This window comes from Azospirillum sp. INR13, assembly GCF_015390205.1.
Taxonomy (GTDB): domain Bacteria; phylum Pseudomonadota; class Alphaproteobacteria; order Azospirillales; family Azospirillaceae; genus Azospirillum.
Genome location: NZ_VUOI01000002.1, coordinates 1 through 115343 on the forward strand (window position 1 = coordinate 1; position 115343 = coordinate 115343).

Below are 115343 nucleotides of genomic sequence, written 5' to 3' on the forward strand. Positions count from 1 at the left end.
GTGAGCATCGCCGATGGCCTCAAGATCGCCTTCGACGTCCATCTCTCCGGTGACCTTGAGCGGGCGGAAGAGTTCTATCGCGCCATCCTCCGGGTCAGTCCGGGCAATCCGATGGCGGCGACGCTGCTTGGGCTGATCCGCTCCCAGCGGACGATGGTCCGCCAGAGCAAGCACAAGACGCTTACGCTCCTGCGCGACCGGGGCTTCCGTCCCGCCACCGTGATCGATGTCGGCGCCCAGACCGGCACCCCGCCGCTCTACGAGGTTTTTCCCGACAGCCACCATGTGCTGATCGAACCGGTGGCCGAGAACGAGTCCGCCCTGCAGGCCCTGTGCGGGCAGCTGCGCAGCGCCGAATACCGCATCGCTGCCGTCACCAGCCGGGATGGCATGGTCCCGCTGGCGGTGTCCGACGACCGGCTCTATTCCTCCGTCGTTCCGGAGGGCGGGGACGCCCCGCCGGGCCTGCGCAGCGTGCCCGGCGTCTCGCTCGACAGCCTGTGCGCGGAGCGCGGCTATGCCGGGCCGATGCTGGTGAAGATCGATGTCGATGGTCTGGAGCTGGAGGTGCTGGCCGGCGCCGTCACCCTGATGCGGCCGGACGCCGTCTTCGTGATCGAGGCGACGGTGGCCGGCAACGATGCCCGCCTGCCTCGCATCATCGACGCCATGGCACCTTATGGTTTCCAGGTCTGGGACATCGTCGATCCCCTCTACCGCCCCGGTGACGAGCGGATGTGGCAGGTGGATGTGGTGATGGTCCACCGCGACGGCCCCTACGCCCCCCTCTGATCCTTATCCGGCGGCGCGTTGGCGGAGCGCCTGCTCCAGGCGGTCCAGGGCGTTTTCCCAGGAGCCGGGCCGGTCCTGGCGGAACAGGCGCATGGTCGGGTACCAGGGGCTGTCGTCGCGGTCGAGCATCCAGCGCCAGTCGGGGGCGAAGGGAACCATCACCCAGACCGGGACGCCGAGCGCGCCGGCGAGATGGGCGACGGAGGTGTCGACGCAGACGACGAGGTCGAGGCCGGCCATGATGGCGGCGGTGTCGGCGAAGTCGTGGATGTCGGGCGACAGGTTCAGCAGGGGGAAGCCGCCGGGCGGATTGGCGGCCTGACCCTCGGTCGGTCCCTTCTGGATGGAGACGAGGCTGACGCCGGGAATGGCGGCCAGCCTTGCGAAGGGCGCCAGCCCGATGGAGCGGTTCTTGTCGTTGCCGTGGCTCGGCGATCCCGCCCAGACGATGCCGACCTTCAGGCCGCTCCCGTCCTTTGCCAGCCCCTTCAGCCGCTCGCCCCAGCGCGCCGTCAGATCGGGCTCCGCCGTCAAATAGGGGACACGGGCCGGCACCGTTTCCAGCCGGGTGCCGAACAGCGCCGGCAGGCTCAGCACCGGGATCTGCACGTCGAAGTCGGGCAGCGGTCCGCCGGTCTCCACCGCGATGGTGCCGGGCAGGCGGCGCAGCACCGGCAGCAGCGCCTTCTGGCATTCCAGATAGATCGGCTGTCCCCCCGTTCCTCCCCCGGCTGTCCGGGCCAGCAGCGGCAGATAGCGCACGAACTGCAGCACGTCGCCGAAGCCCTGTTCCCAATAAACCAGCAGCCGCCGGCCGTTCAGCGGCGACCCGTCCCAGCGCGGCTGGACGAAGCTGCGTTGCGGCGAGGGCAGGCGGCCATGCTTCCAGCGCCATTCATAGCCCCGCCAGCCCTTGACGAAGTCGCCCAGCAGCAGCCGGACCAGGCTTTCGTTCCAATGGGCACCGGCGAAGTTCGGATCCAGCCGGGTGGCCCGCCGGAAGGCCAGCAGCGCTTCCCAGAAGACGCCCTTGTCCTTCACCGTGGAGCCCAGGTTGCTGTAGGCCCCGGCATGCTGCGGGTTCAGCGCGATGGCGCGGCGGAAGCGTGCCGCCGCCTCGTCCAGCCGGTAGGCCATGCGCAGCATGGCGCCGTGGTTGTTGGCGATCTCCGCATCGTCGGGCGCCATGGCGAAGGCGCGGGCGAAGATGTCGCTGGCTTCGTTGGCGCGTTTCAGCCGTTCCAGTTGGACACCCAGTTCATTGAGCAGGGCCGGTTGGTCGGGTTTCAGACGGATCGCGGCGTGGTAGGCCCTTACCCCTTCCTCCGGCCGGCCAAGCCGGACCAGCAGCGCCCCCAGGTTGATCCAACCGTTCAGTGAGGTCGGCGCCAGGCTCAGGGCGCGGCGGAACAGCGCCACCGCTTCCCCATCGCGGCCGGCGTCCGCACGCAGCAGCCCCAGATTGTTGACGGCGGGGGCGAACTGGGGGTCGGCGGCGACGATCTCGCCATACAGCCGGGCGGCCTCTCCGGTCCGGCCGCTTTGCTGGAACCCGAGAGCCGTGGCGAAGGCTTGCTGGATGTTCATGAAGGACCGCATCGCCCCGGTTGAGGAACTGGTTTCGGACGGCATCGGAAACCGGTGCGATCAGTAGCAGAGATGACCGGTGCTGCAAAGGACCGGCACCGGCCGGACGGAGGTGGGGTGGCAGGTGGGGCCGGCCAGTGAAGCCGTGACCGCTTGCATCGCCGCCGCTCACCGCCCATCAATGGCGCTAAGCAGGTTTCTCCAGATCGGGCCACAGGCCCGGCCTGGAGAAACCTGCGGACTCTATAGTTTTGCAGGTTTTCCGAGCCCGCCCATTTGTGGGCGGAGTTCGGAAAACCTGCTTAGAGTGTCTATCAAAACCCCGGTATGATGTGCTGAAGGCATTGATTGTCCTCAACCCCAGACCGGTTCTGATCTGCACTCTTAGTCGAACGGGGAATGTGGCGCGCGGCATGGCACGGCTTCTGCTGATCAATTACGAATTTCCGCCGCTGGGCGGCGGGGCGGCCAACGCCACCGACAACACCGCCCGCGAACTGGCGGCCCTGGGCGAGGAGGTGCTGGTGCTGACCTCCGCCTTCGGCGATCTGCCGCGGGTGGAACGCCGGGCCGACGGGGTGGAGATCCGCCGCATCCCCACCCTGCGCCGTCGCCGCGACCGCAGTTCGGTGGTGGAGATGCTGGCCTTCCTCGCCAGTTCGCTGGTGATGGCACCCTGGATCGCCGCCCGCTGGCGCCCGGACGCCACCATCGCCTATTTCGGCCTGCCCTGCGGCCCGGCGGCCTGGATGGTGAAGGCGCTGTCCGGCGTGCCCTATGCGGTCAGCCTGCGCGGCGGCGACGTGCCGGGCTTCCAGTATGACGGCATCTCGCTCTACCACCGGCTGGCCGGGCCGGTGATCGGCTGGCTGTGGCGCCGGTCCTCGGCCGTCGTCGCCAACAGCGAGGGGCTGGCCGACCTCGCCCGCCGCTTCGCTCCCGACCAGCCCATCGCCATCATCCCCAACGGCGTCGATGCCGCCCGCTTTTCACCCGCCGAAGCACGGAGCACGAGTGACCGACTGTCGCTGCTGTTCGTCGGCCGGGTGGTGCGGCAGAAGGGGCTGGACGTGCTGTTCGAGGCACTCGCCAGCCTGTCGCCGGTTCTGCGCGGCCGCATCGACCTGACCGTCGTCGGCGACGGCCCCACCCGGTCGGAGCTGGAGGCGCAGGCCGCCCGGCTCGGCCTGTCGGGGCAGGTGACGTTCCGCGGCTGGCTCGGTCGCGACGAGTTGCCCGCCGCCTACCGCGCCGCCGACGCCTTCGTCTTCCCCTCGCGCGACGAGGGCATGCCCAACGTGGTTCTGGAGGCGATGGCCGCCGGCCTGCCGGTGGTGGCGACCCGCATCGCCGGCAACCGCGATCTGGTGGTGGAGGAGGAGACCGGCCTGATGCTGGACGCCGACGACACCCCGGCGCTTGCCGCCGCCATCACCCGTCTGGCCGAAGACCCGGCCCTGCGCCGCCGGCTGGGCGAGGGCGGCCGCCGCCGGGTGGTCGAGCATTTCTCCTGGCGCGCCGTCGCCGCCGCCTACCGCGACCTGGCGCTCGCCGGCCGTGCGGCGGCGGGACGGGTCCGATCGGCGCAAGCGGAGTGAGGGGGCGGAGTGAAGGGCGCCGCTTGACGTGCTGTTGACATCCGGCGGCTTTCGGGAGCGTATGGCGGCGCGGCAGATCGGCTCGGACAGCAAGGGATCGGACAGCGTGGCGGAACCGGTGAAGACGGCGGAAGGCGGGGGCGGAATCCCTGCCGGCACTCCCGCCCTGGCCTTCGATTTCGGCGAGAACTGGGACCATTACTCGCGCACCGTGCTGGACGAGCCGCGGCTGGTGGCGGCCATCGACAGCCTGAAGGGGCTGGTCGGAACCGACCGGCTGAAGGACGCCAGCTTCTGCGACGTCGGCTCCGGCTCCGGCCTGTTCACCATCGCCGCCGGCAAGCTGGGCGTCGCCCGCGCGCTGGGCTTCGACGTCAACCCGACCGGGGTCGAGGTCGCCCGCCGTAACCTGGGCCGCTTCGCGCCCGAGTTGGCCGACCGCATCGAGTTCCGCCGTGGTTCGGCGCTGGACACCGGTTTCGTCGGCTCGCTCGGCCGCTTCGACGTGGTCTATGCCTGGGGCTCGCTGCACCACACCGGGTCCATGTGGCCGGCGATCGAGACGGTGGCTCCGCTGGTGGCGCCGGGCGGCACCTTCGTGCTGGCGCTCTACAACCGCCACTGGACCTCGCCGATCTGGACCCTGATCAAGATCGTCTACAACCTATCGCCGGGCTTCCTTCGGAAAGTCTGGGACTGGACGCTGGGATCACTGATGTTCCTGGCGACCTGGGCGATCACCGGCTCCAACCCGCTGCGCAAGGAGCGCGGCATGGAGTTCTGGGTGGACGTCACCGACTGGCTCGGCGGCTACCCCTATGAATATGCCAGTGCCGACGAGGTGCGGGCGCGGATGGACGCGCTCGGCTTCGACATGCTGGAGGTCCGCCCGCCGCGCGTGCCGACGGGCTGCAACGAATTCATCCTGCGCCGGAGGCCCGCATGAGCGACGACGCATTCAAGTCCGCCACCTCTCCTCTCGCTGCTGCCGCGGCCGATCACCCGGGGGGTGTCGATTACGACGACAGCTGGGAACGGCGCTGGAACGACATGCGCAAATACGGCCCGACCGGCCGGCATCTGCGCCGCATCGTCACCGAGATGGTGCGCCCGCTGAACTACGACAGCTTGGCTGACGTCGGCTGCGGCCAGGGCTCGCTGCTCGCCACGCTGATGCCGCTGAAGCCGCAGGCCAGCTACACCGGCCTCGATTTCGCCGCCAAGGCCATCGACGTTGCCCGCCGCCGCGCACCGAATGCCGAGTTCGGGCTGCTCGACGTCGCCGCCGGCCATCTCGACCGCCGCTTCGATCTGGTGGTCTGCACCGACGTGGTCGAGCATATCGAGGACGATGTCGCGGCGCTCCGCAACCTCGCCGCCATGACCGGCCGCTACCTGCTGGTCTCCACCCTGCAGGGGCGGATGCGCGACTTCGAGCGCACCGTCGGCCACCACCGCAACTATGCCCGCGGCGAGCTGCAGGCCAAGATCAAGTCGGTCGGGCTGGAGATCGAGCGGGTGGTGGAATGGGGCTTCCCCTTCTTCTCGCCGCTCTACCGCAACGTGCTGGGGGCCGCCAGCGGCCAGGGCACCGAGGGCGACTACGGTCCCGGCCGGCGCTTCCTCGCCGAAGCGCTGTACCACATCTTCCGCCTGAACTCCTGGTCGCATGGCGACTACATCTACGTGCTGGCCCGCCGGCCGGGGTCGTAAGTGCAGGGAAGGGTTGGAGAGGGGCATCCAGCGGCACTTCTCCAAATAAACCCATCACATCACTTCATGACTTCATGAAAAGGCTTGTTTAAATGCGTCCCCGCTTGAAAGCCCTGGTCAGCGCGCTGCTGGTCGTCCTGCTGCTGTGGCGGGTCGACGTGGCGGAAGTCGGACGGGTGCTGGCGGTGGCGTCGCCGGGGCTGATGGCGCTCGCCGGCCTGCTGTTCTTCCTGATGCATGTGCTGAACGCGCTGAAGCTGCGGGTGCTGCTGCCGGAACTGCGGGCGGGGCGGCTGCTCGCCTACACGCTGGTGGCGCAGCTCTACGCGCTGGTGCTGCCGGGCCAGCTGGCGGGGGAGGCGGTGAAGGCTTACCGGCTCAGCCGCGACGAAGGGCGGGGAGAGGGGGACGGCGGCCGCATCGTCTCGGCGGTGGCCTTCGACAAGGTGACGGGGGTCGCCGGGCTGCTGCTGCTGACCGGCGGCGGTCTGGCGGTGCAGTCGGCGCGTTTCGGCGACGGGCTTCTGGTCGCCGTCGGGCTGGTGCTGGCCGGGTTGGCCGTGGCGACCGTGCTGCTGGCCTGGGCACCGGCCCGTGCCCTTCTGTTGGCTCTGCTCGGCTGGCGCGCAGGGTCAAAGCGCGAAGCCTGGCTGCTTGGACCGTTGCGCCGTTTTCTGGAGGCTTGGCGCGGCCAGATGCGCCGGCCGGGGCGGGCGGTGCTGTCCGTCGCCGGCGGGATCGCGGTCCAGCTGGCGGCGGTCGCCGGCAGCCAGGCCCTGGGGCTGGCGGTCGGCATCGATCAGCCCTTTTCGGTCTGGTGCGCCGTGATCGGGCTGATGTCGGTGATCGTGCTGATGCCGGTCACCCTTGCCGGCATCGGCCTGCGCGAGGCGTCTCTGGTCGGCCTGCTTGATCTGGTGGGCGTCCCGCATGCTCAGTCACTGGCGCTCGGCTTTGGCATCCTCGCCTTCCAGGTGATGGTGGCCCTGCTGGGCGCCGTCATCGACCTGACCGTTCTGCGCGAGCGCCGCGCGGCCTGAGGCGGCGGCACGCGACCCAATTATCCGTTGCGCTTGCCGGATCCAGCGGCCATACCATGGCCCGGCATCGCCTCCACAGATGACCCCGCAGCCTCCGGACCCGTTCGATGACCCTCCTGCTTACCCCCGGATCCGCCGCCATGGACACCGGCACGGTTTCCGTCTCGGTCCTGATCCCGGTCTATAACGAGGAGGACAACATCGCCCCCCTGTGCGGCCGGCTGATCCCGGCGCTCGACGGGCTGGGGCGCAGCTTCGAGGTCATCTTCGTCAATGACGGCTCCACCGACGGGACGGAGGCGGAACTGCAGCGCGTGGCGTCCGACCGCCGCATCCGCGTCATCAATTTCCGCCGCAACGTCGGCCAGACCGCGGCGATGATGGCCGGCATCGACCATGCCCGCGGCGACGTCATCGTGCCGATGGACGGCGACCTGCAGAACGACCCGCAGGACATCGGCGGGCTGCTCGCCAAGCTGGACGAGGGGTACGACGTGGTGTCGGGCTGGCGCGCCGACCGGCAGGACGGCTTCCTGCTGCGCACGCTGCCGAGCAAGATGGCCAACAAGCTGATCTCCACCATCTCCGGCGTGAAGCTGAACGACTATGGCTGCACGCTGAAGGCCTACCGGCGCCAGATGCTGCAGGGCTACCGGCTTTACGGCGAGATGCACCGCTTCGTGCCGATCTACGCCCGCTGGCAGGGCGCCAAGCTGACCGAGATGCCGGTGCGCCACCACCCGCGCCGCCACGGCCAGTCGAAATACGGGCTGGAGCGGGTGCTGAAGGTCGTGCTCGACCTCGTCGTCGTGAAGTTCCTGACCCAATACGAGACCAAGCCGATCTACATCTTCGGCTTCGCCGGCCTGATGTTCATGGGGCTGTCGGTGCTGGCCGGCATCTATGCCATCTACCTGAAGCTGGTCGACGGCATCTCCTTCATCCTGACGCCGCTGCCGCTCCTGGTGACGATGGGGCTGGTCACCGGCGTGATGTGCATCCTGATGGGGCTGCTGGCCGAGCTGCTGGTCCGCATCTATTTCGAGAGCCAGGGCAAGAGCCACTATTCCATCAAGACCATGCTGAACTTCGACGAGCCGCCGCCGCCGGACCGCAGCATCCGGGATTGATCGGCCCAATAAGAAAAAGGCCCCGTACCGTTCCCGGTGCGGGGCCTTTTCGCATCATACGCGGTCAGAAGAATTCTGACCGCTGCGTTCATACGCCACGCAGGCTTCGCGCCCATCGGCGCGCGCCCGCAGTCGCGGGCGATATCGGGTTCGGAAAGTCAGAACTTTCCGAACCCGATATCAGGGCGTCGCCGCCACCCCGCCGGGGGGCGTCAGCTCCTTCAGCCCGCCGTCATGGCCCAGCACGAACAGCCGCACCCGCTGACCGGCCAGTTCAGGCGGAACGGGCAGGGTGAAGCCGCTGTCCGCCATCCGCCCGTCCTTCAGCACGGCGGCGACGTCGGGCCGCGCGCCGCCGGTCGGGGATGTTGCCACGATGCGGTCGCCCACCCCTAGCAGGACGAAGGCGGCCGGCGCCGGCACCGCCGCATCGACCGCCCAGCCGAGCGCGGCCAGCGAGCCGGAGGGAAGCCGCACGAAGCGGTCGAGCGAGCCGTGCAGTCCGCCGTCGCGCGGCGGCACGTCCAGCCGCAGCCGTGCCGAGGCTTCGTCCAGCTGGCCGGCCCGCAGCAGGGCGGCCAGTGTCCCCTGCTCCGGCCGGCTCGCGGCATCGGCCAGGATCGCCTGCACGAAGCCGGCCTTCAGGTCGTAGGCGGCCTGGAGGAAGGGCGCGATGTTGCGCGGCGAGGCGGAGTGGCAGACCAGCGGCTGGCTCCAGTCCATTCCGGCGGGCGCGCGGATCGATTGCAGGTGGGTGGCGACGCAGCGCTCCGCCGCCGCATCGCGCTCCGCCACCATGCGGTTGAGGCCGGCGACGCTCCAATGCCGCCAGAAGGTGTCCGTACCCGCACCGTGGCCGACGGCGAGCGCCGCCACCAGCACCATACCGGCGATGGTCCCGACGCCACCCCCCACCCCCGTCCGGCGGCCGAGCAGCAGCGTCCAGCCGGCGACCGCGGCGGGGAAGGCCAGCAGGACCGGATAGGCGTAACGCGGGATGGTGCCGCAGCGCATGGCGTTGGCGATGCCCTCGCCGCACAGCCCGGCCCGGCCCAGCGCGGTGGTCATGGTGACGATCACCGCCCCGGCGATCAGCCCGGCGATGGCCAGGGCGGAGTTGCGGTTCTCCCGTCCGGCGCAGCCCAGCAGCAGGCCCGCCGCCGGGATCAGGCAGAGCGCCAGGGCCGCCCCCCCCGCCGCCAGCGACAGCGGCGCACCCACCGCCTCCACCGGCAGTCCGGCGGCGGTGGCGAAGGCGCCCAGCAGGAAGGCCCAGAAGCCGCTGTGCCAGGGCAGAACCAGCGGCTGGCCGGTGTGGTTGGCGTAGGAGCCGCTGAAGGTCATCCACAGCATCGCCACGGTCAGCAGCAGCCCGCCGCCGACCGCCACCAGCATCCGGCCATCCAGACGCTCGCGCCAACTCCCCCCCTGACGCAGCGCCAGCACCGCCCCGGCCCCCGCCGCCCCAAGGGCATAGCTGGCGCCGAACACCCCGGTGGAGCCGAAGGCCAGCAGGAACAGCGTTGCCAATGCCAGCCGCCCGCGGGCCAGCGTGTGCAGGAACAGGAACAGGCAGGTGAAGAAGATCGGCTGGGCCAGCCCCATGTGCTGGTAATAGAAATACTCGTTGTTCAGCGTGCCGGTCAGGAACAGCCCGGCCGCCGCCACCGGCACCGCATCCCAGGCCGAGCGCACGCAGTCCCGCAGCAGAACCAGGGCGTAAGCGGCGAGCATGGCGGCGAAGGCCAGCCAGCCGACCAGCCGGAAGGCGAGGAAATCGACGCCGATGGCCTGCCACAGCCCATGGGTCAGCAGCTTGAAGAAGGGCGCGACATGGTCGCTGTCCTTGGCGAAGATCGAATGGAAGGTCAGCGGCTGCTGCACGCCCTGGGCGGCGCCGAAGAAATAGCCCCAGTCGTCCCAATAGGGCAGGCCGGTGCTGGCATGCATGTTCATGCCGAACTGGTAGGCGACGATCAGCCCCCCCAGCCCCAGCAGCAGCCCGACTAGGATGCGGGGGAAGGACGAAGCATGGGAATTGGTGGGGAGATCGGAGCGGGCAACGGCATGCATGTCCGCTCCCCCGCGCGTTTGGGGGAACGGGCGATCCAGACTGTCTAAGCTCATGCGGCGTTTTCCATCGGTGCCGGGGTCGGGGCCGGGGTCTGGGCCGGGCGGTCCAGCGCGGTGGCGAGCGCGGTCCAGGCCCACAGCAGGCCGCGGTGGTCGGCCTGCCCGCTGCGATGCTCGTCCCAGCGCGCCGCCAGCCAGGCGCCGTCCACCCCGATGCGCGCCGCGGTCTCCAGCGGCGGTTGGGGCAGGTGGCGCAGCCAGCGGCTAAGCGGGATGCCGAAGCCCTTCTTGGGCCGCGACAGGATCGCCGGCGGCAGCAGCGGGGCCATCGCCTTCTTCAGGATCCATTTGCGGGTGCCGCCTCTCACGCCGTTCGGCTGCAGCTTCACCGAGGCCGGCAGGCGGCTGACGAAGGCGACGAGGTCGCGGTCGAGGAAGGGCGAGCGCGTCTCCAGCGAACAGAACATGCTGGCGCGGTCGGCCTTGATCAGCAAATTCTCGCCCAGATAGAAGCGGCCGTAGAACTCGATGGAGCGGTCGACGTCGTGCCGGCTGGCGCCCGACCGCCATAGGGCGTCGGCCTCGTCATACAGCTCGTCGGCGGTCAGGCTGGTGCCGAACAGCCGCGACACCTCCTCCACCGACGCCGGACCCAGCCAGGCCGGCATCCAGTGCGCCGGCCGGTGCCCCAGCCCGCGCAATGCCCGGCGCAGCTTGAAGTCGAAGCTCATGTTGCGGTCCGACCGCGGCAGCCGGTGGGCCACCGCCTCCGCCAGCCGGTGCAGCGGGCGGGGAACGGCATAATGGTAGAGCCGCGCCGTGCGCAGCGCGTCGAAGGTGTCGTAGCCGGCGAACAGCTCGTCGCCGCCGTCGCCGGTCAGCGCCACCGTCACCCGTTCGCGGGCGAAACGCGACAGCAGATGCGTCGGCAGGATGGAGGGATCGGCGATCGGGTCGTCCAGCCGGCCCAGCAACTCCGGCAGCATCCCCGCCGCGGTGTCGAGGTTCAGCGTGCGGCAGGCATGGTCGGTGCCGTAATGGCGAGCGGCGTCGGCCGCATAGCCGCTCTCGTCGAAGCTCGGCTCATCGAAGCCGATGGTGAAGGTCTTCATCGACGCCGGGTCGCGGTGGCGGGCGGCGAGCGCCACGATGGCGGCGCTGTCGATGCCCCCGGACAGGAAGAAGCCGACCGGCACGTCGCTCAGCATCCGGCGTTCCACCGCGCGGTCCAGCAACTCGCGCAGCTCCTCGGCCCACTGGTCGGGACCGCCCGGCGGCTGGTCGTCCACCACCATCCGGTATTCCCAGTAGCGGCTGACCGACAGCCGCCGGCTGGTCAGGTCGTAGACCATGCTGCAGCCGCCCGGCAGCTTGCGCACCGCGGCATGGGCGGTCAGCGGCGCCGGAATGAAGCCGTAGGCGAAATATTTGACGAGCGCGGTGCGGTCCAGCGTGTCCGGCACCGTCGGGTGCGACAGGACGGCCGTGGCCTCCGACGCGAAGACCAGCCCGTCGGCGGTCTCGGCATAGAACAGCGGCTTCTTGCCGAAGCGGTCGCGGCCGAAGACCAGCCGGCCCTGGCGCCGGTCGTAGAGGCAGAAGGCGAACATGCCGTTCAGCCGCTCCAGCATGTCCAGGCCCCATTCCCGGTAGCCGTGCAGCAGCACCTCGGTGTCGGAATGGTCAGTGACGAACCGGTGTCCGGCCTGCTCCAGCGCGCGGCGCAGTTCGGGCGCGTTGTAGATCTCGCCGTTGTAGACGATGACCAGATCGCCCTCGGCCGTCGCCATCGGCTGGTGGCCGCCCTCGATGTCGATGATGGCGAGGCGGCGGAAGCCCAGATGGACGGCCAAGGCGCCGCTGGTGTCGATGTGGACGCCGTCGTCGTCGGGGCCGCGGTGGCGGATGATGCTGGTCATGACGGCGAGGTCGCGCTCGCCGCCGGGTCCGGCGAAGCCGGCGAAACCGCACATGGGGCTGCTCTCCCGAGGGGACTGCCGAAGGTGGCGACGGGGGCTAGGTGTAGCGCCTCGTCCGTTCGCTTGCCATGGCGAAATGCCCAAGGGCCGGGGCCGCGTGTGCAAGGCGCCGTTGCGGTTTGTCACCATGGGACGTCCGGGCGTTCGTTGACAGGCTTGTTTGGCGTTGATAGGGCTTGTGCGCAGTTGACACGACGGCCGGAAGAGATGGCCGTTCCAGGCTTGTCGTGCGGCAAGACACCAGATGGCACGGCAGGGTTTTGGATCACAGATGCGGATTACGATTGAAATTTCGCCGGGCGAACTGCTCGACAGGATCACGATCCTCGAAATCAAGGCCGATTTGATCAGCGACGTGGCGAAACTGGCCCATGTCCGCTTCGAGCTTTCCAAGATGACGGCCGTGCTCGAAACCATCCTGAAGGACCGTCAGGATATCGGGGACTACAAGGCTCGTTTGAAGGCGGTCAATCTCGATGCCTGGCACCTGATCGAGGTCATGGAGACCAACTGGTCCAGTGGCGGGAAGGTCTCCGAGAAGACCTTCCATGACGCCTACCTGCTCAACAAGGAACGGGTCCGGATCAAGCAGGCGGTCGATGTGCTGCTGGGGTCCAGCATCGTCGAGGAAAAATCATATCTGCCGCCGGCGGGTAACAAGAGCCGGATCTGATGCGCGCTTCTGCGCGGTCGGAGCATGCGGAGCGGAATGGGGGAATGGGGCGTGACCGGGACGAATGATTTGGCGGCGGCCATGGAGATGGTGAAGGGCGGCCGTGCCAGCCTGCCGCTCCTGCAGAGTTTGACCGACCGGATCGCCGCCGACGCGGTCGGCATGGCGAACGGCCGCATCGGCCAGGTCATGAACGATGCCGTCAAGCAACTGGCCGCCTCCCTGTATTGGGAAGATCTGCGCAAGCTCATCGCGGCGAGCGCCGGTGTCGACGAGAACGAGGCCTGGTACATCTTCACCCCCGGCGGGTCGGGCGACGTCATGTTCGCCATGAGCTTCCTGAAGGCGTTCCGGAAACGGAACGGCGGGCCGGTGATCCTGGTGGCGCCTCCGCCCTTCCGGTCGCTCAGCAAGCTCTATGCCGGCGATTACGACCATGTCGTCCACATCAACCCCCGTTGGGATTTCCTGTCCCGGCTGCACGCCGTGCAGAAGGGCGAGCCGATCCTTGCCGGCAACGGTGGACCCGGCAGTCGGGCGGATTGGCTGGTGCTGATCAAGGTCGTTACGCTGAACAACCTCTATTGCATGCTCATGGGGCTGCCCTTCCATACGGAACCGGCCCCGCCCCGCATGCCCGAGGGAGCACGGGAGGCCGCACGCTCGATCCTGGAAACCTGCGGCCTGCGGCCGGGCCGTACGGTGATCCTGGCGCCCTTCTCCCGCTCCACGACGACACCACCGATGTCCTGGTGGGAGGAACTCGTTCAAGCCTTGAAGCGACGGGACTATGACGTCGCCACGAACGTCGCCGAGGTGCTCGGGAACGCCCGGCTGGACACCATCGAGGGCACGGTTCCCCTCGCCTGCCCGCACGAACATATGCCGGCGCTGGTCGAGGAGGCCGGCTTCTTCATCGCCTCGCGCAGCGGTCTCAGCGACATCGTCTCCTTCTCGAATGCGACGATGCGCTTCGTCTATGCGTCGCAGAAGCGGCAGGAAGCTTTGAACGTCTGCGCGGTAATCGCTCCCGGCGATTGCCAGAGCGTGCCCCGCAACCGCCCGCTCGACCCCGCCCGGGCCTTCGAATGGGAAGTGGACGACGACGGCCGTTTCGACGAGGCCATCCTGGCAGGATTCTGAAGCCTGAAGAAGGAAGACGGGACGCTTCGTTTCCGTCCAGCAGAAGGGAGGCGACATGCGTCTTGGACTCCTCACCTACGCCCTGCCCCACCTGAAGACCGAGCAGGTGCTGCACGGGCTTCTGCTGCGGGGGGGCTGGGATATCGAGGTCTACGCCCTGCCGTTCACGCCCCGGCCGGAGCGCAAGGTCCTGTTCCAGCACCGCCCGGACCAGTTCGCCGCCGCCCATCCGGCCGGGATCGCCCGGCGCTTCTCGCTGCCCTACCGCGAGGTCGCCACGGCCGACGACATCCCCGATCCGCCGGAACTGATGCTGGTGACGGTCGGCGCGCTGATCGGACCGCGGCTGCTGGAGCGCACGCGGGTCCTGAACGTCCATTCCGGCCTGATCCCGGCGGTGCGGGGGCTGGACGCCTTCAAATGGGCGGTGCATGACGGCATGCCGCTGGGCGTCTCCCTGCATGCCATCGACGCCGAGGTGGACAGGGGGGAGCACATCCTGTCGCTGCCGACGCCGGTCTATCCGGACGACACCCCCGCCACGCTCGCGCGGCGCCATTACGAGGCCGAGATCGCGCTGCTGGCCGGCTTCCAGGATGCTCTCCGGGCGCCGGCTCCGCCCTTGCCGGGGCTGGAGGACAGGCCCGCCCGCAAACGCATGCCCGCCGCCGTCGAGGAGGAGATGCTGGCGCGTTTCCCCGCCTATCTCGACCGCCACGGCCAAGCCTGAGCAGAGGGCCGCCGGCCGTTAAATATCCTCATACATTCGCTTGGCTCCGGACAAGGCCCCGTGCTAAGCGAATGCCTTAGCGCATATGCGCTTCATGTGTGTCCGATTGGGTTGCCGATGCAGGGTCTCGCTTCGCTTGGGTTCGCGCTCGTCGGCTGTGGTCGCATCGCGCGCCGGCACGCCGATCTTCTTGCCGGCGGCAAGATCTCCGGAGCCCACCTCGTCGCCGTCTGCGACACCGACATCACCCGTGCCCAGGCCTTCGGCGAGCGCTACGGCGTACCGCATTTCGCGTCGGCGGAGGAGATGCTGGAGCGCAGCGGGCCGGCGATCGACGTCCTGTCGATCCTGACCCCGTCGGGCAGCCATGCCGCGCTGACCATCGCGCTCGCCCCCCACGGCAAGCACATCGTCGTCGAGAAGCCGATGGCCCTGACGCTCTCTGACGCCGACGCGATGATCCGCGCCTGCGACGTCGCCGGCGTCAAGCTGTTCGTGGTCAAGCAGAACCGCTTCAACCGTCCCGTCGTCAAGCTGCGCGAGGCGTTCGAGGCCGGCCGCTTCGGCAAGCTGGTGATGGGCTCCGTGCGCGTCCGCTGGCGGCGCGACCAGGGCTATTACGACCAGGACGGCTGGCGCGGAACCTGGGCCGAGGACGGCGGCGTCTTCGCCAACCAGGCCAGCCACCATGTCGACCTGCTGGAATGGTTCCTGGGCGAGCCGGAGACCGTCTATGCCCAGGCGCGCACCGCGCTGGTCGACATCGAGACCGAGGATACCGGCGTCGCCGTCGTCCGCTTCGCCTCCGGGGCGCTGGGTGTGATCGAGGCGACCACCGCCGCCCGGCCCGACAATCTGGAAGGCTCGCTGTCGATCCTGGGCGAGAAGGGAACGGTCGAGATCGCCGGCTTCGCCGTGAACGAGATCCGCACCTGGCGCTTCACCGATCCCCTGCCCGAGGACGAGACGGTGATGGAGGAGGCGCGCAGCAACCCGCCCGACGTCTACGGCTTCGGCCACGCCCATTATCTGCGCGACGTGGTGGACTGCATCCATCACGGCGGCAAGGCGCTGGTCGACGGGCTGGAAGGGCGCAAGTCGCTGGAACTGATCTCCGCCATATACGAATCCATCTTCAGCGGACAGGAGGTGCGCATGCGCTTCCGTCCCAAGCACAGCCTCCTCGGTCTGCGATGAGCACGGACGCGGGCATCCCGCTGGTCAATCTGCGCCGCCAGTACGCCGCGCTGAAGGACGACGTCGCCGCCGCCATCGCCGCGGTGCTGGACAGCCAGCAGTTCATCAAGGGGCCGGCGGTGCGCGCCTTCGAGGCCGCATGGCGTGAGGCCTTGGGCGCGGCGCATGGCAGCGGCTGCTCCAACGGCACGGCGGCGCTGTCGCTGGCCCTCCAGGCACTCGGCGTCGGGCCGGGCGACGAGGTGATCACCACCGCCCACACCTTCATCGCCACCGCCGAAGCGATCTGCCATGTCGGCGCCACCCCGGTCTTCGTCGACATCGATCCCGCGTCCTACGCCATCGATCCGGCCGCCGTGGCCGCCGCGGTGACGCCGCGCACCCGCGCGATCATCCCGGTCCATCTCTACGGCTCCGCCGCCGACATGGACGCCATCCTGGAAATCGCCGCCCGCCACGGTCTGGCCGTGGTGGAGGACACCGCCCAGGCCCATCTCGGCCGCTGGCGCGGCAAGGCGCTGGGCACGCTGGGCGATGCCGGCACCTTCAGCTTCTATCCCGGCAAGAATCTGGGAGCCTATGGCGACGCCGGTTTCGTCGTCGCCCGCGATGCCGCGGTCGCCGAGACGATCGAGCGGCTGATCGACCATGGCCGGCAGCGCGGGTCCAAATACCTGCACGACGTCGTCGGCCAGAACCAGCGCATGGATGATCTCCAGGCGGCCGTCCTGTCGGTCAAGCTGTCCCATCTGGGGGGCTGGACCGGCACCCGCCGGTCGCGGGCCGCCCGCTACGACGCCCGGCTGAAGCCGGCCGGCTTCAAGGTGATCGAGCCTCCGGCCGCTTCCGAGCCGGTCTATCACCTCTATGTCGTCGAGGTCGCCGACCGCGATGCGGTCATGGCGGCGCTGCAGGCGCGCGGCATCGGCTGCGGCGTGCATTATCCGGTGCCGCTCCATCTCCAGCCGGCCTTCGCGGAGATGGGAACCGGCCAGGGGGGAACCGGCCCGGGCTCCCTGCCCCGGGCGGAGCATGCGGCCGATCATGTGCTGAGCCTGCCCATCTGCGGCGCCATCACCGAGGACGAGGTGGACCGGGTGTGCGATGCCGTCCTGGCGGTCGCGCGGCCGGCAGGCCGTGATTGAGGAGCGCCATCTTGCAGCAGCCATCCGCCCTCCAAGCCGGTCAGACGGGTGCCGGCCAGAAGCCGGCCAGCATCCCGGTTCTTCAGGGAAGCCTGACCGAGATTCTGGGATATCTGTCCAAGGAACTGCCGAAGTTTCCGCGCCGCGTTCCGGGCCGCCTGCTGGCGGACGGCGTGGAGCTGCGTTACGTCGACCTGCACAGCTTCTATTACCAGTCGCTGCAGATCCTGAACCATCGCCTCTATGAGTTCGAGACCGACGAGGCGGCCCCCCTGATCATCGATTGCGGGGCGCATATCGGGCTCGCCTCGCTGTTCTTCGCCCGGCGCTTCCCCCAGGCGACCATCCACGCCTTCGAAGCCGACCCCGCCATCGCCGAGGTTCTGGCCTTCAACGTCGCCTCGCTGAAGCTGACGGGGGTCACGCCGCACGCCAAGGCGGTCTGGATCGACGGCGGCGGCATCACCTTCGAACGGTCCAGCGACGACTCCGGTCATGTCCGTTCAGGGGGAAGCGGGCCGGACATGGTGACGGTGCCGTCGGTGCGTCTGCGCGACCTGATCGCCGGCCGCGACGTTTCGCTGCTCAAGCTGGATGTCGAGGGGGCGGAGTTCGCCATCCTGCGCGATTGCGACGGGGCACTGGGCGGGGTCCGCAAAATCCTGCTGGAGGTCCACTGCTTCGGCCAGTCCGACGCCAGCCTGGGCCGGCTGCTGTGCCTGCTGGAGGACAACGGCTTCCGGTACGGGCTGTCGGATCTCCATCAGGCGACCTGGATGCAGGGCGAGAAGCCGCCCTTCCGGGAACTGCAAACCGGCAAGTATCTGATCTCGGTGTTTGCCTGGCGGTAAGGGGCGGTCGGAGACTGTTCCGTCCGATACCGGCCCGCCTGATACTGGAGCGCGCACCTTGCGGCTGATGCAGATCCACACCTTCTACGATGCGTATCTCGGGACTTTCTATGAAAGGCGCCCGGAACTTCGTGATGCGCCCTTCGCGTCGCAGATCGGCGCCTTGCTGGAGGATGGGTTTTCCGGGTCGCATCTGGTGGCCCCGCATATGGGGCAGCTGGGCCACCAGACCCAGCTGGTCATCGCCAACTGCGTTCCGGCCCAGTTCCGTTGGGCGCAGGAGAACGGCGTTCCGGTCCCGCGCACCGGGGATGATCTGTACCGGCTGGTCGCCCGGCAGGTCGAAGCCTTCCGGCCCGAAATCCTCTACGTCACCGATCCGATCCTGTTCGACAGCCGCTTCCTGCGCGGGCTGTCCTGGAAGCCCCGCTTCGTCGCCGGCTGGCGGGCGGCCAGCATCCCCCAGGGCACCGACTGGTCGGCCTTCGACCTGATGCTGTCCAGCGACGAAGGATGCCGCCGGCGCGCGCTGGAACTGGGAGCCCGGGCGGTCGAGCCCTTCCGGGCCGGCTTCCCCGCTTTCCTGGCCGATGCGGTGGCGGATCAGCCCAAGCAATGGGACGTCGTGTTTTCCGGCCAGGGGTCCGCCGAGCATCTGGAGCGGCTGCGCGGTCTGGTCGCGGTCGCCCGCGCCTCCGACCGGGGACGGAATTTCAGCTTCGGCTGCTTCCTGGCCAACGCCGATCCGGCACTGCTGCCGGAGGAACTCCGCTTCCATCTCCAGCCGGCCGTCTGGGCGAAGGACATGCTGCGCACGCTGCGCAGCGGGCGGATCGTGCTGAATTCCCACATCGATCTGGTCGCCCACCGGGCCCAGAACATGCGCCTGTTCGAGGCGACCGGCGTCGGCAGCTTCTTGCTGACCGAGGAGAGCGACGCCCTGGCCGACCTGTTCGAGCCGGGGGTGGAGGTCGGCACCTACCGCGACCACGAGGATATGCTCCGCGCGATCCGTCATCATCTCGACAATCCAGAAGAGCGCGAGGCCATCGCGCGGCGCGGGCAGGAACGCTGCCTGCGCGATTACGGGATGGTGGTCTATGCCCGGAACTTCGACCGGCTGGTTCGCGACGGTCTGATGCGCCGGGACGCGGCGACAGCTGCCACTCCATCGCCTGTGCCCAATTTGTCGGTCGCGATCGTCAACAGCTTCGAGAATTTCGGCGGGGCGGCCCAGGCGGCCAACCGCCTGCACCGTGCGTTGCGTGCCGATGGGGTGGACAGCCGGATGCTCGTCCGCGAGCGGGCGACCGACGACCCCACCGTCATCCAGGCCGCTCCCACCGATCCGGCGGCACGGCAAGCCTTCGCCACCCGGTTCAGGGACCGTCTCGGCCCGTCCGCGGCGCTGCATATGCGTCCCGAGCGCGGCTATTTCAGCCTCGACATTGCCGAGCGCGGGGCATCGCTGCTCGCCGGCCTGACCGATGCCGCTCGCCCGCCCATCGATCTGGTCAACCTGCATTGGGTGGCCGATTTCCTCGATTGGGAGCTGTTCTTCCAGCCGGGCAACGCCGCCCGCCCGGTGGTCTGGACGCTGCATGACATGCGGCCCTTCACCGGCGGCTGCCATTATGCCTTCGACTGCAACGGCTTCACCGCCGGCTGTGGCCGCTGCCCGAACATCGATCCGAAGGATGGCAGTCCCAAGAATGGTTCGGGCGATCCGAACGACGCCACCCACCGGATGCTGGAGCGGCAGTGCGCCCTACTGGCAGGCTGGGGCGGCCATCTCCACCTCGTCGCCCCCAGCCGCTGGCTGGCCGGGGAGGCGGCGCGCAGCACCCTGTTCGCCGGGCGGCCGGTCTCCGTCATCCCCAACAGCGTCGACATCCAGGCCTTCCGGCCCATCGCCAAGGCGGAGGCGCGTGCGCGGCTGGGATTGCCCGCCGACGGTCGGCTGCTGCTGTTCGTCGGCCATGACGTGCTGGAGCCGCGCAAGGGCTACGGCCATCTGCGCCAGGCGCTGCCTGCGCTGTCCGGCGGTCCGGTCACCCGGCTGCTGACCGTCGGCAAGGGCCGCCCGCCGGCGGACTCGCCGATCCCGCACATGCATCTGAACGGCACGGACAGCAGCGAGACGCTCAATCTGGCCTATGCGGCGGCCGACCTCCTGGTGCTGCCGACGCTCCAGGATAACCTGCCCAACACCGTGCTGGAGGCTTTCGCGTCGGGTACGCCGGTCGCCGGCTTCGCGGTCGGCGGCGTGCCGGAACATGTCCTGCCCGACCGGACCGGCGCGCTGGTTCCCACCGGCGACGGCGCGGCCCTGGGCGCGCTTCTGCGCCGCCTCGTCGAGGCGCCGGACCATCTGGCCGAGCTCGGCCGGGAGGCGCGGAACCATGCCGAGCGTGAATTCGCCCCCGCCGTCCAGGCCCGGCGCTACCGCGACCTGTTCGCCGGCATCCTGGCGATGCAGGGCAAGGGACGGGATGCATCCCGTCCCTTGCCGATTCCCCATGATTGCCGCCCGTGATTGCCGCCTCTTGATTGCCGCGTGAGAAGGACCGATCCGCCATGGCCATTTCCCCACTGGAATACCGCTTCCTCCGCGTTGCCCATCAGAACGGATTTCTGCCGAAGCGGCCGGGGATCCTGGAGTTCGGCGAGACCGAGACGCTGGGGCTGAACATCGTGGATGTGATCGCCGATCAGGCGCTCGTTCCCGACGATGCGGTGCGCGCCTCCCTGACCGACCGCGCCCGGCGGCTGACGGCCGGGCCGGGGCCGAATTTCGCGGCGGCGAAGCTGCTGTACGAGGCGCTCTATGCGCCGTCCTCCTACACCGCCGTCGATCTGCACGGCACGCCCGACGCGATCCGGGCCGACCTCAACCGTCCGCTGTCGCTCGACCGCCAGTATGACCTCTGCGTCAACAACGGCACCTCCGAGCACATCTTCAACCAGTTCCAGTTCTACAAGACCGTCCATGACCACACCCGTGCCGGCGGGACGATGATCCATTGGACGCCGACCTTTGGCTGGGCCAATCACGGGCTCTACAATGTGCAGCCGGGCTTCTTCTTTGATCTGGCCTACGCCAACGGCTACGAGGTGGTCATGATCTGCCTCGGGACCGACCGCAACCTGTACCGCCTGACCGACGGGAACATCGGTCCCAATCTGGTGGCGCGCTATCCGGACATGAGCAACGCCCTGACCTTCGCGCTTCTCCGCAAGACCTCCGAGGCGGACTTCCAGGCGCCGCAGCAGGGCTGCTACCGCCAGTAATCCATACGTCCACCCCACCTCCACCCCGGCCGGGCTGCGGCCGGGCGGCGGAGGTCTCTAGGAGGCCATCGGCCATGTGCGGCATCGTCGGAATTCTGAACCGCTCGGCCCCCATCGACCAGCAGGAGCTGCTGCGCTTCACCGACATGCTGACGCATCGCGGCCCGGACGGCCGCGGCGCGCTGGTCGACGCCAATCTGGGGCTTGGGCATCGCCGGCTGGCCATCCTCGACCTCAGCCCGGACGGGCGAAACCCGATGCCCTATGGCGGCGCCGACGGGCAGCGTTACTGGATCACCTACAACGGCGAGGTCTACAACTTCCTGGAACTGCGGACCGAGCTGGAGGGGCTGGGCCACGTCTTCCGCACCGGCACCGACACCGAGGTGGTCGCCGCCGCCTATGTGCAGTGGGGCGAGGACTGCCTGCTGCGCTTCAACGGCATGTGGGCCTTCGCCATCTGGGACCGCGAGGAGCGCTCCCTGTTCCTGGCCCGCGACCGCTTCGGCATCAAGCCGCTCTATTACTGGAACGGCCCGTCGCGCTTCGCCTTCGCATCGGAGATGAAGGCTTTCCCCGCGCTGGACGGCTTCGAGGCGAGGCTGGACGAGGAGGCGGCGCGGCTGTCCCTCGCCAACGCCCAGGCCGCAGAGGGCACCCGGACGGCGGCGATCCTGCGCGGGATCGAACGGCTGCCCGCCGGCTGCACGCTCAGGATCCGGGCTGGCGAGGCGCCGGTTCTCCGCCGCTGGTGGAACACCCGCGACCATCTCGTCGCCGTTCCGAGGCGCTATGAGGAGCAGGTCGAGATGTTCCGCGGCCTGTTCCTCGACGCGGTGCGGCTGCGGCTGCGCAGCGACGTGGCGGTGGGCACCTGCCTGTCGGGCGGCGTGGATTCCAGCGCCATCGCCTCGGCCATGGCCCATGTCGCCGGCCAGCCGGCGGGGGGCGGGACCCGCAATGCGCCGGACTGGCGGCATGCCTTCATCGCCTGCTTCCCCGGCACCATGCTCGACGAGCGGGTCTATGCCGACATGGTGGTCGAGCACACCGGCGCCATCGCCCATCACTGGAATTTCGACCAGAACGACGCGCTCGGCCACATCGTGGATTCGGTCTGGGCCACCGAGGATCTCTATCCCGGACTGACCGTGCCGATCTGGTCGATCTACCGCGAGATGCGGCGGGGCGGCGTCACCGTGTCGCTCGACGGGCATGGCGGCGACGAACTGCTCGGCGGCTACACCTGGTATCTGGACTGGCCGATGAACCAGCTCAACGACGGCCTGTACCAGGACTTCCACGCGACGCTCCTTCCCTCCATCCTGCGGAATTTCGACCGCTGCTCGATGGCGCACGGCATCGAGGTGCGTATGCCGCTGATGGACTGGCGGCTGGTCTGCATGGGCTTTTCCCTGGGGGCGGAGGCCAAGATCGGCGGCGGCTACACCAAGCGGGTCCTGCGCGACGCCATGGCCGGGCTGATGCCCGACACCGTCCGGAAGCGGCGGTCCAAGCTGGGCTTCAACAGCCCGATGATCGAATGGCTGAACGGGGGGATGTCCAACCTCGTCCGCGAGGTCGTCACCCACCGGCTGTGGCGGGAAAGCCCGTTCTGGGACGGGCCGGGGCTGGGCGACGCCATCCTGCGCAAGACGGCGGCGAAGGCGTGGACCGTCGATGACTGGGCGACGGCCCTGTCGGTGTGGACGATGATGAATCTGGTGATCTGGCAGATCCTGTTCGTCGAGCGGGCAGGCAAAAGCCTGAATGGGAGACGTCCATGAGGATCCTGCAGGTCGTCGAAGAGACCGGCCCCGAAGCCGGCCCCGAAGCCGGTATGGCAGCCGATGCGCCGTTCCCGATTTCCGCCCTGGCTGAGTTGGGGTACGAGGTCGACCGGTGCCTTGCCGCTCTCCCCGGCGGCGAGGAGCCGCCTGCATTGCGGATCGCGCGCCTGCGGCCCGATGTCCTGTGGATCGGGGATGCCCTGAGGACCGATCCTCGCCTTCTGTCCGTTTCGGAGCCGTCGTCCCAGCCATGGCGCCCCCGCCTGACCGTCGGTTGGGCCGCGGCGGCCCCGGCTCCGGGAACCGACTGGAGCGGCTTCGACCTGATCCTCAGCGGCGATCCGCTCTGTCTGGAACAGGCGGTCGCGCTGGGTGCGGGCCGTGCCGTCCGCTTCCATCCCGCCTGCCTGCCCCGCCCGCCGGAAACGGAGCCCTCCAGCCGGCGCTGGGACATCGTCTTCCGGGGAGCCGTGGATCCGAAGGGGGGAAGCGGCCTCGACTGCCTGCGGGAACTGGCCAAGGCGCCGCTGGGGTTCCGGGGGGAATGCGACCCCACCTTCTTCCTGAGCGGAGACGGCCTTGGCGACCTGCCGGCCGGCCTGCATCTCTATGACCAGGGGGAACTCGCCGACCGCGACCTGCCGGGGGTGATGGCCGACAGCCGGATGGCCCTGCTTCTCCGCGACCAGCCGCCGGCGGAGGCCGAGCCCTTCGTCGTCGCGGCCCTGTCCGCCGGCACGCTGCTGCTGGCGGAGCAGGGATCGGTGGCCGAACGCCTGTTCGAACCGGACCGGGACTTCCTCCGCTTCACCGGTCCGGCGGGACTGCTCGACCTTCTGTACCGCCATCGGGAGGGAGGCGAGGCAGCCGGGGCGATTACGGGCCGGGCCGCGCTGCGCTGCGCCGAGCGGTACGGGGCGGCGGCCCGCGCCGCGGAGTTCGCCGCCCTGCTGGAGGCCATCGCGGGACCGTTCCTCCGCTGAACCGTCCTCAACGCTTCCGTAAGACCGGATTGTGCCATCCATGCTGCCGATCACTATCCTGATCCCGACGATGAACCGCCCGGATTATCTGCAGCGGGCCCTGGCCTATTATCGGGAAGCGGGATTCGACGGCTGTATCCTGATCGGCGATTCCAGCGAGGGGAGGCCGCCGATCGTGTCCGGGCGCTTGCCGAGCATTTCTGCCGTGGCGGTTACCGGATCCGCCTGCTCCATTTTCCGCGCTCCGTTCCGCTGGGCGGCGTCTGGCGGGTGATGGCGGCGGCGGTGGATACGAAATACGTTACCTTCGCCGGGGACGACGATCTCCAGATTCCCGGCTCGCTGCGCGCCGGTCTTGCATTTCTCGAGAATGAGCCAAGCTATGCCGGGGCCAAATGCGTGATGGTGGAGGTGTGGACCGGACAGGCCAGCCCCCATGGGGAGATCGTCGGCGCCTATCTGACCCCGTTCCCCGACTATGACATCGACAGCGCCCTGCAGCGGTTCGTCACCTATTCTCAGATGGCGCTCAGCGTCCAGTACGGCATCTATCGGACGGAGGTGTGTCGGGTGGCCTACGAGTTGGTCCCGGAACCCTATCTGCCTTATTTCAGCGAAGAGTTCATCCCCTGCTCGGTCAGCGCCGTGCTGGGAAAGGTGAAGTCGCTGCCCAATTTCGGAACCGTTCAGCAGGTCGACGGATCAGGTGGCGTGTGGAGGCGGCAGACCATATTCGATCTGATCCGCACACCCGAATGGCCGGTGGTGTCACGCCTCTTCCAGGCAAGGCTGGCGGAACTGCTCACCAGGATCGACCGTATCGTGCCGCCCGATGCCGAACGCCTGACCGAGCGGGTCCTGTGGTGGCACGTGAACATGTTGATGAACCACCAATACAACAAGAAGCACGAGGAGCAGCCCGAACAGGAACGGGAGAATAGTCCCGACCTTCTCACCGCTTTGGACCGCTCGCAGGAATTCGCCCTGGTCCGGGATGTCTTCCGCCGCAGGCGCGACATCCCTTTCCAGGCCTGACACACCCGGTCTTTACCGCACCCGCACCCAGGCTTGGTAGAGACCGCCGAAGATCATCGGGTGCTCCGCCTCCAACCGGTCCCAGCGGGCGAGCGAGGTCATCGCCGGGTCCTCGGGGAAGCGCTTGCGGTAGAGCGCCGCCACCGCCGGATCGGCCAGCCGGAAGCCCAGGAACTCCAGACCCAGCGTCTCCAGCGCGCCGGCCAGCCAGGGCAGGGTGACGTGCAGCTCGTGGACATGCATCAGCAGGTCGCGGCAGGCGCTGGTGCCGTAGAAGTCCGGGGAGTGGACGACGGCGCGCGCCGGATGGTCGGCCGGCAGCCCCAGGATGTCGCTGCGGACCCGCCGGATGCCGTCCAGGGTCGGCGGGTGGCCGCGCTCGGCGATGAAGGCGCGGGCGGCCAGGATCGGCCGGCGGGCCGCGGCGCTGTAGAACCCCACCTCCATCACGCCGTGCGGCCGCATCAGTCCGCGCAGCACGCGCAGGCCCGCCATCGGGTCTTCCATGTGGTGCAGCACGCCGACGCTGTGCACCACGTCGAAGCGGCGGCCCAGCGCGCCCAGCTCCAGGAGGTCGGCCTGGGCGAACTCGATGGATTTCAGCCCCAGCCGCCGGCTCTGCCGCGTGGCGTAGGCAAGGCTGCGGCGGCTGAGGTCGACCGCCAGGACCTTTGCGTTCTTCAGGGTGGAGGCGGCCCACACCGCCTCGCGCCCGGTGCCGCAGCCGGCGACCAGCACCTCCGGCGCCTCCCAGCCCGGCGCGTCCCAGGCCGGGGAGGCGGGCAGGGCGGCATGCGGGAACAGGGCGTGCAGGAAGCGGGGCAGCGGCACCGGCTCCGGCAGCAGGCCGGTGGTCATCCAGCGGGGATAGGGGTTTTCCTCGTACTGGGCGCGGACGCCGACCGACACCGGGTTGCTGATCGCGGTCAGCGTCGGCAGTTCGGCCTGGATCGCCGCCTCGGCCAGCGGTTCGGCGACCTGCCGGTTCAGCAGCCGGGCGATCTCCTCGGGCCAGGACAGGGCCTGCAGGGCGCCCGCCCGTTCCCAGCGGTACAGCGGCCGGTAGGCGCCGAGCAGGGCGATCAGCACCGCCGGCGGCTGCTCGTTTCGATCCAGCGCCGCTTCCGCCGCGCGGACCAGCACCGCCAGAACCTGGAACTCGCCCTCGGTCTCGGCGAAGACATACTCGTTGAGGAAGCACTGCTCGGCGATCGCCGCGCACAGGGCGCGCCAGGCCGGTCGGTCGGGCAGGCCGGGGCCGGTCAGCGCCAGCATCAGCACCCGGCGCAGCCGGGTCATTGCCCGTTCCAGCACCGGATCGCAGATCGGGGCGGCGCGCAGATGGGCCAGCAGCAGCGGGTCCTCCGCCAGCCCGGCGAGCGAGCCGTCGGCCAGCAGAGTGCGGCTGGCCTCGTCCAGGGCAGGCCCGCCATCCTCCGGCAAGGCGGCGAGATGGCACAGGATGGGCGAGGCCATCAACACGCCGGCGATGGCGCGCGCCAGCCCGGCGCTCTCCACCTCCGGCCGGCCGAGCGCCGTCAGCAGATCGGCGCGCAGGCTCTCGTCAGGGTCCGGCGGAGCGGCGTCGCGCAGCGCCTCGGCGAAGGCGATCCAGTTGCGCGGCACGTCGGGGGCGAGGCGGATCGCCTTGCGGACATAGGGCAGGGCCTGGTCGCGCCAGCCGCCTTGAAGGAACAGCGCGGCGATGCCGAAGCACAGCTCCGCGTCCTCCGGTGCGGTGCGGGCGATGCCGAAGGCTTCGGCCTCCGCCTCGGCGGTGCGGCCGGCGGCGACCAGCAGCGACAGCAGGGCGCGGCGCAGCGGCAGGGGAAGCGGCTGGTTGGCCGGCCGGCCGGCGGTGGCGCGGCGCAGCTCCTCGATGGCGGTGTCCGGGTTGCCGGTTTCCTGGTGCAGGCGGGCGAGGTTGTTGTGGACCTCCGGCAGGTCGGGGAACAGGCGCAGAGCCTCGCGGTAGGCCTCCAGCGCGCCCGCGGCATCGCCGCCGGTCTGCAGGGCGGCGCCCAGATTGGCCAGCAGCGGCGTCCGGCCGGGATCGTCCGGGTTGGCGATGCGGGCCAGCCCGTCGCGGCAGACGGTTGCCGCCTCCTGCCAATGGCCGGCGACGCGCAGGCTGTCGGCCAGCCGCAGCCGGGCGTCGAGATGGCCCGGATCGACCGCCAGCACCCGGTGGAAGGCGGCGATCGCCGATTCCGGCTGGCCGGCGCGGTGGTGCAGGGTGCCGAGCAGGTGCAGGGTTCCGGCCAGACGCGGACGCAGCGCCACCGCCTGTTCGGCCTGCTCCAGCGCCTCCTCGTCGCGGCCCAGCCGGGCGAGCAGCGAGGCATGGTTGCCCAGGATCTCCGGCAGGACCGGCCGGTGGGACAGTGCGCGGCGGAACAGCGCCTCGGCCTCCTCGGCCCGGCCTTCCAGCATGCGGACCAGCGCCAGGGTGCCCAGCGTCTCGGCCTGTGCCTGACGGAGCGATTGCGCCGGCTGGGCGGTACCGTCGGCAAGACGCAGGGCCGCGTCGCAGGCAGCCGCCGCTTCGGCCAGCTGGCCGCGCCGCAGCCGGGCGAGCGCCTGCGCACGGTGGGCCTGGATGGTGGCCTGGATGGAGGACTGGTCTGCCGCCGTCTCGCCCGGCGCTCCGCTCTCCGATCGCCTCAGCGCCTCGGCGGCAGCGGTATAGCCGTCGTCGATACGCCCGGCGGCGATGAATGCGAGGGCCAGAACGCTCCAGCCCTCGGGCCTGCCCGTCTGCGCCCGCACCGCCGCTTCCGCCCAGGCCACGGTCTCGGCCGGCCGGCCCAGGATGCGGGCGGCCTCGGCCAGCGACAGCAGCCCGGCCGCATCGGCCGGCGGGTTGCCGCACAGCGCGCGGTAGGGGCCCTCCGCCTCCTCCGGACGGCCGGACCGGCACAGCTCCAGAACCTGCGACAGGCGCTGTTCCAGGGTATGACGCTCGGAGGCCCGCTGCTCCGGACCACCATGTTCCGGGGTGCTCCGGTCGGTCGGCTGGCTGGCGGTCCCGGTGGCGGTTTCGGCGGTCATGGAGCAGGACCCTTGGGCTGGAGGAAGTGAGGGCGGCCGGTGGCGATCAATAGGCCTGGTAGGACTTTTCCTCGACCAGTTCGGAGCCGAGCAGACCGTTGAGTTCGCGCTTCAGCGCCGCGCGGCGGTCGTTGGTGTGGTAGACCTGCCGGGCCAGCTCGACGAAGCGCGGGCCGAAATCTTTGGCGCGCTCGCAGTCGCGGATCTCGTCCTCGACCTCCCACAGGGTGGTGTTGACGGCGCGCAGCTCGTCGATCAGCACCGCGACCTCCGCACGCGCGGTGTCGGCCTGCGCCGCCACGGCGACCAGCGCCTCGCGCTCGCGCCGGACGTTGGCCAGCTTGTCGGCATCGGCGATGCGCTCGGCCTTGATGTCGAGGATGGTGATCTTGTCCAGCAGTTCGCCCCAGGAGACGGGCGCCAAAATCGGCATGTCGGAAGGTCCGGTTCGGGGGTGGGGGGAAGACGCGGCGCGTTGGCGGAGCGCCTGCTCCAGGCGGTCCAGGGCGTTTTCCCAGGAGCCGGGCCGGTCCTGGCGGAACAGGCGCATGGTCGGGTACCAGGGGCTGTCGTCGCGGTCGAGCATCCAGCGCCAGTCGGGGGCGAAGGGAACCATCACCCAGACCGGGACGCCGAGCGCGCCGGCGAGATGGGCGACGGAGGTGTCGACGCAGACGACGAGGTCGAGGCCGGCCATGATGGCGGCGGTGTCGGCGAAGTCGTGGATGTCGGGCGACAGGTTCAGCAGGGGGAAGCCGCCGGGCGGATTGGCGGCCTGACCCTCGGTCGGTCCCTTCTGGATGGAGACGAGGCTGACGCCGGGAATGGCGGCCAGCCTTGCGAAGGGCGCCAGCCCGATGGAGCGGTTCTTGTCGTTGCCGTGGCTCGGCGATCCCGCCCAGACGATGCCGACCTTCAGGCCGCTCCCGTCCTTTGCCAGCCCCTTCAGCCGCTCGCCCCAGCGTGCCGCCAGATCGGGCTCCGCCGTCAAATAGGGGACACGGTGCGGGATGGTGTCCATCTGGGTCCCGAACACCTCGCCCAGGCTCAGCATCGGCAGGTGCAGGTCGAAGGCGTCGGTGGGAAGCTGGCCGCTGACGAAGCGCTCCACGCCGGGCAGCCCGGCCATCACCCGTTCCAGCGCGGCCGGCAGGCCCAGGATCACCCGGCCGCCGCGCGCCGCCACCAGGGGGACGTAGCGGCAGAACTGCAGGGCGTCGCCCAGCCCCTGTTCGCCATGCAGCAGGATGCGGCGGCCCTCCGGCGGCTCACCGTTCCAGCGCGGCCTGGTGGGCATGGCGGCGTGAGTGGGGGCGTCCTTGCAGCGCAGCCGCCATTCATACTCGCGCCAGCCCTCCTCGAAGCGGCCGGCGACGAGCAGCGCCATGCCGAGGTTGCGGTGGGCGTCCGGCCCGGCGGGATCGATGACGGTGGCGCGGCGGAATTCGGTGATGGCTTCATCAAGCCGGTTCTGGTTCAGGCGCGCGTTGCCATGGTTGGCATGGCCGCCGGTGAAGCCCGGATCGATCGCGACGGCACGGGCATGGGCGCGCGCCGCCTCCTCCAGCAGGCCGCACCCCTGCAGGGCGAGACCGAGGCTGGTGTGCCCCGCGGCAAAATACGGATCCAACGTCACGGCGCGTCGGTGCCAGGCCATCGCCTCGCCCTGCCGGTCCAGCCCGCGCAGCGCGATGCCCATATTGTTGCAGGCGGCGATGTGGGTGGGGTCGATGGCAAGCCCGCGGCGGTAGGCGGCGACGGCGCCGTCCAGATCTTCGCGTTCCTGAAGGACGTTGGCCAACCCGTTGTGGCCTTCCGCCGCCATCGGATTGGTGCGGACCGCAAGGCGGTAGGCGCGTTCCGCCTCGGCGGAGCGGCCCTGCGTGCGATACAGCCCGCCCAGGTTCTCATAGGCGGCGGTCAGATCCGGCCGCAGGGCGATGGCGCTGTGGTAAGCCGTGGAGGCAGCCCCATGTCCGTGGTCGCGCAGCATGTTGCCGAGGTTGAGGCGCGGCTCGGCCATGTCGGGGGAAATGCGCAGCGAACGGGCCAGCAGGCGCAGCGCGGCGTGCAACTGCCCGCTGCGCCGGGCGACGAGCCCCAACAGATGCAGGGCGTCCGTCTGGTCGGGCGTGACCTCAAGAATGCGGCGGTAGACCTTCGCGGCAACGGCAAGCCGGCCGCTCTGGTGATGCTGCACGGCGGCTGCGAGCGCTTCCTGAATGGTTACCATGCTCGATCGATCGTCCCTGCCCTCGTTCCCGCCCCCCTGGGCGTTCGGCCGCCGCAACGGAATAGCGGGTGTTGCCGAATTCTCCAAGCCCATCCTTGTCGCAGTGATGAACGAAAGACAGTCTGCGTTATAAGCCTGTAGCAAAAGCACCCCGAAATGGCCGAGCCGAAGCTTGACACCAAGTCATCCGGATGTTCGCCACTGTACAGTCGATTCGAGGACAGGTGCTCTTCCCTTCCCGGAAGAGGGGGCGGCCGCTCGGCCGAATGGCGGAAGCGGCAACTTCGAAACCGCCTGTTGCGGATCGGCCATACCGCCCGTTTTGCAAGCTATCACAAAGGTTTGTTGGGTCTGATCACGAAGGTCGATCAGCCCTTCTTGCGAGTGCCCGCGAGATGGGGCTCTTCGTCCTACCCACTTTGGCAGAAACGCGTTGCTTTAGGTCGGTTCCTTCGGATAACAAGGTCACGGTGTGTTAGCTCGTGCGAGGGCTGAGTCTGCCTGCCCTCAGCCATGCACGAGCTGGCCATCAAAGAATGGTTCATCCGCCGGCGAACCAAACCTGAAGGGGATCAGTATGGCTGGAACTACTCTAACAACGGGCTCCACTCTAACTATATCGTCAGCGACGTACGATACAATCATCGGTAGTGGCAGCACCGATGTCATCACGATCGCGACGGGCGGCAGCACGCTGTCGATCTCGGCGTTGGAGACCCTGATCGGTTCGACCGACATCGACTTCATCACTCTGACTGCCGGTTCGACCCTTCAGGTTTCGCTGCTGGAAACCCTGGTGGGCAGTGGTGCGTCCGACGTCGTGTCCGTGGGCACGTCGGGTTCCACGATGCTGGTGAGCCTGCTTGAGACGATCACCGGCGGCGTCGGCACCGACGTCATCACGGTCGGCACGACCGGCGCCACGATGCTGGTGAGCCTGCTTGAGACGATCACCGGCGGCGTCGGCACCGACGTTGTCACGCTCAGCACCTCGGGCAACACGCTGACCGTCGGCGCGATCGAGACGCTGACCGCGGGCGCGGGCACCGACGTCATCACGCTCGGCACCACCGGCAGCACGCTGACGGTCAACGCCGTCGAGACGCTGACCGGCGGCACCGGCACCGACGTCGTCTTCCTCGGCAGCTCCGGCAACAGCATCCTGGTTTCGGGGATCGAGTCCTTGGCTGGCAACGTCGGCACCGACGTCGTCACGCTCGGCACCTCGGGCAACACGATGCTGGTCACCGGGCTCGAGACCCTGACCGGCGGTGTCGGCACCGATGTCGTCACGCTCGTCAACACCGGCACCGCGACGCTGACGATCACCGGCATCGAGACCCTGACGGGCGGGGCCGGTACCGACATCATCATCCTGGGTTCCGCTTCCAACACGCTGACCGTCGGCGCGATCGAGACGCTGACCGCGGGCGCGGGCACCGACGTCATCACGCTCGGCACCACCGGCAGCACGCTGACGATCAACGCCGTCGAGACGCTGCTCGGCGGTGTCGGCACCGACGTCGTCATCCTCGGCGCGGCCTCCAACACGGTGACCGTCCAGGCGATCGAGACGCTGACCGCGGGCACGGGCTCCGACGTCATCACGCTCGGCACCACCGGCAGCACGCTGCTGATCAACCTTGTCGAGACCCTGACGGGCGCGGCCGGCACCGACGTCGTCACCCTGGGCGCCGGGGGCAACACCATCCTGGTGGCTGGCCTTGAGACCCTGACCGGTGGTGCGGTCTCCGACTTGGTCTTCCTCGGTTCGGCCGGCAACACGCTGACCCTGTCGGGGGTCGAAACCCTGGTTGGCGGTTCGGGCACCGACGTCGTCACCATCGGCACCACCGGCGCCACCCTGCTGGTCCGTGGCGTCGAAACGCTGACGGGCGGTCTCGGCACCGACGCCATCACCCTTGGCGACACCGGCAACACGCTGACCGTCGGCTCCATCGAGACGCTGACCGGCGGCGCCGGCACCGACGTCGTCACCATCTCCACCACCGGCGCCACCCTGCTGGTCTCGGGTCTGGAGACGCTGACGGGCGCGGCCGGCACCGACGTCGTCACCCTGGGCTCCTCGGGCAACACCGTCCTGGTGGCTGGCCTCGAGACCCTGACCGGTGGCGCGGGCTCCGAACTGGTCCTGCTCGGCTCGGCCGGCAACACGCTGACCCTGTCGGGGGTCGAAACCCTGGTTGGCGGTGCGGGCACCGACGTCCTCACCATCGGCACCACCGGCACCACCCTGCTGGTCCGCGATGTCGAGACGATCACCGGCGGTCTCGGCACCGACGCCATCACGCTGGGCAACACCGGCAACACGCTGACCGTTGGTGGCATCGAGACGCTGACCGGTGGTACGGCGCTCGACGTCGTCACGCTCAGCACCACCGGCAGCACGCTGCTGGTCAACGCTGTCGAGACCCTGACGGGCGCGACCGGCACCGATGTCGTCACCCTGGGCGCCTCGGGCAACACCATCCAGGTGTCGGGCCTCGAGACCCTGACCGGCGGCGCGGGTTCCGATCTGGTCTATTTCGGCACGACCGGCAACACGCTGCTGGTTTCGGGCGCCGAGATCCTGATCGGCGGCACCGGCACCGACGTCGTCACCCTGGGCACCGCGGGCAACACGGTCCTTCTGCGCGGCCTTGAGACCCTGACGGGCGCGGCCGGCACCGACGCCATCACTCTGGGCGACACGGGCAACACCCTGCTGGTTTCGGGTCTGGAGACCCTGACCGGCGGTTCGAGCAGCGATGCCGTCACGCTGGGCACCTCGGGCAACACCCTGCTGGTCTCGGCTCTGGAGACCCTGGCCGGTGCGGCCGGTACCGACGTCGTCACCCTGGGTGGCGCCGGCAACACCGTGCTGGTTTCCTCGCTGGAGACCCTGACGGGCGGTGCGGGCACCGACGCGATCTCTCTCGGCACCTCGGGCAACACCCTGCTGGTCTCTGGTCTGGAGACTCTGACGGGCGCGACCGGTACCGACGTCGTCACCCTGGGCTCGGCCGGCAACACCCTGCTGGCTTCGTCGCTGGAGACGATCACCGGCGGCACGGGTTCCGATCTGGTCTTCCTCGGCGCTTCGGGCAACACCCTGCTGGCGTCCGGGCTCGAGTTCCTGATCGGCGGCGCGGGCACCGATGCCGTCACGCTGGGTTCGGCCGGCAACACCGTCGTCGTCCGTGGTCTGGAGACCCTGACCGGCGCCGCTGGCACCGACGCGATCACCATCGGCGACACCGGCACCACCATGCTGGTTTCCTCGCTGGAGACCCTGACCGGCGGTCTGGGCAGCGATGCCATCACGCTGGGCACCGCGGGCAACACCCTGCTGGTTTCGGGTCTGGAGACCCTGACCGGTGCTACCGGCACCGACGTCGTCACCATCGGTTCGGCCGGCGGTACGATGCTGGTTTCGAGTGTCGAGACGCTGGTCGGCGGCACGGGCTCCGAGCTGGTCTATCTCGGCACGGCTGGCAACACGATCTCGGTGTCGGGCGTCGACATCCTGATCGGCGGCGTCGGCACCGACGTGGTGACCTTCGGCTCGGCCGGCAACACGCTGCTGCTGCGCGGCATCGAGACGCTGACCGGTGGTGTCGGCACCGACATCCTGACGCTCGGCGACACCGGCAACACCGCTACGGTCTCGCTGTTCGAGACGGTCATCGGCGGTACCGCCACCGATGCCATCACGCTCGGCACCGTCGGCAACACGCTGTTCGTCTCCCTCGTCGAGACGCTCACCGGCGCGGCCGGCACTGACGTCATCACCATCGGTTCGGTCCTCGGCAACACCATCCTGGTGTCGAGCATCGAGACCCTGACCGGCCAGGCCGGTAACGATGTCGTCCGTCTGGGCACCTCGGGCAACACCATGACCGTCTCGCTGCTCGAGACGATCACCGGTGGTGCCGGCACCGACGTCGTCACCCTCGGCTCGGTCGGCGGCACGCTGCTGGCTTCGTCGCTGGAGACGATCACCGGCGGCACGGGTTCCGATCTGGTCTTCCTCGGCTCGACGGGCAACACCCTGCTGGCGTCCGGGCTTGAGTTCCTGATCGGCGGCGCGGGCACCGACTCCGTCACGCTGGGTTCCGCCGGCAACACCGTCGTCGTCCGTGGTCTGGAGACCCTGGCCGGCGCCGCTGGCACCGACGTGATCACCATCGGCGACACCGGCACCACCATGCTGGTTTCCTCGCTGGAGACCCTGACCGGCGGTCTGGGCAGCGATGCCATCACGCTGGGCACCGCGGGCAACACCCTGCTGGTTTCGGGTCTGGAGACCCTGACCGGTGCTACCGGCACCGACGTCGTCACCATCGGTTCGGCCGGCGGTACGATGCTGGTTTCGAGTGTCGAGACGCTGGTCGGCGGCACGGGCTCCGAGCTGGTCTATCTCGGCACGGCTGGCAACACGATCTCGGTGTCGGGCGTCGACATCCTGATCGGCGGCGTCGGCACCGACGTGGTGACCTTCGGCTCGGCCGGCAACACGCTGCTGCTGCGCGGCATCGAGACGCTGACCGGTAACGTCGGCACCGACGTCCTGACGCTGGGCGACACCGGCAACACCGCGACGGTCTCGCTGTTCGAGACGGTCATCGGCGGCACCGCCACCGATGCCATCACGCTCGGCACCCTCGGCAACACCCTGCTGGTCTCGGGTCTGGAGACCCTGACGGGCGCGGCCGGCACCGACGTGGTCACCCTGGGCTCGGTCGGCAACACCCTGCTGGCTTCGTCGCTGGAGACGATCGCCGGCGGCACGGGCACCGACGTCATCCGCCTCGGCACCTCGGGCAGCACTCTGCTGGTCTCGGGTCTGGAGACGCTGACGGGCGCGGCCGGTACCGACGTCGTCACCCTGGGCTCGGTTGGCAGCACGCTGCTGGCTTCGTCGCTGGAGACGATCACCGGCGGCACGGGCTCCGATCTGGTCTTCCTCGGCTCGGCGGGCAACACCCTGCTGGCTGGCGGGCTTGAGTTCCTGATCGGCGGCGCGGGCACCGATGCCATCACGCTGAGCACCACCGGCAACACCGTCATCGTCCGTGGTCTGGAGACCCTGGCCGGTGCGGCTGGCACCGACGTGGTCACCATCGGCGACACCGGCACCACCATGCTGGTTTCCTCGCTGGAGACCCTGACCGGCGGTGCGGGCAGCGATGCCATCACGCTGGGCACCTCGGGCAACACCCTGCTGGTCTCGGGTCTGGAGACCCTGACCGGTGCGGCCGGCACCGACGTCGTCACCCTCGGCTCGGTCGGCGGCACGCTGCTGGCTTCGTCGCTGGAGACGATCACCGGCGGCACGGGTTCCGATCTGGTCTTCCTCGGCTCGACGGGCAACACCCTGCTGGCGTCCGAGCTTGAGTTCCTGATCGGCGGCGCGGGCACCGACTCCGTCACGCTGGGTTCCGCCGGCAACACCGTCGTCGTCCGTGGTCTGGAGACCCTGGCCGGCGCCGCTGGCACCGACGTGATCACCATCGGCGACACCGGCACCACCATGCTGGTTTCCTCGCTGGAGACCCTGACCGGCGGTGCGGGCAGCGATGCCATCACGCTGGGCACCTCGGGCAACACCCTGCTGGTCTCGGGTCTGGAGACCCTGGCCGGCGCGGCCGGCACCGACGTCGTCACCCTGGGTTCGGTCGGCAACACCGTTGCGGTGACGCTGCTCGAGACCCTGACCGGTGGCGCCGGTTCGGATGTCGTCAGCCTGGGTACGGCCGGTACGACCATGACCGCGACGTCTCTGGAGACGATCACGGGCGGTGTCGGCACCGACGTCATCACCATCGGTTCGGCGGGTTCGACCTTCCTGGCCAACTCCCTCGAGACGATCACCGGCGCCGCTGGCACCGACCTGATCTTCCTGGGTTCGGTCGGCAACACGGTCCTGGCTTCGAGCATCGAGATCCTGGTCGGCGGCACCACCACCGACGTCGTGACGCTGGGTACCACCGGCAACACGATGATCCTCCGTGGTCTGGAGACCCTGATCGGTGCGGCCGGCACCGACGTGATCACCATCGGTGACACCGGCACCACCATGCTGGTCTCGGGTCTGGAGACCCTGGCCGGCGGTTTGGGCAGCGATGTCATCACGCTGAGCACGGCTGGCAGCACCATGCTGGTTTCGGGTCTGGAGACCCTGACCGGCGCGGCTGGCACCGACGTCGTCACCATCGGCTCGGCGGGTACGACCCTCCTGGCCAATGCGCTGGAGACGATCACCGGCGGCACCGGTTCGGAACTGGTCTTCCTGGGCTCGGCCGGTTCGACGGCCCTGGTGCAGGCGATCGACATCCTGATCGGCGGCACGGGCACCGACGCCATCACGCTGGGCTCGGCCGGCAACACGGTGCTGCTGCGCGGCATCGAGACGCTGACCGGTGGCACGGGCTCCGACGTCATCACGCTGGGCAACACCGCGAACTCGCTGCTCATCAGCGGGATCGAGACGCTGTTCGGCGGTTCGGCTTCCGACATCGTCACGCTGGGTACGGCGGGCAACACCCTGCTGGTGGCTGGCGTCGAGACGCTGGTCGGCGGCACGGGCACCGACGTCGTCACCATCGGCTCGGCCGGCGGCACTGTGCTGGCGCTCGGCATCGAGACGCTGATCGGCGGCACGGGGCTGGAGGTCATCTTCACCGGTTCGGCGGGTGCGACCCTGACCGTCTCGGGCGCGGACTACGTGATCGGCAACGCCGGCACCGACGTCCTGACCCTGGGCTCGGTCGGCAACACCACGACGATCCGCGGCATCGAGACGCTGATCGGCGATAGCGGCACCGACGTTGTGTTCCTGGGTGACACCGGCAACACGATGACGCTCGGCACCGGCATCGAGGTTCTGGTCGGCGGCGCGGCCACCGACGTGCTGAGCATCAGCACTTCGGGCGCCACCCTGCTGACCCGTGCGATCGAGACCCTGCTCGGTTCGACCGGCACCGACGTGATCACGCTCGGCGACACGCCGAACACGATCACCGTGACCGGCATCGACACCCTGACCGGCGGTGTGAGCACCGACGTCGTCTTCACCGGCTCCGCCGGCGTGACGATGACCGCTTCGGGCGTCGAGTTCCTGGTCGGCGGCACGGGCACCGACGTCGTCACCCTGGGCTCCTCGGGCAACACCGTCATCACCCGCGGCATCGATACGCTGTCGGGCGGTGCGGGCACCGACTGGGTGTTCCTGGGCGACACCGGCGTCACCATGGCGCTGGGTTCGGGCATCGAACTGCTGATCGGCGGCGCTGCCACCGACGTGGTCAACCTCGGTACCGTGGGCAGCACCCTGCTGACCCGCTCGGTCGAGACCCTGATCGGTGCGGTTGGCACCGACGTGATCACGCTGGGCGACACGGCCAACACGATCACCGTGTCGGGCATCGACACCCTGACCGGCGGTGCGAGCACCGACATCGTCTTCACCGGCGCGGCCGGCGTGACGATGCTGGCCTCGGGCGTCGAGTTCCTGGTCGGCGGCACCGGTTCGGACGTCGTGACCCTGGGTGCGTCGGGTAACACCGTCATCACCCGCGGCATCGACACCATGATCGGTGGTGCGGGCAGCGACCTGGTCCTGCTGGGTGACACCGGCGTGACCATGCGGGCCGAGAGCGGGATCGAGATCATCGTCGGCGGTGCGGCCACGGATGTGGTCAGCCTCGGCGACGGCGGCTCGACGGTTCTGCTGCGCGGCATCGAGACGCTGACCGGCGGCACCGGCAACGACGTGATCACCACCGGCGACACCGGCGTGACCATGTCGGTCTCGGGCGTCGAGACGCTGATCGGCGGCTCGGGCACCGATGCGATCACGGTGACCAGCGGGTCGATCCGCTTCCAGGGTGGTACTGGCGACAGCATCACTCTGGCGTCGGGCACCGATGCGGTCGTGTACTCGTCCTTCAGCGACATCGCGTCGCTGGGTGCGAACACCGGCTACATCTCGGTGTCGAGCTTCCAGTCGGGCACCGACAAGGTGCAGCTGACCGGTACGGCCCGGACCGATGCGGACAAGAACGGCGACGCGGCTCTGGCCACGGCGACCGCGGCGACCAACGGGGTGAGCATGACCAACGAACTGGTCAGCCTGTCCTCGGCGGTCAGCGGCAGCCTGACGGATGCCTCGCTGGCGAACTTCCGCACGGCTCTGGGTACGCTGACGAACTCGTCGGCTGGTGCGAGCACGCTGGTTCTGGCCAACAACGGCACCAGCTCCGCTCTGTACCAGGTGGTCGACACCGACGGGAACGGCCAGGTGGCCGCCACCGAGGTTCGCCTGCTCGGCGTGTACAACAGCACGGTGCTCTCGCTCTCCGACATCAACCTCGGTTGATCCGGCGACAAAGCATCGCGGTAAAAGGGAAGGGCGCCCGCAAGGGCGCCCTTTTCCTTTTGAGGATGATGCGGAGATTGGTTCTTCGCCTCAGCCATGCCGGGCCTGTCGGCAAAAAAGAAAAGGCGGCAACCGAGGAGACCGGTTGCCGCCTTTTTGCTTTACAGTTCCTCCCGTCGTCGCAAGGGAAAGGCGGGGGAGGGGATCAGTGGGCGGGCATGGCCGACAGGCGGTCGGTCATGCGCAGGATGCCTTGGGCAAGGCGGATGATGGCGGGCGAGCCGATGAACAGCTCGCGCAGGGCCGATCCCTCGCCGAAGCGGAGAACGAAGCCGTTCGGATTGAAGACCACCGCGACCTTGGTGGTTTGCGAGAGAACATGCTGGGTGCGCCCCTGGAAGACGGCGTCGAGGATCGACCGTGCCAGTTCACGCGCGTCCTCGATCTCCAGGCTGGCGATTTCCGGTCCCAGCCGGCTTTCATTGAAGTGGAAAACCCCCTCCATGCGGACGGCTTCGCCGCCTTCGGGCGTTTCGTCTTCGTGCAGGGTGATGTGGGACAGGAACTTGCCGTCCGGGAACAGGACGCTCCGGTCGTCCACCTCGATGTTGATGACGAGCTTGCTGGCGACGGCCATCGGAACTCCATAGGGGATGGGGGAGTGGATGCGCCGGTGTGGTGCACCCGGGTGGTTACGGCGCGCCTGCCGGGGCAGGGATGGGGGCAGGGGCGGGGAATCGCAGGCGCAAGGCGTCCTCCAGCGCGCCGATCACGGCGCTCCAGTCGCCCTGGCCGGCTTGCCGGAACACACGCGCCCGCGGATACCAATCACAGCGGTCGCCCTCCAGGTGCCATCGCCAGTCGCAGTGGCGCTGCACCATCACCCAGCATTCCAGCCCCAGCGTACAGGCCAGATGGGCAAGCCCGCAATCCACGCTGACGATCAGATCGCAGGCCATCATGATCGCGGCCAGATTGGGGAGACCCTGGAGTCCGAAGTCCTGCAGATTGTCGGGCAGGGAGCGGCCCAGCAGTTCCGCCTTGGCCACATTGTTCTGCAAAGCGATGAAGACCGCTCCATCACCGGCCCCATCACCGGCCCCATCACCGGCAATGACCGGCAGCAGCGGGGCAAGTCCGATCGAGCGGGGATCCTGCGCGTCTCCCGCCCACACTAGGCCGATATGCGGGCGGTCGCTGCGCCGTACGACGCGCCGCCAATCGGCGACCAGATCGGCCGGCAGCGGGAAGCAGGGGGCCGGCAGCGGCACGCGCAGCGGATCCAGCCCCAGGATGTTGGGCAGGCCGAACAGCTCGCACTCCCGTTCCGTCTCGACCGGGGTGCCGGGAGGCACCACCGTCACGCCGCGCAGGAGGGGGGAGTTGCGGAGCAGGGGCATCAGGTCGGGGCGGACCCGCAGGAAAACCCGTTCCACCCGCCGCACCGCTTCCGGCAGGAAACGAAGGAATTGCAGGAAGTCGCCGAGACCGTTGCTGTTGGCGACGAGCAGGCTGCGGCAGGGAGAGCCGTCCCATATCTCGGGTGAGCCCCCATGGACGAGCGCCCAGTCCTTCGGGTTCCACGCCCGGGCATAATCGCGCGTGGCCAGCCGCAGCAAACGCAGCTGATCGTAGATCTGAGCGTGGATCCGGGGGCTTGGCGTCAGGGCGAAGGCCGCCTCCGAACAGGCCAGGGCCAGGGCATGGTCGCCATGCTCGCTGTAGAGTGGGAAGGAGGCGTTGTGCAGCAGCGCGCTCATGAAATCCCGGTAGGGTGCCGGCAGATGCCGTCCGCACAAGGCCTGGATGCGGGATGCCGAGTCCAGCAGGGCCGGGTAATCCTTGGCCTCGCAGCGCTGCTCCAGCTCCCGGAAGAGATCGTTCAGGCATGCATGCAGGGAATGCTCCGCCTCCGGCGGCAGGCCTCCGATGTCGAGGGCGGCGGCGATCCGCTGCAGGGCGGCCCAGGGGCGGCCCTGCTGCCGGTCGATCTTCCCCAGCAGATGGAGGGCGTCGGCATGGCGGGGATCGACCTCCAGCACCGCACGGTAGCGGGCGGCCGCTTCTTCCCAACGGTCGGCCTGGTGATGCGCGACCCCTTGATGCAGCAAGGCCTGGAGCAGGTATCCGCGGACCTGCTCCAGGGCCGCCATCTCCGCATCGCTCAACCCGGCCAGCGGCAGCAGGTCGCACAACGCCTTGACCAGAAGCGGTTCCCCGTCCGCCATCCGCAGGAGTTGGGCGAGGGTGCCTTTCACGACGTCGTCGTGATTGCGGCGGATGGCGTCGTCGTCCGGTGCGGTGCGCAAGGAACGGCCGAGCAGGGCGAAGGACCGGGCATGCCGCTGGAACCTGCGTTCGACGATCGCGCAGAATTGCAGCGCGTGGGCGTCGTCGGGGTGCAGGGACAGGTAGGTGCTGGCCGCCGCGAACGCTCCGGCGGCATCGTCCGCTGCCAGACTGGCCGTGACCCGTGCCGCCAAACCGGATGGTCCGCCGTCGGTAACCGCTTCGCCGTTACTGGGCGTGGCCATCGGTTTGCTGCGCCCTGCGCGTCATCTCGGCCTCGGCCAGACCAGCGACCACCTCCGCCATGCGGCGTTCGGCGCGCCAGCCCAACAGCCGCTCCGCCTTGGCCGGATTGCCGACGCTGAAGGCGATGTCGGACGGGCGCAGCAGGGCGGCGTTGCCGTGGACATGCCGGCGCCAGTCCAGCCCGAAATAGGAGAAGGCCCGCTCGACGAAATCCTCCAGCCGGTGCGCCTCGCCGGTGGCGATCACGAAATCCTCTGGCTCGTCATGGGCCAGCATGCGGGCCATCGCGTCGACATATTCCGGCGCCCAGCCCCAGTCGCGGGCGATGGAAAGAGTCCCCAGCTCGAGGCTGTCGGTCTTCCGCTCGGCGATGTCGGCGGCGCCGCGGACGATCTTCTGGGTGACGTAGCGGACCGGACGCAGCGGCGATTCATGATTGAACAGGATGCCCGAACAGGCGAACAGCCCATAGGCCTCGCGGTAGTTGGCCACCGCCCAATAGGCCGCCGCCTTGCCCACCCCATAGGGGCTGCGGGGGTGAAAGGGGGTCGATTCGTCGGCCGGGCTTCCAGTGTTGCCGAAACACTCGCTGGACGAGGCGTTGTAGAACCGCGCGTCGAGCTTCAGGAAGCGGATCGCCTCCAGGATGTTGATGGTGCTGGTGATGGTGCTGTTCAGCGTCTCGACCGGCTGGTCGAAGGACAGCCCGACCGAGGCCTGGCTGGCGAGGTTGTAGATCTCGGCCGGGCGAACCCGGCTGATCACCTCGACCACGCTGCGGAAATCGGTCAGCACGGCCGAATGCAGGACGACCCGGCCGAAGATGCCGAGCCGCCGCAGGTTGGCGAAGCTCGACATCTCCCGGTCGCGCGAGGTGCCGTGGACCGTGTAGCCCTTGCCCAGAAGCAGTTGGGCGAGATAGGCGCCGTCCTGACCCGAGACGCCGAAGATCAGCGCGGTCTTCGGCTCGCTCCCGGTCGTCGTTCCGATGGTCATGAACAGCGCCTTGTCGGTCGCGGGGCCAGATTAGCGATGATCGTCCCCGTTGGCCGCCAGACGCATGTCGGCCTCGACCATTTCCCGCACCAGATCGCGGAAGGCGGTGGTGTGGGTCCAGCCCAGCTTCTCGCGCGCCTTGCTGGGATCGCCCAGCAGCAGGTCGACCTCGGTCGGGCGGAAATAGCGCGGGTCGATGCGGACCACCACCTTGCCGGTCTTCTGGCAGATGCCCTCTTCGTCCACGCCCTCGCCGCGCCACTCGATGCCGCGGCCGACATGGCCGAAGGCCAGCTCGACGAACTCGCGCACGCTGTGGGTCTCGCCGGTGGCCAGCACGTAATCGTCGGCCTCATCCTGCTGCAGGATGCGCCACATGCCCTCGACATAGTCCCGCGCATGGCCCCAGTCGCGCTTGGCGTCCAGGTTGCCGAGATACAGGCAGTCCTGGCGGCCATGCTCGATCGCCGCCACTGCGCGGGTGATCTTGCGGGTGACGAAGGTCTCGCCGCGGGTCGGGCCCTCATGGTTGAACAGGATGCCGTTGCTGGCGTGCATCCCATAGGCCTCGCGGTAGTTCACCGTGATCCAGTAGGCGTACAGCTTGGCGGCGGCATAGGGGCTGCGCGGGTAGAAGGGCGTGGTTTCGCGCTGCGGCGTGTCCTGCACCTTGCCGTACAGCTCCGAGGTGGAGGCCTGATAGAAGCGCGCGGTCTTCTCCAGACCCAGGATGCGGATCGCCTCCAAGAGGCGCAGCGTGCCGATGCCGTCGGCGTTGGCGGTGTATTCCGGCGTCTCGAAGCTCACATGGACGTGGCTCTGGGCGGCCAGATTGTAGATCTCGGTCGGCTGGATCTGCTGGACCAGGCGGATCAGGTTGGTGCTGTCGGTCAGATCGCCGTAATGCATGAAGAAGCGCACGTCCTCCTCATGCGGGTCGCGGTAGAGATGCTCCACGCGCCCCGTGTTGAAGGACGAGGACCGGCGCTTGACGCCATGGACGATATAGCCCTTCCCCAGCAGAAGCTCGGCAAGATACGCGCCATCCTGGCCGGTGGCGCCGGTGATGAGGGCAACTTTGCGCAAAGGACCGACCCTTGATCTGTACGGCGTTGATGATCGGGCACTATCCCCAAAGGGTCCGGGCAAGGCAAGGGGGCTTGCGTCCCGGTCCCAGAGAAGGCACCGCGCAGAGGCGGAACCGGGAGGCGGAACCGGGAGCCGGGATCGGGAGTAAGCCGGGGGCAGCCCGCGGCATGAACGGAGTTGAAGCGCCTATCGCGGAACGATAGGGTGCGCGCCGAACGGGCCGGCCGTCCCCGGCGGCCCCGGCCGGGGTGCGGCCGCGGGACCGGGGCGGGGCCGCACTGCACGGATCCTCATGACCACCGTCGCCGAAGCATTGCAGATTGCCGTCGGATACCATCGCGCCGACCGCTTCGACGAAGCGCGCGCGCTGTATCTGCGCATTCTGGAAGTCGATCCGCGCAACGCCCACGCCATGCACCTGCTGGGGCTGGCCGAACGCCGGCTGGGCCGCCCGGACAAGGCGCTGGAGATGATCCGCAACGCCCTGGACATCCTGCCTGGGATGGCCGACGCCTGCTACAATCTCGGCAGCACTTTGGCCGCACTCGGTCGGATCGACGAAGCGGTGGCGGCTCACCGCCGCGCCCTGGTCCTGGCGCCGGAACTGGAGGACGCCTACAACGCGCTCGCCGCGCTGCTGTGCGACCGTGGCGGTCCCCGCGACTGGGGGATGGCCATCCTGACCTTCCGCCGCGTGCTGAGGCTCAATCCGAACCGCATCGCCGCCTATCATGATCTCGGAATCGTATTGCGCCAGACTGGTGCGCTTAAGGAAGCGCAAACCAGTCAGCGTCTTGCGCTTTCCCTGCAGCCGGACTTCGGCGGTGCCTGTGCGAATCTCGGGAACATCCGGATCGAGATGGGCGATGCCGACGGGGCCATGGCCTGCTTCCGCCGCTCCCTTCTGCTGGAGCCGGAGCAGGGCGGGGTTCTCTACAACCAGGGCAATGCCCAGCATGCCGCCGGACTGGTCGAGGCGGCGGTCGAAAGCTATGCGCGCGCGGCGCGAGCTGGCATCACGCTGGCGCTTCCCCGGCTGGGCCACGCGCTGACAGAGCTGGGCCGGCTGGCGGAGGCCGAGCAGGTCCTGCGCGCGGCGCTGTTCAGCCCCGACGGCGATGTGCCCGGCGCCATCGACTTGCTGTCGACCCTTCTGATCCGCCAGGGCCGGCTGGAGGAATTGCGGCGCTTCTTTGCCGAATACCGCTATCCGCATGCGGCCAGCCCCGACGCCTTCCGCATCGACTGCCTGACCGCGATCGCCGAAAGCTGGGTGGCCGCCGGCGATTGGGAGCGCGCGGCGGCGCTGCTGGACGAGGTGCAGTGGCACGGCAGCCGGTTCTTCACCGTCAAGTCGATCGCCTGCCTGGGCCGGACCCTTGCCCGCCAGGGACGGCGCCTGGAGCGGCGGGAGAACCCCGATCCGTCGCAGCCGCGCATCTGCTCGTCGACGCTCGCCACCCATGGGCGCTTCGCCCACAATGTGCTGGAATATGTGCTGCTGCGGCTCTACGCCGAAAAATTCGGCTATCGGCTTGAGACGCCGGACTGGGTCGGCGGCTGTTATTTCGACCTCGATGATCCGAAACCGTCGGGCGGGCTGAAGCCGCTGTCCTACGGCCGGCACATGCTGAACGATCTGGTGACCGGCCGGCGCGACGACCCGCGCCGGAACGTCGACATCCTGTCGCCGCTGTTCCTGTTCGAGCATCGCGAGGAATGGCGCGAGCGGGTGCAGTCCTGGCTGCGGCCGCGGCCGGAATGGCTGCCCCATGTCGATCCGGTGGTGCAGGCGCTGAAGGCCCGCGGCAACACGGTGGTGGCGCTTCACATCCGCCGCGGCGACTTCGTCTGGTTCCGCTACACCATCACCGAAACCTCCTGGTACGTCGACTGGCTGAAGGCGCTGTGGCCGACGCTGGACCGGCCGGTGCTCTACATCGCCACCGACGACCCGGCCACCATCGCCGACTTCGCGGAGTTCGCACCGGTCTCGCTGAACCATTTGGTGAAGGACGGGGCGGTGCAGCCGTGGACGGGGCTGGAGTTCCTGCAGGACTTCCACGTGCTGATGAACGCCGACGTGCTGGGCGTCAGCGCCCAGAGCGGCTACAGCCAGCTGGCGGCGTTGCTGAACCGCAACGCCGGCCTGTTCGTCGAGCCGGATGCGGCGGCGCAGCGGATCAGGCCCTATTCCCCCTGGACGGCGTCGTCCAAGACCCCTTAAAGACCACCACCATCACGACCATAAGGACGCCCTCGAAAGGGCGGGAGGGCAGCCCCATGGATCTCGCGACCAAGGAATTCTACGACGACTTCTGGCCCCGTTTCGTCCCGATCTACGACGAGACCAAGAAGTACATGCTGGAGACGCTGACCGAGCGGCAGATCGGCCGTGCGCTCGATGCCGGCTGCGGCCACGGCATCTGCTCGGTCATCCTGTCGGAGATGGCGGAGCAGGTGGTGTCGGTCGACGTGTCGTCGGACAGCCTCGCCACCGCGCGCCAGCAGGCCCAGCGCTTCGGCCGCGACAACATCGAGTTCCACCACCAGGACCTGCAGGAACTGGACACGAACCTCGGCCCGTTCGATCTGGTCTGGTGCTGGGGCGTGGCGATGATGGCGCCCGACCCGATGAAGGTGATGCGCAACCTGATGGCCGTCACCAAGCCGGGCGGCACCGTCTATCTCGGCCTCTACCTGAAGACCTGGCTGTCGCCGGTGCATGAGGGCGTGCGTCATTTCTGCCGCGCCTACATGGACACGCCGGCCCGGCGCAAGCTGGTCGGCGGCTTCTTCACCGGGCTGACCAAGGTCGCCTGCGTCCTCAAGGGGCAGGAGATCAACCGCCGCGCCGACAACGTGTCGATCCAGGCCCAGGTCGAGGACTGGTACTATCCGCCCTACAAGACCTTCTATTCGATCGAGGAGATCGTCGCGCTGTTCGAGCGCAACGGCTTCAAGGCCGAGTGCATCCAGGACCGGCTGGGCCGGATGAAGAGCGCCACCATCTTCGTGATCCGGGCGACGAAGAATGCCTGAGGCGGCGGCGGGCCGGCAGGACGGGACGGCTCCTCCCGACTGGAAGGAACTGGGCCGGCTGCTGTCCCGCGGCTACATCGATAGCGGCTTCATCGGCGGCGTCACCCGCGTGCCGGTGGAGGACGTCGTGCGCGACATGCTGTCGGAGGCGCGCGCCGACGAGCAGGTGGCGGAGCTGCGGCGAACCGCCGCGGCCGCCGGCGTCGATGCCGACGCCGCCCGTATCCTGGAGGTCGGGTCCGGCTGCGGCATGACCGTGGTGCGCGGACGCACGGCCCATGGGCTGGACATCCACGGCATCGAGCCCAGCATGGGCGAATACAGCTCCACGCTCGACGTCTGCCGCCGGCTGATCGACCATTACGGACTGCCGGCCGACGCGGTGCGCGACGCCACCGGCGAGGCGATCCCGTTCCCGGACGCCAGCTTCGACATCGTCTATTCCTCCAACGTGCTGGAGCATGTCGGCGACCCGGCGGCGGTGCTGGACGAGGCGTTGCGCGTGCTGAAGCCGGGCGGGCTGCTGCTGATCGTCGTGCCCAATTACGGCTCCTGGTGGGAGGGGCATTACGGCATCCTGTGGCTGCCGCGGATGCCGGCCGGGCTGGCGAAGCTCTATGTCCGGCTGTTCGGGCGCGACCCGGCCTATGTCGACACCCTCAACCTGATCGACCGCCCCTGGTTCGACCGCTGGCTCGGCCGCCATCCCGGCCGGCTGGAGGTGCTCGACTGGGGCTGGGGCGTGTTCGAGCAGCGCCTGCGCACGCTGGGCTTCGGCGACTGGGCGGCGCTGTCGGTCGCCAAGCGCATCGTCACCTTCGTCCACCGCTCCGGCCTGCTGGAACCGGCGATCTGGCTGGCGCGGCGCCTGCACTGGGAAACGCCGATCATCTTCGCGGCGCGGAAGCGCTCGGCCTGATGGCCGTGCAGGCCTGGGGGGTACTCTGCAAATCTCCTCTGGTCAGCGTCCGGTTCGATGGAGGGCGATCAGCGATTTCCATTCGAGGACCCGGTTCTCCCAGCGGTAGTTGGCTGTGAATGCCTGCCGCTGAAGGCGGAGTGAAGCAGCCAGATCCGTACCATCGCCATCACGCCATTGCTTGAGCTTCGTGATCAGAGCGGCCTTGAAGGCCTCTTCGAAGCTGTCGCCGCCGTTACCGTAGGGAACCATGGTGGCGAAGCCGGCCGTGCTTTCCGGAAGTGCTCCACGATCCGTGCAGACCAGACTGCAGCCGGCGGCAAGTGCTTCAAGCGGCGCAATGCCTGAGGTTTCCTCGATAGCGGTGGGGTAGGCGACGATGGCGGTGTTCAGCAACTGCTCTGAAAGGCGGGCATGGGAGAGAGGGCCGCGATATTCGGCGCCCTCCACGTTCAGGTTGCTGAGCAGGCTGTTGTAGTGTTCGTTCGCCTCCGTGATGCCGTAGATCGACTGGCCGGAGTAGATGGTCAGCTTTGCGGTCGGGCATTCGGCCATGATCTCCGGCCACAGTTTCAGCAGGGTTTCCAGCCCGCGCGGCGGCGCCGAGACATAGGCCACCTCCAGCGCCGCCCGCTTCCGATCGAACAGTCCGGCCTCGTCGTCTTGCGGCCGGAGGATGAAGGGGTTGCAGGCGTTGCGGATCACATGGCACCGCTCAGCGGCAATGGTGTCCTTGAACTTTTCCAGGAAGACCCGCCTTTGCGACTCGCTGACGAAAACAATTCCATCGGGAGAGCGCGCATGCTCAGTGTCCAGGTAATGAGCAAAAATACCCAGATCCTGAAACATCACGTCATGGTGGATATGAACCCATAGAAAAACCGGAGTTGAAGGGAAAAGCTTCTTTATCTTTGTCGCATTGTTCGCATTATTATTGATGATGATCGCATCTGACCCGGAAATATCCGAGACGGTTAGATTGATGCAGTTCATTATCTGGACACCACTCTTGCGCGATCCGGATTCGCTAAGAATGGAAAGGGTCACTTGATGACCTTCTTTGGCAAGGCAATCAGAAAAATATATCAGCGATGAAGCGATTCCCCCCATTCCTTTTGTCTCTGTAAAAGAATCGCTCGCATTCGTCTGATAAGGATCAAGGATGAAAAGCTTCATGATTAAAAGATCCTTTTGGAAGCGCATGGAGCGGTGACGTTCATCGGGGTAACGCGTGCATCGTCCTGCGGGCAAGTGTCGTAGATCGCCGGCTGACGCGCTTCATAAGCTTTCCGCCTTTGACTTTCCAGGGGAAGAAGCAACGCTGTTCCCCGTGAAGGTATCCCCCACCTGATACACTGCTCGACTGATCGTGAATTTTTCAAACGATGGGATGGCTTTGAAGGATTGCAATATCGACGGCCTGTCGTAGCGATTGACCTGTCAAATTGGCCTGTGCTATCCGCGCGGATGATGCGCCGGGACCAGACAGGCAAAGTGTCTGTCTCGGCCATGAGGTTTCGCCCAAGCAGTTTTCCCGATCGGGCCGCAGGCTGATCAGGAGGACGCTGCTGCGGGTCGCATGGTTTTCAGATTTCCCGGATCCCCCATTGCATGGATGGGGTTCGGAAAAGCTGTTCGGGACACCTGCCCTCTGTATTGCCCCACGCGTTCGTAGAGCAGGGCGGGGCGCTTGCATTGCCAACCTTTCGGTCAAGATCACGACATGGGACAAGACACCGCGCGCGCCATCGAGCAGTACCGGGCCGGCCGCCGCGACGAAGCCCTGGCCCTGGCCGAGCAGGCGTTGCGCGGGAACCCCGAAGAGTCCGGGGCGCTCAACCTCGCCGGCGCCATCCTGTACGAGCTTGGCCGCCTGGACGAGGCGGAGGAGCGGCTGGCGCGGCTGGTCGCGCTCGACCCCCTCTTCGTGCAGGCCCGCATCAATCTGGCGGTCGTTTGGCAGGCGAAAGGCGCCGGGATCAAGGCCGCCGCCCAGTTCCGCATCGTCGCGGCGCTGATCCCCGACCAGATGGAGGCGCATGAGCGCCTGGGCAGCCTGCTGCACGGGCTGGGCGACCATGTGGGCGCCACCCGCCATCTCCGCCACGCCGTCGGGCTGGCGCCCGAGGATCCCAACCGCCGGGTGCTGCTGTCGGTGTCGCTGATGTCGAACGGCGCCTATGACGAAGCGGTCGACATCCTGTCCGGCGTGCTGGCGCGGAATCCCGACCATGGCGACGCCCGCAGCCATCTGGCCGGAGCGTGGCTGTCGCTCGGCCGTCCCGATCTGGCGGAGGAGGTGCTGTCGGAGGCATCGGCTGAGGTGGGGCCGGATGCCGCTCCCCTGGCCGGCGGCGCGGCCGAAATCCTGGGCCGTGCCCGTCTCTACCGCCGCATCGCCGACGAGGGGTGCCGGCCGCAAGTCCCGGACGGGATGCTGGTGCGTGCACCCTTCTCGGTGCTGTCCGGCTACGGCGATTTCGCCCAGCATTTCGTGCGCAGCCTGATGGAGCGCGGGCAGACCCTGCGGCTGGCCGGGCTGAAGGGCGAGGAGAGCTGGCGCCCCGCCTTTGCCGATCCGATCCTGCAGGCGGCGGCGCGCCGGCTGGACGACCCGATGCGACCCAGACTGGCGCTCAGCATGCTGACCCCGCCGCTGGTCGAGCCGATCCCCGGCGTGCCGACCGTCAACTACACCATGTTCGAGGGGCCCCGGATCCCCGACGGCTGGGCCGCCTGCAACCGGGCGCATGATCTGGTGGTCGTCCCGACCGAGTCCTCGCGGCTGGCCTGGATCGCCGCCGGCCATCCGGAGGACCGCATCCGCGTCTGCCCGCCCGGCATCGCTCCCAACCCGGCGGACGCCGCCGCCCGGCCGATGGCCCTCATGGGGCCGCGCGGACGGGCGGTCATGGACTACCGGGTGCGCGTCCTCAACATCTCCGACTTCGTCGCGCGCAAGAACCTGGACGGGCTGTTGCGGGTCTGGCTGCGCGCCACCCGCGCCGATGACGACGCGATCCTGATCCTGAAGGTGGGGAAGGGCGGGGCGTCGCTGGTCGGCGAGGTCCGCCGGCTGGTCGAGCAGGGCATGCGCGCCACCGGCCGCCGGCTGGACGAGGCCGCCCCGATCGCGCTGCTGACCGACCGCTTCGACGAACAGGGCATCGCCGCCCTCTACGCCATGGCGACCCATTACTTCAGCCTGTCGCATGGCGAGGGCTGGGACCTGCCGATCACCCGGGCCGGCTGCCTGGGCGCCGGCCTGATCGCGCCCCGGCACAGCGCCTACACCGCCTATCTGAACGACGAGGTCGCCCACCTGATCCCCTGCACCACCGGCCCGGCGCGGATGCCCTACAGCGAGGCCTATTACCCGCCCTTCCATGGGCTGGACTGGTGGCATCCGGACGAGGACGCCGCGGCCGACATCCTGTCCCGCGTCATCCGCGACCCCGACGGTGAGCGCCGCGACGCCGCCCGTCACCTGAGGGAGAGCTTCACCTGGGACGCCGCGGCGCACCGGCTGCTGGACGCCCTCGACGGGGTGGGGCGCTGATCCTTCCTGAAATTATTGCCCCGAAAATCACTGCGTGGCGTCGACGAACGCCTCAGCGAAGGCGCGCCAGCTGCGTTCGGTGCGGATGAAGGCCTTGGCGCGGTCGGCGCGGGCCTTGGCGGCGGCGCGGTCGGCATGGATGCGCTCCAGCGCCTCCACCAGTTCGTCGACGGAGGACTCGCCCCAGCCGAAACGGCTGCCGTCGCGGTCGGCGACCGGAACCTGCCGGTCCAGCGTCAGGCACAAATCGTCGCCCTGGGTCCGGCTCTTCAGCAGGTCGCGGTGGCCGGTGTTGTTGGACAGCACCACCGGGACGCCGCAGGCCATCGCCTCCATGGCGACGAGGTTGGTCGCCCCTTCGCAGCGGTTGGGGAAAACGGCGGCGTGGCAGTCGGCCAGCAGACCGGCGATCTGGTGGCGGCCGAGGAAGCCCAGGTCGAGGAATCCCTCCTCGTCGGCGCCGTTCTCCAGCGCCCAGGTCTTCACGTCGACCATGTTGTTGGGCAGGATGCGCGGCGGCTTCGGCACCAGCGGCGATTCCGCCATGGTCATGCCGACCTCCGGCCAGGCGTTCTGCCAGGCGGTGACCAGCAGCGCCTCCGGGTGGCGCTGACGGAAGCGCAGGAAGGCGGCCAGCACGATGTCCTGTCCCTTGCGGAACTCCAGCTTGCCGCCCGAGAAGACGACGAAGCGGTCGCCGAACCGGCCGCTCGGCTCCGCCTCCACCATCTCGGTCGGGTCGATGCCCTGGAAGGCGAGGCCGACATTGTCGAAGCCCCAGATCTCCAGAAGCTGCCTGTTGTAGGTGGAATGCACGACGATGCGGTCGTACTGGCGGGCGCGGGCCATCACCTCGGGCGTGAAGCGGGTGTCCTCATAGGCGATGACGCCGACGTTGCGCCGGCCGCGGAAGCGCGCTGACGGGCCGCCGGCGTTGAAGCCGTTGCCCAGCGCATGCAGGACGTCGAACTCCTTCACCAGCAGCATGTGCCCCTTGGCGTTGTCGGCCATGGCGGCGACCTGCTGATAAGGCGCCTCCAGCGATTGCAGCTTGGCGCGGTTTTCCGGACGCAGGGTTCCCATCAGCGGCTTTTCGAGCAGCAGCGGCGGCCGGCCCATGTCGGCGAGGTACAGGGCGGTGTGGACACCCACCAGTCCCCAGCCGTGGACCTCAGTGAGCTGCCAGGTGAAAGCCAAGTTCGGAATCATGATGGAAAACCCTGTTCTGGCGGCCTGCCTTTGCGGCCGTGGCGCTGCTGTGGGGCGCCTTGCCCGGAGCGGGCGGACGATCCCGCGGCGGTACCGCGCTTGTCAAGTCGGGCGGGCCGAGGTCGAGCGGAAGCGGGCTGGATTCCCCGCCGTCCGGATGCTACGACAGCGACGGCTTTTCATATCGGCATGGTGCGACGGTGCGGACGGAAGCGCTTTTCTCCCTGGAGGGCAAACGGGTCTGGGTGGCCGGTCATCGCGGCATGGCGGGTGCGGCCATCGTCCGTCGGCTGGAACGCGAGCCGTGCGAGCTGATCACCGTCGGCCGTGACCGCGTCGACCTGCGCCGCCAGGCCGAGGTCGAGGACTGGATGGCCGAAGCGAAGCCGGATGCGGTCTTCGTCGCCGCGGCCACCGTTGGCGGCATCCTCGCCAATTCCACCCGTCCGGCCGAGTTCCTTTACGACAACCTGGCGATCGAGACCAACATCATCCACGGCGCCTACCGCGTCGGCGTGAAGAAGCTGGTCTTCCTGGGCTCGTCCTGCATCTATCCCCGTCTGGCCGAGCAGCCGATGCGCGAGGATGCCCTGTTGACCGGCCCGCTGGAGCCGACCAACGAGTGGTACGCCATCGCCAAGATCGCCGGCATCAAGCTGTGCCAGGCCTACCGGCGCCAGTATGGCTGCGACTTCATCTCGGCTATGCCGACCAACCTTTATGGTCTGAACGACAATTTCGACCTGCAGGGGGGCCATGTCGCCGCCGCCCTGCTGGCCAAGATCCACCGCGCCAAGGTGGAGGGGCAGCCCTTCGTCGAGCTGTGGGGCACCGGGTCGCCCAAGCGCGAGTTCCTGTTCGCCGACGATCTGGCCGACGGTCTGGTCTTCCTGGCCCGGCATTATTCGGGTGAGCCGCACGTCAATGTCGGCACCGGGACCGAGGTGTCGATCCGGGAACTGGCGGAACTGATCCGCGACGTCGTCGGCTATGAGGGCGAGTTCCGCTTCGACACCTCCAAGCCGGACGGCAGCCCGCGCAAGCTGATGGAGGTCAGCCGGATGGCGGAGATGGGGTGGACCGCCCCGACGCCGCTGCGCGAGGGCTTCGCCATCACCTACCGCTGGTTCCTGGAGAATGTCGGCCGCGGCACCTTGCGGGGCCTCTGACCCCCGCAAGAGCTGCCGCAGACGGTGTCGGCGTTACAACTGCGGCACATAGGGTTCGACGGGCCAGCCGGCGGCCACATCCTGCTGGGTGCTGAACAGCAGATTGAGGAAATAGTCCGACTGGAGCCGGGTGCCCGGGGGGATCAGCTTGGGAAGCGATCCGTCCGGATAGAGCAGGAAGGTCGAATAGCCGTGTCCTTCCATCAGGGACCGCAGGCTGGCCTGCGAGCATCCCATCTTGCTCAGCCCGAATTCGTGCAGTTCCGCGACGACGTAAGGCACCTTGTGGTTCCTGATCAGGGAGCCGGCGCCCTCCAGGATCCGCTGCTCGGCTCCCTCGGTGTCGATCTTGATCAGCCTCGGCACGGGGAGACCGGCTGCGGCGACCGCCTGCTCCAGGGTGGTGGCCGACAGCGTATGGGCGATCGGATTTTCCGAAGTCTTCTGGTTGCCGGGGAACTGGCCGGGATCCCACAGGGCATTGCCGCCGCTGTCGTCGCTGTTGATGAAGAAGCTGACCTCGCCCTCCTTGTCGGTGACCGGGCGGTCCGAAACGGTCACATGGCTGAAGCCGTTCAGGGCAAGGTTGTTCTTCAACCGTGACAGGTTGTGGGCTCCCGGCTCGATGCTGAGGACCCGCCCGGCCGCCCCGGTGAGGGCGCCCAGAAGAACCGAGAAGAAGCCGGCATTCGCGCCCACGTCCACGACGCTGTCGCCGTCGCGGACCAGACGGATCAGGGTCAGCGAGACGTCCGGCTCGTAATAGCGGCCGCTGCGAATGAAGGACGCGATGGTTTTTTCGTTTTTGTATTGCTCGTCGAGGTCGAGCTTGACCTGCAACTTCCTGTCAGGAAGCTCCAGGTTGATGGTGATCACTGACATGGCGGCTTTCCTGTAGGACCGACTGTTTCTGCACCGGCTGCCGGACCGGTGGTTTCGGGTGAATCATCTCACGCCTGGGAAGCGCCGGCCACCCAGTCGCGCCACATGGCGCGGTAGGCCGCCTCGACCGAGCGGGCGAAGCCCTCGTAGTCGGTCAGCGGGGCGGCGTTCAGCCGGTCGCGCATCGTCCGGCGCAGCGTCGTCATCCGCTCCAGATCGCCGGCAAGCGCCACCGCGGCGGCGATGTAGCCCGCCTCGTCGGATGCCACCAGTTCGCTCAACCCGCAATGGGTCAGCAGGCTGGCGCCGACCCGGGCGACATGGTTGACGCCGGCCACCGTTACCACCGGCACGCCCATCCATAGCGCTTCGCAGGTGGTGGTGGTGCCGTTGTAGGGGAAGGGATCCAGCCCGATGTCGAGGCGGTCGTAGGCGCGCAGATGCCCGTCCGCGGCGTCGATGCGGGCCAGCAGCTCAATCCGGGCGGCATCGATCCCGAATTTGACGAAGGTGTTCAGATAGCGCCGGCGCGTCTCCTCGTCGCCCATTTGGGCGCTCTTGACGATCAGGCGGGAGTTCGGAACCCGCTTCAGGATCTCCGCCCAGACCCGCACCACCTCCCCGGTCACCTTGGAGGTGTTGTTGAAGGAGCCGAAGGTGACATGGCCGTTGGTGCGGAACGGCGGCTCGGCCGGCGGGGCGACGTCCACCGGCGGGCGGTAGCTGTGGAAGCCGTGCGGCAGCCGGACGATGCGCTCGGCGCTCAGCCGGTCGGCCTCGCCCGGCGGTTCGGCGATGGCGTCGCTGAAGCGCCAGTCGATGGCCCGCATGCCGGTGGTGTCGGGATAGCCCAGCCATGTCGCCTGGACAGGAGCCGGCTTGCGGGCGAACAGGGTCAGGCGGTTGTTGGCGGTGTGGCCGGTCAGATCGACCAGGATGTCGATGCCGTCCTGCTCGATCAGGGCGGCGGCCTGCGCATCCTCCACCCCGACCAGTGAGCGCCAGCCGTCGGCCAGTCCCTTCAGCCGTGCGGTGACCATGTCGGAGCGCGTCGCCGCGTGATAGCAGAATACCTCGAAACGCTCGCGGTCATGCTCGCGGATCAGCGGCTCGGCGAAGAAGGCGACCGAATGGGCGCAGAAGTCGGGCGAGACATAGCCGACGCGCAGGCGGCGTTCGGGGTCGCGCGGGTTGGCGTGGCGCTTGCCGGCGGGCAGCAGCGGGTCGGCATGGCGCTGCGCCCATACCGCATGGGCCTTGAAGATGGTCTCGGGCGGGACGGCGGGGGTGTAGTGCAGGGCCAGCAGCAGGTTGGAATGCATCAGCGCATGGGTCGGATGCGCCTCCAGCCCCTTCTGGAAGACGCCGATCGCCTCATCGATGCGGCCCATCTCCTTCAGCGTCTCGCCCAGATTGTTCCAGGCTTCGGCCGACTTCGGCTCGGCCTTCAGCGCGGCGACAAAGCATTCCACGGCGCGGGCCAGTTCGACCGCCCCCTTGTGCAGGTCGCCCAGGTTGCACAGCGCCGCCGCCATGTCCGGCTTCAGGCGCAGCGCCTCGCCGTAGGAGGCTTTGGCCGCCTCGCGGTCGCCGCGGCTGCGCAGGATGTTGGCGAGGTTGAAATGGGCCTCCGCATAGTCGGGCTTCAGCCGGATGGCGGTGCGCAGCGACTCCTCCGCCTCCGCCGCCCGTCCCAGGTCGAGCAGCAGGCAGCCGTGGTTGCTGTGGACGAAGGGATCGGTGGCGTTGCGGGCGATCGCCCGGCGGTAACAGTCGATGGCCTCGTTCCAGTCGCCGCGGGCGCGCAGGATAACGGCGAGGTTGTTGTTGGCGTTGGCATGGTCCGGGTCGGCGGTCAGCACGGCGCGGTAGCCGGCCTCGGCCTCCGCCGTCCGTCCTGCCCGGTGCAGGGTCAGCGCGCGGGCGAAGCCGGCGTCCGCCGCCTCCGCTCCAGCCGCCGGCACCGTGCCGCGCGGGGAGAGGGCCGGGGCCGGAGAGGCTGGGCGCCTGGCCTTGGCCTGCTTGCGTGAAGGCTTTTTCATCGGGCTGACCGCCTGGTGTTAAGTCTCTGTCGGCAAAGAACCGTCCTGCCGGTCGATAGCAATGACCGTACAGTGTTCGCAAGCAGCATCTCATCCGTCGCCGGGCCTGCGCCCGGATGTGCCGAAACAGACACATGGACTGGGGACATATGATGGACGGGGGATGCTCCCTGGGACAGATGGCTTGCCGCTGTTGGGCGTCTTCTGCTATTCCAGCGGAATCGCGTGGACATTCATCGTCCGCAAGTGGCGGACGCGAACCGCGCATCGTCGCGCCTCCGGGCCTAAGGAGCGCATGGTCGATCGAGACCGGGTGACCGAACGGTATGAAGACCTTGCTTTCGCGACGCAATTCCTATCATTTACGGCGGTTCCTATGACACTCGCTGCGGAAGTCCCCTGCGCCCACACCGGGCTGCATTCCCTGGCCGTCGTCGCGCGCCAGCGTGGTCTCGACGTTTCGGCGGAGCGGCTTCAGCACAGCAACGTCATTGGGAACGAGGAGCTGGATACGGCCCGCCTCCTGCGCGTCGCCAAGTCGATCGGCCTGAAGGCCGAGGCGACGACGCTGGACTGGGAAGATCTGGGCAAGCTCCAGGACGCCTTCCCCGCCATCCTGCGCCTGCGCAACGGCAACTCGATGGTCGTCGTCGGCTTCGGCAAGCAGGGCGATACCGAGGTCGCCATCCTGCAGGATCCGCTGGCCGGGCAGGAACTGATCCTGCCGGTTGACCGCATCCGGCTGAGCCAAGCTTGGGCCGGCGAAATCGTGCTGCTGAAGCGCGACTACGGCCTGACCGACAGCGAGCAGCCCTTCGGCCTGAAGTGGTTCCTGGTGGAGATCCTGCGCCACAAGCGCATCTTCCGCGACATCGGCATCGCGGCGATTCTGATGAGCCTGTTCGCGCTCGCCATGCCGATCTTCTTCCAGCTGGTGATCGACCGCGTGCTGGTCCACCGCAGCATGGGCACGCTCAGCGTGCTGATGATCGGCATGGTCGGCGTCATCCTCTTCGAGGCGGCCTTTGCCTACCTGCGCCAGTACCTGATGCTCTACGCGACGAAAAAGATCGACGCGAAGATGAACGTTCAGGTCTTCAACAAGCTCATCGGCTTGCCGATGCATTATTTCGAGCGGGTCTCTTCGGGCGAGATCGTTAAGAACGCCCAGCAAGCGGAGCGCATCCGCAACTTCCTGACCGGCCAGCTCTTCATGACGATGCTGGACACGGTCTCGCTGGTCGTCTTCCTGCCGCTTATGTTCATGTACAGCGTGCCGCTGACCTTTCTGGTCCTTGGCTTCTCGGTGCTGATGGCGATCAACATCGGCATCATGATTCCGCTGATCAAAGGGCGGCTGAAGGAGCTTTACCAAGCCGAGGTGCGCCAGCAGTCGTTCCTGATCGAAAACATTCACGGCATGCGGACGGTGAAGTCGCTGGCGCTCGATTCCCGCCAGAAGCTGGAGTGGGACCACCGCGTCGCCCGCGCCGCCGAGCAGCGTTTCGACGTGGGCCGCGTCATGATCATCGGCCAGACCATCGCCCAGCCGCTGAACCAGCTGATGATGGCCTGCCTGCTGGGCTTGGGCACCTATCTGGCGCTGAACGGCGAACTGATGATGGGCGTCCTGATCGCCTTCTACATCCTGGCCGGCCGCGTCACCCAGCCTCTGCTGCAGATGGCCCAGCTGGTGCAGCAGTTCCAGGAGGTGTCGATCTCGATCCAGATGCTCGGCACGATCATGAACCATCCACCGGAGGAGGGCCGCACTGGCCGCGGCCTGCGTACGCCGCTGCGCGGCACGGTGGAGTTCCAGGAGGTTCGCTTCCGCTATGCTCCCACCGCCCCGCCGGCGCTCGACGGCGTCTCCTTTACCGCGGCCGAAGGCATCATCCTTGGCGTCATGGGCCGCAGCGGCTCGGGCAAGACGACGCTGACCCGCCTGCTGCAGGGGCTGCACCGTGCGCAGGAAGGGCTGATCCGCATCGACGGCCGTGACCTGCGCGAATACGACCTGGACCATCTGCGCGCGTCGATCGGCGTGGTGCTGCAGGACAATTTCCTGTTCACCGGCACCATCCGCGAGAATGTCTCCGCCGCCAAGCCGGGGGCCACGACCGACGAAATCCTGAAGGTCATCCAGCTGGCCGGCGCCGACGAGTTCGTCGAGCGGCTGCCCAAGGGCCTGGACACCATGCTGGAGGAAGGCTCCTCCAACCTGTCCGGCGGCCAACGGCAGCGTCTGGCCATCGCCCGCGCTCTGCTGACCAACCCAAAGATTCTGATCCTGGACGAGGCGACCAGCGCGCTCGACGCCGAGAGCGAGGCCATCGTCCAGGCCAACCTGATGAACATCGCCCGCGGCCGCACCGTGATCATCATTTCGCACCGTCTGTCCTCGCTGGTGCCGTCGGATAGCATCCTGGTGATGGACCGCGGCAAGGTGGTGGACAGCGGCAAGCATGACGAGCTGCTGGAACGCTGCGCCATCTACCAGCATCTCTGGCACCAGCAGAACCGGCACATCTAGGAGCGCGTCCCTTGACCGCACAGAAGCTTGCGAAAATCGAGACGGCGCGCATTCCTGCCAACGACGCTGCAGCGCGCGTACCGGCCCCGCCGCTCGACAAGCGCGCCAAGGCGCGCGGGAAAGCGGCGATCGGCGCCTTCCAGAAGGATACGGAGGCGATCCAGAACGCCCCCGATCCCTTCCTAGCGCGTTTCACGCTGCATCTGCTGGCGCTGTTCGTGATCGGCCTTATCACCTGGGCGACGCTGTCCTACCTGGACAAGATCGTCGTCGCCCAGGGCAAGATCATCTCGGTCGAATCCAACATCATGGTCCAGCCGCTGGAAATGGCGACGATCAAGAAGGTGCTGGTGCACGAAGGCGACGTGGTCCGCAAGGGCGAGGTGCTGGCGACGCTGGATCCGACCTTCACCCAGGCCGATGTCCTGCAGCTGGAATCCCGCCTCGCCAACGCCGATGCGCTGATCGCCCGGCTGGAGGCCGAGCATGACGGCAAGACCTATGTTCCGTCCGCCGATCGCTACGGCTTCGGCAAGCTGCAGGAGGCGCTGTGGCGCGAGCGTCAGGCGCAGTACCAGTCGCAGATGCAGAACTACGAGGAGAAGCTTGCGCGCCTGCAGTCCAACGTCACCAAGTACGAGATGGACCGCGTGCACCTGAACGAACGGCTGAAGGTGGTGCGCGAGATCGAGAACATGCGCTCCTCGCTGCTGGCCACCCAGGTCGGCAGCAAGCTGAACCTGCTGCAGGCCACCAGCGACCGCATCGACATCGAGCGCAATCTGGTCCTGAACCAGAACGAGCTGCAGGGCAACCGCCACGACCTGCAGGCCCTGCTGGCCGAGCGCGACGTCTTCATCCAGCAGTGGAACGGCAAGATCATCGAGGAGCTGACCACTCAGCGCAACGAGCGCGAAGCGATGCGCGAGCAACTGACCAAGGCGCGCAAGCGCCAGTCGATGGTGCAGCTCGACGCCCCGACCGACGCCATCGTGCTGGAGGTGTCGCCCAAGGCCGCCGTCGGTTCCATCGCCAAGGAGGCGGAGGCGCTCTTCACCCTGGTGCCGGTCGGTTCCGCCCTGGAGGTGGAGGCCAGCATCGACGCCCGCGATCTCGCCTTCGTCCAGGTCGGCGACAAGGTACGCGTGAAGCTGGAGGCTTATCCCTACATGCAGCACGGCGCGCTCGACGGCGAGGTGGTGACGATCAGCGAGGACTCCTTCTCCAGCAAGGACGATCCGACCAAGTCGCTCTACTACCGGGCGCGGATCAAGCTGCTGACGACGACCCTTGACAACGTGCCATCCAACTTCCGCCTGATTCCGGGCATGCCGCTGTCGGCCGACATCAAGGTCGGCGAGCGCCGGATCATCACCTATTTCCTGCGACCCATTCTGCGCGGGGTCGACGAAAGCCTGCGGGAGCCCTGATCTTGTTCGGCAAGCTGCTGAAGCGAAGCAAATCCACCGGTTCCCGCAAGCCCGATTTCCAGCGCGGTCTCGCTGCTTTTGAGGCCGAAGATTATGCCGCCACGGTCGCCGACTGGCTGCCGCTGGCCGAACGCGGCCATGCCGAGGCGCAATACCGCATGGGCCAGCTCTATGCCCGCGGCCAGGGGGTGGTGCGCGATTTCGGCGATGCCGCCCACTGGTTCCGCAAGGCGGCCGAGCAGGGGCATACGGAAGCGCGGTTCTCGCTCGCCCTGTGCTACGCCAACGGCGAGGGCGCGGCGCAGGAGAGCGCGTTGCCGGTGCGCTGGTACAAGACCGTAGCCAAGTCCAACCCGGCGGCGGCGGAAGCCAACCTGGCCCTGCTCTATCCCAACGGGCTGGGCATCGGGCCGGACATTTCCCAGGCCCTGCACTGGTACAGGCTGGCCGCCGAGGCCGGCCATGCCGAGGCGCAGCACCATATCGGCCTGCTCCACGCCTTCGGGCAGGGGGTGCCCCAGGACCATGCCATTGCCGCCGAGTGGTACAGGAAGTCGGCCGAGCAGGGCTATGCCGTGGCCCAGCATGCGCTCGCCTCCCTCTATGCCAACGGCCAGGGAGTGGAGCGCGATATCGAACAGGCGATCGCCTGGTACGAGCGCGCCGCCGCCCAGGGCTTCGTCAACTCCCAGCTGGCGCTCGCCATCGTCTACGAGCATGGCACCGGGGTGGAGGCCGATCCGGCCCGCGCGGCTGCCTTCTACCGTCAGGCGGCCGAGCAGGGCCATCCGGTGGCGCAGGTCAATCTCGGCCTGCTCTATGCCCGCGGCCACGGGGTGCCCAAGGATTACCGCGAAACCCTGAAATGGTGCCGCCTGTCGGCGGAGCAGGGCAACGTCAACGCCCAGTTCAACCTGGGCCTGATCCACTCCAACGGTCTTACCGGTTCCCCCGACCATGCCGAAGCCGCGGTCTGGTACCGGAAGGCGGCGATGCAGGGCAATGTCGGCGCTCAGGTCAATCTCGGCCTGCTGCTGGCCCATGGCTGGGGTGGTCGGCCCGAACTGGTCGAAGGCGTGGACTGGCTCCGCAAGGCCGCGGCGCAGGGTCACAGCGGCGCCATGACCAACCTGGGCGCCCTCTACGCCACCCGCGACAGCAAGGCCTACAACCCGATCCAGGCCTATGTCTGGTACATCATGGCCGCCGCCTCCACCCAGCCCGGTCCCGAGCGCGAAGGGCTGGAGGCCAAAGCGCATGAACTGGGGGCCGCGTTGACCAGCGAGGACCGCCACAAGGCGCAGGTCATCATGGAAGAGTGGAAGAAGAACCCCAAGCTGATGGTGACCGGCTGACGGCAACGGACGGGGGCGCTCCCATCGCCTCTGCCGGCCCCCTGCCGGGAAAGCCCCTGCCGGTGGGGTGCCGTCACCTCTCCCCGCCATTCAGACGGTGCAGGCAGAGGCTGTCGACGGTCACCGTGGCGTTGCCCAGATGGACGATGCGGAACTCCAACCCGCCGTCCGGACGGTAGGAGAGGGTGGGAATCCGGAAGGCGACGGTTGCGCCCTCCGGAAGGCTCGCCGCGGCTAGGCCTCCGGACAGCAGCTTGGTGTCGCCGTTCTGGATGATCTCCATTCCCAGCACGGGCTGGTCGGCAGCGCGGACCCCTTCGGCCTTCCCCGTCACCACCAGGCGGTAATCACCGGCGGGAAGCCTGATGTGCGGGCCGTAGAGCATATAGCTGGGCACTGCATCCACCGGGACCCGGACCGGACCGGCATTCCCGTGGCCGTCGACCACCATGCTGCGCTCCATGCGCTCCAACAATTCCAGCCCGCCATTGTCCATCCGGAGGCTGTCGGCCCGCCGGACGACCAGCGGGTTGCCCAGAAGGGGCTGCCGCCGGTCCGGTCCGGCAAGTGCCGGCCACAGACGCAGGCGCAGAGGGTCGGGGCCGGTCTCCGGCAGATCCGCCGTGGCCAGGTCCGCCGTGGTCGACTCCCGCACCGCCACGCCGTTCCTGCGCAGCCGGGCGGCGAAATCGGCGATGCCGTCGGCATTCCCCTGGAAGGCTTCGTGCTCGTCCAACCCTCCCCAGGTCAGCAGGTCCGGCGTCCGCCCGACCAGGATGCCCCCCGTTCCGGAGAAACGGTGCAGCAGGACCTCCGCCGGCCCGTCCGATCGAGACAGCCGGTCCAGCGCGTGGGCCAGAAAGTCGGGAGGCACCCTGTCGCCGCCTAAAGGGGCGCCGCCCGCCGGTACTCCGGAGATGAGCGCGGTAACGTCGGCGGCAGCGGCAAGCAATCCGGCATTCAGCCCGCGGTTGGGATGCGGCACGCTGTCGGTCTGGCAGCAGGCGATCACCAAATCCGCTTTGCGCGCCGCCCCTTCCGGCACATCGTCGTACAACTCCACCAGGATGCGTTCGCAGCGCTCCCGGTCCACTGTCTGGCGCTCAAGCTCCCCAAACAGGATGCGGTGGTTCCGCTGCGCCCGGTCCACCAGAACCACGGATAAGGCCGGCGTGCCCGCGGTGGTCATCCGCTGACTCCAAGGGCCGCGCCAGCCGTTGCGGGCGATCTGCTGGGTTCGGAAATAGGGGCTGATCAGCCGGGCCCGGTAATTCTCCGTGTCGACCAGCGTCCGTTCGATTTGCGCGGCATTGACGGCAGGATCTTCGGTCGCCGGGCTTCCGCCTTCCGCCTGAAGGCGCAGCAGGATGTCCCGCGCCTCGACCGCGACCATGCTGGAACCGGCAAGCCGGGTCAGCAGTTCGACGGCCTCCTTGCGTTCCGCCTTCCCGGTCAAGGCCGTCAGCTTTTTCGCCAGATCCAGCTGGAAGAACGGAAAGTCCGGGTCGAGGCGCACGGCTTCGCGGGCATGGGCGAGCCCAGGCACTCCACCGCCGGCGGCGCGGGCAAGATAATGGTGCAGCGAGGCGCGTATCAGGCGGATCAGGTCTCCCCGCAACCGTTCCGAGGATTGCGGCTCCCCGTGCTGCTTCCGGTGCGCCTTTTCCGACAGCCCTTCGACCACCCGGTCCAGATAGGTTCGGTAATTGAAGAAGCGCTCGAACAGGTCGTAGGGGAGGACATCGTCCTCCGGGGCAAGCGCCCAGCCGTCCGGCTTGGCCGCCAGGGTGATCTTCATGGCCCGCAACGCGTCGGCGATATCCTGCGCCGTACCGAAATGCAGCCGCGCCCGCAATGCGTTGAAGCGCGGCACGAGGTCGCGCGGTCGACGTTCGATCCACAGTTCCTGAAAGGCGAACAGCCGCGTGCGCAAGGCTGCGGCGGCCGAGCCGGCGGGAACCGGATCCCCAGCCCTCCCGGACTCTTCGCTCGACGCCATCAGGCGGCATCCCAGCCCGATCAGCATCTCGCGCGCCATGTCGTTCGCCGCCCGGCCCACCGCGGGATCGTTCCAGGGGCCGTGCCGGGGGACGTGCCGGGGGTCGTGTTGGTCCAGCACGGCTTCCCCCGGCACGGCTTCCCCCGGCACGGCTTCCCCCGGCACGGCTTCCCCCGGCACGGCTTCCCCCAGCACGGCTTCCCAATGCGCGATGTTGGCGGCCTCCAGCGCTTCGACCGCCTCGGTGCGGCCGCCGCCCGGCTGCCACCCTTTCCAGAAGACGACGCGCTTCTGGACCCGCTCCTGCAGGCCGACCCCGCTGCCCGGTCGCCGCAGCGGCCGCGGCCGGGCCGCCAGCACCGTGCAGAGCCGCAGGTAGTGCGATGCGACGACGTCCGGGGCCAGGGCTTGGCGCAGGCGCGGCGCGGCGCGCCAGGCGCGGGCCTCATGCTCGTCATAGCGGTCGAGCACCTGACGGATGGTTCGCGCCAGCCCGTCGGGCGTGGCCGGGTAGCTGACCAGCCCATGGTCGCTGCCGGCATAGAGCGGCAGCACGCTGCCTTCCTGCACCAGCGTGACGCAGCCCATGCAGGCGGCCTCGATCCCGCGGGTCACCATGCCGCCGGGACGCCGGTAATAGGCGACGGCCAGTCTGCTGCGCGACAGGAGGTCGTAATAGGTCGCGTTGTCCAGGAAACCGTTGAAGCCGGCCAGCCGCAGCCCCTCGATCCCGAGAATCTGGTGGATCAGCGCCGCCTTGTCGGGATGCCAGGCTGCGAACAGGGTGCCGGACAGGAACAGGTCGACGTCACGGTCCCGCCGCCGCAGCCGGGGCAGGCCGGCAGGGTGGCCGAAGCTCTTGGGCACGGTGGTGACGGGCGCATCCACCAGGGGCCGGACCCCGGCATGCTCGGTATGGTCGGTGACCAGGACCTCGTCGAACAGCCGGAGCCAGGGCAGCATCGCCTGGATGTGCATGTCGTAGTCGGCGGTCTGGCCGAGGAGCGGGCAGGGCAGGCTGTCCAGATCGGGCGGGATCTGGTGCCATTCCACCATTTCGCACAGGACGAAATCCGGCGGCGCCTCGCCCCGCCACAGCCGGTGCACCGAGGCATAGGGGGAATTCGGCCGGTCACCCGTTGCGTGGCCGATGTTGGTCAGGGCGAATTTCGGGTCCAGCCCCCCGCCGGCCAGCAGCACATGCGGACCGGCGGAGGGGGACGGCAGCAGCGACAGAACCTTGATCTGCGGTTTGCGCAGCAGGGCCAGCAGGGAGCGCGCATGGGCTTGCCAGGGGGCTTGCCGGGGAGAGGGGGACGACGCGTGCGACGTCGACGCGGCCAGCCGTGCCAGCAGGGCGATGGCGCCGGTTTCATCGCCGGCGATCCACAGGGTGGCGGCTTCGTGGAAACGCGGAGCGGTCCCGTCGAAACGGCCAAGCCCGTCGATGGCTTCGTCGGTACGGCCGATCAGGCCGAGGGCAGCATGGTGCTGCCAGAGATCGTCGCGCCCGAGTGCGATGAGCCCGGTATAGTTCCCCGTTACGAAGAGGTGTTCGGCGTCGTTTCTCTGCATTTCCGCTTCAGCCAGGCCAGGGCGCGGTAGATCCCGATCAGAGTCGCCGCATCCTCGATCTCGGAGTTGTCGGCCATCCGCTCCACCGTTTCCAGGTCGAACAGAGTGGTGGCGCCGAGACCTATTTCGATTTCATCCGATCCGTCCCGACAGCGAACATCCTCCGGGTCGGCCGGCCGGCAGCGGCGGGCCAGGAACAGCAGGCCCCGTGCCGCCATGGTCGCTCCCTCCGGCGTGAAGGAGCCGAGCGGGATCAGGTCCTCCGGCCGGCAAACCAGTCCGGTTTCCTCGGTCAGTTCGCGCCGGGCGGCATCGGCCGGATTCTCACCCTCGTCGATGAAGCCCTTCACCATCTCCCAACTGCGCTGTCCGAGCGGATGGCGATGGTTGTGCAGCAGGGCGAAGCGACCGTCCGTTTCACCCAGCACGGCAATGCCCGTGACCATGCCGGGGCCGGCATGCACCGGTTCGACCACCAGATAGCCGTCGACGGTGGTGCCGTCGCCGCGCAGGTCGTCGGCATACACCCGCCATTTGCTGTTCGCATAGACGAGGCGGCGTGAGGTGAGGATGGGAGGCATCGACCGATATGAGGCAGCAGGTATCCGGGATGGTTGCTGTTCGGGAGGGGGGTCAGTCCGCCCCGACCTCGAACATCGGTTCGTAGACGATGATCTTGCTGCCGCCGTAATCGATGCCGAACTTCACGGTGATCAGCCGGTTCAGCCGTTCGATCAGGCGGCGGCGCAGCTCGGGTTTGACGAAGAACAGCATGAAGCCGCCGCCGCCCGCCCCCAGCAGCTTGCCGCCAGTGGCCCCGGCCGCTCTTGCCTCGGCATAAATCTCGTCGACGGTCGGGTTGCTGACCCCATTCGCGAGCTGACGCTTGAGCTGCCAGGCTTCATGCATCAGCTCTCCCAGTCTGAAGGTCGGCTCGCGTTCGTTGCTGAGGAGCGACACGCCCTCGTCCACCATGGCGCGGATACCCTGCAACTGCCGCTCGCGCCGGTCCAGATTCTCGATCTTCTCCCCGGCGACCTCCGAGGCGATGCGCGACAGGCCGGTGAAGACCAGCAGCATCGACGACAGCAGCTCCTCCCGGCGCTCCGGGTTGATGATCAGGGGAGTGACGGCGAAGCCACCGTCGGTGTGGAAATCGATCCGGTTCAGTCCGCCATAAGCGGCCCAGATCTGGTCCTGGCAGCCGACATTTTCGCCGATCACCGTCTGCTCGATCCGGATGGCTTCGCTGGCCAGTTGCCGCTTGCTCGCCATCTCGCCCCGCTGGGCATAGAGCGCGTTCAGCAGCCCGACGGTGAAGGAGGAACTGGAGCCCAGCCCGGAGCGGGCAGGCAGGTCGGCGTCATGATGGACCTCCAGCCCGCTGTGCGCCTTCATCTCCGAAAAGACGGCGCGGACGGCCGGATGCTCGATCTCCCCGATGCTCTTCGCCAGTTCGATGCGCGAGTAGGCGATGCGGTACTTGTGCTCGAAGAAGGGAGGCAGGCTGCGGACGTTGAGATAGCAGTACTTGTCGATCGCAAGCCCGAACACGGCTCCGCCATGGCGCCGGACCCAGGTCGGATAGTCGGTGCCGCCGCCGAAAAGTGAAATGCGGAATGGTGTGCGGCTGATGATCACGGACGGCGTTCCTTATCGTTCATCCCGGTCGCAACCGCTTGAAATGTCCGGCCCGACCACTCCCCGGCCATTTATTCCGCGGCCACACCCGTCGCATTTTCGAGCAGTGCGCGAGGCAGGGTATGCTTGGTCATCTGCTCGATATGTTCACGCGTTTCCCAGCCGAAGCGCTGGGCCACCATGTCCAGATAGCGCTTGTTGGTAAAATATTCGGTAAAGGCCTGGTCACGGAAGCGCAGCACCTCCGACGCCGTGATCTTTTCCGTCGGCAGCGGGGTGCAATCATGGCTGTGCTGGGAATAGCCGCTCCACTGCTCCGGCAGCGCCCAGCCCTTTTCCAGCGCCATGGAGTAGAGCGGCGAGCCCGGATATGCCATGGCCGAATAGAAGTTGCCGAACTCGCAGTTCAGTTCCTTGGCCAACTCCAGGGTCGCCCGCATGCTGTCCAGGTCGTCGTCGGGCAGACCGAAGATGTAGTTGCCGATGACATGAATGCCGGCGGCCTGGATCGACTGCACCACGGCGCGGATGTCGTCCTGGCTGAAGGATTTGGACGCGCCGTCGCGGACATGCTCGCTGCCGGACTCGATGCCCAGCGCCAGCCAGCGGAACCCCGCCTTGCGGAGCTTTTCCAGCATGTGCGGCTTGACCGTGTCGATGCGGGCATAGGCCCAGATGTTCAGGTCGTGGCCCAGTTCGATCAGCTTGTCGCAGATGGCCAGCACATGGCGCTCGTTCAGGACGAACATCTCGTCGATGAACTTGTAGGTCCTGACGCCGTATTCCCTATAGAGCCGGTCGATCTCGGTGACGACGGCATCGGGCGAACGCATGCGGTAACGGTTCACCCGAACGGCGCGTTGATGCAGCAGAAGCTGCATTTGTAGGGGCAGCCGAGCGAGGTGTAGATGGAGGCATAGGGCTGGCGCGATCCGAGATCGCCGAAACACTGCCAATTGTGGGCCCGGTACTGTCCCATCGGCAGCAGATCCCACACGTCGCCGTGCAGGTCGCCGTCGAGGTCCTTGATCAGGGCCGGGGCGAGGTTGCTGCGGATCGCATCCGTGTCTGCCTGGCGATAGACCAGCCCCTCCACCGAGTCCAGGGAGGGCTCTTCCTCCCTCAACGCGTCGAGGAGCTGGGCGACGGTCACCGGCCCTTCGCTGTTGCAGGCGAAATCGACCGCCTCCTCGCGCAGGGTGCGCTCCGGCAGGGCGGCGACATGACCGCCGACGATGATGATGGGCTGGTCGGGCTTGCGGGCCTTGATCGCCCGGCAGGTCATGCCGGCTCCGACCATCTGCTGCGTCGATGCCGAAGGCTGATGGCCGAACACCACCATCGCCACCAGCCGCGGCGACAGTTCCGCGATCCGCTCCGCCACCTGATCGGCGGTCAGATGCTCCGCCTCGGCGTCGATGATGACGATGGAATTGCCGCGGTCCCGGGCATAGCCGCCGATCAGACGGCACCACAGCGGCGGCTCGATAGCCGTTAACGTCGATCCCAGGGACTGGTAGATTTTGGTCCGCTCACCGGGATTGACGAGGACGAGGTCTATTTGAGCGCGCATCGTGGAACTATCGAAACCATCGTTAGAGAGAACGGCGGGGAATCTAGTCGAAAAGGCACTGTTCGTCTAGGATAAAGGGCGTGAAGCGCCCGCCGAGTCCGTCGGAGAAATGGGAAATACTGAGGTGAATAAGGGTGTTTTGTGAAAGTTCCGGATAATGCTACGTCAATGCTATTGGTTGACTGGAGTAATGTCTGGAAGTATATGAGCGCGGTCTGCCTTGGCGTGCTTGCGCAGGAACACCGACTGATCTCAAGGAGAGGTTGAGTGGATGCGTTGCTGAAGGCTCGACTGCGGACCCTGCCGTCGCGATGGCTTTTCCGCATTGCCCGCGCCCGCCGGACGACGATGGGGGTCACAGCGCACAAGCGCGACCATGCGGCGATAGAGCCTGTTGAACTCACGCAGTTGGCGAGCGTAGATAGCGTGCAGTCCCATCAACGATAGAGTTGCCGCCATGCCGTTTCCCGAGCACCCCTATCCCGACGCGGGGCAGTATCTTGCCGCCTATCGCGAGGAGCTGGTCCGGGCTTGGCATGGATTGGATACCGGCGCCGTGGCGCGGGCGGCGGCGATGGTGGACGAGGCGGTGCGGGCAGGCAGGATGATCTACGCTTGCGGCAACGGCGGGTCGGCTGCCATCGCCAACCACATGCTGTGCGATTTCCTGAAGGGCATTCAGACGGGAACCGGCCTCTCCCCCCGGGTCGTCAGCCTTTCGGCGAACATCGAACTGATCACGGCCATCGCCAACGACATCGACTATGCCGATGTCTTCGTCTACCCGCTGCGCACGATGGCGCAGCCGGGGGATCTCCTGATCACGGTCAGTTCATCGGGCAACTCGGAGAACATCGTGCGGGCGGTCCAGTGGGCCCGCGACAACGGGGTGGGTACGGTGGCGCTGACCGGCTTCTCGGGCGGACGCAGTGCCGGGCTGGCAGATGTCAATGTGCATGTCGAGACGCGCAATTACGGCATCGTGGAGGACGTGCATCAGTCGCTGATGCACGTCCTTGCCCAGTATCTGCGTCAACGTGCCATGCCGGCGGCGCTGGTTGCCGAGAGCGCCTTCTGAAAGGGCACGTCCGCCTTCATCCTGTCCGGGGGCTCAACTCCCCACGGGGCGCAGCCGCTCCAGCAGGTCGGTGAGGGGAAAGCCGGGCGCTTCTTCCAGCGGACAAGCCGGGCTGGGCGTGTCGGACAGGACGGCACCGTCCCCGTCCAGGATCATGGTGCGATACTGGACATGGATCCCGGACAGGCTCCCCGTCCTGTCGAAGCGGGCCAGAAGCTCATAGGGCATCATGACGGTCTGCATGTCGGTTCTCCTGTCGGCGAGGGGGCTCCCCCCAAAGGGAAGATGGGGGAAGATGGGGGAGGGGCGTTACGCGACCGGGCTGCCGTCCGGCCATCGCCAGGTGTCGCCATCGGACACGGCCAGACGGCGGTTCGCGGAGCCGTTGGAGACGTGGGCCAGCCGCCCGGCGGGGGTGGCGGTCGGCAGGGTGGCGACCGTATAGCTGCGCAAGGACAGGTGGCCGCCGGCATCGATGACGGTGGTGCTGTCGTTGTTGTGGCCGACCGTGCCGTCGCTGCGGCAGCGCAGCACCTCGCGCAGGCCGCCGCCCTTGTCGGCGGTCATCATGATCAGGGCGCCCGGTACCGCACCGCCTGCCGGTGCCCCGTCGACCTGCACGCGAAGCAGGCCGACATTGCGCCATGCGGTGCCGTCGTAGCCAAGCGCAATGAAATCCGCGACCACATCGCCATTCACCACCGGCTTGGGCTGGGCCGCCGTGCCGCGGGCGCCCTAGGCCCGGAAGGCGAGGTTCATCGAGCCGTCGATACAGCCGTTGATCGTGTAGCCGCTGAACCGGTCGGTAACGGTCTGGGAAACTGGACCGGTGAAGGCGGGCGATGTCTTCGACGCCTTGGCGTCCAGGGCGCCCTGCAGTCCGGCGACGTCGGCGACCGCATGGCCGTGACCTGTGGCAGCCAGTCCGGCGCGCAGCGAAGCGACACTGGTCCGGCAGGTGGCGGTTCCGGTATCGACCGGCAGGATTTCCGCCCCGGTCAGCGTTCCGGCGTCGGGAAGCTGGTAAATGCAGATTTCAGTCATGGGATTGCCTCGGGACGATTCGAACGCCGGAGCGCGTGACGAGCTGGTCCCCGGAGCGGGTTGCCAGCACCGCGGCCAGTTGCCGTATTGCGGCGAACAGCCGGCCGATCCGGGCCGCCATCACGCCATCTCCGTGATGTACAGCACGCCATCGCTGGCGACGCGCAGCACCGCGAGCTTCTCGCCCGGCACGACACGGAAATATTCGGGAATGCCGGCCGGCAGGTAGTGGGCGTTTGCCGTCGCGGCCGGCGCGTTGCCGAGGGTGAAACGGCAGTGCGAGGTCGCAACGAGTCGCACCACCGTCGTCGTGGTCCCGAAGCCGACGGACGCCTGCGAGTCCGGACCGATCGGCACCTCCTGCGCGACACCTGGTCGCAGAGCCTGAATCCGCTGGCCGAAGTCATCCATTGCCAGGATCGACATAGGATCGATAGCCTTTCTGCTGGAGTTGGCGGTTTTCTCACCTGCCCGCGGGCCTGGACGACCTTGGCGGGTGCCCTGTCCAGCCCACCCTTCCGGTTGCATAGGGGCCAAGACAGCCAATCCTCCGAAAGCGAACCGGAGCCACGGCTTCGGCGAGGTTTCTCTGAATTAATTCCTAAGACTTTATTCCCGTCAAGTGCTGTCTGAAAAAGCCGATATCGCTTGACACGCGAATCCAGATTATGAACATGCACGCGGCGGAAGGCTGGGGACCATGCGGATCGGCATCGATTTCGACAACACGATTGCCTGCTATGACGAAGCCTTCGTGACGGCTGCCCGGGAGCGCGGCCTGCTTCCCGCATCCTTCAGCGGCACCAAGATTTCGGTTCGTGGCGAGGTGCGCGCCCTGCCCGACGGCGAACGGCAGTGGCAGGCGCTGCAGGGGTGGGTCTATGGGGCCGGCATGTCGCGCGCCGTCCTGATTCCCGGCGTTGCCGACGTCCTGCGACAGCTCCGGCGGCGGGGCGACGAGCTGTTCATCATCAGCCACAAATCGGAATACGGTCATTTCGATCCGTTGCGCATCAACCTGCGCGAAGCGGCCCTGACATGGATGGAAACCCAGGGATTCTTCGCTGCCGATGGGCTCGCCCTTCCGCGGGACAACGTCTTCTTCGAAGCCACGCGCGACGCAAAGGTCGGCCGCATCGCCGCGGTCGCCCCGGATCTGTTCATCGACGATCTGCCCGAAGTGCTGGAGCATCCGGATTTCCCGGCCACGGTGCGGCGGGTCCTGTTCGATCCGACGGGGGAAGAGGGCGGGCAGGGGGCTGTCGCGGCGGGGGTGTGCCGCCGGTCCGACTGGCTTTCCATCGGCCGGGAGGTCCTTGCCCTTGGCAATTGACGCGATCAAGTCGTCCAGCGGGCAGTCCGCCGGGCCGCCCACCGATCCCGTCGTCGAGGCGGCCCGCGCGCTGCTTGGAGAGGTTCCGCAGGCGGCCCGGCCGGTCCTGCTGGGCGGCAACAACCGCATCTACCGCCTGGAGTGCGGCGGCCGCAGCGTCGCCCTGAAATTCTATCCGCGCCAGGACAGCGATCCGCGAGACCGCCTGGGTGTCGAGTACGAGGCGCTGGAATTTCTGGCCGCGCACGGCGTCACCTCCATTCCCCGGCCACTGGCCTGCGACCGCGGCCTCGGCTGCGCCGCTTACGAGTGGATAGAGGGCGAGCGGATCGTCACCCCCTCTCCGGACGAAATCGGCGCGCTCGCCAGCTTCCTGGCCCGGCTGCACGGCCTGCGCCTGGCTTCGGGTGCCGGACGGCTACGCCCGGCCTCGGCCAGCTGCTTTGCCCCGGCGCAGGTGGAGGCGCAATTGCGCTCCCGTCGCATCCGGCTCGATCCGGTGCTGGCCGACGAGCCGGCGCTCGCCCGTTTCCTTGCCGAGCGGTTCGATCCGCTGGCTGCGGCGGTGCTGGCCGGCATGCGCCGCCGCCTGGGCGGAGGGGAGGGGTGGGAACGACCGCTGGCCGAGGAGCGGCGGACGCTGAGTCCGTCCGATTTCGGTTTCCACAATGCTCTGCGCCGTGGTGCCGAGGTGATCTTCCTCGACTTCGAGTATTTCGGTTGGGACGATCCGGTAAAGGCGACCTGCGACGTTATGCTGCATCCCGGAACCGGCCTGGATGAAAACCAAGCTGATCGCTTCCTTCAGGCGGTTCGTCCTGTGTTCGTCGCGGCGGATCCAGGATTCGACGAGCGACTCGATTATCTTTATCCTGCATTTGCACTGATTTGGTGCCTTATCCTGCTGAACGAATTCCTGCCGGACAGCTGGGCGCGCCGCGTCCGGCCGGGGATTTCGGAAGACCGCCGCACCGTCCTGTCCAGGCAGCTGGAAAAGGCCGAACGCCTCCACCAACGGATCGTCTCACGTCATGGGCCAAGCTCCTTTGTCTGACCGCATCTCACCGCCGCTCGACGAACGCTCCCTGCATCTGCGCCGGCTCGTGGCCGGTGCCATGGTACGGGCCGGACGCGGCCATCTCGGTCCGGCGATGTCGCTGATCGAAATCCTCCGCGTCCTCTACGACGACGTGATGCGCGTCCGTCCCGGCGAACCGGGCTGGGCGGAGCGTGATCGCTGCATCCTGTCCAAGGGGCATGGCTGTCTGGCCCTTTACGCCATCCTGGCCGACCACGGTTTCTTCCCGGTGGAGACGCTCGACAGCTTCTGCCGCCATGACAGCATCCTGGGGGGGCATCCCGAATACGGCATGGTGCCGGGGGTGGAGGCGTCGACCGGTTCGCTCGGCCACGGGCTGTCGATCGGCCTGGGCGTGGCGCTCGCCCTGCGCATGCGCAAGAGCGCGGCGCGGGTCTTCGTGGTGATGGGCGACGGCGAGATCAACGAGGGGTCGGTGTGGGAGGCCGCGCTGTCGGCCGGCAAGCACGGCCTGGACAATCTGGTGGCCATCGTCGACTACAACCACTTCCAGTCCTATGGCCCGACCGCCGTGGTGCAGGATCTGGAGCCTCTGGCCGACAAGTGGCGCGCCTTCGGCTTCGAGCCGCTGGAGGTCGACGGCCACGACGTCGCCGCCCTGCGCGACGGCTTCGGCCGCCTGCCGCTGAAGGCCGGCCGGCCAAGCGTGCTGATCTGCCACACCGTCAAGGGCAAGGGGGTGCCGCCGGCCGAGAACAACGCCGACTGGCATCACAAGAACAAGCTGAAGGACGCCGAGCTGGAAGCCGTCCGCGCCGCCCTGGGGGATTTCTGACGATGCGCGCCACCTGTCTCAACATGGTCCACGCCCTGGCCAAGCGCGACCCGCGGGTGCTCTACATCGGTTCCGATCCGGGCGCCGGCACCCTGAACGCCATGAAGGCCGAGTTCCCCGAGCGCTTCTTCATCGAAGGCATCTCGGAAGCCAACGTCATCGGCATGGCCGCCGGTCTGGCGATGGAGGGCTACGTGCCCTACGTCAACACCATCGCCACCTTCCTGACCCGGCGCTGCTACGACCAGATCGCCATCGATCTGTGCCTACACAAGCTTCCGGTACGCCTCGCCGCCAACGGCGGCGGCGTCGTCTACGCCCCGCTTGGACCGACCCACCAGGCGATCGAGGACATCGCCATCATGCGGGCCCTGCCCGACATGACGGTGGTGGCCGTCAGCGACGCGGAGGAGATGAAGCGCTTCATGGACCAGTCGCTGGACTGGCCGGGGCCGATCTACATCCGGTTCGGCAAGGGCAACGACCCGGTGGTGTCCCGCCCGGAGAACGGCTTCTCCATCGGCAAGGCGATCCTGATGCGCGAGCCGGGCGACGTGCTGATCGTCTCGACCGGCGTGATGACGAGCCGCGCGCTCGCCGCCGCCGAGGCGCTGGACGGGGACGGCATCGGCTGCGGCGTGCTGCACATGCACACGGTCAAGCCGCTCGACGCCGAGGCGCTGGTGCGTCTGGCGCGCGAGGTGCGGCTGGTCGTCACGGTGGAGGAGCACACCCGCATCGGCGGGCTGGGCAGCGCCGTGCTGGAAGCGTTGAGCGACGTTCCCGGGCTGCGCATGCCGACGGTGGCGCGGCTCGGCATTCCCGACGTCTTCTCGCACAAGTACGGCTCGCAGGACGACCTGCTGCGGCTCTACGGCCTGGATGCCGGCTCGATCGCCGGCACCGTGCGCGCAACGCTGGCGGCGGAACGCGGCGCCGTCCTCTGACCATCCCATTCTTTCAATTCCTTTGAGACGCAGGCGGTTCCGATGACGTTCAAGGTCCGGTATTCCTACCTTCCCCAGCAGTTCGACGATCAGGCCATCTCCGAAATCCTGGAGGAGCTGCGCCTCTTCGTTCCCACGGGCGATTTCACGCTGGGCAAGCCGGTGGCCGAGTTCGAGCGGCGCTTCGCCGAGCTGATGGGCGTCAAGCATGCCATCGGCGTGGGGTCCGGCACCGACGCGCTGAAGCTGCCGCTGAAGGCGCTGGGCATCGGCCATGGCGACGAGGTGATCACGACCGCCAACACCTTCATCGCCACCGTCGGCGCCATCAACGAGATCGGCGCCCGGCCGGTGTTCGTCGACTGCGACGACAGCTTCTGCATGGACGTCGACCAAGTCGAGGCGGCGATCACCCCGCGCACCAAGGCGATCATGCCGGTCCAGTTCACCGGCTACATGACCGACATGCGCAAGCTGATGCCGATCGCCGAGAAGCACGGCCTGCCGGTGGTCGAGGACGCCTGCCAGGGCATTCTCGCCGACATCGAGGGCAAGCGGTCGGGGACCTGGGGCATCGCCGGCGGCTTCTCGCTGCACCCGCTGAAGAACCTCAACGTCTGGGCCGACGGCGGCGTCGTCGTCACCAACGACGACGCGATGAACGAAAAGCTGCGGCTGCTGCGCAACCACGGCCTCAAGAACCGCGACGAGGTCGCCATCCTCGGCTACAACAGCCGGCTGGACAGCGTGCAGGCGGTGGTCGGCAACTGGCTGATCGGCCAGACCCACGACATCGCGGACAAGCGCATCGCCAACGCCGAATATTACGACCGCGGCCTGGGCGAGATCCCGCAGATCCGCATCCCGCCGCGCCCCGCCGACTGCAAGCGCGTCTACCACCTCTACATCGTCTTCGCCGAGGACCGCGACGCCCTGCTGCAATACTGCCTGGATGCCGGGATCGAGGCCAAGGTCCACTACCCGATCCCGCTGTACCAGCAGGAAGGGCTGAAGCATCTGGGCTACAAGGCCGGAGATTTCCCGGTCACCGACCGCCATGCCCGCGAGATCATCACCTTCCCCGCCGACCAGCATCTGACCCGCGAGCAGCAGGACTACGTGATCGACACCGTCCGCCGCTTCTACGCCACCCGCTGAGGAGTCCGGTCCTTGCGCGAGATCCCCTACGTCAACTTCGCCGCCCAGTTCGCCGAGGAGCGCGAGGAGCTGCTCTCGCGCATCGAAGCGGTGTTCTCCCGCGGCGACTTCGTCGGCGGCCCCGCCGTCGACCGGCTGGAGGAGGAGCTGGCCGCCTACCACGGCGTGCCGGCGGACCGTGTGGTGGCGCTCAACTCCGGTACCGACGCCCTGATCCTCGGCATGAAGGCGCTGGGGATCGGGCCGGGCGACGAGGTGATCACCCCGCCCAACTCCTTCGTCGCCTCGGCCGCGACCATCGCGGCAATCGGCGCGACGCCGGTCTTCGCCGACGTGCTGGACGACCAGACCATCGATCCGGACGCCGTCGCCGCCGCCATCACCCCGCGCACCAAGGCGATCATGCCGGTCCACCTGACCGGCCGCATCGCCGAGATGGCGCCGCTGCAGAGCCTGGCCGAACGCCACAGGCTGGCCATCGTCGAGGACGCGGCCCAGTCGATCGGCTCCTGGTATCATGGGCGGATCAGCGGCACCTTCGGCGACATCGGCTGCTTCTCGCTGCATCCGCTGAAGAACCTGAACGCGGCGGGCGACGCCGGTTTCCTGATCGCCCGCGATGCGGAGGTGGCGCGGCGCGTCCGGCTGTGGCGCAGCCACGGGCTGGTCGACCGCAACACCGTCACCGAATTCGGCACGGTGTCGCGCCTGGACGGCCTGCAGGCCGAAATCCTGCGGTTCCGCCTGACCCGGCTGCCGTCGGTTTTGGAACGGCGGCGGCACAACGCCGCCCGCTACCGCGAGCTGCTGGCCGGCCTGCCGGTCTTCATCCCGGCCGAGCGGCCGGACACCGTCGACACCTACCATACCTTCGTCATCCAGCTCGACCGGCGTGACGAACTGCGCGACTTCCTGGCGTCGCGCGGGGTGATGACGGCCATCCATTATCCGGTGCCGCTGCATCTCCAGCCGGCGGCGGCCGGGCTGGGCAAAGGACCCGGGTCCTTCCCCCGGACCGAACGGCAGGCGGCCCGCATCGTCACCCTGCCGGTCAACCAGTTCCTCAGCGACGAGGATCTGGTCTACGTCGTCGAACAGATGGCCGAGTTCTACCGATGAGCGGTCTGTCCTTCCTGACCCCGGACGAGCAGGCGGTCAACGACTCCTATCTGGAGCGCGGCCATGCCATCCGCCCGGTCAGCGACCGGGCGGCGCTGGACCGCATCCGCGACCGGGTCGCCACCCTGGCGGCGGAGCATCTGGGGCTGGCCGCACCGGAGGATCCGGGCCGGTTCCTGAACCACATCCACGAGCGGGTGACGCCGGCGACGCTGAACGCGATCCGGCTTCACGTCATCCGCGGCATCAATGCCGAGCCCTGGTTCCGTCCCGCCTATTTCAGGCTGGCGCGGACGACGCTGGAGACGGTGGTCGGCAACGAGCTGTGCATGCAGCGCCGGATCAACCTGTCGATCCAGCTTCCCGACGACGACGGGTCGCTGCTGCCGGTCCATGCCGACACCTGGTCGGGCGACAGCCCGTTCGAGGTCGTCGTGTGGCTGCCGCTGGTCGACGTCTACGGCACCAAGACCATGTATCTCGCCCCGCCCGACATCGACGCGCCGGTGCAGGCCCGCATGGCGGAGATGACCAGCGCCGATGCGGTGTTCCGCAGCATCGAGCCGGCAGTGCAGTGGCTGTCGCTGTCCTATGGCGAGGTCCTGGTCTTCAACCAGAACCTGATGCACGGCAACGTCGTGAACCACGAGCCGGAAACCCGCTGGAGTATGAACTGCCGCTTCAAGAGCGTGATGTCGCCGTTCGCCGACAAGAAGCTGGGCGAGTTCTTCGAGCCGATCACGCTGCGCGCGGCGACCCGCGTCGGCATGGAATACACGCTTCCGGGGGGATTCTCCGATGAGTGAGGTGCAGGGGGCGGAAGCACAGGGCTACCGCGGCTATATCGGCAGCCGTCCGCTGTTCGGCAACCGCGCGGCGCAGCATGTGCAGAACATCGTGCTGCGCGACTATGCGCAGCGCCGCGGGCTGCGCTACCTGCTGAGCGCGGTCGAATACACCATGCCCGGCTGCTACCTGATCCTGGAGGATGTCCTGAACGAGCTGCCGCAACTCGACGGGGCGCTGTTCTACAGCGTCTTCCAGCTGCCGCAGGCCCGCGAGCGCCGGCTGGCGGTGCTGGAGCGGGTGCTCGGCCTGGGGAAGGAACTGCATTTCGCTCTGGAGGAGATGGTGCTGAGCAGCCCCGCCGACATCAGGGCGATCGAGGATCTGTGGCTGGTGCAGCAATTCCATGCCCGACAGGCACTCGGCGGCTAAGGCTTCCAAACGGCAGTGGTGGAATTGCGATAAATGGGCTGCAACAGCACACGAGACGTTTTTCATGACTGAAGCTCCTGCCGAGCATGTTTTGCTCATCGGGCTTCCCAAGAGCGCCAACGTCTTCATCAGAAATACCTTGATGGAAACTCTTGGGCTTCAGTCTGCAACCTTTGTGATTCCCGGAGTCCGACAGATCGTCAACCCGATGGCGCTCTTCAACTTCGTGGAGGGGCCTCCGGCTGTCGGTGGGCAGCATATGGCGCCGGACGATTACAATCTCGATCTGCTCGATGGTGCAGGCCTGCATCGGATCGTGCTGTTGGTCCGGGACCCTCGCGATGCGTTGGTATCGTGGTGGCATCACCTCTAGCGTCCCGACATCGCCGCCGCGCGTTGGGTTCATGCAGACCAGGAGGCTACCGGTGCGGTAACCTCTGCGTATCGGGGGCTGGACCGGGTGGGGCAGATGGATGAACTGATCGAGAACCTGTTTCCCAAACGTCAGGCATGGCTGTCCGGCTGGAACCGTATCCAGCGTTCCGATTCACGTTTCGAGGTGCATCTGGTCCGCTATGAGGATTTCCGCGCTCAGCCGGAGGCCACCCTGTCCGCAATTCTGACGTTTCTCGGTCATGACCGTTCCATCGTCCTGCCGACGATCGAACGGCCTGCCGGTGGCGGAATCGACCCCAAGACCCATTTCCGGCGCGGAGAAAGCGGCTCCCATCGGGACGAACTGCTTGCAAGACAGGTGGAGCGATTGAGGTCGTTGGCCGACCGCGATCTCTTCTCCGCCTTCGGCTGGACGCTTTGACGCCATGACGGCGCTTCACACGCAGCCTGCCATTCCGCCTGCCCGTCCGCCGCTCGACACCCGTCTGCAGGTGCTGTGCGTGGGCACCGGCCGGGACGGCACCATGTCGGTCAGCCGGATGGTGCAGGCGCTGTTCGATGCGGAAGGGCAGGGTCGGCAGTGCTTCCATGAATATGGTGCCCGCACTCTCTACCAAGCCTACTGCTCCTGGCGGGAAACCGGGGAGGAGCGGTATCTCGACGAGATCGACGCGCTGATCCGCGATTGCCCGTACGATGCCATCGTCGGCAACGGCTATGCCCCGATCCTGCATCTGCTCGAAGGGCGCCTGCCATCGTCGGTGCGGATCATCCACCTGCGTCGTCGGTCGAAGCCGGATTGTGTGGCCAGCCTGGTCAAGGACGCGCAGCTCTTCCCGCAAGCCTACCGCTACTACACCAGCGATTCCGCGGAGCATTCCAAGCGGATCGCCGCCTTCCACTATGGCGAGGCGACACGCGCGCAATGGGATGCGGCGCCTTTGGAAGCCAGGTTCGACTGGTACTATCGCAAGACGCATGCGCTGATCGATGCGGCGAAAGGCCGTTTCGCCGCATCGCTCGACCTCGCCACCGAGGATTTGGATCGGCTTGAGAGCCGGCAGGCTCTGGCCGGCTTCATCGTCGGCGGGTCGGCCGCCGCCCCGCCGCCGGTCCGCGTCAACGGCCACGTCCATCTCGCCACCGATCAGGTTGCCGAAGAACACCGGTTGCGGGTGCAATGGCTGTTCGGCCATCTCAACATCCATGATGTGCTGGCTGACGACGCACATCTGGTGCGCTATGCGATCGACCGCTACGTGACCTGGACCGGTTATCAGGTGACTGGCCAGATTGGGCAGATCAGCCCGGCCGACATCCGGTCGCCCCAGGAAATTCTGACGCATCTGCGATCGGTGCGGCGGGCGTTGCACGACTGTGACGCCATGTTGTCGGCCTGGGAGCGGGAACTGGGCGCCACCGAGCCGTTGTCGGGAATGGATGCGGGGCTGGTCGAGTGCACGGGCATCGCCGATCCCCACAACCAGGGTTTCCGGGTGTCGGCCCAAGGAAGCAGGACCCTTTACACTCTGTCCGCCGACAGCGATGCCTTCGCGCTGAGCCAATATGATGGCAGCCAATGGCGCCATGCGCTGCGGGTCGAACGGGACCGCTCCGTCACCGTCGGCGGGGGCCCGGTGTTCGATGACCAGGGTATCGCCACGCTGCGCTCCTTCCAGGTCGCGGCTCTGCCCGCTCCGAACCCGGCCGGTCGGCTGATCCACGTGTCGGATGGCGGTGATGGACGACGGCTGGCGGTGTCCGACGGCGATTGCTGGCGCTGGACCGACGGAACGCAGGTCGCTTGATGTCCGTCCCCGCGTCCCGCCCGACATCGCCGGCCACCCTCACGCCTCCTGATCGATTCCCCAAGCAAGGTGATTCAATGGCCCGCATCGATTTCATCCAGGCTCTGCATTCCACCACCAAACGCAATTATGTCCAGCGGGTGGTCGATCACGACAAGGCGGAATGCGCCGCCATCGCGCGCCAGTTCGGCCGTGATTATTGGGATGGCGAGCGCCAGTACGGCTATGGCGGCTACCGTTACGACGGACGCTGGCGCCCCATCGCCGAGGCGATGGCGAAGCATTACGGCCTGAAGGCCGGCGACCGCATCCTCGATGTCGGTTGCGGCAAGGGGTACCTGCTGTACGAGTTCACCCAGGTCGTGCCAGGGGTGGAGGTCGTCGGTCTCGACATTTCCCAGTATGGCATCGACCATGCGAAGGAGGAGGTGAATCCCTTCCTTCACCAGGGAACGGCGGCGAGCCTGCCCTTTGCCGATGGCAGTTTCGACTTCGTCGTCTCCCTGGGCACGCTGCATAACCTGGAAATCCAGGAGCTCTTCTCCGCAGTGCGTGAGATCGAGCGCGTCGGGAAAGGCACGCAGAAATACATAATGGTCGAGAGCTATCGCAACGAACGGGAGAAGGCGAACCTGCTTTATTGGCAGCTGACCTGCCAGAGCTTCCATTCCGAGCAGGGCTGGGCCTGGATCTACGGCGAAGCCGGCTATCGAGGCGACCACGGTTTCATTTTCTTCGAGTGACCGCACTCCCCAGACAGGAAAGCCCTCGCTGCTGATAACAGCTCGCAGCTGTAAAAGACCGTTGGCAAACCGTAGGTGGCACGCTAAAAAGGGTAGGCATTTTGTTATAAGTTGAGAGAGTATGGGGAAAGAGAGACGGCGGTCGTTCTGTTACAGGATGGAAATATATTTTTGATCTGTAACGGTGGAGGGCTGTCAGCGGCAGGTGCTTCCCTTTCATCCACTTTGACTTCTGTTTGTGCGCTGGTGTCGGAACTCCTTCCTGATCGGATTTGGTGCCGGCAATAGGTCCGAGGGGTACGAAATTGCCGATCGTTACGACAACCAAGGCAAAGATCCGTCCTTTGCGCGAAACAGTCGAGGTCACCGGGACGGCCCGTTCCGAAGGACGGTCCATCGGGCTGTTCCAGGGTGCGGTGGATGTCTCGGACGTCGAGCAGCTGCGCCGTCTCGAAGACTTTGCTTTCCAGGTCGACATGGTGGTTGTCGCCGTACCCGTGCGTTCGGGGGCGGGGGCTCCGCAGCCCGACGACATCGCCAATGCGGAGATCGCCGCCGGCCTGGAGTCCGTCGATCTCGTCGCGCTTTATCCCGCCGGCCATGAGGAGACGGTGCGGGGCCTGATCGCTCCGTCGGCGCTTCTGTCCGGTCTGTTGCCGTCTCCGGCCAACCAGACTGCCATTTGTCCGGCCGAGCAGTTGCCTGCTGCCGGCACGCCCCCCCGTCCGGGAGAGATGGAGTTGCCCGATTTCCGCATGGCCCTGTCCCTGCGCCAGAAAGGCGAGCCGGCACGGGCCGTCACGCATCTGCACAAGGCGCGGACCCAACAACCCGCCAGCATCGCCATCCTGCACGAGCTGGGGATCTGCCAGCGTCTGACCGGCGATGTCCAGGGCAGCATCCCGACCTTTCTGGAGGCGCTGCGTCTCGCCTCCCGCAACGAGACGCTCCACCATCTTCTCGGCCTGTCCTGGCGCGATTGCGGACAGCTGGAGCAGGCCGTCCAATCCTTCCGCGCGGCCATCGCGATCCGGGACGACGTCGCCGAGTTCCACTACGATCTTGGAGTGGCGCTGCGGGGGACGGGACAGCTGGCGGCGGCGGCGAACAGCTTCCGGCGCGCCGCGGAGCTGAAGGGCGGCGATGCCCAAAGCCTGCATCAGGCGGCCCTGGCCCAGTTCGAGGCCGGGCTGCTGGAGCCCGCGGTCGATACTCTGCGCGCAGCCATCCACCAGCACCCGGCCAACGAAACCTTCCATCATCTGCTCGGCCTGTGCCTGCGCCAGCTCGGACGGCTGATCGAGGCCGCCGCCGCCTTGCAGTGCGCCATCGACATCAACCCGAACGTCGAACTGTTCTTCCACGACATCGCCATAGCGTTGCGTGATCTCAACGATCACAACGGCGTCATCGCTATGATGGAGAACATCATCCGCCTCAACCCCGGCGACCCCAACGCCTATATGCAACTGGCCGACGCCTGGCAGCAGAAGGGCGAGCATTACCAGGCGCTGCGGTGGTTGAGGCGTTTCCTGCGCGAACAGAACCCCGACCTGCTTGCCGTCTGGCTGGCACTCGGCCATTGCCTGCGCGAGATGGGGCGCCTGGACGAGGCGATGCGGATCTACCGCCATGTGTCGGAAATGGCGGAGCGCAGGCCGGAGCTTGCCACCAACTGCCCCGGTGTTCTCGCCGCCGCCTGCGAATATCGCGGCGATCCGGTCGGCGCCGCCCATTGGGCCGAAGCGGAGCGGATGCTGTGGGAGGACGATGCCATCGAGGCCCGGCGCAACGGGCAGCCGATGCAGCGGGTCATCTCGTTCGGCAAGCTGAACGGCAGCATCGGCGACCTCGCCATGCGCTTCGACCTCTATGTCAAGGCGGCCAAGCTGGGCCTGACGGACGGGCATGACGCGGTCGTGCTGGCTCCACCCGAGCATCCCTTCGTCAATCCCGCCTTCATCGACCATTGGCGGCCCTATCTGCGTTTCGAACATGATCCGGCGACGGTGGCGCGGCTGCGTCATGCGCCCTGGGGCCTGCAGGAGCAGCTTCAGGAGTTCCGCCTGCGTGGCGACCGTTACCGGTTCTTCCCCTCGGTCTATGCGCGGGTCACCCAGCTGTGGGACGGCCAGAACCGCCCGCCGCTGCTGAGTGTCGGTGAGGCGGACCGGGCCCGCGGCTGGCAGGCTCTGACCCGGCTGGGGATGAAGGAGGGGGACTGGTTCGTCTGCCTGCATGTCCGGGACGGCGGCTATTACCGGGAATCGGAGACCGGCTGCAATTCGCTGAGCCTGCACCGCTCCGCGCCCATCGAAACCTACCTCCCGGCCATCGACCACATCATCGACCGCGGCGGCTGGGTGATCCGTCTGGGCGACCGTTCGGCCCAGAAGCTCGACTATAAGCGCCAGGGTTTCATCGATTACGCCTGGTCGGACGAGCGGTCGGACTGGATGGACATTTTCCTGATGGGAAGCTGTCGTTTCCTGATTGGCACCAATTCGGGACCGATGTGCGTCGCCGCCGCCTTCGGCACGCCCTGCGCGATCAGCAACTACATCCCGTTCTCCATCGCCGCTCCAGGGCCGAACAACCTGTTCACGCCCAAGATGCTCTATTCGCGCAAGCTTGGGCGTTACCTGACCTTCAACGAGATGCTGGCGCCGCCCTTCCGTGACGCCAACCGCCATCATCTCTACCGGCTGTTCGAACGCAAGCTGGGCGTGCGGCTGGAGGCGAACGGGGCCGAGGACATCCTGAACATGACCCGCGACATGTTCACCTGGCTGGAGAAGGGGGAGGCCGCAAGAGGGATGGCGGCGGACCCGCGCCACCGCCGGCTGGCCGAGCTGTGCGGTCAGAACGACTGCCATTACGTCGCCAAGCTGCCGCAGAGCTTCCTGGATCGCTTCACCGATGCCGGCTGTCTGGACGAGCGGGACTTGGCCGAGGAATTCTTCGACCGCTGGCAGCACGCCTTCCCGCGGGTGGAGGCGCCGGCAGACCTTCACTTCGTCCATGCCCCGCCCACCAATTACCCGCCGATCTACGATCGGCTCAATGGCAGACAACTCGCTGGAATGCAGGGATAACCTGCTCCCGGCGGAAGGGACACCGCCGGAAGAGGGCGAGCAGGGAAAGGCAGAAGGAGTTATCGAGCTGTGTTAGAGGACGAGATTCTGGAGAGAGGGGCTCCTGCCGCTCAGCCGGAACTGGCGGTGCGATCCGCCCGCGACAAGATCCGCAGCCTGGAGGAACTCGCCGCCATCGCCGGAGCAGCCCAGGACGGGGGGAGGACGGTGGCGCTGTGCCATGGCGTCTTCGATCTCGTCCATCTCGGCCATGTCCGCCATATCGAGCAGGCACGCAGCCATGGCGACCTGCTGATCGTGACGATCACCGCCGATGCCTTCGTCAACAAGGGGCCGGGACGCCCGATCTTCCCGGAACGCATGCGGGCCGAGATGCTGGCGGCGATGGAATGCGTCGACTATGTCGGCATCAACCACGCCTCCTCGGCCGAGACCGTGCTCGCCGCCGTCCGTCCCAACGTCTACGTCAAAGGCGCCGATTACGAGAATCCGGAAGAGGACGTCACTGGCAAGATCACGTCCGAGCGTGATTGCGTGGAGCGGCTGGGCGGCCGCATCGTCTTCACCCACGACATCACCTTCAGTTCTTCGTCGCTGATCAACCGCTATCTCGACGTCTATGACCCGCCGGTGCGCGACTTCCTCGACCGCCTGCGCGACAATGGCGGCCTGAACTCGCTGCTGGATCTGATCGAGCGGATCGCCGGCTTTCGCGTGCTGGTCATCGGCGACACCATCATCGACGAGTACCAGTATGTGAACACGCTGGGGAAGTCGGCGAAGGAAAACATCATCGCCACCCAGTTCAAGGACCGGGAGGTCTTCATCGGCGGCGTCTGCGCCACCGCCAACCATCTGGCCGGCTTCTGCCGCGAGGTGGAGGTGATCTCGACCATCGGCGGGCACGACAGCTTCGAGGAAGAGATCCGCGCCCACCTGAAGGACAACGTCACCGCATATCTGGTCCCGGTGCCCGGCCGTCCGACCACCCGCAAGAGCCGCTTCGTCGACCCCGGCTATATCCGCAAGCTCTTCGAAGTCTATTTCATGGACGATTCTCCGCTGCCGCCGGATGTGCGGGATAGGGTCGACCGGACGATCGCCGAAAAGGCGGCGGGCTTCGATCTGGTCATCGTCAACGACTTCGGGCATGGGCTGATCGCCCGTTCCACCATCGAGGCGATCAGCCGGAACGCCCGCTTCGTCGCGGTGAATGTCCAGGCCAATGCCGGCAATTTCGGCTTCAATCTGGTCACCAAATATCCGAAGGCCGATTATGTCTGCATCGACGCCCCCGAGGCGCGGCTTGCGGTCGGCGAGAAGTTCGAGGATATCAACCACGTCATCAGCGAGATGCTGCCGGAGCGCATCGACTGCGACCGCTTCGTCGTCACCCACGGCAAGCACGGCAGCTACGCCTATGCCCGTGAGCAGGGCGTGGTGATGGTTCCGGCCTTCACCAAGACGGTGGTGGACACGGTGGGCGCCGGCGATGCCTTCTTCGCTATCACCGCCCCGCTGGTGGCGGCGGGCGGCGACATGCTGCAGGTTGCCACCATCGGCAACGCCGTCGGCGCGATCAAGGTCGGGATCGTCGGACACCGCACGTCGGTGGACAAGGTTCCGGTCATCAAGTACCTCACCGCATTGATGAAGTAAGCGGCCCGTAAAGGATCATTGGGAATGACGCAGAAGACTTGGAACGTGATGGTCACGGGCGGCGCCGGCTATGTCGGCAGTGCGCTGGTCCCCAAGCTGCTCGACGCCGGCCACACGGTCACGGTGCTCGACCTCTATCTCTATGGCGAGGACGTGCTGGACGGCGTGCGCGGCAATCCGAAGCTGCGCGAGGTCAAGGGCGACCTGCGCGATCCCGCCGTGGTCGCCGATGCGCTGAAGGGCTGCGACGCCGTCATCCATCTCGCCTGCATCTCCAACGATCCGTCCTTCGAACTGGACCCCGACCTTGGCCGTTCGATCAACCTGGACGCCTTCCGTCCGCTGGTGAAGGCGTCCAAGGCGGCCGGCGTCAAGCGTTTCATCTACGCCTCCTCCTCCAGCGTCTACGGCATCAAGGAGGGCGTGGAGGTCACCGAGGATCTGCCGCTCGAACCGCTCACCGACTATTCGCGCTTCAAGGCCCAGTGCGAGGAGATCCTGGAGGAGGAGCGCGAGCCCGGCTTCGTCACCCTCACCATCCGGCCGGCGACCGTCTGCGGCTATGCCCCGCGCCAGCGTCTGGACGTCATCGTCAACATCCTGACCAACAACGCCGTGAACACCGGCAAGGTGAAGGTGTTCGGCGGCGACCAGCTGCGCCCGAACATCCACATCGACGACATCTGCGACGTCTATCTGCTGGCCCTGCAGAAGGCCGACGAGGAGATCGACGGCCAGATCTACAATGCCGGCGAGAAGAACCATTCGGTGCGCGATCTGGCGACCATCGTCCGTTCCGTCGTCGGTCCGCATGTGGAAATGGAGACGGTTCCGACCGACGATCCGCGCTCCTACCATGTCTCGTCGGAGAAGATCCTGAAGGAGCTGGGCTTCGCCCCCAAGCGCACGATCGAGGACGCCGTGCGCGACCTCGTGGAGGCCTTCAAGGGCGGCAAGCTGCCGAACTCCATGGAGGATCCCCGTTACGTCAACATCAAGCTGATGCAGAAGGTGAAGCTCAGCTGACCGGTCGGGAAGGCAAGGCCCGTGTCCCCTGAAACCTCTTCCGCTCCCCGCTGGCTTGTCGTCAGCGGAGACGGCGCCATCGGCTCGGCCCTTGCGGATCATCTGGCAGCCAGGCGGGCCGGGTCCGGCGAACCTGTTTTGGTGACCAGCCGCAGGCCGGACTCCGGACCGGCGCCTGGACGGCCGGGGGTCGAAAGGCTGCGCCTCGACCTCGCCGAACCGGAGGCTTTCTGGCCGGTGCTGCCGGAGGGGCCGGGGGTGGCCTTCATCTGTGCCGCCGCCGCCCGCCATGAACAGTGCAAGCGTGATCCGGCCGGAAGCCGCGTCGTCAATGTGGAGGGGACGCTGGCGCTGGTCCGCCGCCTGCGTGCCGGCGGCATGAGGGTGGTCTGGCTGTCGACCAACCAGGTCTTCGACGGCAGCGTTCCCCACCAGCGGGCCGAAGCTCCCCCATCGCCGCGCAGCACCTACGGTCTCCAGAAGGCGGAGACCGAGCGCGCCCTGCTGGCGATGGGAGAAGGAATCTGCATCCTGCGCCTCAGCAAGGTCGTCACCCCGGGAATGCCGCTGGTCGAAGGCTGGCTGGCCGCCTTCCGCGAGGGGCGCAGCGTCAGGCCCTTCCATGACATGGCGATCGCCCCGGTGGCGGTCGATACCGTCGTCGAAACGATGGTCCGCGCCGGGGAAAGGGGATTTTCCGGGATCCTGCAGCTCACCGGCCCGGATGACATGGGCTATGACGAGGCGGCGCGGCTGCTGGCCGAGGCCGTGGGGGCGCCGGCCGGGCTGGTCGAACCGGTCAGCTGGCGCGATGCCGCCGTGGATCTGGAATGGGTGCCGCAGCACACCACACTGGACCTGACCCGGCTGGTCGATGAGATGAGAATCCGACCGGAGGACGGCCGGACGACCTTGCTGCGTGTCTGCCTCGGCCGGTCGCCGGCGGAGCGACGGGACAAGTGAGCGGAGCGACGGGACGGGATAAGGGAAGTGCGGTGCGAAACATCTATGTTCCCTGGACCGTCAAGGGATACCCCAACGGCGCCCATCCGCTGCTCAGCCCGCTGACGGAGCCGCTGCCCGATCCGCTGCCCGGTCGGGACAGGGCGCTGACGTTCCTTGGCCCGCAGTCCGGCCGCAGCCTGGACGAGGCACGGACCGTCGCCGCCGCCTTCGTCCGGACGGCCCGTGCCACCGCCGCGCGCTTCCGCGGACATCCGGTGGTGCGCAGGGAGGACGTCGTCGATTTCGTGCGCACCCGCAACGCCGCGCTGCATCTTGGGCAGCCGCCGCGGACGGACCTGACCTTCCACCACACGGTTCCCTGGAGCATCGGCACCACCCCCTGGGTGCTGCATCTGGAGATGCCGACGCTGGCCTTCCTGCCCTACCTGTCGCATGGGAAGCCGCCGGACCGGCCGCTGCGCAGCATGCCGGTCTATTGGCTGGTGCGCGACCTGCTGGAATCGCCGGCCTGTCGGGCGATCTTCACCCATCTGCACGGCACCGCCGGCGAAATGGGCAGCCTGTTCGACAGCACCGCCATCGCCGCCAAGACACACCATGTTCCGCCGGGCCCCGGCCTGACCGCTGCCGACGAACTCCGGCTCGCCGCCGGACGGAAGGCCCGGCGCGGTTCGCCGCAGGTTACCATCCTGTTCACCAACTCCTGGCACCAGCAGGAGGAAAGCTTCTTCCTGCGCGGCGGTGCGGAACTGGTCGAGGCCTTCTTCTCGCTGAAGGAGGACTGTCCCGACCTGCGCCTCGTCCTGCGCTCGGCCCTGCCGGCCAGCCTGGGGACCGATACCATCGCCCGGCTGCGCGCCGATCCGGCCGTGCGCGTGATCGACCGGCCGGTGAGCGATGAGGAACTGATAGGACTTTATGCGGAGGCCGACATCTTCGCCCTTCCGGCGGCCGGCCTCCATTGCCTGTCGGTCTTGCGGGCCTTTCATGCCGGGGCGGTGTGCGTCACCTCCGATGCGCCCGGCTATGAGGAACTCGTTGCGGACGGTGTCACCGGCATCGTCCTTCCCGGCCGGCGTTCGACGATCTACGGCACCGATCCGGAAAGCGGCTGGCGCTGGGACGACTACCGCCCGATGTTCCGCCGCGATCCGGTGATGGTCGGGCGGCTGCGCCAGGCGCTGCACGACCTCTGCCGCGATCCGGACCGCCGGTGGGCGATCGCCGACCGGGCGCTTGCCGTTGCCCGGACGCGCTTCACCATGGACGGCTGGCGGCAGGGCGCCATGGAGGTGCTGCGCACCGCCCTGGATTGCGGCTCCGGCGGCAGCCCCTCCTCCTGACCATCCTGCCTCCCGACCGTGCCGCTCATGCCGCCGGTGCGGCTCCTTGGGTGACGTCGGCGCGGGACAGCAGGACACCCCCCTGGCCGTTGCCCGTGTAGAGGTGCGTCCCCTCTTCATTGACCAGGGCGAGGTTGAAGACGATCCGCTTGTCGTCGATCGGCATCGCCGCCCAGATGCGCACCCAGCCGGCCGGTCCGGGAATGACGCCGGTCTGCGCCACGTCACCGGTGGTGCGGAGTACCGCTCCCGCCGACAGATCGAAGAAAGCGACACCGTAGCGGGAGGTGGCTCCGTCCTGAATCTCCAGCCTCAGGGCGTTGCGTCCCTGCGGCTTGGCCCAGAAGGCGAGGGTATGGAGCCGTTTCGGCAGGGCATCGCCCAGATCGAAGTGAATCCGGTGCTGCGCGTGATCGGCATCCTCGGTCAGCAGGGCGCAGCTTTCCTGTCCCAGGGGGCCGGGAAGGGCGACACGACGGGCGGCAACCTGCTCGATCACGCCGACGCCGGCGGCGATGCCGTCATCGGCGCTCCAGACGACCGTACCGTCGGGGCGCTCCTCGCCACCGATGACGACCCCATCCGGCAATCCCTGCGTCAGGGCGAGATTGGCCATCAGAATGCCGCTGCCGCCGTCGCCTTGATAGACATGGGTGCCTTCGGGATTGACCAGGGCGAAGTTGAAGACGGCACGCGCGCGATCGAAGGGCATTGCGGCCCAGACATGGAACCAGCCGTCGGCGCCGGGCGTGATGCGGGCGTCCAGGATGTCGCCGCGGCTGTCGCGCAGCGTCCCGGTCAACAGGTCGAAGACGGCGACGCCGTATTTGACGGCATCGCCGTCGCGCATTTCCAGCATCACGGCGCCGCGTCCCTGCGGCTTGACCCGGCTTTCGACGGTGTGGACCCGCTCCGGCAGGATGCCTTCCAGGATGAACTCGATCCGATGGTTGCCGAAATGGCCGTCCTCCGCCATCAGGGAGGTTTCGGCCTCTCCCCGCGGGCCGGGGCCGGGCACGCGCTCCAGGGAGACCCGGTCGACTTGCCCCTCGCCGGATTTGGCCAGGACATCGACCGACCAGACGACGGTGCCGTCCGGACGTTCGGCCTCCCCATGTCCCTCGTCGATGGCGGCGGTCCGCAGCCAGGCGAGATCGCCCCTCACGATCGTGCGCCGCATCAGCGGGTTGCGCAGCACCTCCTCGAACTCGTGGTAGCGGGGGTGGGTCAGCATGTGAACGGCCCGTTCCTCGTATTCCTGCGAGGTGAAGGCGCCCATGTTCATCAGCCGCTCGAACAGCAGGGCGTCGGCGCCCAGATCGATGCCCATCTGCACGAAGGCCGGCATCTCATGGAAGTTGTCGAGCTGGTAGGTGTAGGACAGCAGAAGGGCCTGGATCGTTCCCTGCTTGCGCAGCCGCGACAGGAAGGCCAGGTTGTTCCAGGTTTCCTCGTAATAGGCGCCGCGCCGCAGTTTTTCGAAGGTTTCCTTGGTGGTGCCGTCCAGCGAGACCCGGACATATTCGGTCTTGTTGTGGATGCCCGGGAACCTGTTCCACTCATCTTCCGAAAAGCGGGTGCCGTTGCTGATGATCCGCACCTTCAGGTCCGGACAGGTCTCGTCGCTGATGTAATCCAGGACGCGGCGTGCCGGCGCACTGGCGAACACCTCGCCGGCCGGGTTGATCATGATGGAGTCGGCGCGGTCCAGAAGCGGCAGGATGGTCTGTTCCACCACTTCGATCAGCGCCTTCTGCCGGTCCTTGGAAGCCGCATAGACCGACGTCCGGCAGGATGGGCAGGACAGGTTGCAGGTCTCGTCGATGCCGAACAGGATGTCGCGGGTGCGGGTGACGGTCACGTCGCCGGTGTCGATGGCATGCCGTAGTTCGGGATCCTTGAGATCCACCTTCTTGGGCAGGGCGTTGTTGCACATCGTCTGGCAGTTCAGATGATCGCAGTACTTGAAACTGCCATCCATCATGCTGCGGCGGATGTCCTGGACCACGGGAGAGTTGAGCACCGCCTCCGCCCCGCTGCGCAGGTCGCCGATCACCGTCGGCAGCCAATGGGAGCAGCAGACCTGGACCGGCAGGTTGCCGTGCGACCCGTGCATCATGTCGAAGCGGGTGAAGGGATGCTCGCAGAAGCGCTCCTTCAGATAGCTGTCGTCATCCTTGCAGACGAACTTGCGCAGATGCGGCGGGATCGGTTCGCCCCGGGCGACGAGTTCGACGCAGTGCTTGACCGTGCGCAGGTGGAAGGTGCGGCCACCCGAGGTCCAGCCGATCAGACCCATCACATGGTCGATCAGGCCCATGACCCGGTCCGGCGTGCCGGTGGCGGCGCAATGGCGGGCGAGCGCCATCGTGATCCCTTCCGCCACCGCCAGGACGCGGTTCATGGTCCCGCTGGCCATCAGCGAATGCAGCCGCGTACAGGCGTTGGCGAGTTGGAACAGCGCCTGGACGCGGGATTCGATCGTGCCGACCGCTTCGCCGCCGAGGATGAGGGTCAGGCGGTGGTCGGCGGCCTCGTGCCGCGGACGGCCGAGAAAGGCGTCGCTGACATCGACCACCGACAGGGTCGAGGTGGGGCTGGCCTCGTACAGCCAGGTGAAGAACAGCAGGGCGGCCTCGTAGGGATCGATGCGGATGCCGCGGTCCAGCGCACGCAGGAGGGAGGCTTCGGCATGGAGGCTCCGGCTCTCGAGATCCGCGGCCGGTCCTTCGAAATCGTCGTGCATCACCTGTCGCGGGGTCAGCGCGCCATCGGCCGAGGAGATGTGGACGGGCAGGACCTGCGAGACGTTGATGAAGCCGCTGATGTAGTCGCGGGTATAGCCCAGCAATTCGTGCCGATAGCCGAGATCGGAGTTCTGCTGCTCGTCGTGGGCGATCCTGGTCTTGGCCTGGCTCAAAGCCGCCTGGGCCTGCACCAGGCGGCGGTCGATGCGCTGCATCTTGGCCCGCAGCAGTTCGGACAGCAACTGCCAGCCTTCGAAATCCCCTTCCGTCAGGGCCGCCGCCCGTTCCGCGTGCGACAGGGCCGCGTCGACCTCGCCCTGCTCCTTCAGCACCCAGGCCAGCCCCAGATGGGCGGTCGCATCGTCTGGGTTCGCGTCGACCGCCTCGTGCAGCAGCTTGCGGGCCTGCGCCATGTCACTGCTGGCGATGGCGGCGAGGCTGTCGTGCCTGATGAACGTGTGCCTTGCCCAGCCGGGAAGCCGATCGGTCACGGTTGTGGTGTCGGAGACGAGCATTGGGCACCTTCGATGCGGCGGCAATTCTGAATGGAATATATCTTTTTAGACGGAACCCAGGCAATGAAACCCGGTCACCCCATCAAGGTTCAGGCTTGAAATCCGATAGCTTCCTCAAACCTGGGAGAGTGATCGGAGTCGGCAGTGCATCAGGCGTGGGCAAGTTTGCGCGAGGCATCGCGCGGGGACTTATGTGGCTTGGCAGGCGGAAGTTGGCTTTGAAGCGCGTCCAGTGGCAGGGCGATCCAACTCGGACGTCCCATTCGGTCGCATCGGCGGTCCAGCGCGACGAGCACCGATCGGCACAGGGCTAGACTGGGGTTCCCGGCCGTTCCGGCCCGCGCGGGGCAGGCCGACGGAAGCAGCCGTTCGACTAACTGCAGGAGCATCACCACCCGCTCCCGAAGCGGGAAGGTGGCATCCTCGACGGAGAGTTCGATATGGGTGACGTCCTGCCGGGAGTCCCCGGGACCGCTTTGTTCCGGGCCGGCTTGCGGTGCTTCATCCCGTTCGCGGCTGGCCGGGAAGGGGCCGAGGATCCGCACATGGCAGGTGTCGTCCGTGCGCAGCCAGCTTTCGAAGTGCGAGGCCGCCTTCCCGACATCGTCCCGCAACGCGGCGGCGAAAGCCTGCAGCAGCGGCGCAGCCCCCTGCCATGCCGGATCATCCTGCAACTGGGCGGCGGCGGCGGTGAGGTGACCGGCCAGAACCGTGCCGTCGATGTCGCGCGTGCCGTCGCTCTCCGCATCGGTGCGGGAGCGGGTGATCAGGTCGAAGCAGCAGACAGCCAGCACCCCTCCGACCGTGCGGCGGACGACCCGGGCATCGTTGTGGCGCCAAGGTGCGCCGCTCCCCTCCGTCTCGCCGCCCGTCGCCATGGCGTCGAGATAGGTCGCCTCCATGAAGTGATGCAGCCCGTCTCCGGCCGGATCGAGCCGGACCGTGGTGGCGAAGCACTCCGCCGCCTCCGCATGGTCGCCGCGACGGCCCAGGCACAATCCCAACGCATGATGCGCAGCCCGGTCCTCCGGCGCCAGCCGGACGGCATGGCGGGCCCGCGACACCGCCTCATCCAGACGCCCGGCACTGCGCAGGGCGTTGGCGAGATCGATATGGAAGGTTGCGACCTCCGGCCGCAGGAGCGTGGCCCGCTCCAGGCAGGACAGGGCATCCTCGAACATCCCGTCGGCCATCAGTGCGAGTCCCCGCAGATGATGGAGGCTTTCGTTGGCGGGCACGAGGGCAAGTCCGGAGCATGCCGACACGGCGGTCAGAGCCGGCCGTCCTGCGTGGAAGGCGATACGCGCCAGATCCTGGTGAAAGGCCGGCTCCAGCGGCAACAGGCGCAGAGCTGCTCCCATATGCTGCACCGCCTCCCCGAATTCGCCCCGTTCGACCGCCTGAAAGGCGCGGCGGTGCAGTGCTGCCGCTTCGGCGTGGACCTGCGGTGACGGGGTTGGCGGGCTTGGCGCCTTCCGGGGCAAGCTGGCGGATGCTTCCGGTTGTGGTGCGGTATTCGGAACCGCCAGGTCGATGCCGAAGATTCGCGCCTTGCTTCCTCCGAACAGGCGGGACGCCACCGTAGACCAGTTGCCGGCAACGGCATCCGTCGTGACGACGAAGTCGACGGCCTGCAAGGCGGCAACCCGGACGGCACGGTCGTCGTGTCCGCCGGCAAAGCCGTCGGGATTCCTGTCGGTCCGGATCAGGGCCACCGCCACCGCGCCATGACGGACGGCGATTTCGTCCAGGGTCCGCATATGGTCGATGCTAAGGGTATCGAAGGCGCCGAAGCAGACGGCCGGCATCCGGTCGCCGCCCTGCGGTCCGCCCTGGAGTTCATCGAAGGCGCTGAGCACATCGGGAATGTCGCTGATCTTGTCCGAGGCGCGGCGGCGTGACACCCGGCGCGGCATACCCAACCCGTTGGCCATCGCACATTCCCTTCCATCAGACGAAAACGGCGTGATCCTGATCGACGGACAGCAGGTCGTGGAGGATCAGGTTCTTGGCATGCTGGACGCAATTGTGCTGGCACAGCTGCGACGGGTCGTGCGACCGGAGCCGGTCGCGGTTCTCGTCGGACAGCCAGAAATCCTTGAAGCGGCGGTCGGAGATCGACCCCAGAAGGCCGTCGGCGTTATAGGCCTTGTCCTGGCAGGTATAGACGTTGCCGTCGGCGCCGATCACCGTCAGGAACTGCAGGAACGGACAGGACGTGTACTCCTTGTCGAAGCGGTCCGACAGCTCGTGATAGTGGTTGACGATGTGGAAGCTGCCGTCCTCCAGTTCGCGGGCACGGGCGATCTGGTCGGCGACCGTCGACAGGATCGGACGGTGGTAGTCGTTGTTCTCCCGCCCGGAATTGGACACGACGACGCCGGCCAGCTTGACGTGGTTGACGCCCACATCCTTCAGCATGCCGCAGACATCGAGGATATGTTCGCAATTCTCCTTGCCGACGATGAAGCTGACGCCCAGCACGCAGGAGGAGCCGCGCTGCTGAAAGGCCCGCATCTGGTCGAGCAGGCGCGTAAAGGCGCCTTCCGGTGCGCCGCGGCTGCGGCTGTAGCTGGCGTCGTCCCAGGCGTCGATCGAAATCCGGATCCAGGTGCCGTGGCTGGCGAAGGCGTCGGCCATCCGCCCCTTCAGGTTGGCGCCGTTGGATAGGCAGCCGATCCGCACCCCGCCGCCGGCCAGCCGCTCGATCACCTCGGGCAGGGGCTTGTACAGCAGGGGTTCGCCGCCGCCGGTGAAGGTGACCGCCTTCACCCCCATGTCGACGATGTCCTCGACGATCTCGAACATCTTGGCGGTCGGAATGGCGCTGTTCAGGTCCATGTCCTCGCCGAGCTGAAGATTGTCGGCCCGGTAGGCGCAGTACCAGCATTTGTGATTGCAGCGGTTGATCGGCTTTATGCGGATGTGCACCGGTGCGACCACCCGCCCATCGCGCAGGGCCTGCAGGCGGTCTCCATAGCGCAGGAACTTGAGGTTGCTGTAAATCTGCGCCATTTGACGTCCTGGGGCTGTACCGTTTCGGCCGGCCTACGCCGTAGGATGATGTATGCGGATCGGCCGGGTATATCCTAATACATCGGGATGCGGGACGCTCGCAAGTTGAGGTTCCCGATGCCTGCCGCCTTCTACCGAGACAACATGTCGCGCACCGCTGCCAGTTCACCGTGAATGTCACGCGGCGACAGGATGGAGGCGAAGGCCAGCCGTGCAGGATCGCCGCTCCGTGCGACAAGTCCCATGGCCCGCAGCGCCCGCTTCACCTTCACCTCGTTCTCGTTGCTGACCGCCAGCAGGACCAGGAAACCGCCCCGCTCCGCCCCCCGCTTCGCCAGTTCCGCCAGCACGGCGCGCCCGCGGATCTGCAAATCCGTACCCGGAAGATAGCCGCCCGCCACCTGCGGCCGGTCGTCGATCACTTGGTCGATGAGGTCTCCGATGCCCAGCCCGTCGACGACGGTGCAGCCGCGATGCCCGGCGCCATACAGGACGATGGTCCATCCGTTCGCCCGGGCGCGCCCCAGCGTGTCGTGCATCAGCGCCCGGTATTCGGCCACCCGGCCGGCAAAGGCCCGCGCCTCCGCCAGGAAACGGGCGGGGGAGGGCCAGACATGGGCGGGATCGCGGCCGCGGCCGGTGCGCCGGCCGACCACCAGATAGGTTCCGCCGCCGCGGTTGTAGATCCGTTCGGCCACCACCTCGTAGCCCTGGCGCTCCAGCAGGGCCTGGATGGTCTCCGGCACGAAGTAATTGACATGCTCCTCCCACAGCACCGACAGGTCGCCCATGGCGACCGGTTCGCGCACCGCGGGGATCTCGAAGAACACGAAGCCCCGCTCCTCGATGACCTGCTCGATCGCGTCGAAGAACCCGTCGAGGTCGGCGATGTGCTCCAGAAGCTGGCGCGCGACCACCGTCTCGAAGCGACCATGCTCCCCGGCGATCCGCCGCGCCGCCGGGCCGTCGAACAGGCAGGGATGGACGGTGAAGCCAGCCGCCGCCGCCGCCGCCGAAGCTTGCCGGCTGGGCTCCACCCCCACCACCAGCTCGACCCCGGCACGGGTCAGCGCATCGAGGAAGCGCCCGTCGTTGCAGGCGATCTCCAGAACGGAGCGGGCGTCGGTGAAGTTCAGGACGGTCGATATCTCGTCGGGAACATTGTCCTGGATCTGGTGGGTGGTGGTCAGCACGTCGGTTTCGACATACAGCACCTCCGGCGGCAGCGGATCGGCGAGTTGCAGCAATCCGCAAACCGGGCACAGCAGGGTCGCCATCGGGTAGCGGGGCTCGGAGTCCCGGCCCGGCGCGGTGCGGATGCGGGTGAGCGGCATCGCGCCGGGATCGATCGCCGTCTCCAGCGCCGCGGAACCGCACATGCTGCACGTCTTCGCCATGGCTCGTCCTGTCATGATACGGTGCCGCGGCCGAAGGGGCCGGCCGGCAGGAGGAAGGGCTCCCGCGGGCGGGGGAGCGTCATCGCTTGTGCCGCGGGATGCGGCAACCCTAATATCCCAAACCTTCCACCCGGAGCAACCCGCGACCGGGAAACGGCCGAACCGGAACGCAGTCAGGGTAGCGATGCGGATCTATGTTTCCACCGTGGTGTGGGGCGGGGCTTACGTCCGCTTTTTTCTCGACCACGCCCTCCCCAGCCTTCTCGCCCCCGGCAATCTGCCGGCCCTGGCGGCGCGGCATCGGGTCGTCCTGCTGATCTACACCGACCGCAGCGGCCATGCGTCGATCAACGAGCGCCTGTACCGGCATTACGCCGACATCGCGCCGCTCGCCGTCGATTACGTGCTGATGGACGCCGGCGAGATCGCCACCGCCCACAAATACGACGTGATGTCGGCCTGCCATCGCCATCTCGTCGCGATGGCCCATGCGCGCGACGCCGGGATCGCCTTCGTCATGCCCGACAGCATCTACGCCGACGGCAGCTTCCGCTCGCTGCTGCCGGGGATCGCGGAGGGGCGGCGGGCGATCCTGATGCAGGGAATCTCGGCGGCCCGCGACGGTGTCCTGCCGGCGCTCGCCGCCTCGCCGCGGGCGTCCCGGCGTGGCGGCGTCCTGTCGATCCCGCCCCGCCCGCTGATGCGCCTGGCGCTGGACCATCTCCATCCGGTGACCGAAAGCCAATTCGTCGACGCCCCGAACTTCACCGCCCATCCGTCCTTCCTGCGCTGGAGACTGGGGGCTGACGGCTGCCTGACCCATTGCTGGCACCTCTTCCCGCTGTTCGTCCATCCGGTCCGCCGGGCCGACGGCTTCCTGACCACCATCGACGGCGACTTCGTCGGTCATGCCGTGCCCTGCCCCGACGACCGGATGGTGATCGGCGACAGCGACGATTTCCTGATGGTGGAGGTTTCCGACAGCGGCAAGCGGGACTTCATCGCCGACCGGCCGGCCGATCCGCAGCGCGTCGCCCGCTGGGCACGGGCGAATGCCGACACCTACCACCGCCATTCCGTGCGCATGCCCATGGTCTTCCATGACGGTGCCGACCCGCGGCTGCTGCAGGCGGTGCGGCAACAGGCCGCAACCTATGTCGAGGACATCCTGTCGCGTCTGCAGGCTATGGACGGCGTGAACCGGCAGCATTCCGATCTCCCGCACAAAGCCGCCCCGGTGGGTGTCCCGCCGATTTCATTCTCGCCTTGAGCGAAGTAAATCCGTATTAAGATCGGCGTTCTCGCGCCCTCATATGCGCGTTCTCCGACCATCAGAACCTGTTCCCACATCCGCAGCATGAACGCATGGCCTCCGGTTGATGATCGACGCACCCTCAACGACTGGCTGGCCGGGAACTGGCCGGCCGGCAATGGGGGTGACGATGCCGTCGGAGGCGGACTGCCGGCCTTCACCTTCGTCGAGGCCGATGGCACGGTCGACAGCCTGACGCGCGCCGCTCTCTTCACGCGCGCATCGGCCTTCGGTGATGCCTTCCGCGCGGCTGGACTGCCGCGGCAGGGCGTGCTGTTCGTCCTGCTTCCCTCCGGTCCCGACCAGATCGCCGCCTTCCTGGGCGCGATGATGGCGGGACTGGTGCCTGCCATTCTCGCCCCGCTGACGGACAAGCAGAATCCCGACCATCACCGGGCGACCCTGAGGGAACTGTTCCGGCAGGTGGGTCCCGCGGCGGTCGTGGTCGCCGGGGCGACGCACGGCCAGCTTCCCGATACCCCCTGCCCGGTCGTCCGGGCGGAGACGGTGTGCGGTTCCTTCGGAGGCGATCGAGCCAATTCCGATCAGGTCGATCCTGATGCCTTCTGGCCTGCGGCCCGGCCGGAGGAAACCGCCTTCCTGCAGTTCAGCTCCGGCACCACGGGGATGCGCAAGGGCACGCTGATCCGCCACGACATGGTGGTGGCGCAGCTGACGGCCTTCCAGGCGGCGCTCAGGCTCGACGGCAGGCGCCACACCATTGCCAGTTGGCTTCCGCTCTATCACGACATGGGGTTGCTCGCGACCTTCGTCCTGCCGCTTGCGCTGGGCGTGCCGGTGGTGTGCATGGACCCGATGGTGTGGGTGCGCTCTCCCTGGCTTTTGTTCGACATGATCGAGCGCCATCGGGCCACACATTGCTGGATGCCGAACTTCGCCTTCCTCCACCTGTGCCAGACGGTGCCGCCCGAACGTTCCTGGGATCTTGGCAGCATGGAGGCCTTCGTCAGCTGCTCCGAGCCGTGCAAGCCCGTCGCCTTTGACCGCTTCGTCGAGCGGTTCGGCACCATGGGGATCGGCCCTCATATGCTGGCGACGAGCTATGCCATGGCCGAGGCGGTGTTCGCCGTGACGCAATCCGCTCCCGGCGTCCCCGTGCGGCGGCTGACGGTGGACCGTCATGCCCTGCGGACGGCGGGTGTGGCCATCGAAGTGCCGGCCGGGACGTCAGCTCCCCAGGCGGATCCCCAGGCGGATCCCCAGGCGGATCCCCAGGCGGATCCCCAGGTGGAACCGGAAAACCTTCTGTCCTGCGGGACGGCGCTGCCGGGCTTCTCCATCCGCATCGTCGATTCCGCGAGCGGAGAAATCCGTCCCGACGGTGCGGTCGGGGAGATCCATCTTGCCGGCCCCTGCCTGTTCGCCGGCTATCTCGGCAATCTTCAGGCGACCGCCGCGGCACTGCCGGACGGCTGGTTCGCCACCGGCGACCTGGGTTTCCTGCATGACGGGCACCTCTACGTCACCGGCCGCTGCAAGGACGTCATCATCGTCAACGGCCGCAACCACCATGCCTTCGACATCGAGATGGCGGTATCGGCGGTTCCCGGACTGCGGCCCGGCCGGGCGGTGGCCCTGCCCGAGCATAATCCCGAGGTCGGCAGCGAGCAGGTCCTGATCCTGGCCGAGACGGATCTGCCCGAGGAGGAGCATCGCGCTTTGCGGCGGCGGGTCCGGCAGGCGGCATCGGATGCGTTGGGACTGACGGCGGTCCGGGTCGATTTCGTACCGTCGCAATGGCTGATCAAGACCAGCAGCGGGAAGATGTCGCGCAGCGAGAACGCCGCGCGCTATCGTGCCCGGCAGGAAGGCACCTGCGGAAGATCTCCCGCCGCGGCAACGTCGTGAAAAAGACGGGCTGCGCATAGTCAACGGAGCATGGCGGAAATGGAAAAAGCGGATTTGGCCACGGACGTCATGGCGCGGCTGCAGGAGGTTTTCCGGCGGGCCTTCTTCGACGATGGGCTGGAGGTGGCCGAAACGGACACCGCCGCCGATGTGGACGGCTGGGATTCCCTGTCGCATGTCCGCCTCCTGCTGTCCATCGAACGGCAGTTCGGCATTCGCATCGCGCCGGGCGAGGCCGACCGGCTGGCCGATGTCGGCGAACTCGCCCGTCTGATCGCCTCCAAACTGCAAGCAGCCTAACGGCCGAATAACGAAGGATGGTCGTCCATGAGCGGTGAGACTCCCGATTCCCGCCAGCTTTGCCTGATGGTGGGGACCTGCATCACCTTCGGCCTGCAATATCTCCTGTCGATGTCGGAGGAATTCCGGCAGCGCTACCGGCTGCAGGCGTACAGAACGCACCGGCACCAGCAGTTCATGTCGGATTTCGCCATCGGCGACGAGGAGCTGAATGCCGCGTCGGTGTTCATCTACCACACGCCCGGCTGGGCCGACTGGGGGAACGAGCAAGGCTATCACGAGCTGCTTGCCCGGGTGCCGGCCCATGTCCAGCGCATCTCCATCCCCTATCCGATCTTCCCGCCGCTGTGGCCGTTCCACGTCTACGATCCGCGCAACGACGCTCCGGACCGCGCGCTCTTCCCGCACGGCGCACCCGCCCACTACCCTTATGGCGACGGCGTGGTCCTGCGCATGATGCGGCAGGGGCTGCCCAAGGAGGAGATCATCCGCCGCTATCTGGACATGGATGTTTCCGACGAAATAGGGCTGGATGCGCTGCTCGAGAAGAGCATCGAGATCCAGGCGGTGAAGGAGGAGAACACCGACGTCAAGGTGTTGGACTTCGTCGCATCGGAGTTTCGCCGCCAGCCGGCCTTCCTGACGATGAACCATGTCGGCAACCCGACCCTGATCCACATGGCCGACCAGATACTCGGCCGCCTGGGCTGTGCACCGCTCGGCCCCTTCGCCCATAGGGGGCTGTTCCATCTGGTCTCGCCGCAGATGCCGATCCATCCGTCGGTCATCCGTCATTTCGGCCTGACCTACGTCACGCCCGAGTCCCGCTACGCTTTCGATACGTTCCGCAACCTGACGCTTGAAGAGTATCTGTCCTTCTACATCGACTTCGCCTGAGCCGGGCCGCGTCATCTACCGGATTTTGCCATGTTCCTTGCCAAGCCCTCCGCGCTCGACGTCATTGCGCACCCATATGTCCTATGGACCTGCAGGTTCGGTGACGAGACGGCTTGGTGCAGCCGGATCGACGGGCGGACCACGCCCACCGCGCTGCGCAGCGACCCGCTGGGCTTCCTGTCCTATTTCGACTATGAGACGCCGGCATCCCCGACCTTCGTGGAGACCTACGGCAAGCTGCCCGGCGACCGCATCGTGCTGTTGACCGGCGGTTCGACGGTTCATGGGGTAGGGGCGTCCGGCAACCGCCGGACCATCGCCGGCCAGATGGAGCGTTTCCTCAACGACCTGCAGACCAAATGGCATTATCGTGTCATCAATCTGGGCATGACGGGCTGGTCGGCTTATCAGCAGGCCATCGGGCTTGAGTTGTGGGGAAAGCCCTTCGATCCCGATTGGGTCGTGGTGCTGAACGGCGCCCACGACGCCATGGCGGCGTTGCAACCCGGCCCTTCGTCCGCCACGCCGCCCGGTATTTCACCGCTGGTTTGGCCGGACGGCTCCAACCGGTCGGTGGACGGTGCCCGCCTCTGGGGACCGCTGCCGCCGCCGCTGCCTTTGCGGCGCAGGGGCTTGTCGTTCCTTTCTTCCCGTCGGTCCGGCCGTGCCACGGCCGGCGAGACCGCGGCGGCGCTGGGGCGCTGCCTTGCAGCCTATATCGAAGCACAGAAAGCGATCCTGAGCCGCTTCCGCCGCGCCCGCTACATCGTCAGCGTACAGCCCTGGGCCAATCTTCCCGGCTGGTCTTCGCGGGAGGCGGATCCGTTCCCCACCTATTGGACCACCTTCGCCGCCGAAGACCGCGCCGTTCACCACGAAGCGCTGCTCCGGCTGCATCAGGACCTCGACGCCTGGAGCGCGCGGGTCCGCGCCGGCGCACCCTCGGTCGACGAGACCACCGCCCGCGAGGCTGTCCAGTGGTTCCTGATCCGCGCCGCGTTCGACAACATCCTGTCGCTGCAAGTGGCCCCGGAGGACGGGCCGGCCGCGATCAGCCACGTCAACGTGAATGCCGTGCTTCCCGAGGATCCGGCAAGCCGGCAGCCCCTGTTCCTCGACCCCATCCATCTGACCGACCAAGGGCAGGAGATGGTGGGGCGTTTCTTCGCGCAGCACATTCTGGCGGCGGACGGCTTGGCCTGACCGCCATGGCCGAGGTCGGCCACCTCAGGGGGCGTGGTCGGCCGCGGTCCCGCTGAAGGCGGTTCGGGCGAAATCGTAGATCATGCGGTCGATCCGGGTCCTCCGCTCGATCTCGGCTTCGATCTCCGGCGACAGGCGGTCCGTGCGATCGCCCTCACCGGTCGCACCGAGGCGGTGGCGGGCGTGAATCTCGGGAGTGTGCGATGGCCGGGGTCTGCCGAGCCGGGCATACAGCCGGTCGAGGTCCTGGTCCATCCGCTCCTGGAAACCGACCATGAAGAAACCACGCAGCCTTTCGGTCACGATGCGGGCGATCTCCGGCGCTTCGGCACGGAAGAGTCCGGCGTCGTCCCAACAGGCCGGGCCGGTCAGATGGCGCGCCATCAGGTTGTCGGTCACACCCGCCACCAGTTCGGGATCGTCGTCCCGCAGGAAACCGAGAAGATCATGGTCGGCGGCCTTCCGGGCAAGGAGATTGCCGCTGTCCGGTTCCGTCCGGCCGAGATGACGCAGGAAATAATAGTGGGACAGCAGCCGCCGCCGAGGATCCCGCAGGAAGGTGATGAGTGCCTTGCGGCCGGGGATCCACCGCTCGATGTCGTCGAGGTAATAATGCCCCGAGAACATCATGAAGCTATTCAGATAATCCGCGGAGCGATTGATCAGAGGACGTTGCTGTGGGTAGACAAGATGCCGCGGATAGAGAGCATATGCCGGTTCGTTGTTGAAAATCACGGAGGTCAGGGAGCTGCCGGCTGTCTTCGGAATATGAAGAACGACAATCTTTCCCAAGGATTCTAAGCTCATCGTTTTCAGTGCCTGGAGCAAGAAACTGGAAATGTTTACTTCCTATAGCACTGCGAATGTATGTGCGCAACCGTAAGTACTGCACCCATTCAAAAGGAGAAAGGCGCCACGTCGGCCGACGGGCGCCTTTCAACCGGAACGGCCGCCGGTTCAGCGGCAGGCCGCGTCCAGAACCTTGTGCAGGCGGGTGATCTGTTCGTCCAGCGGGAAGGGATGGTTGCCGACGAAGAAGCCCTGGTCATGCGCCAGATTGGCGTTCTCCACGCCGCCGACCACCTCGTAGTCGTAGTGCTTGATCACGTCGTGGCGCAGGAAGCAGCCGCCGGTGATGATGCGGAAGCCGATGTCCGCCTCGGTAAGGGCGGCGAACACCGCCTTGCGGTCCTGGGGGCGCTTCGGGTTCAGGATGATGGTGAAGCTGAAGCAGGAGCTCTTGCCGTTCTCGCGCTGGATGATGAATCGCTCATCCCCGGCGAACAGCGACTGGAACAGGGCCAGGTTCTTGCGGCGCGCCTGGGTGAAGGCCGGAAGCTTCTTCAACTGCTCCAGGCCGACGGCGCCTTCCATCTCCAGCGGACGGACGTTGTAGCCGGGCAGGATGAAGCGGTAGGCCTCGAAATGGTCGTTGCCGCCGCGCTGGTACAGCGGGGTGTCGTGCGGCAGGTCGCGGGTCCAGCCATGGGCGCGCATCGCCTTGACCAGATGGTAAAGCTCCAGGTCGTCGGTCAACACCATCCCGCCTTCCATGGTCGAGATGTGGTGCGAGAAGAAGAAGCTGAAGGTGTTCAGGTCGCCGAAGGTGCCGGTCTTCTTGCCGCCCAGCTCGGCATCCATCGATTCGCAGTTGTCCTCGATGAAATAGAGCCCATGCTCGTCGGCGAAGCGGCGCATCACGTCGAGTGCTGCCGGGTTGCCCAGGATCGACACCGCCATGATCGCGCGGGTGCGCGGCGTCAGCGCCTGCTCCAGCTTGGAAACGTCCATGTTCAGCGTGTCGAGTTCGACATCGATGAACTTCAGCTTCAGGCCGTACTGCTGCAGCGGGTGGTAGGTGGTGGCCCAGGAGATCGCCGGGACGATCACCTCGTCGCCACGCTGGAGCGGGCGCTCCTTCTTGTAGAACAGGGCCGCCACCGCGACCAGATTGGCCGAAGAGCCGGAATTGACCATCACGGCATGCTTGGCGCCGAAATACTTGGCGAAGGCGGTCTCGAAGGCGGCGACATTCTCGCCCATGGTGAAGCGCCCGCTCTTCACCACGCGCTGGATCGCCTCAACCTCTTCCTCGCCCCAGGTCGGCGCGGCAAGCTCATAGAACATGGATCATCCCCGGATAGTTGGGCGGCGCCGGGATGTCCGCCCGTGCGCCGCGATCAGGACTTGGACCAGCCTCCGGCAGACCGGGGCTGTCGGATTGTGCCGGTCAGAACGGGCCCTTGAACTGCGCCTGATAGGCGAGTCTGGCATGCTCCGGATCGGGGCTCCAGGCCGCACCGCCCGGCCGGGCCATGGCATAGGCCGCCTCGGCGATGGTCGAGGGGTTGGGATAGAAATGCCGTTCCAGCGCCGGCGTGGTCGGGCAGGTGGTAGGCGCGAACCCCATGCGGCGGACCAGCAGCGGCCCCGACCCGCCCAGACGCTCCGACACCTGCGACGCGATCTCGGCACTGGCACCGCAGTTGATCCAGCTGTTGTCGACCACCAGCAGCCGGCGGGTGCGGGCCACGGAGTCGACGATGGTGTCGATGTCCAGCGGCACCAGCGTGATCGGGTCGATCAGGTCGACGCCGACGTCCACCTCGCGCAGCAGTTCGGCGGCGCGCAGGCATTCGATCGCCATGTTCGACACGCCGACCACGGTGATGTCGCCGCCTTCCAGCATGCGGCGCGCCCGGCCGAACTCGACCGTGTAGGGGGCCTCCGGCACCGGCGCCTCGGTCGGATAGAGCAGGCGGTGCTCCATGAAGATGACCGGGTTGTCGTCGCGGATGGCCGCGATCATGCAGCCCTTGGCGTCATAGGCGTTGGACGGCGCCACCACCTTCAGCCCCGGCACATGCATGAACATCGAATGCAGGCCCTGGGAATGCTGCGCGCCCTGGCCCCAGGACTTGCCGATCATCGAGCGGGCGACCATCGGCACCTTCACGGCACCGCCGTACATGTAATGGGCCTTGGCCGCCATGTTGATGAGCTGGTTCATGCACAGCAGCAGGAAATCCATGCGGATGTGGACATGGATCGGCCGCATGCCGGCCATGGCGGCGCCGATGGCGACGCCGGTCATGGCGTCTTCCGAAAGCGGGGTGGTGAAGACCCGTTCCGGCCCGAAGCGCTCCAGCAGGCCGCGGGTCGAACCCTGGATCGCCCTGTGGTCGTCGACGTCCAGGCCGAAGACGAAGACGTCCTCGTCGCGCTGCATCTCCTGCGCGACCGCCTCGGCGAGCGCATCGACATAGCGAAGCTGGCGGGTGGCGCCGGCGGGCGCGGCACCGTTAGGCGAAGACATGACGGTACAGCTCCTCGGCTTCGGGGAAGGGGCTCTGCTCGGCGAAGGCGACGGCGGCATCGATCGCCGCCTCGGCCTCGGCCTCGATGGCGGCACGCTCGGCTTCGGGCAGCATGGCGGCCAGATGCGGCACCTGGTCCATTTCCATCCAGCGTTCCGCCTCGGCGCGCGGACGATAGCCCTGGTCGAAATCCTCGTTGGGGCCGACATGCTCGCGCCAGCGGTAGGCGTGGCATTCGATCAGCGCCGGTCCTTCGCCGCGGCGCAGCTTTTCCACCATCCCGGCGACGGCGTCGCGCAGTTCGAACAGGTCGCCCGACGTGATCCTGCGCGTCTCGATGCCGAAGGTGGCGACCCGCTCGCAGAAGCGGTCGGTGGCCCAGCGCTTCGATTGCGGTTCGTGGATGGCGTAGAAATTGTTCTCGCAGACGAACAGGATCGGCAGCTTGTGCAGGGCCGCGAAGTTCAGCGTCTCGTAGAAGCAGCCCTCTTCCGAGGCGCCGTCGCCGAAGAAGGCGGCGACGATGCGATCGGTCTTCCGCCGCTTCATGGCGAGCGCGTAGCCGGCGGCGATCGGAATCGTGGTGCCGACGACCGCCGAGGCGCCCATGACGTTGGCGTTCGCGTCGATCAGGTGCATCGATCCGCCGCGCCCGGCAGAGCAGCCGGTCGCCTTGCCATACATCTCCGCCATCATCGCCTTGGGATCGCCGCCCTTGGCCAGATAGGCGGCGTGGCCGCGGTAGGTGCCGGACACCACGTCGTCGGCGCGCAGAATATCGCAGACGGCGACGGAGATGAATTCCTGCCCGATGGAAAGATGGACCGGACTCTTGATCGCGTCGCTTGGGTAGATCGCCGCGACCCGTTCCTCGAACCGGCGGATGAAGTACAGGGAGCGATACAGTCGGGCGATGGTTTCTTGCGTGTACTCGGACGGCATTGGCTCGATACTCGCGAAGCGATTTCTGGGGATCGATCCGGTCAAGGTCATCGGACTCGTTTTCATGAAATCATGAAGAGATCTGGGAAACGCTTTGCCGAACCCGGAACCATGTCGAAGCACGAAGACGGAAGGCGCAGTGCTTGTAACGCGGTGCCATTCGCCAGATCAAGCCGGCCGACTTTTTGTCGCCGACTTGATCTTGCCGGTTCGATTTGGGGGAGCGGGCGCCCTTCCGCAGGCGGGGCCCGTCCCCGGTCCGTCAGACCACGTTGCCGTAGACGGCGTTGCGCACCATCCGGTAGCCCTTGATCAGTTCGCGGATGCCGTCATCCAGCGAGAAGGCCGGCTTGTACCCCGTCGCCTCGATCCGCTCGTTCGAAACGATGTAGTCGCGCTTGTCCGGATCCTCGCCGATCGGCGCCTCCAGGAAGACGAACTTGGGCAGGTGCGTCTGGATCCGCTCGCACAACTCCCACTTCGACAGGTTGGCATCGGACAGACCCACATTGTAGGGGCGGCCCTGCATCGTCTCGAAATTCTCCAGCCCGTGCAGGAAGGCGCGGGCAACGTCGCGGACATGGATGTAGTTGCGCTTGAAGTGCGGCTCGAACAGCACCACGGCACGGTCGTTGACCGCACGGTAGACGAAGTCGTTGACCAGAAGGTCGATGCGCATGCGCGGCGCCATGCCGAACACGGTCGCCAGCCGGAAGCTGATCGAGTTGCCGCGGTCTAGCACCGCCTTCTCGGCGTCGACCTTGGTCCGGCCATAGAGCGAGATCGGGTTCAGCGGGCTGTCCTCGGTGCAGAACTTGCCCTGTTCCCCGACGCCGTAGCCGGAGTTGGTCACCGGCATCACCAGGCGCTGCGACGGCGACAGGATCCTGGTGAGGGTGACCACCGCGTCGCGGTTGATCGTCTCGGCCCCGATCTTGTCGGCGTCGCACAGCGGGGCGCCCACCAGGGCGGCCAGCGGGATGACGACATCGGCGGTCTTTGTCAGGCTGCGCAGGGTCGCCTCGTCACGGGCGTCGCCGCGGACCAGATCGAACTTCGGGTTGGCGCAGACATGGCTCAGCGACGCCTGACGGAACATGAAGCTGTCGAGCACGGTCACCGAATGGCCGGCGTCGAGCAGCGCCGGAACCATGATCGAGCCGAGATAGCCGGCGCCGCCGGTGACGAGGATATTCAGGGACTGGGACATGATGTGACCTCTACCGGCAAGACGGAGCGGCCGCCGTCAGCGGCACGGGGCACGCGGCGAGCGGCGGGACAGGCGGACGGTGCTGGGCCGGTCGGAAGCCGGCGAAACCAACGGAACGAACCGGGGCATTGGTAGTCCGGCACCCATTGAGGGCGCAAGGACTGTGTGGACGGGCGGAAAGGCGCCGTGATAGGTGGATTGTCCCAACCCCCTGCCCACCTCCGGCACAGAACGCGCATCGCCCCATGAGCATGCCCATCCACGGCACCACCGGCACGCCGCCCGCGGCCGTTCCCGCCGACAGTTCCGTTTTGCCACCGCTTCCCCGTCAATGCGTCATCCTGGTCGGCGGTCTCGGCACCCGGCTGGGGGACCGCACGCGGCTGACGCCGAAGCCCCTGCTGGAGGTGGCGGGCAAGCCCTTCCTCGATCACCTGATCGGCAATCTCGCCCGCTTCGGCTTCGAGCGGGTGCTGCTTCTGGGCGGCTACCGGGGCGAGGTGCTGCGGGACTATTGCGCCGCGGCGGCCACCGACGATGGCCGGTCGAGCCGCTTCGGCGTCGCGCTCTCCTGCCTGATCGAGGGGGAGCCGGCCGGCACCGGCGGCGCCCTGGTCCAGGCCGGCGACGCCCTGGACGACCGCTTCCTGCTGTTGAACGGCGATTCCTTCTTCGACATCAACTATCTGGACCTGACGGCGCCGCTCGGCGACGGGACGCTGGCGCGGGTGGCGCTGCGCCGGGTGGAGGATGCGGCGCGCTACGGCGCCGTCCGCCTGGAGGGCGAGCGGATCCGCGCCTTCGCCGAGCGGCCGGAGCAGGGGGGCGCGGGCCTCATCAACGGCGGCATCTACTGGATGGACCGCCGCATCCTCGACCATATTCCCGCCGGCCCCTGTTCGCTGGAACGCGACGTTCTGCCCGGGCTGGCCGAACGGGGCGAACTGGCCGGGCGCCGCTACGACGGCGCCTTCATCGACATCGGCATTCCCCAGGATCTGGCTCGGGCCGACGGCTTGGCGGCCGGATGGCACCGGCGCCCGGCCGCCTTCCTCGACCGCGACGGCGTGCTGAACCTCGATCACGGCTATGTCCACCATCGGGGCCATTTCGAGTGGGTCGACGGGGCGATGGACGCCGTCAAGCTGCTGAACGATCGCGGCTATTACGTCTTTCTCATCACCAACCAGGCGGGCGTCGCCCACGGCCATTACGAGGAGGAGGCGATCCACACCCTCCATGGCTGGATGCGGGAGGAACTGCGCCGCAACGGCGCCCATCTCGACGATGTCCGCTATTGCCCCTACCACCCGGAGGGAGCGGTCGAGCGCTATCGCCGCGCCTCCGACTGGCGCAAGCCGGAGGCGGGCATGCTGCGCGACCTGATGGCCCATTGGCCGGTGGAGCGCACCGGCAGCTTCGTCATCGGCGACCGCGACACCGACATGGCGGCGGCGCGGGCCACCGGCATTCCGGGCCACCTCTTCACCGGCGGCAACCTGCTGGAGCGCGTCCGCGGCATCCTGGGTGAAAACAGGGGCTGAAGCCCCCTTTTCTCCTCAGCCGGCTCTCGTCAGCCCGCCGGCAGGATGAAGCCCTGCGGCGGCCGGCCGGCGCTGTGCAGCGACCACATGACCTGATAGGCGCGTTCCAGGTTGCGGGTGAAGCGGCGGCTGTCGAACAGCGGCACCGTCATCCGCCCCTCCTCCAGCCGCTTGCGCAAGGCCGCGCGCCGTCCGGGATCGCCGGCGAGCGCCACCGCCATCTCCTCATACTCGGCCAGCGACCGCGTGACGGTGTCGGGCAGGCCGGCGGCGCTCAGCAGGCTGGCCGCCACCCGCGAGGCGAAGGTCCCGCCCAGGCACGTCACAACCGGGCAGCCCGCCCACAGCGCGTCGCTGGTGGTGGTGTGGCCGGTGTAGGGCAGGGTGTCGAGAGCCAGGTCGGCCACCCGGTAGCGGGCGATGTGGTCCGGCAGCGGGCGGGGCGGGGCGAAGACCAGCCGGGCCGGATCGACGCCCTGGGCCTTGGCCGACGCCGTCAGGTTGGCGGCCGCCAGCGGGTTGGCCTCGAACAGCCACAGCACCGATCCCGGCACGCGCTTCAGGATGCGCATCCACAGGCCGAACATCGCCGGGCTGATCTTGTAGGCGGTGTTGAAGGCGGCGAAGACGACGCCGTCCTCCGGCAGGCCGCATTGCTCGCGCGACGGCACCTGCTCCGGCAGCGGGCGGCGGCGGTCGTTGATCTGATAGGCGTCGGGCAGGATCGCCAGCCGCTCGGCATAGAAGGGCTGATGCTCCGGCGGGGTGACGAAGCGGTCGCCGATCACATAGTCCATGTGCGGACAGCCGATGGTGCCGGGATAGCCCAGGTAACTGACCTCGATCGGCGCCAGCCGGCGCGACAGCAGGTCGAGCCGGGTCTGCTTCGTGTAGCCCTTCAGATCGACCATGATGTCGACGCCGTCGTCGGCCATGCGGCGGGCGACGGCATCGAGCGGCACGCTGCGGATGTCGCGGAAATGGTCGAAGGCCTGGACCAGCCGCTTGCGCATCGCGCTGCCGTCGTCGGGCCCGTAGGAATAGGCCAGCACCTCGAACCGCTCGCGGTCATGCAGTTCGAACAGCTCGGCCGCCAGATAGGCGGTGGCGTGCTCGTGAAAATCGGCCGAGACATAGGCGACGCGCAGCCGGCCGTCGCGGCGCGGCTCCGGCCGTGCCGGCATCGGCGGTGACGAGGCGCGCTTGATCAGCCGGTCGAAGAACATCCGGGCGGCGCGGTCCTGCTGGGCCGGCGTGGTGTCGATCGACAGGGCGGCCAGCGGGATGACGACGCCGGCATCGCGGTCGATGGTGTCCGTCACCATCCGGCAGAGGCGGTCGTAATCGTCCCAGGCGCACAGAGTCTGCTTGAGATAGAGGTGGTAGCACAGCGCCTCGGTCTTGGCCGGGGTCAGCACCACCGCCCGGTCGTAGGCGGTGTGCGCCTCGGCGAAGCGCCCCAACTCGCGCAGGACATGGGCATAGCCCAGCATCGCCTCGCCGTGGCCGGGATCGGCGACCAGCGCCCGGCGCAATGCGCGCTCCGCCTCCGCCACGCGATGGCTTTCGCGCAGGGCCACGCCGAGATTGGCGGCGGCGAGCGCGTCGACGGGACGCAGCCGCAGCGCGCGGGCGAAGTCGATCGCCGCCCCGTCGCGGTCGCCCAGCGTCAGCCGGGCCGAGCCGCGGTTGACATAGCCTTCCGGCGTCGCCGGGGACAGTTGGACGCAGCGGTCGTGCGCCGCCAACGCCTCGCCCATGCGGCCCAGCGACTGCAGCACGGTCCCGAGATTGCCGTGGCTGTCGGCCAGGTCGGGCCGGACGGAGATCGACTGGCGCAGGATGGCTTCCGCCTCCTGCGGGCGGTTCTGCATCATCACCGCCACGCCCAGCAGCTGGAGGACCTCGCCCTGGTTGGGAACGGCATCCAGGATCGCCCGGCACAGCCGTTCGGACTCCGCGGCCCGGCCGGCCCGGAAATGGTCCAGCGCCAGCCGCGCCGCATCGGTGATGGTCATGGACCCCGGAGGCGGGGCGGAGGACGTCGTCCCGGCGGTCATCGTCCACTCTCCGGGGCGGAGAGTGCCGCCACCTCCGCCGCCACTGCCGCCGTCACCCTGGCCATCACTTCGGCCCAATCGTTGGACGTCGCCTGACGGAACAGGCGCATAGTCGGATACCATGGGCTGTCGAGCCGGTCGCGCATCCAGCGCCAGTCGGCGAACCATTTCAGCACCACCCAGGTCTGCCGCCCCATGGCGCCGGCGAGATGGCAGACCGAGGTGTCGCAGGTGATGACCAGATCGAGGTTGGTCATCACCGCGGCGGTGTCGAGGAAGGCGTCCGGGCCGGCATCGAAATCCGCCCCCAGCTCCGTCACCGCCACCCGGTCGCGCAGCCGCTGCAGATGGTCGAGGCCCGACACCTTCTGCAGGCTGTAGAGCCGGACGCCAGGCAACCGGCCCATCGCCTCGAAACACTCCAGCGGGATCGACTTGCCGGTCTCGTTGCCGTGCCAGTTGATGCCGACGCGCAAGGCCGGGCGCCGGCTGTCCTCCAGCCGCGCCAGCCGCTCCGCCCAGCGGGCCGCCAGCTCCGGCTCGGCGCGCAGATAGGGCACGCCGCCGGGGACGTTGTCCGGCATGGTGCCCAGCCGGTGCATCAGGCTCATCAGCGAGACGTAATAATCATAGGCCGGCAGCGGCTCGCCGAAGGCGAAAAGCCCGTCCAGGTCGGGGGCGGTCGACAGCACGCGCTTCAGCGCCGGCTGGCATTCGTAGAGCACCCGCGCGCCCATCCGCTTCAGCACGCCGGCATAGCGGATGTACTGGAAGGAGTCGCCCAGCCCCTGCTCGAAATGCACCAGCAGGGTCTTGCCCGCCAGCGGCTGGCCCTGCCACAGGACGCCCGGCATGTTGCGCTTGCGCCAGACCCCCTGCTCCAGCCGACCCTCGTAGGCGACGGTGCCGTTGGCGTAGTCGCCGGCCATCAGCAGGCAGGTGCCGAGATTCTTGCGGTATTCCGGCTTGCCGACGTCGATGGCGAGCGCACGGCGGTAGTGCAGCGCCGCCTCCGGCGGATGGCCGAGGCTGAGATTGACAGCGCCCAGGTTGTTGTAATTGACGGCCACGTCCGGTTCGACGGCAAGCGCCAGCCGGTAGACGGCGCGCGCCCGTTCCCCGTCGCCGGCGAACATGAACAGGTTGCCGAGCGTCAGCAGCGTCCCCGGATAATCCGGCTTCAGGCGGGCGAGCTCCCGGAAGGCGATCAGCGCATGGTCGAAGTTGCGCTGGTCCATCAGGATGCCGCCCAGTGCGTTCAGCACGTCCGGATAGGCGGGGCGCAGGCGCAGAGCCTGGCGCAGCGGTTCCATCGCCTCGTCCGGCCGGCCGGCGGCACGCAGGCAGAGGCCCAGATTGCCGTGCAGGTTGGCGACGCCGGGATGCTCTTCGGCCAGCCGGCGGTAAAACCCGGCCGCCTCGTCGAAGCGGCCGGCCTGGAACAGGACGGCGCCTTGGTTGAAGGCCTGGATGAAGGCCGGCGAGAACTCGGAAATGGCAACCCCCAACGCTTCGGCCCCCAACGCTTTGGCCCTAACAAAGCCTCGCCCGCGCGGATGGACCTGCCGCACGGAACCGCGGCTTCTTACCCCAAGAGCCCGTCCGGCGGCAATAAAGGGCTGCCCTCCCCGGTTCCGGAGTCCTACCCCCGCGGCTTCCGGCCGATGGCGGCCCAGGAGATCTCGTTGACCCAGGCGAGTTGCACGTCCTCAAGCCCGGCGCCCTTCATCAGCGTCTCCACCTCGTCGCGGCGCCAGTAGTTGGCGATCTTCGGCAGCATCTGGTCGAAGACGATGGAGCGCAGATGCGCGAAGTCGAAGCGGCGGATCAGGCGGAAATATTCCAGCCGGTCCAGTCCCAGCCGCAGGGCCAGCCACAGAAGCGCGGTCGGCGGCAGGGACAGCGCATGGACCAGCCCGATCGGCAGGCGGCTGAACAGCGCCTTGCGCAGCGGGTCGGCGAAGCGGACGATCCAGCCGTTGTTCTCGCGGCCATAGACCCAGATCATCACCCGGCCGCCCGGCTTCACCGCGCGCACCATGTTGGCGAGCGCCGTTTCCGGGTGGGCCAGATGGTGGATGACGCCGATGGAGAAGGCGAGGTCGAAGCGCTCTACCTCGTTCAGCTCATAGGCGCTCTGACGGCGCACCTCCATGGCCGGGTGCGGCGCCAGGGTGGTGCGGGCCGAGGCAAGGCTGCGCTCGTCGATGTCGATGGCCAATCCGCCGGCCGCGCCGTAGCTCATCGGCCAGTGGCTGTTGCGCCCCATGCCGCAGCCGACATCGACGAAGCTCAGGCCGCGCCAGTCCTCCGGCTTCAGGAAGGGCGTCCAGCGGCGGAACTGCTCCTCGTAGATGTCCTTCAGTTCGGCATAACGGCCCCACTCGTAGCCGAAGCGGTCGGCCGACCCGCTGTGCACCGCGGAGGCGGTGTCGGGAGCGGCGGAAGGGGGCGGCGCTTCGCTCATCGCGGCGGTCCGGTGTTGTGGGTGGGGCAAGGGCGAGGTGTGGGCAGGCGGTATGGCGGCTATCGGTAGAAGCCGGGGGGCGGGCTTGTCAAGCCGGGCCGCCCGCTTCGCTTGTCCTGTGTGGGCGCGTGATGCTGTCCGCTTGTCGCCGTCCGCCGGTTTGTGCCAAACATGGGCACCGTCGATGCGGACGGCATATATGGCGACCTCGGAAGACATGATCGCGATACTGGCGCACCGTGGGTTCTGGACGGAACCGGCCGAAAAGAACAGCCGGGAGGCGCTCGATCGGGCGTTCCGCGAAGGCTTCGGCATCGAGACCGATATCCGCGACCGGAACGGCGCGCTGGTGGTCAGCCATGATCCTCCGCTCGGTGACGGCCTGATGACCTTCGACGAGCTGCTGGAACTGTACCGGCGCCATGCGCCCCAGGCGGGTGGCCAGGGGGCAGGTGGCCGAGCCGGAACGATGGCGCTCAACATCAAGGCCGACGGCCTCCAGGGACCGCTGCTCGACGCTTTGGCGCGCCATGGCGTCGACGACTGGTTCGTGTTCGACATGGCGGTACCCGACGGCATCCTCTATCTACGCCGCGGTGCTGTCGCCTACACCCGGCAGAGCGAGTATGAGCGGGAGCCGTCCTTCTACGAGCGGGCGGCCGGCGTCTGGCTCGACGCCTTCGAGAGCGACTGGATCGACGCCGCCGTGATCGAGCGGCATTTGGCCGCGGGCAAGCGCGTCGCCCTCGTCTCGCCCGAACTGCATGGACGCCCCCATGCCGCCGCGTGGGAAAGCTGGAAGGCCGTCGCCTCCCGGGCCGCTCCCGGCATGCTGTCCCTCTGCACCGACTTCCCCGACAAGGCGCGCGAGTTCTTCGATGTCCCCTGAAACGCCTGCCGAAACGCCGGCCCGGGTCAAAGCCGTCCTCTACGACATGGACGGCGTGCTGATCGATGCCAAGGATTGGCATTACGAGGCGCTGAACGAGGCGCTCGCCCTGTTCGGCATGGAGATCAAGCGCGACGAGCATCTGGCGCTCTATGACGGCCTGCCGACCCGCCGCAAGCTGGAGATGCTGAGCGCCAGCCGGCAGCTGCCGGTCCGGCTGCACGGCTTCATCAACGAGATGAAGCAGCGCCGCACCATCGAGCTGGCCTACTCGCGCTGCCGCCCCTTCTTTCCCCACCAGTACGCGCTGTCGCGCCTGCAGGCGGAAGGCTACCGGCAGGCGGCTTGCTCCAACTCCATCCGCAACACGGTGGCGGTGATGCTCGGACAGGCGGCGCTGCTGCCCTATTTCGAGTTCTACCTGTCCAACGAGGACGTGGTGCAGGCCAAGCCTCATCCGGAAATCTACCTGACGGCGATGCAGCGGATGGGCCTGTCGCCGCAGGAATGCCTGATCGTCGAGGACAACGAGCACGGCATCCGCGCGGCGAAGGCCAGCGGCGCCCACGTGATGGAGGTGGGGGACGTGTACGACGTCACCTATGACCGCATCCGCCGGCACATCGCCCGCGCCCAGGGAGAGACGCCGTGAACATCCTGATCCCGCTGGCGGCCCCCGACCGCTATTTCTCCGCCGACGAGTTCCATTTCCCCAAGCCGCTGGTCGAGATCGACGGTCGGCCGATGATCGAACAGGTGGTGGCGCCGCTGCGCGGCGGCTTCCCGGATGCCCGCTTCATCTTCATCGTGAAGGAAGAGGACTGCCGCCGCTTCAACCTGAACGACGTCCTGCGCCAGATCGCCGGTCCAGAGGCGGTGGTCATTCCGCT

Annotated in this window: 89 protein-coding genes (1 of these 89 running past the window's edge); 54 read left to right on the top strand and 35 right to left on the bottom strand. The window is 67.6% G+C overall.

What is annotated here, in order from left to right; genetic code table 11:
* On the top strand, nucleotides 1–792 hold a 792-nt coding region (locus F1643_RS01890), incomplete at its 5' end, for an FkbM family methyltransferase (RefSeq protein ID WP_206692253.1).
* A 3-nt stretch (nucleotides 793–795) separates the two neighbouring features.
* Here the strand turns inward: F1643_RS01890 and F1643_RS01895 are convergent.
* Entirely contained in the window at nucleotides 796–2379 is a 1584-nt protein-coding gene (locus tag F1643_RS01895; protein ID WP_194910183.1) for a tetratricopeptide repeat protein, read from the bottom strand.
* Between the two features lie 413 nt (nucleotides 2380–2792).
* On the opposite strand from F1643_RS01895, the gene F1643_RS01900 reads away from it, so the two are divergent.
* From F1643_RS01900 to F1643_RS01920, 5 genes are all read left to right on the top strand, one after another.
* On the top strand, nucleotides 2793–3977 hold the full coding sequence (locus F1643_RS01900; RefSeq protein ID WP_194910185.1) for a glycosyltransferase family 4 protein: 1185 nt from the start codon (nucleotides 2793–2795) through the stop codon (nucleotides 3975–3977).
* 28 nt (nucleotides 3978–4005) lie between these two features.
* Nucleotides 4006–4923: a class I SAM-dependent methyltransferase gene (locus tag F1643_RS01905; RefSeq protein ID WP_370540435.1), complete on the top strand. Its 918-nt coding sequence runs from the start codon at nucleotides 4006–4008 to the stop codon at nucleotides 4921–4923.
* The gene (locus tag F1643_RS01910) at nucleotides 4920–5690 is read left to right on the top strand and encodes a trans-aconitate 2-methyltransferase (RefSeq protein WP_194910188.1); all 771 of its coding nucleotides are present in this window, start codon (nucleotides 4920–4922) and stop codon (nucleotides 5688–5690) included. The genes F1643_RS01905 and F1643_RS01910 overlap by 4 nt, the downstream gene beginning before the upstream one ends.
* A gap of 92 nt (nucleotides 5691–5782) precedes the next feature.
* The gene (locus tag F1643_RS01915) at nucleotides 5783–6730 is read left to right on the top strand and encodes a lysylphosphatidylglycerol synthase transmembrane domain-containing protein (RefSeq protein ID WP_194910190.1); all 948 of its coding nucleotides are present in this window, start codon (nucleotides 5783–5785) and stop codon (nucleotides 6728–6730) included.
* A gap of 107 nt (nucleotides 6731–6837) precedes the next feature.
* Nucleotides 6838–7860: a glycosyltransferase family 2 protein gene (locus F1643_RS01920; protein WP_206692254.1), complete on the top strand. Its 1023-nt coding sequence runs from the start codon at nucleotides 6838–6840 to the stop codon at nucleotides 7858–7860.
* A 180-nt stretch (nucleotides 7861–8040) separates the two neighbouring features.
* Here the strand turns inward: F1643_RS01920 and F1643_RS01925 are convergent, their stop codons facing one another.
* Nucleotides 8041–9933 carry a hypothetical protein gene (locus F1643_RS01925; protein ID WP_255542309.1) on the bottom strand — a complete coding sequence of 631 codons (1893 nt, stop codon included), beginning with the start codon at nucleotides 9931–9933 and terminating at the stop codon, nucleotides 8041–8043.
* A 50-nt stretch (nucleotides 9934–9983) separates the two neighbouring features.
* On the bottom strand, nucleotides 9984–11906 hold the full coding sequence (asnB, locus tag F1643_RS01930) for an asparagine synthase (glutamine-hydrolyzing) (RefSeq protein WP_194910200.1): 1923 nt from the start codon (nucleotides 11904–11906) through the stop codon (nucleotides 9984–9986).
* A 277-nt stretch (nucleotides 11907–12183) separates the two neighbouring features.
* Here asnB (F1643_RS01930) and F1643_RS01935 point away from each other — a divergent pair, with 277 nt between their 5' ends.
* The 12 genes from F1643_RS01935 to F1643_RS01985 all read left to right on the top strand — a co-directional run bounded on the left by F1643_RS01935 (nucleotide 12184) and on the right by F1643_RS01985 (nucleotide 24750).
* Nucleotides 12184–12585 (top strand): DUF6165 family protein, encoded by a 402-nt coding sequence (locus F1643_RS01935; protein ID WP_194910202.1) that lies wholly within the window; start codon nucleotides 12184–12186, stop codon nucleotides 12583–12585.
* 51 nt (nucleotides 12586–12636) lie between these two features.
* Entirely contained in the window at nucleotides 12637–13728 is a 1092-nt protein-coding gene (locus F1643_RS01940; protein WP_194910204.1) for a hypothetical protein, read from the top strand.
* A 55-nt stretch (nucleotides 13729–13783) separates the two neighbouring features.
* Complete coding sequence (locus tag F1643_RS01945) at nucleotides 13784–14458, top strand: formyltransferase family protein (protein ID WP_194910206.1); 675 nt, start codon at nucleotides 13784–13786, stop codon at nucleotides 14456–14458.
* 117 nt (nucleotides 14459–14575) lie between these two features.
* Nucleotides 14576–15655, top strand: coding sequence for a Gfo/Idh/MocA family protein (locus tag F1643_RS01950; RefSeq protein WP_194910208.1), 1080 nt, complete (start codon nucleotides 14576–14578; stop codon nucleotides 15653–15655).
* Nucleotides 15652–16800 (top strand): DegT/DnrJ/EryC1/StrS aminotransferase family protein, encoded by a 1149-nt coding sequence (locus F1643_RS01955; RefSeq protein WP_194910210.1) that lies wholly within the window; start codon nucleotides 15652–15654, stop codon nucleotides 16798–16800. Before F1643_RS01950 ends, F1643_RS01955 begins: the two co-directional genes overlap by 4 nt.
* A gap of 11 nt (nucleotides 16801–16811) precedes the next feature.
* Entirely contained in the window at nucleotides 16812–17651 is an 840-nt protein-coding gene (locus F1643_RS01960; RefSeq protein WP_194910212.1) for an FkbM family methyltransferase, read from the top strand.
* Nucleotides 17652–17718: 67 nt separating this feature from the next.
* Complete coding sequence (locus F1643_RS01965) at nucleotides 17719–20187, top strand: glycosyltransferase (protein ID WP_255542338.1); 2469 nt, start codon at nucleotides 17719–17721, stop codon at nucleotides 20185–20187.
* A gap of 41 nt (nucleotides 20188–20228) precedes the next feature.
* Nucleotides 20229–20942, top strand: coding sequence for a hypothetical protein (locus tag F1643_RS01970; protein ID WP_194910215.1), 714 nt, complete (start codon nucleotides 20229–20231; stop codon nucleotides 20940–20942).
* A gap of 74 nt (nucleotides 20943–21016) precedes the next feature.
* Nucleotides 21017–22729 carry an asparagine synthase (glutamine-hydrolyzing) gene (asnB, locus tag F1643_RS01975; RefSeq protein ID WP_194910218.1) on the top strand — a complete coding sequence of 571 codons (1713 nt, stop codon included), beginning with the start codon at nucleotides 21017–21019 and terminating at the stop codon, nucleotides 22727–22729.
* Nucleotides 22726–23715: a glycosyltransferase gene (locus F1643_RS01980; protein ID WP_194910220.1), complete on the top strand. Its 990-nt coding sequence runs from the start codon at nucleotides 22726–22728 to the stop codon at nucleotides 23713–23715. The genes asnB (F1643_RS01975) and F1643_RS01980 overlap by 4 nt, the downstream gene beginning before the upstream one ends.
* Before the next feature lie 40 nt (nucleotides 23716–23755).
* On the top strand, nucleotides 23756–23989 hold the full coding sequence (locus F1643_RS21985) for a hypothetical protein (protein WP_255542310.1): 234 nt from the start codon (nucleotides 23756–23758) through the stop codon (nucleotides 23987–23989).
* Nucleotides 23989–24750 carry a TIGR00180 family glycosyltransferase gene (locus F1643_RS01985; protein WP_255542311.1) on the top strand — a complete coding sequence of 254 codons (762 nt, stop codon included), beginning with the start codon at nucleotides 23989–23991 and terminating at the stop codon, nucleotides 24748–24750. Before F1643_RS21985 ends, F1643_RS01985 begins: the two co-directional genes overlap by 1 nt.
* Before the next feature lie 12 nt (nucleotides 24751–24762).
* On the opposite strand, the gene F1643_RS01990 is transcribed toward F1643_RS01985, so the two are convergent.
* Complete coding sequence (locus F1643_RS01990; RefSeq protein WP_194910222.1) at nucleotides 24763–27801, bottom strand: class I SAM-dependent methyltransferase; 3039 nt, start codon at nucleotides 27799–27801, stop codon at nucleotides 24763–24765.
* Nucleotides 27802–27847: 46 nt separating this feature from the next.
* Nucleotides 27848–30034 carry a tetratricopeptide repeat protein gene (locus tag F1643_RS01995; RefSeq protein ID WP_206692255.1) on the bottom strand — a complete coding sequence of 729 codons (2187 nt, stop codon included), beginning with the start codon at nucleotides 30032–30034 and terminating at the stop codon, nucleotides 27848–27850.
* A 709-nt stretch (nucleotides 30035–30743) separates the two neighbouring features.
* On the opposite strand from F1643_RS01995, the gene F1643_RS02000 reads away from it, so the two are divergent.
* The gene (locus F1643_RS02000; RefSeq protein WP_194910231.1) at nucleotides 30744–38414 is read left to right on the top strand and encodes a calcium-binding protein; all 7671 of its coding nucleotides are present in this window, start codon (nucleotides 30744–30746) and stop codon (nucleotides 38412–38414) included.
* 205 nt (nucleotides 38415–38619) lie between these two features.
* Here F1643_RS02000 and F1643_RS02005 read toward each other — a convergent pair whose 3' ends face one another.
* The 4 genes from F1643_RS02005 to gmd are packed head-to-tail and all read right to left on the bottom strand — an operon-like array spanning nucleotide 38620 to nucleotide 43031.
* A complete protein-coding gene (locus F1643_RS02005) occupies nucleotides 38620–39051 on the bottom strand; it encodes a hypothetical protein (protein ID WP_014190079.1) in 432 nt (143 codons plus the stop codon).
* Between the two features lie 55 nt (nucleotides 39052–39106).
* Complete coding sequence (locus F1643_RS02010; protein WP_194910233.1) at nucleotides 39107–40948, bottom strand: hypothetical protein; 1842 nt, start codon at nucleotides 40946–40948, stop codon at nucleotides 39107–39109.
* Entirely contained in the window at nucleotides 40932–41945 is a 1014-nt protein-coding gene (locus F1643_RS02015; RefSeq protein WP_194910235.1) for a GDP-mannose 4,6-dehydratase, read from the bottom strand. The genes F1643_RS02010 and F1643_RS02015 overlap by 17 nt, the downstream gene beginning before the upstream one ends.
* A 30-nt stretch (nucleotides 41946–41975) precedes the next feature.
* Nucleotides 41976–43031, bottom strand: coding sequence for a GDP-mannose 4,6-dehydratase (gene gmd / locus F1643_RS02020; RefSeq protein WP_194910237.1), 1056 nt, complete (start codon nucleotides 43029–43031; stop codon nucleotides 41976–41978).
* A 295-nt stretch (nucleotides 43032–43326) separates the two neighbouring features.
* On the opposite strand from gmd, the gene F1643_RS02025 reads away from it, so the two are divergent.
* From F1643_RS02025 to F1643_RS02035, 3 genes are read left to right on the top strand one after another with little or no spacing between them, the layout of a single operon-like run.
* Nucleotides 43327–45261 carry a tetratricopeptide repeat protein gene (locus F1643_RS02025; protein ID WP_194910239.1) on the top strand — a complete coding sequence of 645 codons (1935 nt, stop codon included), beginning with the start codon at nucleotides 43327–43329 and terminating at the stop codon, nucleotides 45259–45261.
* Between the two features lie 56 nt (nucleotides 45262–45317).
* Nucleotides 45318–46076 (top strand): class I SAM-dependent methyltransferase, encoded by a 759-nt coding sequence (locus tag F1643_RS02030; RefSeq protein WP_194910241.1) that lies wholly within the window; start codon nucleotides 45318–45320, stop codon nucleotides 46074–46076.
* Entirely contained in the window at nucleotides 46069–46995 is a 927-nt protein-coding gene (locus tag F1643_RS02035; RefSeq protein WP_194910244.1) for a class I SAM-dependent methyltransferase, read from the top strand. Before F1643_RS02030 ends, F1643_RS02035 begins: the two co-directional genes overlap by 8 nt.
* A gap of 42 nt (nucleotides 46996–47037) precedes the next feature.
* Here F1643_RS02035 and F1643_RS02040 read toward each other — a convergent pair whose 3' ends face one another.
* On the bottom strand, nucleotides 47038–48171 hold the full coding sequence (locus F1643_RS02040) for a glycosyltransferase family 4 protein (protein WP_194910246.1): 1134 nt from the start codon (nucleotides 48169–48171) through the stop codon (nucleotides 47038–47040).
* Between the two features lie 547 nt (nucleotides 48172–48718).
* On the opposite strand from F1643_RS02040, the gene F1643_RS02045 reads away from it, so the two are divergent.
* Nucleotides 48719–50554: a tetratricopeptide repeat protein gene (locus F1643_RS02045; protein WP_194910248.1), complete on the top strand. Its 1836-nt coding sequence runs from the start codon at nucleotides 48719–48721 to the stop codon at nucleotides 50552–50554.
* A 27-nt stretch (nucleotides 50555–50581) separates the two neighbouring features.
* Here the strand turns inward: F1643_RS02045 and F1643_RS02050 are convergent, their stop codons facing one another.
* On the bottom strand, nucleotides 50582–51751 hold the full coding sequence (locus F1643_RS02050; RefSeq protein WP_255542312.1) for a glycosyltransferase family 4 protein: 1170 nt from the start codon (nucleotides 51749–51751) through the stop codon (nucleotides 50582–50584).
* Nucleotides 51752–51963: 212 nt separating this feature from the next.
* On the opposite strand from F1643_RS02050, the gene F1643_RS02055 reads away from it, so the two are divergent.
* Complete coding sequence (locus tag F1643_RS02055; RefSeq protein ID WP_370540436.1) at nucleotides 51964–52932, top strand: GDP-L-fucose synthase family protein; 969 nt, start codon at nucleotides 51964–51966, stop codon at nucleotides 52930–52932.
* A gap of 33 nt (nucleotides 52933–52965) precedes the next feature.
* Here F1643_RS02055 and F1643_RS02060 read toward each other — a convergent pair whose 3' ends face one another.
* Both F1643_RS02060 and F1643_RS02065 read right to left on the bottom strand, forming a co-directional pair.
* Complete coding sequence (locus F1643_RS02060; RefSeq protein ID WP_194910252.1) at nucleotides 52966–53814, bottom strand: FkbM family methyltransferase; 849 nt, start codon at nucleotides 53812–53814, stop codon at nucleotides 52966–52968.
* 68 nt (nucleotides 53815–53882) lie between these two features.
* Nucleotides 53883–55856: a tetratricopeptide repeat protein gene (locus tag F1643_RS02065; protein WP_194910254.1), complete on the bottom strand. Its 1974-nt coding sequence runs from the start codon at nucleotides 55854–55856 to the stop codon at nucleotides 53883–53885.
* 376 nt (nucleotides 55857–56232) lie between these two features.
* On the opposite strand from F1643_RS02065, the gene F1643_RS02070 reads away from it, so the two are divergent.
* Genes F1643_RS02070 through F1643_RS02080 form a run of 3 tightly spaced genes read left to right on the top strand, consistent with a single transcriptional unit; the run spans nucleotide 56233 to nucleotide 61174 of the window.
* The gene (locus F1643_RS02070; protein ID WP_194910256.1) at nucleotides 56233–58389 is read left to right on the top strand and encodes a peptidase domain-containing ABC transporter; all 2157 of its coding nucleotides are present in this window, start codon (nucleotides 56233–56235) and stop codon (nucleotides 58387–58389) included.
* Nucleotides 58390–58400: 11 nt separating this feature from the next.
* Complete coding sequence (locus tag F1643_RS02075; RefSeq protein WP_255542313.1) at nucleotides 58401–59819, top strand: HlyD family type I secretion periplasmic adaptor subunit; 1419 nt, start codon at nucleotides 58401–58403, stop codon at nucleotides 59817–59819.
* Nucleotides 59820–59821: 2 nt separating this feature from the next.
* Nucleotides 59822–61174, top strand: coding sequence for an SEL1-like repeat protein (locus tag F1643_RS02080; RefSeq protein WP_194910259.1), 1353 nt, complete (start codon nucleotides 59822–59824; stop codon nucleotides 61172–61174).
* 73 nt (nucleotides 61175–61247) lie between these two features.
* Here F1643_RS02080 and F1643_RS02085 read toward each other — a convergent pair whose 3' ends face one another.
* From F1643_RS02085 to F1643_RS21995, 5 genes are all read right to left on the bottom strand, one after another.
* Nucleotides 61248–64748 (bottom strand): glycosyltransferase, encoded by a 3501-nt coding sequence (locus F1643_RS02085; RefSeq protein ID WP_255542314.1) that lies wholly within the window; start codon nucleotides 64746–64748, stop codon nucleotides 61248–61250.
* Nucleotides 64715–65329, bottom strand: a complete 615-nt coding sequence (locus F1643_RS02090) for an NUDIX hydrolase (RefSeq protein WP_194910261.1) — start codon at nucleotides 65327–65329, stop codon at nucleotides 64715–64717. The genes F1643_RS02085 and F1643_RS02090 overlap by 34 nt, the downstream gene beginning before the upstream one ends.
* Before the next feature lie 52 nt (nucleotides 65330–65381).
* Nucleotides 65382–66389, bottom strand: a complete 1008-nt coding sequence (locus F1643_RS02095) for a kinase (RefSeq protein WP_194910263.1) — start codon at nucleotides 66387–66389, stop codon at nucleotides 65382–65384.
* Between the two features lie 71 nt (nucleotides 66390–66460).
* Nucleotides 66461–67222: a radical SAM protein gene (locus tag F1643_RS21990; RefSeq protein WP_255542315.1), complete on the bottom strand. Its 762-nt coding sequence runs from the start codon at nucleotides 67220–67222 to the stop codon at nucleotides 66461–66463.
* Between the two features lie 11 nt (nucleotides 67223–67233).
* Nucleotides 67234–67962 (bottom strand): radical SAM protein, encoded by a 729-nt coding sequence (locus F1643_RS21995; protein WP_255542316.1) that lies wholly within the window; start codon nucleotides 67960–67962, stop codon nucleotides 67234–67236.
* Nucleotides 67963–68419: 457 nt separating this feature from the next.
* Between F1643_RS21995 and F1643_RS02105 the strand changes: the two genes are divergently transcribed.
* Nucleotides 68420–69040, top strand: coding sequence for an SIS domain-containing protein (locus F1643_RS02105; protein ID WP_194910265.1), 621 nt, complete (start codon nucleotides 68420–68422; stop codon nucleotides 69038–69040).
* Between the two features lie 33 nt (nucleotides 69041–69073).
* Here the strand turns inward: F1643_RS02105 and F1643_RS02110 are convergent, their stop codons facing one another.
* The 5 genes from F1643_RS02110 to F1643_RS02125 all read right to left on the bottom strand — a co-directional run bounded on the left by F1643_RS02110 (nucleotide 69074) and on the right by F1643_RS02125 (nucleotide 70510).
* Nucleotides 69074–69283 (bottom strand): hypothetical protein, encoded by a 210-nt coding sequence (locus F1643_RS02110; RefSeq protein WP_194910267.1) that lies wholly within the window; start codon nucleotides 69281–69283, stop codon nucleotides 69074–69076.
* Nucleotides 69284–69349: 66 nt separating this feature from the next.
* The gene (locus F1643_RS02115) at nucleotides 69350–69727 is read right to left on the bottom strand and encodes a hypothetical protein (RefSeq protein ID WP_194910269.1); all 378 of its coding nucleotides are present in this window, start codon (nucleotides 69725–69727) and stop codon (nucleotides 69350–69352) included.
* Between the two features lie 48 nt (nucleotides 69728–69775).
* Nucleotides 69776–70084, bottom strand: a complete 309-nt coding sequence (locus F1643_RS02120; RefSeq protein WP_194910271.1) for a hypothetical protein — start codon at nucleotides 70082–70084, stop codon at nucleotides 69776–69778.
* Nucleotides 70077–70205, bottom strand: a complete 129-nt coding sequence (locus F1643_RS22000) for a hypothetical protein (protein ID WP_255542317.1) — start codon at nucleotides 70203–70205, stop codon at nucleotides 70077–70079. Before F1643_RS22000 ends, F1643_RS02120 begins: the two co-directional genes overlap by 8 nt.
* Nucleotides 70205–70510 carry a hypothetical protein gene (locus F1643_RS02125; RefSeq protein WP_194910274.1) on the bottom strand — a complete coding sequence of 102 codons (306 nt, stop codon included), beginning with the start codon at nucleotides 70508–70510 and terminating at the stop codon, nucleotides 70205–70207. The genes F1643_RS22000 and F1643_RS02125 overlap by 1 nt, the downstream gene beginning before the upstream one ends.
* A gap of 274 nt (nucleotides 70511–70784) precedes the next feature.
* Here F1643_RS02125 and F1643_RS02130 point away from each other — a divergent pair, with 274 nt between their 5' ends.
* The 17 genes from F1643_RS02130 (at nucleotide 70785) to F1643_RS24300 (ending at nucleotide 88769) form a co-directional block, all read left to right on the top strand.
* Nucleotides 70785–71417: a hypothetical protein gene (locus F1643_RS02130; RefSeq protein WP_194910276.1), complete on the top strand. Its 633-nt coding sequence runs from the start codon at nucleotides 70785–70787 to the stop codon at nucleotides 71415–71417.
* Nucleotides 71407–72471 (top strand): aminoglycoside phosphotransferase family protein, encoded by a 1065-nt coding sequence (locus tag F1643_RS02135; protein ID WP_194910278.1) that lies wholly within the window; start codon nucleotides 71407–71409, stop codon nucleotides 72469–72471. Before F1643_RS02130 ends, F1643_RS02135 begins: the two co-directional genes overlap by 11 nt.
* Nucleotides 72464–73291: a transketolase gene (locus F1643_RS02140; protein ID WP_255542318.1), complete on the top strand. Its 828-nt coding sequence runs from the start codon at nucleotides 72464–72466 to the stop codon at nucleotides 73289–73291. The genes F1643_RS02135 and F1643_RS02140 overlap by 8 nt, the downstream gene beginning before the upstream one ends.
* A gap of 2 nt (nucleotides 73292–73293) precedes the next feature.
* Entirely contained in the window at nucleotides 73294–74238 is a 945-nt protein-coding gene (locus F1643_RS02145; RefSeq protein ID WP_194910282.1) for a transketolase family protein, read from the top strand.
* Nucleotides 74239–74280: 42 nt separating this feature from the next.
* A complete protein-coding gene (locus F1643_RS02150; protein WP_194910283.1) occupies nucleotides 74281–75396 on the top strand; it encodes a DegT/DnrJ/EryC1/StrS aminotransferase family protein in 1116 nt (371 codons plus the stop codon).
* Between the two features lie 12 nt (nucleotides 75397–75408).
* A complete protein-coding gene (locus F1643_RS02155; protein WP_194910285.1) occupies nucleotides 75409–76515 on the top strand; it encodes a DegT/DnrJ/EryC1/StrS aminotransferase family protein in 1107 nt (368 codons plus the stop codon).
* Complete coding sequence (locus tag F1643_RS02160) at nucleotides 76512–77321, top strand: sporadic carbohydrate cluster 2OG-Fe(II) oxygenase (protein WP_194910292.1); 810 nt, start codon at nucleotides 76512–76514, stop codon at nucleotides 77319–77321. Before F1643_RS02155 ends, F1643_RS02160 begins: the two co-directional genes overlap by 4 nt.
* Nucleotides 77314–77733, top strand: coding sequence for an LIC12192 family sporadic carbohydrate cluster protein (locus F1643_RS02165; protein WP_194910294.1), 420 nt, complete (start codon nucleotides 77314–77316; stop codon nucleotides 77731–77733). The genes F1643_RS02160 and F1643_RS02165 overlap by 8 nt, the downstream gene beginning before the upstream one ends.
* 64 nt (nucleotides 77734–77797) lie before the next feature.
* Nucleotides 77798–78106, top strand: coding sequence for a hypothetical protein (locus tag F1643_RS02170; protein WP_194910295.1), 309 nt, complete (start codon nucleotides 77798–77800; stop codon nucleotides 78104–78106).
* Between the two features lie 96 nt (nucleotides 78107–78202).
* Nucleotides 78203–78550, top strand: coding sequence for a hypothetical protein (locus F1643_RS02175; RefSeq protein WP_194910297.1), 348 nt, complete (start codon nucleotides 78203–78205; stop codon nucleotides 78548–78550).
* Nucleotides 78551–78554: 4 nt separating this feature from the next.
* Nucleotides 78555–79937 (top strand): hypothetical protein, encoded by a 1383-nt coding sequence (locus F1643_RS02180; protein ID WP_194910299.1) that lies wholly within the window; start codon nucleotides 78555–78557, stop codon nucleotides 79935–79937.
* A 77-nt stretch (nucleotides 79938–80014) separates the two neighbouring features.
* Nucleotides 80015–80680 (top strand): class I SAM-dependent methyltransferase, encoded by a 666-nt coding sequence (locus F1643_RS02185; protein WP_194910301.1) that lies wholly within the window; start codon nucleotides 80015–80017, stop codon nucleotides 80678–80680.
* A gap of 344 nt (nucleotides 80681–81024) precedes the next feature.
* A complete protein-coding gene (locus F1643_RS02190) occupies nucleotides 81025–83775 on the top strand; it encodes a TIGR04372 family glycosyltransferase (RefSeq protein WP_194910303.1) in 2751 nt (916 codons plus the stop codon).
* A gap of 69 nt (nucleotides 83776–83844) precedes the next feature.
* Nucleotides 83845–85434: a PfkB family carbohydrate kinase gene (locus F1643_RS02195; protein ID WP_370540437.1), complete on the top strand. Its 1590-nt coding sequence runs from the start codon at nucleotides 83845–83847 to the stop codon at nucleotides 85432–85434.
* A 24-nt stretch (nucleotides 85435–85458) separates the two neighbouring features.
* A complete protein-coding gene (locus tag F1643_RS02200) occupies nucleotides 85459–86460 on the top strand; it encodes an NAD(P)-dependent oxidoreductase (protein ID WP_194910305.1) in 1002 nt (333 codons plus the stop codon).
* Nucleotides 86461–86481: 21 nt separating this feature from the next.
* The gene (locus F1643_RS02205; protein WP_194910307.1) at nucleotides 86482–87423 is read left to right on the top strand and encodes a sugar nucleotide-binding protein; all 942 of its coding nucleotides are present in this window, start codon (nucleotides 86482–86484) and stop codon (nucleotides 87421–87423) included.
* Nucleotides 87424–87455: 32 nt separating this feature from the next.
* Complete coding sequence (locus tag F1643_RS24300; RefSeq protein ID WP_194910309.1) at nucleotides 87456–88769, top strand: glycosyltransferase family 4 protein; 1314 nt, start codon at nucleotides 87456–87458, stop codon at nucleotides 88767–88769.
* Nucleotides 88770–88794: 25 nt separating this feature from the next.
* Here the strand turns inward: F1643_RS24300 and F1643_RS02215 are convergent, their stop codons facing one another.
* The 4 genes from F1643_RS02215 to F1643_RS02230 all read right to left on the bottom strand — a co-directional run bounded on the left by F1643_RS02215 (nucleotide 88795) and on the right by F1643_RS02230 (nucleotide 96443).
* Entirely contained in the window at nucleotides 88795–92031 is a 3237-nt protein-coding gene (locus F1643_RS02215; RefSeq protein WP_194910311.1) for a tetratricopeptide repeat protein, read from the bottom strand.
* A gap of 149 nt (nucleotides 92032–92180) precedes the next feature.
* Nucleotides 92181–93965: a tetratricopeptide repeat protein gene (locus tag F1643_RS02220; RefSeq protein WP_194910313.1), complete on the bottom strand. Its 1785-nt coding sequence runs from the start codon at nucleotides 93963–93965 to the stop codon at nucleotides 92181–92183.
* 16 nt (nucleotides 93966–93981) lie between these two features.
* Entirely contained in the window at nucleotides 93982–95046 is a 1065-nt protein-coding gene (locus tag F1643_RS02225) for a radical SAM protein (RefSeq protein WP_194910320.1), read from the bottom strand.
* Between the two features lie 131 nt (nucleotides 95047–95177).
* The gene (locus tag F1643_RS02230; RefSeq protein ID WP_194910321.1) at nucleotides 95178–96443 is read right to left on the bottom strand and encodes a class I SAM-dependent methyltransferase; all 1266 of its coding nucleotides are present in this window, start codon (nucleotides 96441–96443) and stop codon (nucleotides 95178–95180) included.
* A 184-nt stretch (nucleotides 96444–96627) separates the two neighbouring features.
* Here F1643_RS02230 and F1643_RS02235 point away from each other — a divergent pair, with 184 nt between their 5' ends.
* The 5 genes from F1643_RS02235 (at nucleotide 96628) to F1643_RS02255 (ending at nucleotide 102024) form a co-directional block, all read left to right on the top strand.
* Nucleotides 96628–97713, top strand: a complete 1086-nt coding sequence (locus F1643_RS02235; protein ID WP_194910322.1) for a hypothetical protein — start codon at nucleotides 96628–96630, stop codon at nucleotides 97711–97713.
* 87 nt (nucleotides 97714–97800) lie between these two features.
* Nucleotides 97801–99624, top strand: coding sequence for an AMP-binding protein (locus F1643_RS02240; protein WP_194910330.1), 1824 nt, complete (start codon nucleotides 97801–97803; stop codon nucleotides 99622–99624).
* Nucleotides 99625–99678: 54 nt separating this feature from the next.
* Entirely contained in the window at nucleotides 99679–99924 is a 246-nt protein-coding gene (locus F1643_RS02245) for an acyl carrier protein (RefSeq protein ID WP_206692257.1), read from the top strand.
* Nucleotides 99925–99951: 27 nt separating this feature from the next.
* Nucleotides 99952–100821 carry a WcbI family polysaccharide biosynthesis putative acetyltransferase gene (locus F1643_RS02250; RefSeq protein WP_194910334.1) on the top strand — a complete coding sequence of 290 codons (870 nt, stop codon included), beginning with the start codon at nucleotides 99952–99954 and terminating at the stop codon, nucleotides 100819–100821.
* A gap of 30 nt (nucleotides 100822–100851) precedes the next feature.
* Nucleotides 100852–102024, top strand: coding sequence for an SGNH/GDSL hydrolase family protein (locus F1643_RS02255; RefSeq protein ID WP_194910335.1), 1173 nt, complete (start codon nucleotides 100852–100854; stop codon nucleotides 102022–102024).
* Nucleotides 102025–102048: 24 nt separating this feature from the next.
* On the opposite strand, the gene F1643_RS02260 is transcribed toward F1643_RS02255, so the two are convergent.
* From F1643_RS02260 to F1643_RS02280, 5 genes are all read right to left on the bottom strand, one after another.
* Nucleotides 102049–102852, bottom strand: a complete 804-nt coding sequence (locus F1643_RS02260) for a sulfotransferase family 2 domain-containing protein (protein ID WP_194910338.1) — start codon at nucleotides 102850–102852, stop codon at nucleotides 102049–102051.
* Nucleotides 102853–102981: 129 nt separating this feature from the next.
* Nucleotides 102982–104151 (bottom strand): DegT/DnrJ/EryC1/StrS aminotransferase family protein, encoded by a 1170-nt coding sequence (locus F1643_RS02265; RefSeq protein ID WP_194910339.1) that lies wholly within the window; start codon nucleotides 104149–104151, stop codon nucleotides 102982–102984.
* A 103-nt stretch (nucleotides 104152–104254) separates the two neighbouring features.
* Nucleotides 104255–105340 carry an alpha-ketoacid dehydrogenase subunit beta gene (locus F1643_RS02270; RefSeq protein ID WP_194910341.1) on the bottom strand — a complete coding sequence of 362 codons (1086 nt, stop codon included), beginning with the start codon at nucleotides 105338–105340 and terminating at the stop codon, nucleotides 104255–104257.
* Nucleotides 105327–106283 (bottom strand): thiamine pyrophosphate-dependent dehydrogenase E1 component subunit alpha, encoded by a 957-nt coding sequence (locus tag F1643_RS02275; protein WP_194910343.1) that lies wholly within the window; start codon nucleotides 106281–106283, stop codon nucleotides 105327–105329. The genes F1643_RS02270 and F1643_RS02275 overlap by 14 nt, the downstream gene beginning before the upstream one ends.
* A 262-nt stretch (nucleotides 106284–106545) precedes the next feature.
* Complete coding sequence (locus F1643_RS02280) at nucleotides 106546–107493, bottom strand: NAD(P)-dependent oxidoreductase (protein ID WP_194910345.1); 948 nt, start codon at nucleotides 107491–107493, stop codon at nucleotides 106546–106548.
* A 245-nt stretch (nucleotides 107494–107738) separates the two neighbouring features.
* Between F1643_RS02280 and F1643_RS02285 the strand changes: the two genes are divergently transcribed.
* Nucleotides 107739–109037, top strand: a complete 1299-nt coding sequence (locus F1643_RS02285; RefSeq protein WP_255542319.1) for an HAD-IIIA family hydrolase — start codon at nucleotides 107739–107741, stop codon at nucleotides 109035–109037.
* Nucleotides 109038–109066: 29 nt separating this feature from the next.
* Here the strand turns inward: F1643_RS02285 and F1643_RS02290 are convergent, their stop codons facing one another.
* The 3 genes from F1643_RS02290 to F1643_RS02300 form a co-directional block, all read right to left on the bottom strand.
* Nucleotides 109067–111097 (bottom strand): tetratricopeptide repeat protein, encoded by a 2031-nt coding sequence (locus F1643_RS02290; RefSeq protein ID WP_194910347.1) that lies wholly within the window; start codon nucleotides 111095–111097, stop codon nucleotides 109067–109069.
* Nucleotides 111094–112605: a tetratricopeptide repeat protein gene (locus tag F1643_RS02295; RefSeq protein ID WP_255542320.1), complete on the bottom strand. Its 1512-nt coding sequence runs from the start codon at nucleotides 112603–112605 to the stop codon at nucleotides 111094–111096. The genes F1643_RS02290 and F1643_RS02295 overlap by 4 nt, the downstream gene beginning before the upstream one ends.
* A gap of 134 nt (nucleotides 112606–112739) precedes the next feature.
* Nucleotides 112740–113564 (bottom strand): bifunctional 2-polyprenyl-6-hydroxyphenol methylase/3-demethylubiquinol 3-O-methyltransferase UbiG, encoded by an 825-nt coding sequence (locus F1643_RS02300; protein ID WP_194910351.1) that lies wholly within the window; start codon nucleotides 113562–113564, stop codon nucleotides 112740–112742.
* A gap of 199 nt (nucleotides 113565–113763) precedes the next feature.
* On the opposite strand from F1643_RS02300, the gene F1643_RS02305 reads away from it, so the two are divergent.
* The 3 genes in view from F1643_RS02305 to F1643_RS02315 are tightly spaced (each overlapping or abutting the next) and all read left to right on the top strand, a layout consistent with a single transcriptional unit that may run on beyond the window.
* Complete coding sequence (locus F1643_RS02305) at nucleotides 113764–114453, top strand: hypothetical protein (RefSeq protein ID WP_206692259.1); 690 nt, start codon at nucleotides 113764–113766, stop codon at nucleotides 114451–114453.
* Nucleotides 114443–115105 carry an HAD family phosphatase gene (locus F1643_RS02310; protein ID WP_194910353.1) on the top strand — a complete coding sequence of 221 codons (663 nt, stop codon included), beginning with the start codon at nucleotides 114443–114445 and terminating at the stop codon, nucleotides 115103–115105. The genes F1643_RS02305 and F1643_RS02310 overlap by 11 nt, the downstream gene beginning before the upstream one ends.
* Nucleotides 115102–115343, top strand: the beginning of a protein-coding gene (locus F1643_RS02315) for a glycosyltransferase family 2 protein (RefSeq protein ID WP_194910355.1). 1282 nt of this gene lie beyond the right edge of the window; the window shows 242 of its 1524 coding nt (coding positions 1–242); its start codon is at nucleotides 115102–115104; the stop codon falls past the right edge of the window. The genes F1643_RS02310 and F1643_RS02315 overlap by 4 nt, the downstream gene beginning before the upstream one ends.

What these genes read in the sequence shown, in the direction of transcription:
- F1643_RS01895 (WP_194910183.1), bottom strand. Translation starts at nt 2,379, where the DNA reads ATGAACATCCAGCAAGCCTTCGCCACGGCTCTCGGGTTCCAGCAAAGC.
- F1643_RS01900 (WP_194910185.1), top strand. Translation starts at nt 2,793, where the DNA reads ATGGCACGGCTTCTGCTGATCAATTACGAATTTCCGCCGCTGGGCGGC.
- F1643_RS01910 (WP_194910188.1), top strand. Translation starts at nt 4,920, where the DNA reads ATGAGCGACGACGCATTCAAGTCCGCCACCTCTCCTCTCGCTGCTGCC.
- F1643_RS01915 (WP_194910190.1), top strand. Translation starts at nt 5,783, where the DNA reads ATGCGTCCCCGCTTGAAAGCCCTGGTCAGCGCGCTGCTGGTCGTCCTG.
- F1643_RS01920 (WP_206692254.1), top strand. Translation starts at nt 6,838, where the DNA reads ATGACCCTCCTGCTTACCCCCGGATCCGCCGCCATGGACACCGGCACG.
- F1643_RS01925 (WP_255542309.1), bottom strand. Translation starts at nt 9,933, where the DNA reads ATGCATGCCGTTGCCCGCTCCGATCTCCCCACCAATTCCCATGCTTCG.
- asnB (WP_194910200.1), bottom strand. Translation starts at nt 11,906, where the DNA reads ATGTGCGGTTTCGCCGGCTTCGCCGGACCCGGCGGCGAGCGCGACCTC.
- F1643_RS01935 (WP_194910202.1), top strand. Translation starts at nt 12,184, where the DNA reads ATGCGGATTACGATTGAAATTTCGCCGGGCGAACTGCTCGACAGGATC.
- F1643_RS01945 (WP_194910206.1), top strand. Translation starts at nt 13,784, where the DNA reads ATGCGTCTTGGACTCCTCACCTACGCCCTGCCCCACCTGAAGACCGAG.
- F1643_RS01950 (WP_194910208.1), top strand. Translation starts at nt 14,576, where the DNA reads ATGCAGGGTCTCGCTTCGCTTGGGTTCGCGCTCGTCGGCTGTGGTCGC.
- F1643_RS01955 (WP_194910210.1), top strand. Translation starts at nt 15,652, where the DNA reads ATGAGCACGGACGCGGGCATCCCGCTGGTCAATCTGCGCCGCCAGTAC.
- F1643_RS01965 (WP_255542338.1), top strand. Translation starts at nt 17,719, where the DNA reads ATGCAGATCCACACCTTCTACGATGCGTATCTCGGGACTTTCTATGAA.
- F1643_RS01970 (WP_194910215.1), top strand. Translation starts at nt 20,229, where the DNA reads ATGGCCATTTCCCCACTGGAATACCGCTTCCTCCGCGTTGCCCATCAG.
- asnB (WP_194910218.1), top strand. Translation starts at nt 21,017, where the DNA reads ATGTGCGGCATCGTCGGAATTCTGAACCGCTCGGCCCCCATCGACCAG.
- F1643_RS01980 (WP_194910220.1), top strand. Translation starts at nt 22,726, where the DNA reads ATGAGGATCCTGCAGGTCGTCGAAGAGACCGGCCCCGAAGCCGGCCCC.
- F1643_RS21985 (WP_255542310.1), top strand. Translation starts at nt 23,756, where the DNA reads ATGCTGCCGATCACTATCCTGATCCCGACGATGAACCGCCCGGATTAT.
- F1643_RS01985 (WP_255542311.1), top strand. Translation starts at nt 23,989, where the DNA reads ATGGCGGCGGCGGTGGATACGAAATACGTTACCTTCGCCGGGGACGAC.
- F1643_RS01990 (WP_194910222.1), bottom strand. Translation starts at nt 27,801, where the DNA reads ATGACCGCCGAAACCGCCACCGGGACCGCCAGCCAGCCGACCGACCGG.
- F1643_RS01995 (WP_206692255.1), bottom strand. Translation starts at nt 30,034, where the DNA reads ATGGTAACCATTCAGGAAGCGCTCGCAGCCGCCGTGCAGCATCACCAG.
- F1643_RS02005 (WP_014190079.1), bottom strand. Translation starts at nt 39,051, where the DNA reads ATGGCCGTCGCCAGCAAGCTCGTCATCAACATCGAGGTGGACGACCGG.
- F1643_RS02010 (WP_194910233.1), bottom strand. Translation starts at nt 40,948, where the DNA reads ATGGCCACGCCCAGTAACGGCGAAGCGGTTACCGACGGCGGACCATCC.
- F1643_RS02015 (WP_194910235.1), bottom strand. Translation starts at nt 41,945, where the DNA reads ATGACCATCGGAACGACGACCGGGAGCGAGCCGAAGACCGCGCTGATC.
- F1643_RS02025 (WP_194910239.1), top strand. Translation starts at nt 43,327, where the DNA reads ATGACCACCGTCGCCGAAGCATTGCAGATTGCCGTCGGATACCATCGC.
- F1643_RS02030 (WP_194910241.1), top strand. Translation starts at nt 45,318, where the DNA reads ATGGATCTCGCGACCAAGGAATTCTACGACGACTTCTGGCCCCGTTTC.
- F1643_RS02035 (WP_194910244.1), top strand. Translation starts at nt 46,069, where the DNA reads ATGCCTGAGGCGGCGGCGGGCCGGCAGGACGGGACGGCTCCTCCCGAC.
- F1643_RS02040 (WP_194910246.1), bottom strand. Translation starts at nt 48,171, where the DNA reads ATGAAGCTTTTCATCCTTGATCCTTATCAGACGAATGCGAGCGATTCT.
- F1643_RS02045 (WP_194910248.1), top strand. Translation starts at nt 48,719, where the DNA reads ATGGGACAAGACACCGCGCGCGCCATCGAGCAGTACCGGGCCGGCCGC.
- F1643_RS02060 (WP_194910252.1), bottom strand. Translation starts at nt 53,814, where the DNA reads ATGTCAGTGATCACCATCAACCTGGAGCTTCCTGACAGGAAGTTGCAG.
- F1643_RS02065 (WP_194910254.1), bottom strand. Translation starts at nt 55,856, where the DNA reads ATGAAAAAGCCTTCACGCAAGCAGGCCAAGGCCAGGCGCCCAGCCTCT.
- F1643_RS02070 (WP_194910256.1), top strand. Translation starts at nt 56,233, where the DNA reads ATGACACTCGCTGCGGAAGTCCCCTGCGCCCACACCGGGCTGCATTCC.
- F1643_RS02085 (WP_255542314.1), bottom strand. Translation starts at nt 64,748, where the DNA reads ATGCAGAGAAACGACGCCGAACACCTCTTCGTAACGGGGAACTATACC.
- F1643_RS02090 (WP_194910261.1), bottom strand. Translation starts at nt 65,329, where the DNA reads ATGCCTCCCATCCTCACCTCACGCCGCCTCGTCTATGCGAACAGCAAA.
- F1643_RS21990 (WP_255542315.1), bottom strand. Translation starts at nt 67,222, where the DNA reads ATGCGTTCGCCCGATGCCGTCGTCACCGAGATCGACCGGCTCTATAGG.
- F1643_RS21995 (WP_255542316.1), bottom strand. Translation starts at nt 67,962, where the DNA reads ATGCGCGCTCAAATAGACCTCGTCCTCGTCAATCCCGGTGAGCGGACC.
- F1643_RS02105 (WP_194910265.1), top strand. Translation starts at nt 68,420, where the DNA reads ATGCCGTTTCCCGAGCACCCCTATCCCGACGCGGGGCAGTATCTTGCC.
- F1643_RS02110 (WP_194910267.1), bottom strand. Translation starts at nt 69,283, where the DNA reads ATGCAGACCGTCATGATGCCCTATGAGCTTCTGGCCCGCTTCGACAGG.
- F1643_RS02120 (WP_194910271.1), bottom strand. Translation starts at nt 70,084, where the DNA reads ATGACTGAAATCTGCATTTACCAGCTTCCCGACGCCGGAACGCTGACC.
- F1643_RS22000 (WP_255542317.1), bottom strand. Translation starts at nt 70,205, where the DNA reads ATGGCGGCCCGGATCGGCCGGCTGTTCGCCGCAATACGGCAACTGGCC.
- F1643_RS02125 (WP_194910274.1), bottom strand. Translation starts at nt 70,510, where the DNA reads ATGTCGATCCTGGCAATGGATGACTTCGGCCAGCGGATTCAGGCTCTG.
- F1643_RS02130 (WP_194910276.1), top strand. Translation starts at nt 70,785, where the DNA reads ATGCGGATCGGCATCGATTTCGACAACACGATTGCCTGCTATGACGAA.
- F1643_RS02145 (WP_194910282.1), top strand. Translation starts at nt 73,294, where the DNA reads ATGCGCGCCACCTGTCTCAACATGGTCCACGCCCTGGCCAAGCGCGAC.
- F1643_RS02150 (WP_194910283.1), top strand. Translation starts at nt 74,281, where the DNA reads ATGACGTTCAAGGTCCGGTATTCCTACCTTCCCCAGCAGTTCGACGAT.
- F1643_RS02160 (WP_194910292.1), top strand. Translation starts at nt 76,512, where the DNA reads ATGAGCGGTCTGTCCTTCCTGACCCCGGACGAGCAGGCGGTCAACGAC.
- F1643_RS02165 (WP_194910294.1), top strand. Translation starts at nt 77,314, where the DNA reads ATGAGTGAGGTGCAGGGGGCGGAAGCACAGGGCTACCGCGGCTATATC.
- F1643_RS02170 (WP_194910295.1), top strand. Translation starts at nt 77,798, where the DNA reads ATGACTGAAGCTCCTGCCGAGCATGTTTTGCTCATCGGGCTTCCCAAG.
- F1643_RS02175 (WP_194910297.1), top strand. Translation starts at nt 78,203, where the DNA reads ATGGATGAACTGATCGAGAACCTGTTTCCCAAACGTCAGGCATGGCTG.
- F1643_RS02180 (WP_194910299.1), top strand. Translation starts at nt 78,555, where the DNA reads ATGACGGCGCTTCACACGCAGCCTGCCATTCCGCCTGCCCGTCCGCCG.
- F1643_RS02185 (WP_194910301.1), top strand. Translation starts at nt 80,015, where the DNA reads ATGGCCCGCATCGATTTCATCCAGGCTCTGCATTCCACCACCAAACGC.
- F1643_RS02200 (WP_194910305.1), top strand. Translation starts at nt 85,459, where the DNA reads ATGACGCAGAAGACTTGGAACGTGATGGTCACGGGCGGCGCCGGCTAT.
- F1643_RS02215 (WP_194910311.1), bottom strand. Translation starts at nt 92,031, where the DNA reads ATGCTCGTCTCCGACACCACAACCGTGACCGATCGGCTTCCCGGCTGG.
- F1643_RS02220 (WP_194910313.1), bottom strand. Translation starts at nt 93,965, where the DNA reads ATGGCCAACGGGTTGGGTATGCCGCGCCGGGTGTCACGCCGCCGCGCC.
- F1643_RS02225 (WP_194910320.1), bottom strand. Translation starts at nt 95,046, where the DNA reads ATGGCGCAGATTTACAGCAACCTCAAGTTCCTGCGCTATGGAGACCGC.
- F1643_RS02230 (WP_194910321.1), bottom strand. Translation starts at nt 96,443, where the DNA reads ATGGCGAAGACGTGCAGCATGTGCGGTTCCGCGGCGCTGGAGACGGCG.
- F1643_RS02235 (WP_194910322.1), top strand. Translation starts at nt 96,628, where the DNA reads ATGCGGATCTATGTTTCCACCGTGGTGTGGGGCGGGGCTTACGTCCGC.
- F1643_RS02240 (WP_194910330.1), top strand. Translation starts at nt 97,801, where the DNA reads ATGAACGCATGGCCTCCGGTTGATGATCGACGCACCCTCAACGACTGG.
- F1643_RS02250 (WP_194910334.1), top strand. Translation starts at nt 99,952, where the DNA reads ATGAGCGGTGAGACTCCCGATTCCCGCCAGCTTTGCCTGATGGTGGGG.
- F1643_RS02255 (WP_194910335.1), top strand. Translation starts at nt 100,852, where the DNA reads ATGTTCCTTGCCAAGCCCTCCGCGCTCGACGTCATTGCGCACCCATAT.
- F1643_RS02265 (WP_194910339.1), bottom strand. Translation starts at nt 104,151, where the DNA reads ATGTTCTATGAGCTTGCCGCGCCGACCTGGGGCGAGGAAGAGGTTGAG.
- F1643_RS02270 (WP_194910341.1), bottom strand. Translation starts at nt 105,340, where the DNA reads ATGTCTTCGCCTAACGGTGCCGCGCCCGCCGGCGCCACCCGCCAGCTT.
- F1643_RS02275 (WP_194910343.1), bottom strand. Translation starts at nt 106,283, where the DNA reads ATGCCGTCCGAGTACACGCAAGAAACCATCGCCCGACTGTATCGCTCC.
- F1643_RS02280 (WP_194910345.1), bottom strand. Translation starts at nt 107,493, where the DNA reads ATGTCCCAGTCCCTGAATATCCTCGTCACCGGCGGCGCCGGCTATCTC.
- F1643_RS02285 (WP_255542319.1), top strand. Translation starts at nt 107,739, where the DNA reads ATGAGCATGCCCATCCACGGCACCACCGGCACGCCGCCCGCGGCCGTT.
- F1643_RS02290 (WP_194910347.1), bottom strand. Translation starts at nt 111,097, where the DNA reads ATGACCGCCGGGACGACGTCCTCCGCCCCGCCTCCGGGGTCCATGACC.
- F1643_RS02300 (WP_194910351.1), bottom strand. Translation starts at nt 113,564, where the DNA reads ATGAGCGAAGCGCCGCCCCCTTCCGCCGCTCCCGACACCGCCTCCGCG.
- F1643_RS02305 (WP_206692259.1), top strand. Translation starts at nt 113,764, where the DNA reads ATGGCGACCTCGGAAGACATGATCGCGATACTGGCGCACCGTGGGTTC.
- F1643_RS02310 (WP_194910353.1), top strand. Translation starts at nt 114,443, where the DNA reads ATGTCCCCTGAAACGCCTGCCGAAACGCCGGCCCGGGTCAAAGCCGTC.